General features: G+C 35.1%; 137 protein-coding genes and 4 pseudogenes (1 of these 141 only partly in view). 110 read left to right on the top strand and 31 right to left on the bottom strand.

What is annotated here, in order from left to right:
- A protein-coding gene (gene csaA / locus EGX95_RS08765) for a chaperone CsaA (RefSeq protein WP_001263034.1) crosses the window boundary here: on the top strand, window positions 1-3 show its 3' portion. Its footprint begins 327 nt before the window's first position; 3 of the gene's 330 nt are visible here — the last part of the coding sequence; the start codon falls outside the window, past its left edge; the stop codon is at window positions 1-3.
- A gap of 17 nt (window positions 4-20) precedes the next feature.
- The gene (locus EGX95_RS08770; protein ID WP_000351111.1) at window positions 21-548 is read left to right on the top strand and encodes a DUF1572 domain-containing protein; all 528 of its coding nucleotides are present in this window, start codon (window positions 21-23) and stop codon (window positions 546-548) included.
- Here EGX95_RS08770 and EGX95_RS08775 read toward each other — a convergent pair.
- Both EGX95_RS08775 and EGX95_RS08780 read right to left on the bottom strand, forming a co-directional pair.
- Window positions 521-826 carry a hypothetical protein gene (locus tag EGX95_RS08775; RefSeq protein ID WP_002091944.1) on the bottom strand — a complete coding sequence of 102 codons (306 nt, stop codon included), beginning with the start codon at window positions 824-826 and terminating at the stop codon, window positions 521-523. The two genes, EGX95_RS08770 and EGX95_RS08775, sit on opposite strands and share 28 nt — an antisense overlap.
- A gap of 1 nt (window position 827) precedes the next feature.
- Window positions 828-1,127: a hypothetical protein gene (locus tag EGX95_RS08780; protein ID WP_000770754.1), complete on the bottom strand. Its 300-nt coding sequence runs from the start codon at window positions 1,125-1,127 to the stop codon at window positions 828-830.
- 88 nt (window positions 1,128-1,215) lie between these two features.
- On the opposite strand from EGX95_RS08780, the gene spoIIP reads away from it, so the two are divergent.
- The 5 genes from spoIIP (at window position 1,216) to EGX95_RS08805 (ending at window position 5,976) form a co-directional block, all read left to right on the top strand.
- A complete protein-coding gene (gene spoIIP, locus EGX95_RS08785) occupies window positions 1,216-2,370 on the top strand; it encodes a stage II sporulation protein SpoIIP (RefSeq protein ID WP_001078044.1) in 1,155 nt (384 codons plus the stop codon).
- Between the two features lie 224 nt (window positions 2,371-2,594).
- On the top strand, window positions 2,595-3,092 hold the full coding sequence (locus EGX95_RS08790) for a GNAT family N-acetyltransferase (RefSeq protein ID WP_000617586.1): 498 nt from the start codon (window positions 2,595-2,597) through the stop codon (window positions 3,090-3,092).
- 11 nt (window positions 3,093-3,103) lie between these two features.
- On the top strand, window positions 3,104-3,844 hold the full coding sequence (locus tag EGX95_RS08795) for a M15 family metallopeptidase (protein ID WP_000747654.1): 741 nt from the start codon (window positions 3,104-3,106) through the stop codon (window positions 3,842-3,844).
- Window positions 3,845-3,867: 23 nt separating this feature from the next.
- Window positions 3,868-4,314 (top strand): NUDIX hydrolase, encoded by a 447-nt coding sequence (locus tag EGX95_RS08800; RefSeq protein ID WP_000217580.1) that lies wholly within the window; start codon window positions 3,868-3,870, stop codon window positions 4,312-4,314.
- A gap of 186 nt (window positions 4,315-4,500) precedes the next feature.
- Window positions 4,501-5,976 carry an amidase family protein gene (locus tag EGX95_RS08805; protein WP_000425816.1) on the top strand — a complete coding sequence of 492 codons (1,476 nt, stop codon included), beginning with the start codon at window positions 4,501-4,503 and terminating at the stop codon, window positions 5,974-5,976.
- 40 nt (window positions 5,977-6,016) lie between these two features.
- Here the strand turns inward: EGX95_RS08805 and EGX95_RS08810 are convergent, their stop codons facing one another.
- Entirely contained in the window at window positions 6,017-7,234 is a 1,218-nt protein-coding gene (locus tag EGX95_RS08810; protein WP_123805487.1) for an MFS transporter, read from the bottom strand.
- A gap of 273 nt (window positions 7,235-7,507) precedes the next feature.
- On the opposite strand from EGX95_RS08810, the gene EGX95_RS08815 reads away from it, so the two are divergent.
- The 4 genes from EGX95_RS08815 to EGX95_RS08830 all read left to right on the top strand — a co-directional run bounded on the left by EGX95_RS08815 (window position 7,508) and on the right by EGX95_RS08830 (window position 10,385).
- Window positions 7,508-7,936 (top strand): NfeD family protein, encoded by a 429-nt coding sequence (locus tag EGX95_RS08815; RefSeq protein ID WP_000741991.1) that lies wholly within the window; start codon window positions 7,508-7,510, stop codon window positions 7,934-7,936.
- Window positions 7,937-7,938: 2 nt separating this feature from the next.
- Window positions 7,939-8,907, top strand: coding sequence for an SPFH domain-containing protein (locus EGX95_RS08820; RefSeq protein ID WP_000226259.1), 969 nt, complete (start codon window positions 7,939-7,941; stop codon window positions 8,905-8,907).
- 104 nt (window positions 8,908-9,011) lie between these two features.
- Window positions 9,012-9,602, top strand: coding sequence for a histidine phosphatase family protein (locus EGX95_RS08825; RefSeq protein ID WP_001166461.1), 591 nt, complete (start codon window positions 9,012-9,014; stop codon window positions 9,600-9,602).
- Between the two features lie 6 nt (window positions 9,603-9,608).
- Window positions 9,609-10,385: a Cof-type HAD-IIB family hydrolase gene (locus EGX95_RS08830; protein WP_000278959.1), complete on the top strand. Its 777-nt coding sequence runs from the start codon at window positions 9,609-9,611 to the stop codon at window positions 10,383-10,385.
- Between the two features lie 7 nt (window positions 10,386-10,392).
- On the opposite strand, the gene EGX95_RS08835 is transcribed toward EGX95_RS08830, so the two are convergent.
- The gene (locus EGX95_RS08835; RefSeq protein ID WP_000497998.1) at window positions 10,393-10,854 is read right to left on the bottom strand and encodes a DinB family protein; all 462 of its coding nucleotides are present in this window, start codon (window positions 10,852-10,854) and stop codon (window positions 10,393-10,395) included.
- A 171-nt stretch (window positions 10,855-11,025) separates the two neighbouring features.
- Here EGX95_RS08835 and alr point away from each other — a divergent pair, with 171 nt between their 5' ends.
- On the top strand, window positions 11,026-12,201 hold the full coding sequence (gene alr / locus EGX95_RS08840) for an alanine racemase (RefSeq protein WP_000054188.1): 1,176 nt from the start codon (window positions 11,026-11,028) through the stop codon (window positions 12,199-12,201).
- Between the two features lie 20 nt (window positions 12,202-12,221).
- Here the strand turns inward: alr and EGX95_RS08845 are convergent, their stop codons facing one another.
- Genes EGX95_RS08845 through EGX95_RS08855 form a run of 3 tightly spaced genes read right to left on the bottom strand, consistent with a single transcriptional unit; the run spans window position 12,222 to window position 14,717 of the window.
- Window positions 12,222-12,935 (bottom strand): class I SAM-dependent DNA methyltransferase, encoded by a 714-nt coding sequence (locus EGX95_RS08845; RefSeq protein WP_000038488.1) that lies wholly within the window; start codon window positions 12,933-12,935, stop codon window positions 12,222-12,224.
- The gene (locus EGX95_RS08850; protein WP_000405443.1) at window positions 12,928-13,815 is read right to left on the bottom strand and encodes a GNAT family N-acetyltransferase; all 888 of its coding nucleotides are present in this window, start codon (window positions 13,813-13,815) and stop codon (window positions 12,928-12,930) included. Before EGX95_RS08850 ends, EGX95_RS08845 begins: the two co-directional genes overlap by 8 nt.
- Window positions 13,816-13,838: 23 nt before the next feature.
- Window positions 13,839-14,717 (bottom strand): hypothetical protein, encoded by an 879-nt coding sequence (locus tag EGX95_RS08855; protein WP_000941353.1) that lies wholly within the window; start codon window positions 14,715-14,717, stop codon window positions 13,839-13,841.
- A gap of 386 nt (window positions 14,718-15,103) precedes the next feature.
- Here EGX95_RS08855 and EGX95_RS08860 point away from each other — a divergent pair, with 386 nt between their 5' ends.
- Together EGX95_RS08860 and EGX95_RS08865 are read left to right on the top strand one after the other, a co-directional pair.
- Window positions 15,104-16,312, top strand: coding sequence for a macrolide family glycosyltransferase (locus tag EGX95_RS08860; protein ID WP_000024474.1), 1,209 nt, complete (start codon window positions 15,104-15,106; stop codon window positions 16,310-16,312).
- A 167-nt stretch (window positions 16,313-16,479) separates the two neighbouring features.
- Complete coding sequence (locus tag EGX95_RS08865) at window positions 16,480-17,325, top strand: YitT family protein (RefSeq protein WP_000755118.1); 846 nt, start codon at window positions 16,480-16,482, stop codon at window positions 17,323-17,325.
- Window positions 17,326-17,371: 46 nt separating this feature from the next.
- On the opposite strand, the gene EGX95_RS08870 is transcribed toward EGX95_RS08865, so the two are convergent.
- Window positions 17,372-18,772, bottom strand: a complete 1,401-nt coding sequence (locus EGX95_RS08870) for a MocR-like pyridoxine biosynthesis transcription factor PdxR (RefSeq protein ID WP_000366295.1) — start codon at window positions 18,770-18,772, stop codon at window positions 17,372-17,374.
- Window positions 18,773-18,902: 130 nt separating this feature from the next.
- Between EGX95_RS08870 and EGX95_RS08875 the strand changes: the two genes are divergently transcribed.
- Window positions 18,903-19,325: a GNAT family N-acetyltransferase gene (locus tag EGX95_RS08875; RefSeq protein WP_001021918.1), complete on the top strand. Its 423-nt coding sequence runs from the start codon at window positions 18,903-18,905 to the stop codon at window positions 19,323-19,325.
- Between the two features lie 147 nt (window positions 19,326-19,472).
- Entirely contained in the window at window positions 19,473-20,600 is a 1,128-nt protein-coding gene (locus EGX95_RS08880) for a metallophosphoesterase (RefSeq protein WP_000411326.1), read from the top strand.
- 20 nt (window positions 20,601-20,620) lie between these two features.
- Here EGX95_RS08880 and EGX95_RS08885 read toward each other — a convergent pair whose 3' ends face one another.
- Complete coding sequence (locus EGX95_RS08885; RefSeq protein ID WP_001065183.1) at window positions 20,621-21,247, bottom strand: DUF1648 domain-containing protein; 627 nt, start codon at window positions 21,245-21,247, stop codon at window positions 20,621-20,623.
- 136 nt (window positions 21,248-21,383) lie between these two features.
- Between EGX95_RS08885 and EGX95_RS08890 the strand changes: the two genes are divergently transcribed.
- The 6 genes from EGX95_RS08890 to EGX95_RS08915 are packed head-to-tail and all read left to right on the top strand — an operon-like array spanning window position 21,384 to window position 23,977.
- Complete coding sequence (locus EGX95_RS08890; protein WP_000843676.1) at window positions 21,384-21,950, top strand: GNAT family N-acetyltransferase; 567 nt, start codon at window positions 21,384-21,386, stop codon at window positions 21,948-21,950.
- Between the two features lie 6 nt (window positions 21,951-21,956).
- Complete coding sequence (locus EGX95_RS08895) at window positions 21,957-22,517, top strand: 2'-5' RNA ligase family protein (protein WP_000270875.1); 561 nt, start codon at window positions 21,957-21,959, stop codon at window positions 22,515-22,517.
- Window positions 22,514-22,999: a GNAT family N-acetyltransferase gene (locus EGX95_RS08900; RefSeq protein ID WP_000222820.1), complete on the top strand. Its 486-nt coding sequence runs from the start codon at window positions 22,514-22,516 to the stop codon at window positions 22,997-22,999. The genes EGX95_RS08895 and EGX95_RS08900 overlap by 4 nt, the downstream gene beginning before the upstream one ends.
- Before the next feature lie 12 nt (window positions 23,000-23,011).
- On the top strand, window positions 23,012-23,383 hold the full coding sequence (locus tag EGX95_RS08905; protein ID WP_000688099.1) for a cupin domain-containing protein: 372 nt from the start codon (window positions 23,012-23,014) through the stop codon (window positions 23,381-23,383).
- A complete protein-coding gene (locus EGX95_RS08910) occupies window positions 23,380-23,808 on the top strand; it encodes a GNAT family N-acetyltransferase (RefSeq protein WP_000570282.1) in 429 nt (142 codons plus the stop codon). Before EGX95_RS08905 ends, EGX95_RS08910 begins: the two co-directional genes overlap by 4 nt.
- 31 nt (window positions 23,809-23,839) lie before the next feature.
- The gene (locus tag EGX95_RS08915) at window positions 23,840-23,977 is read left to right on the top strand and encodes a hypothetical protein (protein WP_001250696.1); all 138 of its coding nucleotides are present in this window, start codon (window positions 23,840-23,842) and stop codon (window positions 23,975-23,977) included.
- Window positions 23,978-24,005: 28 nt separating this feature from the next.
- Here EGX95_RS08915 and EGX95_RS08920 read toward each other — a convergent pair whose 3' ends face one another.
- On the bottom strand, window positions 24,006-24,791 hold the full coding sequence (locus tag EGX95_RS08920) for a GNAT family N-acetyltransferase (RefSeq protein WP_000984767.1): 786 nt from the start codon (window positions 24,789-24,791) through the stop codon (window positions 24,006-24,008).
- Window positions 24,792-24,923: 132 nt separating this feature from the next.
- Here EGX95_RS08920 and ytfJ point away from each other — a divergent pair, with 132 nt between their 5' ends.
- The 4 genes from ytfJ to EGX95_RS08940 all read left to right on the top strand — a co-directional run bounded on the left by ytfJ (window position 24,924) and on the right by EGX95_RS08940 (window position 26,940).
- Entirely contained in the window at window positions 24,924-25,349 is a 426-nt protein-coding gene (gene ytfJ, locus EGX95_RS08925; RefSeq protein WP_000349987.1) for a GerW family sporulation protein, read from the top strand.
- A gap of 160 nt (window positions 25,350-25,509) precedes the next feature.
- Window positions 25,510-26,286, top strand: coding sequence for an oxalate:formate antiporter (locus EGX95_RS08930; RefSeq protein WP_000014091.1), 777 nt, complete (start codon window positions 25,510-25,512; stop codon window positions 26,284-26,286).
- A gap of 51 nt (window positions 26,287-26,337) precedes the next feature.
- The gene (locus EGX95_RS08935) at window positions 26,338-26,658 is read left to right on the top strand and encodes a hypothetical protein (protein ID WP_000761177.1); all 321 of its coding nucleotides are present in this window, start codon (window positions 26,338-26,340) and stop codon (window positions 26,656-26,658) included.
- Between the two features lie 69 nt (window positions 26,659-26,727).
- Window positions 26,728-26,940, top strand: a complete 213-nt coding sequence (locus EGX95_RS08940; RefSeq protein ID WP_000711202.1) for a hypothetical protein — start codon at window positions 26,728-26,730, stop codon at window positions 26,938-26,940.
- Between the two features lie 29 nt (window positions 26,941-26,969).
- Here the strand turns inward: EGX95_RS08940 and EGX95_RS08945 are convergent, their stop codons facing one another.
- Complete coding sequence (locus EGX95_RS08945; protein WP_001253199.1) at window positions 26,970-27,308, bottom strand: hypothetical protein; 339 nt, start codon at window positions 27,306-27,308, stop codon at window positions 26,970-26,972.
- Window positions 27,309-27,513: 205 nt separating this feature from the next.
- On the opposite strand from EGX95_RS08945, the gene EGX95_RS08950 reads away from it, so the two are divergent.
- The 5 genes and pseudogenes from EGX95_RS08950 to EGX95_RS08970 all read left to right on the top strand — a co-directional run.
- Window positions 27,514-28,224, top strand: coding sequence for a class I SAM-dependent methyltransferase (locus EGX95_RS08950; RefSeq protein WP_000160038.1), 711 nt, complete (start codon window positions 27,514-27,516; stop codon window positions 28,222-28,224).
- A 63-nt stretch (window positions 28,225-28,287) separates the two neighbouring features.
- Window positions 28,288-29,976: a formate--tetrahydrofolate ligase gene (locus EGX95_RS08955; protein WP_012580602.1), complete on the top strand. Its 1,689-nt coding sequence runs from the start codon at window positions 28,288-28,290 to the stop codon at window positions 29,974-29,976.
- Window positions 29,977-30,066: 90 nt separating this feature from the next.
- On the top strand, window positions 30,067-30,594 hold the full coding sequence (locus EGX95_RS08960; protein WP_000460208.1) for a hypothetical protein: 528 nt from the start codon (window positions 30,067-30,069) through the stop codon (window positions 30,592-30,594).
- 19 nt (window positions 30,595-30,613) lie between these two features.
- Entirely contained in the window at window positions 30,614-31,783 is a 1,170-nt protein-coding gene (locus EGX95_RS08965) for a DEAD/DEAH box helicase (RefSeq protein WP_000588613.1), read from the top strand.
- A gap of 123 nt (window positions 31,784-31,906) precedes the next feature.
- Window positions 31,907-32,083 (top strand): annotated as a pseudogene (locus EGX95_RS08970) (VOC family protein); the annotation flags it as partial.
- 82 nt (window positions 32,084-32,165) lie between these two features.
- On the opposite strand, the gene EGX95_RS08975 reads toward EGX95_RS08970, so the two are convergent.
- On the bottom strand, window positions 32,166-33,275 hold the full coding sequence (locus EGX95_RS08975; RefSeq protein ID WP_000675867.1) for a site-specific integrase: 1,110 nt from the start codon (window positions 33,273-33,275) through the stop codon (window positions 32,166-32,168).
- Between the two features lie 298 nt (window positions 33,276-33,573).
- Here EGX95_RS08975 and EGX95_RS08980 point away from each other — a divergent pair, with 298 nt between their 5' ends.
- Window positions 33,574-34,767, top strand: coding sequence for an AimR family lysis-lysogeny pheromone receptor (locus EGX95_RS08980; RefSeq protein WP_000803132.1), 1,194 nt, complete (start codon window positions 33,574-33,576; stop codon window positions 34,765-34,767).
- Window positions 34,768-35,004: 237 nt separating this feature from the next.
- Entirely contained in the window at window positions 35,005-35,139 is a 135-nt protein-coding gene (locus EGX95_RS30910) for a hypothetical protein (protein ID WP_000650968.1), read from the top strand.
- Window positions 35,140-35,175: 36 nt separating this feature from the next.
- On the opposite strand, the gene EGX95_RS08985 is transcribed toward EGX95_RS30910, so the two are convergent.
- Window positions 35,176-35,529 (bottom strand): helix-turn-helix domain-containing protein, encoded by a 354-nt coding sequence (locus EGX95_RS08985; protein WP_000481767.1) that lies wholly within the window; start codon window positions 35,527-35,529, stop codon window positions 35,176-35,178.
- Between the two features lie 201 nt (window positions 35,530-35,730).
- Here EGX95_RS08985 and EGX95_RS08990 point away from each other — a divergent pair, with 201 nt between their 5' ends.
- The 52 genes and pseudogenes from EGX95_RS08990 to EGX95_RS09220 all read left to right on the top strand — a co-directional run bounded on the left by EGX95_RS08990 (window position 35,731) and on the right by EGX95_RS09220 (window position 72,656).
- Window positions 35,731-35,916, top strand: a complete 186-nt coding sequence (locus EGX95_RS08990) for a helix-turn-helix domain-containing protein (RefSeq protein ID WP_000854265.1) — start codon at window positions 35,731-35,733, stop codon at window positions 35,914-35,916.
- A gap of 155 nt (window positions 35,917-36,071) precedes the next feature.
- Entirely contained in the window at window positions 36,072-36,347 is a 276-nt protein-coding gene (locus EGX95_RS08995; RefSeq protein WP_033670234.1) for a helix-turn-helix domain-containing protein, read from the top strand.
- Window positions 36,348-36,402: 55 nt separating this feature from the next.
- Window positions 36,403-36,567 carry a hypothetical protein gene (locus tag EGX95_RS30295; RefSeq protein WP_000390319.1) on the top strand — a complete coding sequence of 55 codons (165 nt, stop codon included), beginning with the start codon at window positions 36,403-36,405 and terminating at the stop codon, window positions 36,565-36,567.
- Between the two features lie 50 nt (window positions 36,568-36,617).
- On the top strand, window positions 36,618-36,773 hold the full coding sequence (locus EGX95_RS30300) for a hypothetical protein (protein ID WP_163147469.1): 156 nt from the start codon (window positions 36,618-36,620) through the stop codon (window positions 36,771-36,773).
- A 4-nt stretch (window positions 36,774-36,777) separates the two neighbouring features.
- The gene (locus tag EGX95_RS09000; RefSeq protein WP_001151931.1) at window positions 36,778-37,668 is read left to right on the top strand and encodes a conserved phage C-terminal domain-containing protein; all 891 of its coding nucleotides are present in this window, start codon (window positions 36,778-36,780) and stop codon (window positions 37,666-37,668) included.
- A gap of 14 nt (window positions 37,669-37,682) precedes the next feature.
- The gene (locus EGX95_RS09005; protein ID WP_001171109.1) at window positions 37,683-38,597 is read left to right on the top strand and encodes an AAA family ATPase; all 915 of its coding nucleotides are present in this window, start codon (window positions 37,683-37,685) and stop codon (window positions 38,595-38,597) included.
- Between the two features lie 12 nt (window positions 38,598-38,609).
- Window positions 38,610-38,804, top strand: coding sequence for a hypothetical protein (locus EGX95_RS09010; RefSeq protein ID WP_000337978.1), 195 nt, complete (start codon window positions 38,610-38,612; stop codon window positions 38,802-38,804).
- A 25-nt stretch (window positions 38,805-38,829) separates the two neighbouring features.
- Complete coding sequence (locus EGX95_RS09015; RefSeq protein ID WP_000805174.1) at window positions 38,830-39,003, top strand: DUF3954 domain-containing protein; 174 nt, start codon at window positions 38,830-38,832, stop codon at window positions 39,001-39,003.
- A 14-nt stretch (window positions 39,004-39,017) separates the two neighbouring features.
- Entirely contained in the window at window positions 39,018-39,272 is a 255-nt protein-coding gene (locus EGX95_RS09020; RefSeq protein ID WP_033693881.1) for a hypothetical protein, read from the top strand.
- A 12-nt stretch (window positions 39,273-39,284) separates the two neighbouring features.
- A complete protein-coding gene (locus EGX95_RS09025) occupies window positions 39,285-39,572 on the top strand; it encodes a hypothetical protein (protein WP_000124862.1) in 288 nt (95 codons plus the stop codon).
- A 38-nt stretch (window positions 39,573-39,610) separates the two neighbouring features.
- Window positions 39,611-40,555 carry a sigma-70 family RNA polymerase sigma factor gene (locus EGX95_RS09030; protein ID WP_000502159.1) on the top strand — a complete coding sequence of 315 codons (945 nt, stop codon included), beginning with the start codon at window positions 39,611-39,613 and terminating at the stop codon, window positions 40,553-40,555.
- Between the two features lie 8 nt (window positions 40,556-40,563).
- On the top strand, window positions 40,564-40,707 hold the full coding sequence (locus tag EGX95_RS09035) for a Fur-regulated basic protein FbpA (RefSeq protein WP_000360818.1): 144 nt from the start codon (window positions 40,564-40,566) through the stop codon (window positions 40,705-40,707).
- The gene (locus tag EGX95_RS09040; protein WP_000656565.1) at window positions 40,691-40,885 is read left to right on the top strand and encodes a hypothetical protein; all 195 of its coding nucleotides are present in this window, start codon (window positions 40,691-40,693) and stop codon (window positions 40,883-40,885) included. The genes EGX95_RS09035 and EGX95_RS09040 overlap by 17 nt, the downstream gene beginning before the upstream one ends.
- Window positions 40,886-41,034: 149 nt before the next feature.
- The gene (locus EGX95_RS09045) at window positions 41,035-41,274 is read left to right on the top strand and encodes a glutaredoxin family protein (protein WP_000201625.1); all 240 of its coding nucleotides are present in this window, start codon (window positions 41,035-41,037) and stop codon (window positions 41,272-41,274) included.
- Between the two features lie 10 nt (window positions 41,275-41,284).
- Window positions 41,285-41,452 (top strand): hypothetical protein, encoded by a 168-nt coding sequence (locus EGX95_RS30305; protein WP_000712301.1) that lies wholly within the window; start codon window positions 41,285-41,287, stop codon window positions 41,450-41,452.
- A 12-nt stretch (window positions 41,453-41,464) separates the two neighbouring features.
- Window positions 41,465-41,911, top strand: a complete 447-nt coding sequence (gene dut, locus EGX95_RS09050; protein ID WP_001053653.1) for a dUTP diphosphatase — start codon at window positions 41,465-41,467, stop codon at window positions 41,909-41,911.
- A 360-nt stretch (window positions 41,912-42,271) separates the two neighbouring features.
- On the top strand, window positions 42,272-42,454 hold the full coding sequence (locus EGX95_RS09055; RefSeq protein WP_002029240.1) for a hypothetical protein: 183 nt from the start codon (window positions 42,272-42,274) through the stop codon (window positions 42,452-42,454).
- A gap of 29 nt (window positions 42,455-42,483) precedes the next feature.
- The gene (locus EGX95_RS09060; RefSeq protein ID WP_000824917.1) at window positions 42,484-42,882 is read left to right on the top strand and encodes an Acb2/Tad1 domain-containing protein; all 399 of its coding nucleotides are present in this window, start codon (window positions 42,484-42,486) and stop codon (window positions 42,880-42,882) included.
- Window positions 42,883-43,230: 348 nt separating this feature from the next.
- Window positions 43,231-43,428, top strand: coding sequence for a hypothetical protein (locus EGX95_RS09065; protein WP_226812321.1), 198 nt, complete (start codon window positions 43,231-43,233; stop codon window positions 43,426-43,428).
- A gap of 525 nt (window positions 43,429-43,953) precedes the next feature.
- Entirely contained in the window at window positions 43,954-44,673 is a 720-nt protein-coding gene (locus EGX95_RS09070) for an NUMOD4 domain-containing protein (RefSeq protein WP_000243721.1), read from the top strand.
- A gap of 38 nt (window positions 44,674-44,711) precedes the next feature.
- Complete coding sequence (locus EGX95_RS09075; RefSeq protein ID WP_000678894.1) at window positions 44,712-44,975, top strand: hypothetical protein; 264 nt, start codon at window positions 44,712-44,714, stop codon at window positions 44,973-44,975.
- Window positions 44,976-45,197: 222 nt separating this feature from the next.
- Window positions 45,198-45,446 carry a helix-turn-helix transcriptional regulator gene (locus EGX95_RS09080; RefSeq protein ID WP_000033083.1) on the top strand — a complete coding sequence of 83 codons (249 nt, stop codon included), beginning with the start codon at window positions 45,198-45,200 and terminating at the stop codon, window positions 45,444-45,446.
- 322 nt (window positions 45,447-45,768) lie between these two features.
- On the top strand, window positions 45,769-45,900 hold the full coding sequence (locus tag EGX95_RS09085; protein ID WP_001061241.1) for a DUF3983 domain-containing protein: 132 nt from the start codon (window positions 45,769-45,771) through the stop codon (window positions 45,898-45,900).
- 104 nt (window positions 45,901-46,004) lie between these two features.
- On the top strand, window positions 46,005-46,175 hold the full coding sequence (locus EGX95_RS30310; protein WP_000645945.1) for a hypothetical protein: 171 nt from the start codon (window positions 46,005-46,007) through the stop codon (window positions 46,173-46,175).
- A gap of 23 nt (window positions 46,176-46,198) precedes the next feature.
- The gene (locus EGX95_RS09090) at window positions 46,199-46,672 is read left to right on the top strand and encodes an ArpU family phage packaging/lysis transcriptional regulator (RefSeq protein WP_001209121.1); all 474 of its coding nucleotides are present in this window, start codon (window positions 46,199-46,201) and stop codon (window positions 46,670-46,672) included.
- Window positions 46,669-47,211 carry a tyrosine-type recombinase/integrase gene (locus EGX95_RS09095; protein ID WP_001055139.1) on the top strand — a complete coding sequence of 181 codons (543 nt, stop codon included), beginning with the start codon at window positions 46,669-46,671 and terminating at the stop codon, window positions 47,209-47,211. The genes EGX95_RS09090 and EGX95_RS09095 overlap by 4 nt, the downstream gene beginning before the upstream one ends.
- A 630-nt stretch (window positions 47,212-47,841) precedes the next feature.
- Entirely contained in the window at window positions 47,842-48,024 is a 183-nt protein-coding gene (locus EGX95_RS09100; protein WP_000443960.1) for a hypothetical protein, read from the top strand.
- A gap of 118 nt (window positions 48,025-48,142) precedes the next feature.
- Window positions 48,143-48,445, top strand: a complete 303-nt coding sequence (locus tag EGX95_RS09105; RefSeq protein WP_073540846.1) for a hypothetical protein — start codon at window positions 48,143-48,145, stop codon at window positions 48,443-48,445.
- The gene (locus tag EGX95_RS09110; protein WP_000778977.1) at window positions 48,432-48,644 is read left to right on the top strand and encodes a hypothetical protein; all 213 of its coding nucleotides are present in this window, start codon (window positions 48,432-48,434) and stop codon (window positions 48,642-48,644) included. The genes EGX95_RS09105 and EGX95_RS09110 overlap by 14 nt, the downstream gene beginning before the upstream one ends.
- 132 nt (window positions 48,645-48,776) lie before the next feature.
- On the top strand, window positions 48,777-48,950 hold the full coding sequence (locus EGX95_RS30315; protein WP_000333203.1) for a hypothetical protein: 174 nt from the start codon (window positions 48,777-48,779) through the stop codon (window positions 48,948-48,950).
- The gene (locus EGX95_RS30320) at window positions 48,943-49,305 is read left to right on the top strand and encodes an HNH endonuclease (protein WP_001008172.1); all 363 of its coding nucleotides are present in this window, start codon (window positions 48,943-48,945) and stop codon (window positions 49,303-49,305) included. The genes EGX95_RS30315 and EGX95_RS30320 overlap by 8 nt, the downstream gene beginning before the upstream one ends.
- Before the next feature lie 161 nt (window positions 49,306-49,466).
- Window positions 49,467-49,847 carry a phage terminase small subunit P27 family gene (locus EGX95_RS09120; RefSeq protein ID WP_000357495.1) on the top strand — a complete coding sequence of 127 codons (381 nt, stop codon included), beginning with the start codon at window positions 49,467-49,469 and terminating at the stop codon, window positions 49,845-49,847.
- On the top strand, window positions 49,828-51,600 hold the full coding sequence (locus EGX95_RS09125) for a terminase large subunit (RefSeq protein ID WP_000633615.1): 1,773 nt from the start codon (window positions 49,828-49,830) through the stop codon (window positions 51,598-51,600). The genes EGX95_RS09120 and EGX95_RS09125 overlap by 20 nt, the downstream gene beginning before the upstream one ends.
- A gap of 15 nt (window positions 51,601-51,615) precedes the next feature.
- Complete coding sequence (locus tag EGX95_RS09130; RefSeq protein WP_000767176.1) at window positions 51,616-52,830, top strand: phage portal protein; 1,215 nt, start codon at window positions 51,616-51,618, stop codon at window positions 52,828-52,830.
- On the top strand, window positions 52,808-53,563 hold the full coding sequence (locus EGX95_RS09135; protein WP_001107317.1) for a head maturation protease, ClpP-related: 756 nt from the start codon (window positions 52,808-52,810) through the stop codon (window positions 53,561-53,563). The genes EGX95_RS09130 and EGX95_RS09135 overlap by 23 nt, the downstream gene beginning before the upstream one ends.
- The gene (locus EGX95_RS09140) at window positions 53,560-54,747 is read left to right on the top strand and encodes a phage major capsid protein (RefSeq protein ID WP_000782636.1); all 1,188 of its coding nucleotides are present in this window, start codon (window positions 53,560-53,562) and stop codon (window positions 54,745-54,747) included. The genes EGX95_RS09135 and EGX95_RS09140 overlap by 4 nt, the downstream gene beginning before the upstream one ends.
- 25 nt (window positions 54,748-54,772) lie before the next feature.
- Window positions 54,773-55,024 (top strand): annotated as a pseudogene (locus tag EGX95_RS09145) (fibronectin type III domain-containing protein); the annotation flags it as partial.
- An 8-nt stretch (window positions 55,025-55,032) separates the two neighbouring features.
- The gene (locus EGX95_RS09150) at window positions 55,033-55,308 is read left to right on the top strand and encodes a head-tail connector protein (RefSeq protein ID WP_000891187.1); all 276 of its coding nucleotides are present in this window, start codon (window positions 55,033-55,035) and stop codon (window positions 55,306-55,308) included.
- Window positions 55,295-55,642 (top strand): phage head closure protein, encoded by a 348-nt coding sequence (locus EGX95_RS09155; RefSeq protein WP_033679186.1) that lies wholly within the window; start codon window positions 55,295-55,297, stop codon window positions 55,640-55,642. Before EGX95_RS09150 ends, EGX95_RS09155 begins: the two co-directional genes overlap by 14 nt.
- Window positions 55,630-56,067 (top strand): HK97-gp10 family putative phage morphogenesis protein, encoded by a 438-nt coding sequence (locus EGX95_RS09160; RefSeq protein WP_000852722.1) that lies wholly within the window; start codon window positions 55,630-55,632, stop codon window positions 56,065-56,067. The genes EGX95_RS09155 and EGX95_RS09160 overlap by 13 nt, the downstream gene beginning before the upstream one ends.
- Entirely contained in the window at window positions 56,064-56,423 is a 360-nt protein-coding gene (locus tag EGX95_RS09165; RefSeq protein WP_001211424.1) for a hypothetical protein, read from the top strand. The genes EGX95_RS09160 and EGX95_RS09165 overlap by 4 nt, the downstream gene beginning before the upstream one ends.
- Window positions 56,424-56,436: 13 nt before the next feature.
- Window positions 56,437-57,021 (top strand): major tail protein, encoded by a 585-nt coding sequence (locus EGX95_RS09170; protein WP_000952020.1) that lies wholly within the window; start codon window positions 56,437-56,439, stop codon window positions 57,019-57,021.
- Window positions 57,022-57,081: 60 nt separating this feature from the next.
- On the top strand, window positions 57,082-57,477 hold the full coding sequence (gene gpG, locus EGX95_RS09175) for a phage tail assembly chaperone G (protein ID WP_001157384.1): 396 nt from the start codon (window positions 57,082-57,084) through the stop codon (window positions 57,475-57,477).
- A 17-nt stretch (window positions 57,478-57,494) separates the two neighbouring features.
- Window positions 57,495-57,635 (top strand): hypothetical protein, encoded by a 141-nt coding sequence (locus EGX95_RS09180; protein WP_000938712.1) that lies wholly within the window; start codon window positions 57,495-57,497, stop codon window positions 57,633-57,635.
- A gap of 15 nt (window positions 57,636-57,650) precedes the next feature.
- Window positions 57,651-62,666, top strand: a complete 5,016-nt coding sequence (locus tag EGX95_RS09185; RefSeq protein ID WP_000896628.1) for a phage tail tape measure protein — start codon at window positions 57,651-57,653, stop codon at window positions 62,664-62,666.
- A gap of 36 nt (window positions 62,667-62,702) precedes the next feature.
- Complete coding sequence (locus EGX95_RS09190) at window positions 62,703-64,184, top strand: distal tail protein Dit (RefSeq protein ID WP_033693877.1); 1,482 nt, start codon at window positions 62,703-62,705, stop codon at window positions 64,182-64,184.
- Window positions 64,181-68,194, top strand: a complete 4,014-nt coding sequence (locus tag EGX95_RS09195; RefSeq protein WP_001260157.1) for a phage tail spike protein — start codon at window positions 64,181-64,183, stop codon at window positions 68,192-68,194. Before EGX95_RS09190 ends, EGX95_RS09195 begins: the two co-directional genes overlap by 4 nt.
- A gap of 22 nt (window positions 68,195-68,216) precedes the next feature.
- Entirely contained in the window at window positions 68,217-68,666 is a 450-nt protein-coding gene (locus tag EGX95_RS09200) for a hypothetical protein (RefSeq protein ID WP_001051330.1), read from the top strand.
- A gap of 441 nt (window positions 68,667-69,107) precedes the next feature.
- Window positions 69,108-70,249: pseudogene (locus tag EGX95_RS09205) on the top strand (IS110 family transposase).
- A 236-nt stretch (window positions 70,250-70,485) separates the two neighbouring features.
- Window positions 70,486-71,445: a tyrosine-type recombinase/integrase gene (locus EGX95_RS09210; protein WP_000822826.1), complete on the top strand. Its 960-nt coding sequence runs from the start codon at window positions 70,486-70,488 to the stop codon at window positions 71,443-71,445.
- A gap of 15 nt (window positions 71,446-71,460) precedes the next feature.
- Window positions 71,461-71,901 carry a phage holin family protein gene (locus tag EGX95_RS09215; protein ID WP_000373897.1) on the top strand — a complete coding sequence of 147 codons (441 nt, stop codon included), beginning with the start codon at window positions 71,461-71,463 and terminating at the stop codon, window positions 71,899-71,901.
- Window positions 71,901-72,656: an N-acetylmuramoyl-L-alanine amidase gene (locus EGX95_RS09220; RefSeq protein ID WP_000403930.1), complete on the top strand. Its 756-nt coding sequence runs from the start codon at window positions 71,901-71,903 to the stop codon at window positions 72,654-72,656. The genes EGX95_RS09215 and EGX95_RS09220 overlap by 1 nt, the downstream gene beginning before the upstream one ends.
- 42 nt (window positions 72,657-72,698) lie before the next feature.
- On the opposite strand, the gene EGX95_RS09225 is transcribed toward EGX95_RS09220, so the two are convergent.
- Window positions 72,699-72,905 carry a helix-turn-helix transcriptional regulator gene (locus EGX95_RS09225; RefSeq protein WP_000340446.1) on the bottom strand — a complete coding sequence of 69 codons (207 nt, stop codon included), beginning with the start codon at window positions 72,903-72,905 and terminating at the stop codon, window positions 72,699-72,701.
- Window positions 72,906-73,209: 304 nt separating this feature from the next.
- On the opposite strand from EGX95_RS09225, the gene EGX95_RS09230 reads away from it, so the two are divergent.
- The 5 genes from EGX95_RS09230 to EGX95_RS09250 are packed head-to-tail and all read left to right on the top strand — an operon-like array spanning window position 73,210 to window position 75,984.
- Window positions 73,210-73,602 carry a hypothetical protein gene (locus tag EGX95_RS09230; protein WP_000427397.1) on the top strand — a complete coding sequence of 131 codons (393 nt, stop codon included), beginning with the start codon at window positions 73,210-73,212 and terminating at the stop codon, window positions 73,600-73,602.
- Window positions 73,603-73,614: 12 nt separating this feature from the next.
- On the top strand, window positions 73,615-73,941 hold the full coding sequence (locus tag EGX95_RS09235; protein WP_000488699.1) for a hypothetical protein: 327 nt from the start codon (window positions 73,615-73,617) through the stop codon (window positions 73,939-73,941).
- A gap of 9 nt (window positions 73,942-73,950) precedes the next feature.
- Window positions 73,951-75,108: an FtsK/SpoIIIE domain-containing protein gene (locus EGX95_RS09240; protein WP_002027563.1), complete on the top strand. Its 1,158-nt coding sequence runs from the start codon at window positions 73,951-73,953 to the stop codon at window positions 75,106-75,108.
- Window positions 75,098-75,748, top strand: coding sequence for a replication-relaxation family protein (locus tag EGX95_RS09245; RefSeq protein ID WP_042469569.1), 651 nt, complete (start codon window positions 75,098-75,100; stop codon window positions 75,746-75,748). Before EGX95_RS09240 ends, EGX95_RS09245 begins: the two co-directional genes overlap by 11 nt.
- Window positions 75,749-75,768: 20 nt before the next feature.
- Window positions 75,769-75,984 (top strand): hypothetical protein, encoded by a 216-nt coding sequence (locus EGX95_RS09250; RefSeq protein WP_001287580.1) that lies wholly within the window; start codon window positions 75,769-75,771, stop codon window positions 75,982-75,984.
- Between the two features lie 5 nt (window positions 75,985-75,989).
- Here EGX95_RS09250 and EGX95_RS09255 read toward each other — a convergent pair whose 3' ends face one another.
- Window positions 75,990-76,577: a hypothetical protein gene (locus EGX95_RS09255; protein WP_000473088.1), complete on the bottom strand. Its 588-nt coding sequence runs from the start codon at window positions 76,575-76,577 to the stop codon at window positions 75,990-75,992.
- A gap of 424 nt (window positions 76,578-77,001) precedes the next feature.
- Here EGX95_RS09255 and EGX95_RS09260 point away from each other — a divergent pair.
- Window positions 77,002-77,223, top strand: a pseudogene (locus EGX95_RS09260) (VOC family protein); the annotation flags it as partial.
- 44 nt (window positions 77,224-77,267) lie between these two features.
- On the opposite strand, the gene EGX95_RS09265 reads toward EGX95_RS09260, so the two are convergent.
- Together EGX95_RS09265 and EGX95_RS09270 are read right to left on the bottom strand one after the other, a co-directional pair.
- Window positions 77,268-77,906 carry a zinc dependent phospholipase C family protein gene (locus EGX95_RS09265; protein ID WP_000535597.1) on the bottom strand — a complete coding sequence of 213 codons (639 nt, stop codon included), beginning with the start codon at window positions 77,904-77,906 and terminating at the stop codon, window positions 77,268-77,270.
- Between the two features lie 29 nt (window positions 77,907-77,935).
- Window positions 77,936-78,922 (bottom strand): quinone oxidoreductase family protein, encoded by a 987-nt coding sequence (locus tag EGX95_RS09270; RefSeq protein ID WP_000644048.1) that lies wholly within the window; start codon window positions 78,920-78,922, stop codon window positions 77,936-77,938.
- A gap of 208 nt (window positions 78,923-79,130) precedes the next feature.
- Between EGX95_RS09270 and EGX95_RS09275 the strand changes: the two genes are divergently transcribed.
- The gene (locus tag EGX95_RS09275; protein WP_000651122.1) at window positions 79,131-79,709 is read left to right on the top strand and encodes a sigma-70 family RNA polymerase sigma factor; all 579 of its coding nucleotides are present in this window, start codon (window positions 79,131-79,133) and stop codon (window positions 79,707-79,709) included.
- Window positions 79,706-80,386 carry a DUF3600 domain-containing protein gene (locus tag EGX95_RS09280; protein WP_123805489.1) on the top strand — a complete coding sequence of 227 codons (681 nt, stop codon included), beginning with the start codon at window positions 79,706-79,708 and terminating at the stop codon, window positions 80,384-80,386. The genes EGX95_RS09275 and EGX95_RS09280 overlap by 4 nt, the downstream gene beginning before the upstream one ends.
- Window positions 80,387-80,443: 57 nt before the next feature.
- On the opposite strand, the gene EGX95_RS09285 is transcribed toward EGX95_RS09280, so the two are convergent.
- From EGX95_RS09285 to EGX95_RS09295, 3 genes are all read right to left on the bottom strand, one after another.
- On the bottom strand, window positions 80,444-80,878 hold the full coding sequence (locus tag EGX95_RS09285) for a hypothetical protein (RefSeq protein ID WP_001174531.1): 435 nt from the start codon (window positions 80,876-80,878) through the stop codon (window positions 80,444-80,446).
- Between the two features lie 85 nt (window positions 80,879-80,963).
- On the bottom strand, window positions 80,964-81,935 hold the full coding sequence (locus EGX95_RS09290; protein WP_000754986.1) for an MBL fold metallo-hydrolase: 972 nt from the start codon (window positions 81,933-81,935) through the stop codon (window positions 80,964-80,966).
- Between the two features lie 97 nt (window positions 81,936-82,032).
- On the bottom strand, window positions 82,033-82,242 hold the full coding sequence (locus EGX95_RS09295) for a DUF3925 family protein (protein WP_000844978.1): 210 nt from the start codon (window positions 82,240-82,242) through the stop codon (window positions 82,033-82,035).
- A 224-nt stretch (window positions 82,243-82,466) separates the two neighbouring features.
- Here EGX95_RS09295 and bsaA point away from each other — a divergent pair, with 224 nt between their 5' ends.
- Complete coding sequence (gene bsaA / locus EGX95_RS09300; RefSeq protein WP_000158181.1) at window positions 82,467-82,949, top strand: glutathione peroxidase; 483 nt, start codon at window positions 82,467-82,469, stop codon at window positions 82,947-82,949.
- 83 nt (window positions 82,950-83,032) lie between these two features.
- On the opposite strand, the gene EGX95_RS09305 is transcribed toward bsaA, so the two are convergent.
- From EGX95_RS09305 to EGX95_RS09315, 3 genes are read right to left on the bottom strand one after another with little or no spacing between them, the layout of a single operon-like run.
- Window positions 83,033-85,261: a transglutaminase TgpA family protein gene (locus EGX95_RS09305; protein WP_000209740.1), complete on the bottom strand. Its 2,229-nt coding sequence runs from the start codon at window positions 85,259-85,261 to the stop codon at window positions 83,033-83,035.
- Window positions 85,258-86,472: a DUF58 domain-containing protein gene (locus tag EGX95_RS09310; protein WP_000827533.1), complete on the bottom strand. Its 1,215-nt coding sequence runs from the start codon at window positions 86,470-86,472 to the stop codon at window positions 85,258-85,260. The genes EGX95_RS09305 and EGX95_RS09310 overlap by 4 nt, the downstream gene beginning before the upstream one ends.
- Window positions 86,472-87,434, bottom strand: coding sequence for an AAA family ATPase (locus tag EGX95_RS09315; protein WP_000553983.1), 963 nt, complete (start codon window positions 87,432-87,434; stop codon window positions 86,472-86,474). Before EGX95_RS09315 ends, EGX95_RS09310 begins: the two co-directional genes overlap by 1 nt.
- Before the next feature lie 468 nt (window positions 87,435-87,902).
- Here EGX95_RS09315 and EGX95_RS09320 point away from each other — a divergent pair, with 468 nt between their 5' ends.
- The 4 genes from EGX95_RS09320 to narI are packed head-to-tail and all read left to right on the top strand — an operon-like array spanning window position 87,903 to window position 94,308.
- Window positions 87,903-91,586 (top strand): nitrate reductase subunit alpha, encoded by a 3,684-nt coding sequence (locus tag EGX95_RS09320; protein WP_000729097.1) that lies wholly within the window; start codon window positions 87,903-87,905, stop codon window positions 91,584-91,586.
- A complete protein-coding gene (gene narH, locus EGX95_RS09325) occupies window positions 91,576-93,051 on the top strand; it encodes a nitrate reductase subunit beta (protein WP_000692696.1) in 1,476 nt (491 codons plus the stop codon). Before EGX95_RS09320 ends, narH begins: the two co-directional genes overlap by 11 nt.
- Before the next feature lie 19 nt (window positions 93,052-93,070).
- Window positions 93,071-93,601, top strand: coding sequence for a nitrate reductase molybdenum cofactor assembly chaperone (narJ, locus tag EGX95_RS09330; RefSeq protein WP_000814223.1), 531 nt, complete (start codon window positions 93,071-93,073; stop codon window positions 93,599-93,601).
- A gap of 17 nt (window positions 93,602-93,618) precedes the next feature.
- Entirely contained in the window at window positions 93,619-94,308 is a 690-nt protein-coding gene (gene narI / locus EGX95_RS09335) for a respiratory nitrate reductase subunit gamma (RefSeq protein ID WP_000969204.1), read from the top strand.
- 93 nt (window positions 94,309-94,401) lie between these two features.
- Here the strand turns inward: narI and EGX95_RS09340 are convergent, their stop codons facing one another.
- On the bottom strand, window positions 94,402-95,094 hold the full coding sequence (locus tag EGX95_RS09340) for a Crp/Fnr family transcriptional regulator (RefSeq protein ID WP_000185188.1): 693 nt from the start codon (window positions 95,092-95,094) through the stop codon (window positions 94,402-94,404).
- A 278-nt stretch (window positions 95,095-95,372) separates the two neighbouring features.
- Here EGX95_RS09340 and moaA point away from each other — a divergent pair, with 278 nt between their 5' ends.
- The 9 genes from moaA (at window position 95,373) to EGX95_RS09385 (ending at window position 103,446) form a co-directional block, all read left to right on the top strand.
- On the top strand, window positions 95,373-96,386 hold the full coding sequence (moaA, locus tag EGX95_RS09345) for a GTP 3',8-cyclase MoaA (RefSeq protein ID WP_000544622.1): 1,014 nt from the start codon (window positions 95,373-95,375) through the stop codon (window positions 96,384-96,386).
- Window positions 96,387-96,403: 17 nt separating this feature from the next.
- Window positions 96,404-97,417, top strand: coding sequence for a molybdopterin-synthase adenylyltransferase MoeB (locus EGX95_RS09350; protein WP_001158143.1), 1,014 nt, complete (start codon window positions 96,404-96,406; stop codon window positions 97,415-97,417).
- A gap of 41 nt (window positions 97,418-97,458) precedes the next feature.
- Entirely contained in the window at window positions 97,459-98,748 is a 1,290-nt protein-coding gene (glp, locus tag EGX95_RS09355; protein WP_000880209.1) for a molybdopterin molybdotransferase MoeA, read from the top strand.
- Window positions 98,749-98,792: 44 nt separating this feature from the next.
- Window positions 98,793-99,263, top strand: coding sequence for a molybdopterin synthase catalytic subunit MoaE (gene moaE / locus EGX95_RS09360; RefSeq protein WP_000149975.1), 471 nt, complete (start codon window positions 98,793-98,795; stop codon window positions 99,261-99,263).
- Window positions 99,260-99,493, top strand: a complete 234-nt coding sequence (gene moaD / locus EGX95_RS09365) for a molybdopterin converting factor subunit 1 (RefSeq protein ID WP_000573677.1) — start codon at window positions 99,260-99,262, stop codon at window positions 99,491-99,493. Before moaE ends, moaD begins: the two co-directional genes overlap by 4 nt.
- Window positions 99,494-99,573: 80 nt before the next feature.
- Window positions 99,574-100,743, top strand: coding sequence for a nitrate transporter NarK (gene narK, locus EGX95_RS09370; protein WP_000841850.1), 1,170 nt, complete (start codon window positions 99,574-99,576; stop codon window positions 100,741-100,743).
- A 256-nt stretch (window positions 100,744-100,999) separates the two neighbouring features.
- The gene (locus EGX95_RS09375) at window positions 101,000-101,197 is read left to right on the top strand and encodes a PspC domain-containing protein (protein WP_000737852.1); all 198 of its coding nucleotides are present in this window, start codon (window positions 101,000-101,002) and stop codon (window positions 101,195-101,197) included.
- Between the two features lie 611 nt (window positions 101,198-101,808).
- Window positions 101,809-102,726: an AEC family transporter gene (locus tag EGX95_RS09380; protein ID WP_000497478.1), complete on the top strand. Its 918-nt coding sequence runs from the start codon at window positions 101,809-101,811 to the stop codon at window positions 102,724-102,726.
- A 297-nt stretch (window positions 102,727-103,023) separates the two neighbouring features.
- The gene (locus EGX95_RS09385; RefSeq protein WP_074541364.1) at window positions 103,024-103,446 is read left to right on the top strand and encodes an STAS/SEC14 domain-containing protein; all 423 of its coding nucleotides are present in this window, start codon (window positions 103,024-103,026) and stop codon (window positions 103,444-103,446) included.
- A gap of 190 nt (window positions 103,447-103,636) precedes the next feature.
- On the opposite strand, the gene EGX95_RS09390 is transcribed toward EGX95_RS09385, so the two are convergent.
- The 6 genes from EGX95_RS09390 to ric form a co-directional block, all read right to left on the bottom strand.
- Window positions 103,637-104,110, bottom strand: a complete 474-nt coding sequence (locus EGX95_RS09390) for a precorrin-2 dehydrogenase (protein ID WP_000282598.1) — start codon at window positions 104,108-104,110, stop codon at window positions 103,637-103,639.
- Window positions 104,103-104,813, bottom strand: a complete 711-nt coding sequence (locus EGX95_RS09395) for a sirohydrochlorin chelatase (protein WP_000676449.1) — start codon at window positions 104,811-104,813, stop codon at window positions 104,103-104,105. Before EGX95_RS09395 ends, EGX95_RS09390 begins: the two co-directional genes overlap by 8 nt.
- Complete coding sequence (locus EGX95_RS09400; protein ID WP_001014952.1) at window positions 104,810-106,234, bottom strand: uroporphyrin-III C-methyltransferase; 1,425 nt, start codon at window positions 106,232-106,234, stop codon at window positions 104,810-104,812. Before EGX95_RS09400 ends, EGX95_RS09395 begins: the two co-directional genes overlap by 4 nt.
- Before the next feature lie 61 nt (window positions 106,235-106,295).
- Window positions 106,296-106,613 carry a nitrite reductase small subunit NirD gene (nirD, locus tag EGX95_RS09405; protein WP_000616695.1) on the bottom strand — a complete coding sequence of 106 codons (318 nt, stop codon included), beginning with the start codon at window positions 106,611-106,613 and terminating at the stop codon, window positions 106,296-106,298.
- Window positions 106,614-106,628: 15 nt separating this feature from the next.
- A complete protein-coding gene (nirB, locus tag EGX95_RS09410) occupies window positions 106,629-109,034 on the bottom strand; it encodes an NADPH-nitrite reductase large subunit (RefSeq protein ID WP_000746911.1) in 2,406 nt (801 codons plus the stop codon).
- Between the two features lie 208 nt (window positions 109,035-109,242).
- A complete protein-coding gene (gene ric, locus EGX95_RS09415) occupies window positions 109,243-109,950 on the bottom strand; it encodes an iron-sulfur cluster repair di-iron protein (RefSeq protein ID WP_063246713.1) in 708 nt (235 codons plus the stop codon).
- 193 nt (window positions 109,951-110,143) lie between these two features.
- Here ric and EGX95_RS09420 point away from each other — a divergent pair, with 193 nt between their 5' ends.
- Complete coding sequence (locus tag EGX95_RS09420; RefSeq protein ID WP_000456966.1) at window positions 110,144-110,713, top strand: hypothetical protein; 570 nt, start codon at window positions 110,144-110,146, stop codon at window positions 110,711-110,713.
- 125 nt (window positions 110,714-110,838) lie between these two features.
- On the opposite strand, the gene EGX95_RS09425 is transcribed toward EGX95_RS09420, so the two are convergent.
- On the bottom strand, window positions 110,839-111,834 hold the full coding sequence (locus tag EGX95_RS09425) for an excalibur calcium-binding domain-containing protein (RefSeq protein WP_000224058.1): 996 nt from the start codon (window positions 111,832-111,834) through the stop codon (window positions 110,839-110,841).
- Window positions 111,835-112,033: 199 nt separating this feature from the next.
- Here EGX95_RS09425 and exsG point away from each other — a divergent pair, with 199 nt between their 5' ends.
- On the top strand, window positions 112,034-112,186 hold the full coding sequence (gene exsG, locus EGX95_RS09430) for an exosporium protein ExsG (RefSeq protein ID WP_000395678.1): 153 nt from the start codon (window positions 112,034-112,036) through the stop codon (window positions 112,184-112,186).
- A 214-nt stretch (window positions 112,187-112,400) separates the two neighbouring features.
- The gene (locus tag EGX95_RS09435; protein ID WP_000830253.1) at window positions 112,401-112,610 is read left to right on the top strand and encodes a hypothetical protein; all 210 of its coding nucleotides are present in this window, start codon (window positions 112,401-112,403) and stop codon (window positions 112,608-112,610) included.
- Window positions 112,611-112,627: the final 17 nt, after the last annotated feature.

Below are 112,627 nucleotides of genomic sequence, written 5' to 3' on the forward strand. Positions count from 1 at the left end.
TAATGTAAAGGCGGGGGAACATGGATATTGGACGCGAATACGTACAGTGTGCCATTTCGAATTTTGAAGCAACAAAGAAACAAGGGGAACGGGTGCTTTCACAATTATCATATGAACAGATTGAATGGTCTTCTCATGAAGTAACAAATAGCATAGCAATTATAATTAAGCATCTGCACGGTAATATGCGTTCTAGATGGACGGATTTTTTAACATCTGACGGTGAAAAAATAGATCGTAACCGAGATGCTGAATTTGAAGTTGGTTATTCTTCTAAGAAAGAGGTACTCGCAGCATGGAATGAAGGTTGGGAATATGTTTTTAAAACGATGAATGCACTAACGTCAGAACATTTATTGCAGACGGTATATATTCGCGGTGAAGCACATACTGTCATGCAAGCAATTGAAAGACAAATTTCTCATTATGCTTTGCATATTGGACAAATGATTTACATTGGTAAAATGTTAAAAGAAAATGAGTGGGAATGTTTAAGTATTCCTAGAGGAAAGTCTAACTTTCATTTAGAGAAAAAACGTTCAACATAATAATAGGAAAGAAACCGATATAAAATTGGAAGTAAGAAAACAAGCCAAATGATAGATGGCTCTACAGTCATAAGAATGCTACCAACAATCAGCCCATATATAATAAGAAAGAAATTAATAAGTGTATTCACAGGGATAAATCGTGAGATAAAAACTTGCTGTCGTTTAAAACAATCACTATGAAATACATAAAAGCGGAAGTACCATGTGGTAGTAATAAGATCTTTCTTTCGCGTAATTCTTTTTTTGCATGTATGACAGATGAACGGTGGTTGCATTTCATTGCGCTCCATTTTCTATATTTGTAATCATGTAGGACAAAAGTAGGTACAAAGTGTATATCCCTATATACGCTCCTGATATAAGAAAAAATGGATTTAGTAAAATCCCATGAATACTTGTCATAAAAACTAAGTCTTGTATTAAAACATCATATATATGAATAGAAATGATTGTACCGAGTACATAAAGTGCTAGATATGCTGAAATATGTAACACAACACGGATGGTAGGATGCTTAGCAAGCCAATAAAAAATAAATGATAGTACAACGGGGAGTGTTCCTATTAGTAGTTTCAATTCATTTCACCTCATTAACAATATAGCCTGAATTTAGACGGTCTATTCTCTAGAGCTTGTACATAACTTGAAATAGAGAGGTGATAGTATGAATCGAGACTTTTTTTATGTGAAATTCACGAGTGTACGTAAGTTAGTATTATTTATTATTGCTACAGTACTAGCGACTTTTTTTCTTATTAGTATGATGGTAACTTCTATGAAAGAGACAAAGTCAACGTATTTATATAATTGGTTAAATGAGTTATCAATGAATGGTTACATGTACGTTCTTGGGAAAGAGAATCATTATTTTACACAGGAATATAGAAATTTAAATCAAGATTTTTCAATATCTTCGTTTCTCTTTTCTATGGCTACGAATATTCGTTTTAACGATGTACGCAGTTTTGTCGGTAAAGAGCTACCTGGTTTCGGTAAGTACGATACAGAAATTGTTATTGCGGGTGAAGGAACAAATTATTCTAACTTGCCTATAGAGTCGAGCGTTCCACTTGAAGAAGTAGTAAAAGAACGGACTGGAGAAGGTGGACAGGCTCAAAAGCCGGATACGAATAAAGAGAAAAAGCAACCAGCTCAAACGACAGGAAAACGACAAGTTGCATTTATTTATCATTCGCATAGCTGGGAATCTTATTTGCCATTATTGAATTTAACAAATGATCCAAATCCGAATAAAGCCACAAGTTCCGTAACGAATATTTCAATAGTCGGCGACCGATTTCGTGAACAATTAGCAAATGAAGGAATCGGAGCAACTAACGACAAGACTGATGTTGGTCAAAAGTTGATTAGTAAAGGGTTAAATAGTAATAGTTCTTATAAAATGTCACGGGAAATTGTACAAGAAGCAATGGCCGGCAATAAAGAATTACAATACTTCTTTGATTTACATCGTGATAGTGCTCGGAAAAATGTCACGACAAAAATAATCGGTGATAAATCATATGCGAAGCTTGCGTTTGTAGTAGGGAAAGGTAACAAAAACTATGAAAAAAACTTGCAATTAGCAACGGCTTTACATGAGACGATTAGTAAGAAATATCCAGGTGTTAGTCGTGGTGTCATTCAAAAAGGATTCCAAACAGGAAATGGTGTCTACAATCAAGATTTGTCAGGACAAGCGATATTAATTGAAGTTGGTGGCGTAGATAATACAGAGGAAGAACTAAATCGATCGATTGATGCGTTAGCTAAAGCGTTTGGTGAATATTTCTGGCAGGCAGAAAAAGTGAATGGATAAAGTGAAACAGAAATGAATGCGAGAGTCTGAAAAAACGTGAGTGTAAAGCTTGCGTTTTTTTGTAATTAATGATGCGTCACAGAATAGACATAATTTGTCGATGTTATAGTAAGATCGAAATTTGTCAAATTATACTGGGAGATTTACAAAGGGATTTTCGGGAAAGTAGAGAAAATCTTTTTACAAGGAAAGCTTTTTATTATGAAATTGGTAGGGTGATTGAAGTGATTAGGGAAATCAAAGTAGAAGATGCAGCATCATTTTTGCAATTAAGTAAGCAATTAGATGAAGAAACAAAATTTATGTTGTATGAACCAGGAGAAAGGAAATTCACAGCCGAGCAACAAGAGCAAATGATTCAGCGCTTTGTAGAAAATAAATATGCAACAATATTGGTAGCAGTTGAAGAAGAGAGAATAGTAGGGTTTATTTTAGTGAATGGAAATCATATTCAAAGAAAGAGACATGTAGCAAGTATTGTAATTGGGATTTTGCAAGAGTATAGCGGGCGAGGTATTGGGACTAGATTGTTTAAAGAGGTCGAGAAGTGGGCAAGATTACATGATGTATGGCGTTTAGAATTAACGGTAATGGCCCACAATACAAGAGCTCAGGCACTATATAAAAAAGCTGGATTTGAGAAAGAAGGTGTCAAAAGAGCTGCTCTTATTATCGATGGAGAGAACATCGATGAGTATGAAATGGCCAAATTATTAAAATAAGAGGTCGTTATATGAAAAAAAGATGGATACTACTTGGTATCGTAGCGGCGATACTCATTGTTGGAGTAGCGGGAATCAATTATAAAATGTATAAGGATAAGCAAGCGCGCGAGGTGAATGTAAATAACATATTTCCGAAAGCGAAAGAAACGATTGCGAATATGGATGGAGATATTGCGGTAATTAGTAATCCGAATTCACTGCTTGTGCTTGTGAATAAAAGTAGGCGTTTACCAGACGGGTATAGACCGCCAGATTTAGTTATTCCGAAAGTGCGCTATTCTAGTGAAGGTGATCAAGAAAAGAAAAAAATGAGGAAAGAGGCGGCCGGTGCGCTTGAGGAAATGTTTCAGCAAGCGGATAAGGAGCGTGTTTTCTTATTTGCAGTCTCTGGATTTAGATCTTTTGATCGGCAAAAAGCGTTAAATACAATGTATAAAAAACAAGATGGAGAAGCCAAAACGGCAATGTCGAGTGCAGTTCCTGGAACGAGTGAACATCAAACAGGACTAGCTATGGATATCACATCACAATCTGCTAAGTTTCAGTTAGAGACAATTTTTGGTGAAACGAAAGAAGGGCAGTGGCTTTCTGAAAATGCCCATAAATTTGGTTTTGTCATTCGATATACAAAAGAGAAAGAATCGATTACGGGCTATCGATTTGAACCATGGCACGTGAGGTATGTGGGAAATCCACAAGCTACATATTTATATGAAAATCAACTAACACTTGAAGAAGTAGCGCAGTGAACAATTGAGGGGAGAGAAGGATTATGACGGTGTTATATAAGAAGAAAGTACACGCATATGTGACAAGAGAAAAAGAAGGAGCTATGCAACTGCTTGTTTTTAAACATCGTGATACACCTGAAGCTGGTATACAAGTGCCAGGGGGAACAGTTGACGAAGGGGAAACGCTAGAAGCAGCGATTTTACGTGAAGTACAAGAAGAGTCTGGGTTACGTCATTTATGCATAGAACGATTCCTAGCTGATTACATCATACATGTGAAAGAAAAAAAGGAATATCAAAAACGTCATTTCTTCCACGTAACATTACTAACAGATGTAAAGGATAGTTGGGAACATATTGTAAGTGCCGGTGAGGAAGATGAAGGCTTAGTATTTTGCTACGAATGGATTGATATTGCGAAATACCCTGAATTAGCAGGGAAACAAGGTGAGTTTTTACATTTGTTAGATGAAGTATACGCACAGTAATAAAAGAGTCTGAAACGTAAACTCATTCGTTTCAGACTCTTTTTATTTTTCAGGAAATAAAAGGGTTTTATATTAGTGAGTTGAATTCTATTAAAGGAATTGAAGTTGTATATGCGAGGGGCGGAGAAAATGAAAAAGTAATAGAGTCATGTTATTAATAAAAGGACTTATAGAAGGAGAATGAAAATGGAGATGCAGTTCAATACACTACTACAAAAAGAATTAACAATTCATGATATACAAAGAGCGATGGAAGATGGAAAGTTAACTTCAAAAGAACTAGTTATGTATTACCTTCATAGAATCGCAAAGTATGATCAAGATGGACCGGAAATTAATTCTATTTTAGAAATCAATCCAGACGCCATCTTTATTGCTGAAGCGTTAGATTATGAAAGAAAGATTAAAGGTAAAAGAGGTCCATTACATGGTATACCGGTTTTACTTAAGGATAATATTGAAACGAATGACTCTATGCATACAAGTGCAGGTACAATTGCGCTAGAACAACATATAAGTAGTGAAGATGCATTTCTCGTTACGAAGCTGCGAGAAGCAGGAGCAGTGATAATAGGGAAAACAAATATGACAGAATTAGCAAATGCAATGTCATTTGAAATGTGGGCTGGATATAGTGCAAGAGGTGGACAAACAATAAATCCTTACGGTACGGGTGAGGATGATATGTTTGTTGGTGGCTCAAGTACAGGATCTGCCATAGCAGTTGCTGCTAACTTTACAGTAGTATCGGTTGGAACAGAAACAGATGGTTCTATTTTGAGTCCAGCTGTTCAAAACTCTGTAGTCGGTATTAAACCGACTGTTGGTTTAATTAGTCGTAGAGGTATTATTCCGTTCACATATTCGCAAGATACAGCCGGCCCATTTGCTAGAACAGTAACAGATGCTGCTATTTTACTAGGGGGGTTAACTGGGGTGGATGAGAGAGATGTAGCTACTCGTAAAAGTGAAGGGATAGCAGAACATGATTATACAAAGTATTTGGATGTTAACGGTTTAAATGGAACAAAGATTGGTGTATATAACAACGCACCAAAAGATTATTATAAATCTGGTGAGTATGATGAGAATTTGTTTAAGGAAACAATTGAAGTATTACGTAGTAAGGGTGCGACAGTAGTAGAGGATATTAATATTCCGTCTTTTCATAGAGAATGGAGCTGGGGTGTATCGCTTTATGAATTAAAGCATAGTTTAGATAACTATCTTTCGAAATTGCCTTCTACTATACCAGTCCATTCTATTTCAGAGTTAATGGAGTTTAATGAAAACATAGCAGAAAGAGCTCTGAGATATGGACAAACTAAGTTAGAAAGAAGAAAAGATTTTCCTAATACGTTAAGAAATCCACAATATTTAAATGCAAGATTAGAAGATATATATTTTTCACAAGAACAAGGCATTGATTTTGCACTGGAAAAATATAATCTTGATGCGATTCTATTCCCTTCGTATATAGGTTCCACTATATGTGCGAAAGCAGGTTATCCGTCTATAGCAATACCTGCGGGATATATGGATAACGGGAGACCATTTGGAATTACGCTTGCAAGCACTGCTTTTCATGAGGGGACTTTAATTAAACTCGCATACGCTTTTGAACAAGCGACAAAGCATCGGAAATCTCCTAACTTATCATAAATAAATAGGGCAGGAAATCCTGTCCTATTTATTTTGTTCATTAAAGTGACATGTTTTTTTGCTTTGTCTTATCATATTTTAATAAGTTAAATGATAAACAAGCAGAGCACAATATAAGGATTGAAGCGAGAATATAGATCGTACGAACACCGAACAAATCGGTAATAATGCCAACACTCAGCATAGAAAGGCCAGAAGCTGTTGAGAGAAGAGCGCCGTGAGCTGTATACATCTTTGATAATAAAGATGGAGCGACGCTGGATTGTAAAACAGTTGCTTGAGAAATATCTCTAATTTGGTAACATGGGCCCATTAGAATGCATAGGAACAGCGCAATATATCCGCTACTTGTTATACCATATAAAAATGTAAGAATACTAAACAGAAGAGAGCCTATCGCCATAGAGCGTATTAAATTGTTTTGAATGTATGTACTCATTTTCCACGCTAATAGACCGCCAATTAACGTCCCAACATAATAACTTGTATTAATAAATCCCCACCATTCTTCTCCTTTATGAAGGACAGTTGTTACATAAGCCATCGTAATAGCACCGATCCATATCGTCCCTGCAAAAGTTTCAATTAAGTCCATACATGTAACAGTACGGAGAGAAGGGTTTTGAAATAAGAGCTTCCAACCTTCCAATAAAGTATCATCTTTTGAAGAAGAAGGCTCTATTACTCGTTCAGTATGTATGGATCGTAATGAAAAGTGTAGTGCAACACATCCGAAAATCATCAAAATATTATTCATCATGAGTGTAGAAGAAGCACCGATAAGAAGCACAATAACACTTGTAAATGAATAAGCAGCGGCTTGTGCAATTTGTGTGGAAAAGGAAAAAATACTATTTACTTTTACTAATTTTTCTTTCGGTGTAAGGCGCGGAAGAATACCGTATAGTAATGGAGCGCTCCAGCCACTACATAATGAAATGAAAAAAATGAAAATGAATAGTACTACAATGTTTGTGGAAAGGACCGGGAATAATATCATGAATAAAAATAATAGAGCAGTTTTTATCCATTGTAGTGTAAACAGTAATGAATAAGATGGAAAACGATTCATTATAAGTGGTGCAGATGTATTTGCTATAAGATTAGTTATGACTTGTAATAATGGAAAAAGAGCAGTTAATGTAGCTGATTTCGTTGTAATATACATATGAGTTGTAATAATCATTACGTATACGATGTCAGCGAGAGTAATGCATATTTTCGATCCTAAATAGTAAGTCAATGAACGTTTTTGCAATAAGTACACACCCTTTCTGGGGAAAATATGACAGTAGTTATAATAATTATAATTTGAAAAATAAATTTTGAAAGAATTAAATTTTTTGTCACTTTTTGAAAGGGATTTTCATGTATAATGAAGAATATATTAATATAGTATTTTAATAATACTCATTGTAACAGTGAAAATGTACAATAGCTTGTAGTAAGCGCCCATGTATGAGAAAGGGCGGATAAACCATTCTTTTCTTCATATACATATAGAAAATGAGAAAGAAAGTGAGGGTTGCAAATGGCTGCTTGGGTAATTTGGTTTATAATAGCTGGTATTTTATTTATTGCGGAAATGCTGTCGATTACATTTTACATGCTTTGGCTTGGAATTGGAGCTGTTGTCGGAGGTCTTATTGCTTTGTTTGTTCCTGAAGCACTACTGTTACAAGTTGTTGCTGGTGCGATTGTAAGTTTAACATTGACTTTCTTTACGAAAAGAATATCAAAAAACTTTCGGGAAGCAAAAGGTTTTACTGATACAGTAGATATGCTTGCAGGTAAAAAAGGGATTGTTATGCAAGCGATTACAAACGAGGCGAATGGCATTGTGAAAGTGGATGGAGATACTTGGACAGCTATTGCAGATGATCCAATTGATGCCGGAGAAAAAGTTATTGTTATAAAGAGGCATAGTACTATATTACAAGTAAAAAAGGAGAGTGAATAAATATGGTAGCATTAACGTTAACGATTATTTTTGCACTAATTGTTGTTACATTTATCGCATTAACAATTAAAATTATTCCACAGCAAAAAGTTGGAGTCGTTGAAAGATTTGGTAAGTTTCAGCGGGTTATGCAGCCGGGATTAAATTTATTAATTCCGATTGTGGATCGCGTTCGCGTATATCACGACTTGCGTATTCAACAAACGAATGTACCACCGCAGAAGGTAATTACGAAAGATAATGTACAAGTGGAAATTGATACAATTATTTTCTATCAAGTCGTTGAACCGGAACTTGCGACATATGGTATTTCGAACTATGAATACGGTGTACGTAACATTACTTCAGCAACGATGCGTCAAATCATTGGTAAAATGGAACTGGATGAAACGTTATCTGGTCGTGAAAAAATTTCAACAGAAATTCGCTTAGCACTTGATGAAGCTACAGAAAAATGGGGCGTTCGCATTGAACGTGTTGAAGTTGTCGATATTAATCCGCCGAAAGATGTGCAAGCATCAATGGAAAAACAAATGAAAGCAGAGCGTAATAAACGTGCGATCATATTAGAAGCTGAAGCTGCAAAACAAGATAAAGTCCTTCGTGCTGAAGGGGAAAAGCAAAGTAAAATCTTAATGGCTGAAGGGGATAAAGAAGCACGTATTCGAGAAGCAGAAGGTATTAAAGAAGCAAAAGAATTAGAAGCGCAAGGGGAAGCAAGAGCGATTGAGGAAATTGCAAAAGCAGAACAAAATCGAATTGAATTACTTCGCGAGGCGAATTTAGATGAACGTATACTTGCTTACAAATCATTCGAATCATTAGCTGAAGTTGCGAAAGGGCCAGCAAATAAAGTCTTTATTCCATCTAATGCAATTGAAACACTTGGTGCTCTCGGGGCAATTGGTGAAATTTTTAAAGAAAAACAAGCGAAGAAACTGCCTTTAAATAATACAGAAAAAGAACAATAAGAGTGAAAAAGAGAAATGGGATACCATTTCTCTTTTTTATTATAGAAAATTCAGAGTATGATATAATGGAATTTTTCGGATATTAAAAAGGGGAGTGAAGAAACATGCAAATACTACTAATACGCCACGGAGAATCAGAAGCTGATATCTTAAACGTACATGAAGGACGAGCTGATTTTGAATTGACAGAAAAGGGAAGACAGCAAGTGCAAAGGCTTGTACAGAAAGTGAAAGCAGATTTCCCGCCAGATTTCATTTGGGCAAGTACATTAAAACGGGCTCGCGAAACAGGTGAAATGTTAGCAGAAGGAATTGGATGCCCAATTCAATTAGAAGAGGAATTAATGGAGTTTAATAATGGAGTGCAAGCAGGTCTTTCCTTTGAAGAAGCAAAGAAATACCCAGAGCCAAAGTTCCTTCATGATCGTTTTGAAAACGGGGAATCATTTATTGAATTTAGAATGAGAATAGAAGGAATCTTTTCTAAAATCGTGACAGAGAATACATATGACCGAATTGCAATTGTTGCACATGGTGGTGTAATAAATAGTCTATTACGTGCTTTTTTCAAAATGCCCATTTCAATGGACTATTATTTTAAAATGGGAGATACGGGAATAAGCTTAATTGAAATGGATGGCGAACAAAAAACAGTACATTTCATTAATGATACGAATCATTTGGACGGGATGTAAAGATCTATGTACAAAGTAGTATTTTTTGATGTTGACGGTACGCTTTTAAGCGAAATTGATAGAAGTATGCATGAGAGCACAAAAGAAGCAATACAAAGATTAATAGAAAAAGGGATTCACGTAGTTGTTACAACAGGGAGACCATATAGCTTATGTTCGCAATTTAAGAAACTAAGCATAAATACGTTTATTTCTGCAAATGGTGCACATATCAAGTGTGGGGAATCAGTTATACATAAATCAGTACTTTCAAGTGAAATTGTACATGATATCTCAGAGTTTGCAGAATTACATGGTCACGGTATTTCTTATTTTACCGAGGATTTTGCAATGAACGGAATAGCCTCGGATAATGAGCGTGTAATGCAAGCGCTTAGCGAGACGTTGAATTTAGAGAAGTATCCAGAAAAAAGCAGAGATTTGTCAGAAGAAATCTATTGTTTATGTCTGTATGCAGATGAAATAGAAGCTCAAAAATTTCTTGAAAGATATCCAGCACTTACGTTTGAACGTTTTCACGGTTACGTTATGAATGTGTTGGAAGATAATAAAGTATCAAAGGTAACTGCAATTCAAAAGGTATTAGAACACCTAAACATTTGCAAATCAGAAGCCATTGCTTTCGGCGATGGTAGAAATGATATTGAGATGTTAGAGTATGTAGAATTAGGTATTGCGATGGGGAATGCTGGAGAAGAGTTAAAAACAAGAGCTGATTTCGTTACAAAGAAGGCGAGTGAAGGTGGTATTTTATTTGCCTTAGAGAAGTTTCATATCGTCTAACATACCTTTATTGAAATAAAGGTATGTTAGGATCTTTTATATGCTCACATAGTAAAATATGAACTTGTCCACGATGATGATAAAAGTGTGTAACAATTTCTAGCAACCATTCAAAGCGTGAATAAGAAATACCCCAATAAGCAGTCTTAATTTCTGCTAATTGTTCATTGGAATAAGATAAAAAAGTTTTAGAAAGTAAATCGTAGCCCTGTATCATCGTTTGTTGTATTTGCATAATTGTTTCGGGTGTTTGTTCTTTATAGAAAGTATGTAACTCTTTTTCTGTAATACCATTTAAAATGAGTAAATCAGCATGGCAAATAAGAGAAAGATGTGCACATATTTCAAATAATGATCGCTTCGAGTGAATTGGTTGTATTTTTAATTCGTCTTCTTTATATCGGTTAAGCATTTGAATAGAAGTATCAATAGCAACTTTAAGTTGATGCAATGCAGATTGTACAAACATTGTAATTCTCCTCTTCTACGTATATAATAGTTTCTTGAGGGTATTATATCATACTCAAAATTCCGAAAATTCTAGTAGTTTGACTAGCATATTGAAAAGTATTATATTGTAAAAGGTCATATGAAACGTGAAATAGAATGGAATGCAATTATTGAGTTAGGAGTTAGACCAATGAGTTTGAAATATGGAAGAGATACAATTGTTGAAGTTGACTTAAATGCAGTAAAACATAATGTAAAAGAATTTAAAAAACGTGTGAATGATGAAAATATTGCAATGATGGCTGCTGTAAAAGCGAATGGATATGGTCATGGGGCAGTTGAAGTTGCAAAAGCTGCTATTGAAGCAGGAATAAATCAGCTTGCAGTTGCATTTGTAGATGAAGCGATAGAGTTAAGAGAAGCAGGAATTAACGTGCCGATTTTAATTTTAGGCTATACGTCAGTAGCATCTGCGGAAGAAGCAATTCAATATGATGTAATGATGACTGTTTATAGAAGTGAAGATTTACAAGGTATAAATGAAATCGCAAACCGTCTACAAAAGAAGGCGCAAATTCAGGTGAAAATTGATACAGGAATGAGTCGCATTGGTTTACAGGAAGAAGAGGTTAAACCATTTTTAGAGGAATTAAAACGTATGGAGTATGTAGAGGTAGTAGGAATGTTTACACATTACTCTACGGCAGATGAAATCGATAAATCATATACGAATATGCAAACAAGTTTATTTGAAAAAGCTGTCAATACAGCAAAAGAATTAGGAATTCATATTCCATATATTCATAGTTCAAATAGTGCAGGTTCAATGGAACTTAGCAATACATTTCAAAATATGGTTCGTGTAGGTATTGGAATTTATGGAATGTATCCTTCAAAAGAGGTAGATCATTCAGTTGTTTCTCTGCAGCCTGCGTTGTCGTTAAAATCAAAAGTAGCTCATATTAAGCATGCAAAGAAAAATCGCGGTGTAAGTTATGGGAATACGTATGTAACGACTGGTGAAGAATGGATTGCCACTATACCGATTGGTTATGCGGATGGCTATAACCGTCAGTTATCTAATAAAGGGCATGCATTAATAAATGGGGTTCGAGTACCTGTTATTGGTCGTGTTTGTATGGATCAGCTCATGTTAGACGTTTCAAAAGCAATGCCAGTACAAGTGGGAGACGAAGTAGTATTCTACGGTAAACAAGGCGAAGAAAATATTGCAGTAGAAGAAATAGCGGATATGTTAGGTACAATTAACTATGAAGTTACATGTATGTTAGACAGAAGAATTCCACGTGTATATAAAGAAAATAATGAAACGACTGCTATTGTAAATATACTAAGAAAAAACTGAATCGTTATGATTCAGTTTTTTTATTTTTGACAAATGAAAAATGTTCTATTTGTACCGTGTGATTGAATGTCCTTAAAACCTACGGATTCTAGCAAAGAAATTATTTCTTCATTGGAATAACAAGCTTCTTCAAATGAAAAGTCACTTCTTGTCCAATTATTATCTATATCATGTTGAAATAGTATAAAGTTCATGACTGCTTTTTTATTTTCATTATCATATGTAGAATCAATCATACAAACATATTCATCCGCTGAAATATGAAATGAAGCACTCCAATTTTCAAGAAATCCTTTTTCCATATTCATATCAAATACGAATGTACCTTCGCTATGCAATACGGAGTAGATATTATGAAAAACACTTTTTAATTCATCTAATTTCAAAATATGGTTTAAGCTATCGCCAGTAGAGATAACATATTGAAATTGCTCATTTATATTGAAATAGCGAGCATCATCGACGATAAAGGCTGCGTCTGGAGCGTTTTGACGTGCGTATTCAATCATTTGAGCAGAACCATCTATACCAGTTACTACAAAATGATTATCAATTAATTTCTTAGTAAGGTGACCAGTCCCGCAGCAAAGGTCTAAAATATGAGAATGTGGTGGTGCATATTGTAAAATGAGTTTTTCCAAAAGTAGATAGGAGTGTTCAGCATAATGCCCCCAATGTTTATTATAAATGGATGCGAAAATATCATAATCAGAATATATTAGTTTTTTAGACATATGTATTTGCCCCGAAATTCTTTACATTATAATAGTCATGCTTCGCTTTCATTTCAAAACCACATTGTGTATATAGTTTTAAAGCATTGTTATTTTTCGTTTCGACGTCTAATTTAATTGTTGAAGCTCCTTTTGTAATAAGGGTATGTATCATGGACGTAAGAATATCTTTACCGTATCCTTTCCCTTGATAAGAAGGGTGAACGGCGAATCCTGATAGTGTAGTAGATTGGTCTTCTTTAGAAACTGTAATTGTTCCTATCACTTTTTCATCGATAAGAGCACTGTAAACTTGATGGGAAGATGAATCCATCATCTTTTGTAACCATGTAGCGGTGTTTTCTACTGAATCTCCAAACGCTTTACTAGAAATTTCAATCAGATCAAGCAGTGATTTTGAAGATGCAAGAGTAAGTTGTATAGCATTCTTCGTTCTTTTTTGCGCTTCATTTGCTTTGAACTCCATACTATATTCACTATATAAATAAGGCAGCTTCATATGTATTGCAAATGCTTTCCCAGAAGCAGACTCCCCATTCATAATAAGAAGAGCTTCGTCTGCCTCTCTTAATCGTATTTCTTTCATTGCGGTTTGTAAAAGAGTAGTACCTATATATTGTTTCCTATAGTTCGGATGAACAAAGCCTATTAACTCAAGTTTGGTAGGTCTTTCAAAGTCATACATACTTAATGCACCGACTAATTGAGTATCGTCATAGAGTAAAAAGTCATGTATCTCTTCTTTATTACGAGCAGTTAAAAAGTTTACATGTAAATCTGACGAGTAATCAATTTGATCGTGTTGCCCGCAAATATGAGCTAAATCTTTCATTTGTTGTATTTCACATTCTGTTAAAGAACACTTTTTCTGAATTTCCATTTCATAACCCCTCACCTTCGAATTTAAAAATAGGATGGATGACTTAGCCACTTTTCTAATTCCACACTGCCCTGAACAGATAATAAACGGTACAAATATCGATAAGGACGTCTACATGCTACAAGATTAGGAATAGGCATGATGGTTTCATAACCTTGTTTAAAAGCATGAGCTTCCTTTTCTGTAAATACATATTCTAAGCCGATAAAATCAAATTCTCGGGGAGCAACTGCATAAGCTTCTGTATCTACTAAACCTGTAATAGTTGTACCATCTGATAAAAACTGAGTAGGGTCCATATCAATTAAAACGAGCGTTGCTTCCTTTGGTACCGGTAAGGAAGAAAGTTGTTGTTCAAAAGTAGGAAATGCGTTACGAATGCTCGCATTATCGGAATAAAACCTATTTACAAGTTCTTTACTGACTTTTAATATGTGAGACTTACATTCTTCTAGTGGAACTTGGAAAGTACCTGATGGATTTCCTATAAACTTTGCTTGAAACGAATGAATTTCTGCTAGTCCTTTTCCAAGGCTGAATAAAATTGAATCAGATTGTCCGACAAAGGATTGCAGCGTACTTCCTGTTAGTTTTTCGACACTAACATACTTCCGGCCATTTAAAACATGTTTTTGCAAAATAGTGGGGATGGGCAAGTTAGTATGCTTTTTCAATAATTCGTGTATATGCTCTAAATGATGTACGTTCCTTGGATCGATTCCAAAAAGGTTTTTACATCCCCACCAAAAATCATTGTTTGGTTCTTTAGTCATTTTTGAGGAACGAACAATAACTTCTTCAAATGCTGTTTTAACAAGAAACACATCGCTTGCATGTTCTTCATAACCTGGGTGTAAAGTTTGAATAGATAAAATAGGTGAAGCGAATAGTTGTTGTAGCATGAAATTGCTCCTTTTTCTGTAAATTCGATAAATTTATTATATAACAGAATAGGTTGCAAGTGGATAATGATAGGGACAACATAGAATTTAAATAAATTTACGGTGAGAAATCAGTTTGGAAATTATATTTTTCTACTTTTGTATGAATTATCAAAATAATGTTTTTGATGATAAATCTGTAAAAATACCCAAATATAAATCTCATATTTTTCAGTAAATGAAGAGTTAAGCGCACTTTCAATAGGGGGATAACGTAGGTTATGAAAAATATTTCTCAATAATAAAATGAAGAGAAAAATGTGAAGAAATAGAATAGATTCCTTTATAATAGTTTTAAATTAATTAATATAATTAATTATTAATAATATTAGATAGGAGAGAATATGATGGCAAACGTACTCGTAATAAATTTCCCTGGAGAAGGTCATATAAATCCGACTTTAGCTATTGTAAGTGAGTTAATTCGGCGAGGGGAGACAGTTGTTTCGTATTGTATTGAAGATTTTAGAAAGAAGATTGAAGCAACAGGTGCAGAATTCCGAGAGTTTGAGAATTTTCTCTCTCAAATTAATATTATGGAGCGAGTAAATGAAGGTGGGAGTCCTTTGACGATGCTATCTCATATGATTGGAGCATCAGAGCGTATTGTTACCCAAATTGTAGAAGAAACAAAAGGAGAACAGTACGATTACTTACTATACGATAATCATTTTCCAGTAGGACGTATTATAGCGAATGTTTTACAATTACCTAGCGTTTCGTCTTGTACAACGTTTGCTTTTAATCAGTACATTACTTTTAACGATGAACAAGAATCGAGAGAAGTAGATGAAACGAATCCATTATATCAATCTTGTTTAGCGGGAATAGAAAAGTGGAATAGGAAGTATGGAATGAAGTGTAATAGTATGTATGATATTATGAATCATCCTGGTGATATTACGATTGTGTATACTTCAAAGGAATATCAGCCGCGTTCAGATGTATTCGATGAATCGTATAAGTTTGTCGGTTCATCAATTGCTACTCGAAAAGAAGTAGATAGCTTTCCTATGGAAGATTTAAAAGGTGAAAAATTGATTTTCATTTCTATGGGAACCGTTTTTAATGAACAACCTGAGCTATATGAAAAATGTTTTGAAGCTTTTAAAGATGTAGAAGCGACAGTTGTATTAGTTGTTGGTAAGAAGATAAATATAAGTCAATTTGAAAACATTCCGGATAACTTTAAGTTGTATAATTATGTGCCACAATTAGAAGTATTACAGCATGCTGATGTATTCGTGACACACGGTGGTATGAATAGTTCGAGTGAAGCACTCTATTACGGTGTCCCGTTAGTTGTAATTCCGGTAACAGGAGATCAGCCTTTAGTTGCGAAACGAGTGAATGAAGTAGGGGCAGGAATAAGACTTAACCGTAAAGAATTAACTTCTGAATTGTTACGTGAGACTGTAAAGAAAGTAATGTATGATGTAACATTTAAGGAAAATAGTCGTAAAGTTGGAGCATCACTTCGAAATGCTGGTGGATATAAAAGGGCAGTTGATGAAATATTTAAAATGAAAATGAATTCGTACTTGAAACTTAAATAAATGTTTGAGGCACACTTACTACAATGGGTAAGTGTGCTTCAATAAAAAATTACATAAAAATCACTATAAAGGTGAAACTTTTGTGTATATAAACTGATATCTTTGTATTAGTAGAGAAATTACGTTAAAATAATACTAAGAAAATATATAAGTTTTGGGGGTAATGAATGAAGAAAGTATTTGAATACATATTATTAACAATTGGATCGATTATTGTAGCGGGTTCATTAGAGCTTATTTTAGCACCTAACGGATTAGTAGATGGCGGGGTAACGGCCATTGCTATTATGGCGAATAAAGTTGCTGGATTACCGCTTTATGGAGTGTTCTTAGGAATTAATATCCCAATTTTATTATTTACTGCAAAAGTAATGGGAAAGAAGTTCTTTATTCGTACATCCTATGCTAATGTTGTGACAACACTCGGATTGATTTATTTGAAACCATTTCCAGCAATTACAACTTCTGAATTGTTAATTGTTCTTTATGGAGGAGTTCTATTTGGTGTTGGTGTAGGAATTGTAGTAAAAATGGGCGGAGCAATTGATGGATCAGAAATGTTAGCTGTTTGGATGAATAAACATTTTAAAGTGCCGATTAGTACATTTTTACTTGCTGTAAATGCGGTTATTTTCATCTTTGTTGCCATTTTGTTTTCAATTGAACAAGCGATGTTCTCATTAGCAATTTTCTATATTGTTACGAAGATGATTGATTTCATATTAGATGGTATTAATCAAGGTAAGAGCGTCATGATAATTTCTGCTAAAAATAAAGAAATAGGCGATCTACTTATGAAAGAATTGCAATTATCCGTTACGTATCTACATGGAGAAGGTGGTTTTTTAGGAGAACATAAGAGAATCATTTATTGTATTACAAACCGTTTCATTTATCCGAAAATGAAAGATCTCGTTCTCTCTGTAGATCCAACTGCTATTATTGAAGCTTCCTATTCAACAGAAACAACTGGTGTCAAACGTCCGGGAAGGGCAATGAGATCAGAAAAATAGTGCATAAAAATAGCTCCACGTAAGTATAACTTGCGTGGAGCTATTTTTATTTAGGGAACCACGCTTTTTTCAGTAATTTGACAACAGTTTTAATACATTCCTCTCGAATACTGCCAAAACCGAGCAATACATATGACTCCTCCCTCACATTATAAACAGAATCATATGTGGAGAGAGGGTATAACTTAATACGTTCTTTTGCAGCTGCATGAATAAGTTCTTGTTCATTCATCCCGTTATGAACGTGAAGTACAATATGAAGCCCGGATTGTTCACCGAGTATATGCACGTTATTTCCCATTTCGCTTTTAATAGATTTAATTAAAGAAATATGTTTTCTTTTATATAACGTACGACTTCGGTTAATATGACGTTCCCAATCCCCATTTTGAATAAAGGTGGCGAAGGTAAGTTGTTGCATTGTAGAGACAGTTTGTTTAAACATACCACCAAGTTCTTTATAGACTTTTAAAAGATGAGGTGGTAAAACGATATATCCCATTCGTAAAGAAGGTAAAAAAGATTTCGAGAAAGTTCCCATATAAATAACACGTTCATTTGAATCTAGCCCTTGTAAAGAAGGAATAGGTTTTCCTATATAGCGAAATTCCCCGTCGTAATCATCTTCAATAATATAACCATTACAATCATTCGCCCATTTTAATAACTCGAGTCTTCTAGATAATGGCATAATGATTCCGAGTGGAAATTGGTGAGATGGAGTGACATATGCCACATTGGAACCGGATTCACGTAAAGCGGAAATATGAATCCCTTTATCGTCTAAAGGGATCGGGTGAACAGGAAGGCCACAACTTTGAATCATAGCAGGTATACGGTGAAATCCAGGATTTTCGATTCCGTATTCTTTTTTTGAACCAAGTAGTTGAAGGAGTAGCCAAAGAAGAGGCTGCGTACCTGCTCCAATAATAATTTGATCAGGTGAAGAATGTACCCCGCGAGCATGATATAAATACTTTGAAATATGTTCTCGTAGAACGAGCTCACCTTGTGGATCTTCTTTAGCAAATAATTCATTTTCATACTGAAATAAAGTTTCGTGTAACGCTCTTTTCCAGTTTGTTATCGGAAAAGCTTTTTGATCAATAAGTCCTTGACTACAATCATAATCATATTGTTCTTTTTCTTTATTGTTAGTACTGCTTGACGCAATTTGTTGTTTCTTTTGAATGACATCAATATCTACTTCCGCAACAAAAATCCCGCGTTTCGGTTTGCTTTCTACGTAACCTTCAGCTAGTAATTGTTGATAAGCGGATTCAACTGTAATACGGCTTACATTAAGTTGCATAGCTAAATTTCTGTGAGAAGGAAGACGTGTACCGGCACGTAGTGATCCATGAGAGATTTCTCGTTTCATATATTCGTAAATTTGTAAGTAAATAGGTGTTTTATTTTGTAACACTAATGGGATAGTCAGATCCATTTGTAGACGCTCCTTTTTATACTGGCCTTATAAAAAAGAATAGAACTGTCACTTAAACTAAAGGCAGTCGCTTTCTATAATGATGATATAACATTTAGAAAATTTTATAAATAGTAAGGAGAGAATCATAATGAATATTAAAGAAGTAGTAACAGAGGCAGATTTACATGAAGTATTTCCCGTATTACAGCAGCTGCGAACAAAACTTTCAAGAGAAGAAGCAAGTTCTTTATTTCAAAAAATGAAAGAAGAAAATTATAAACTATTTTCGCTGCGTAACGAAGAGAATGAAGTTGTTAGTCTAGCTGGTGTAGCGATTTGTACGAATTTTTATAATGAGAAACATGTTTTTGTGTATGACCTTGTAACCGCGGAAGCTCACAGATCAAAAGGGTATGGTAATGTTCTGCTGTCATATGTAGAAAAATGGGGGAAAGAAGAAGGGTGCAGTTCTATCGTACTTACATCTGCATTTCCAAGAATTGATGCACATCGTTTTTATGAAAGAGAGGGCTTTAATAAGGTAAGCTATTCTTTTTATAAAGAGTTATAATACTAAGTAGGTTCCGTGTGTAAAAATATATGGAACCTATTTTCTTTTTCAGATTTGAGCTAGGGACAGGTCTAGCGATATGATTTGTCGAATATTAGAAATTTAAAATGGAATCTTGAATTTAGAGAATGTTAGGGGCGTTTATACTTGGAGAAAATAAAGAAATTATCTATACCAAATGATGTAAGAGTCATCATTATTTCTGATATTCATGGAGAATTAGATCTTTTTAAGGAACTACTACATAAAGTTAATTTTCAAGATGAAGATTATTTAATTATTAATGGCGATCTTTGTGAGAAAGGAAGAAATAGTATTGGCGTCGTAAACTATGTGATGGATCTAGTAGTTAGTAAGCCAAATGTGTATGTAATAGAAGGGAATTGTGAAGTTGTAGTTGAAGCACTTGTAAATGAAAATCCTGCTTTAATAAATTATTTGTGTACGCGAAAAAATACAATTTTTAATGAATGGCTAGCGCAATTGAATATTAACGTTCATAAAGAAAGTGATATCCGTGAATTGAAAACAAAATTAATGAGCCATTTCTCAAAAGAAATAAAGTGGCTAACAGAATTACCAACAGCGATTGAAACGGAGGATTATATCTTTGTACATGCTGGCCTTGAAGATAGAGAAGATTGGAAAGAGACAGAACGAAAAAATGCGATAGCAATGCCGGAGTTTTTCAATCAATCACATAAAGCAAATAAGTATGTAGTTGTCGGTCATTGGCCTGTTGTAAACTATTCAGAGAAGGCACCATCTAACAATCCTGTTATTGATAAGGAAAAAAAGATTATTGCAATTGACGGCGGAAATACGATTAAAGAGGCAGGGCAATTAAATGCATTTATCATTCAGAGGAAACCAACAGGTGATAAGTTTTCTTATATATATGTAGACTGTTTTCCAGAATATGAAGTAATAGCAGATTTTCATGCCGATGCAACAATGCAGGGCGGGGTTACCTATCCACATTATTACATAGAGCCTATTGAGAAGAAGCAAGATTACACAATATGCAGGCAAAGGGAAACGAATACATTACTTTATGTGAAAGATGAATATATTAGGCAACTTGATTCAGGTGAATACACAGTGAAAACGGATATATCTTGTGCGCAAATAAGCGTAAAAAAAGGGGATATTGTTTCTCTCATTGATGGTAGCTGCTCAGGATATGATTTAATTAAAAAAGATGGAGTAGAAGGCTGGATAGAGAAAGGGATTTTAGTTGAGATAGAAAAGACGAAAAAGAAAATATTTAGCTGAAATAGGAGGGATGTAACCTCCTATTTTTTTTTAGAAGTAGATTGCTTGCTATCTTTAATAAGTAAATAAATCGTACTCGGTAAAATGACAAGCGTCATTCCTAAAATAATTGTTAGTATAGCATAACCTCTATATGGAGGAGAAACGATAAATGGAAGCCCCACTAGAAAAATACCTGCTATCATCATTGAAATACTACAAATATTTGAAGCTCTTTTTTCAAGGTGCTTATCATTCCATTCCAATGAAACGGTTGATTTACTCGTATCAATTTTGGAGCTGAAATAACCTAGTAATATAAATAAAAGCCCTAATGCTATAAATATGAAATAATCAAGAGGAAGTGAAAAGCCAAGAGCGATAAGGGCAATGACAATATCGACAAAAAATAAGAATAGTAACATTGCGTTGCTGATCAAATGGAGAAATTTCTGGTTACTCGCTGCTTTAGATAAAGCTAAAAATAAAAAAAATACGAAGGAACATATAATTATATTTACGATAACAAAAGTAGCTTTATCCATTGTTGATGTAGGCGTTCCATTGAAGTCCCATTTCGTAACAATATTTGATGGTAAGAAGAAATAGAGAATAATATTTGTCGTAACAATAGTGAGAAATAAAGTAATACTAAATCGATTATTCATTGAATCACCAGCTTTCTACATGAATAATTGGTATCTTATAACAAAATTATACAATATAATAAACGATATCTGTTTTGATTTTTCAGAAAAAACATTATAATTATATATGAAATAAAGAGGAGTGTAGGAGGAAATTATGAAAAGCGTAATCATAAAAGGGGATAGAGTAACAATTCGTACAATTGAAGAATCAGATATAAAAACATTATGGAATCTCATATTTAAAGAAGAAAATCCAGAATGGAAAAAATGGGACGCACCGTATTTTCCGTTTTCGATGCAAGAATACTCAGCCTATAAGGAAAAGATGCAAACTTGTTTAAAAGAAGAACCGCTATCCAATTTAATTATAGAACATAACGGTCAAGTTATAGGGACGGTCGGATTTTATTGGGAGTATAAACCGACGCGTTGGTTGGAGATGGGAATTGTCATTTATAATCCGGCTTACTGGAATGGCGGCTACGGTACAGAAGCGTTAACGTTATATCGGGATTTACTATTTGAAAAGATGGAGATTGGTAGAGTAGGGCTCACGACTTGGTCTGGTAATGAACGAATGATGAAAGTAGCGGAGAAAATAGGAATGACTTTAGAAGGTAGAATGCGCAAATGCCGTTATTATAACGGAACGTACTATGATTCTATTCGAATGGGGATGATTCGTGAAGAATGGGAAGCGCTATGTGTAACAAAGGGGTGAAGGGATATGTACGCTATTATTGCTACATTTGATCGTGTATTTACTAATAAAATTACAGAATTGCAAAATGAATTAACAAATATCATTGGCACAAATCAATTAGCCGGAGCAGAACCTCATATTACGTTAGCTGATTATAATGAGTTAAATGTTCATTTGTATAAGGAGAAATTAGGGGAGTTTGTAGTTATGCAAGAAAATATGGACCCAATAACTTTTCCTTCTGTTGGAGTTTTTCCTACTAACGGAACAGTCTTTCTAGCACCGACTGTTACTGATGCATTGTTAAAATTTCATCATTCTTATCATGATTATTTTAACAATTTTCATGACAACCCAAATTCATATTACGTACCGGGAAAGTGGGTTCCGCATTGTACGATTGCAAATAGATTACATACAAATCAGTTTTTACGTGTAATGGAATATATTTATGAAAAATTTGATCATGCAACAGCTTCAATTGAGAAATTAAAATTAATAAAGGTGAATTATGAAAATGGTTCTGCCATTTCTTCTCGTATATTAGCAGAATATAATTTAAAGAGAATGGAGACATCGAGATGACATATGTAATTAGAGAAATGAAGCAGGAAGATATTCATGCTGTACAATCAGTAGCGAAAATAGCTTGGCATGATACATACGAAGGCATTATTCCGAGAGAGATTCAAGACAGTTTTTTAGACGAGGCTTATTCTGATGAAAAAATGAAATATCGTCTTGAGAATACACATTTATTCGTTGCAGAAGAAGAGGGAGAAGTCATTGGCTTTGCAAATTTTTCACCTGTTAGACTGCAAAACGAAGCAGAATTAGGAGCAATTTATTTGTTACCAGATCAACAAGGGAAAGGGATAGGAAGTGCTTTATTACAAAAAGGGTTAACAATATTAAAAGGAATTCGGAAACTATACATTCATGTAGAAGCAGCGAATGAAAAAGGAAAACGTTTTTATGAAGCGAAAGGTTTTGCACAATTAGAAGAATTTGAAGAAGATTTTGAAGGACATATGATGCAGACAGTAAGGATGGTTTTATACATATAAGGAGGACTAGAAGTGAAAATCTTTGATTTTAGTGAAAAAGTAGGAAAGCAAATTACAGTATTTCAATCTAATTTCATAATGTCGAAAATAGTAAAACATCAAGGGAATATACATATCGGTGCTATGCATTTAAAAGAGAATGGAATAATTGGATATCATGAAGCAGTTGTATCGCAACTGCTTCTTATTGTGGACGGAGAAGGATATGTATGCGGGGCAAATAAAGAAAAAGTGAAGGTGGAAGCGGGACAAGCTGTGTTTTGGGAGAAGGGTGAATTTCATGAAACGAGTACAGAAAAGGGATTGATGGCAATTGTTATGGAAGCGGAGGATCTTGAACGAGCGATATTAATGCCTATTAAAGAGGAGAGTTGTAAAAAATGATAGAAAAGGCAAATCGGGAAGAAACGGACGAAATAATACAATATGCAGCTCAATCGCTTTTTGAAGGTACGAGGGGAAATTGTCGTTTAAATACAGAGAAAGCGATTGAAATTACAGGGCCGATTGTAGAAAAGGGAGCGTATTATTTAGTCGTTAAAGAAGAAAACGTTGTAATGGGTTGGATATTAATAGGGGAAAATACGGACTATTTTTCTCATGAAAAACTAGGGTTTATATACGAATTGTATGTTTTTCCAGAGTACCGCGGGAAAGGATTGTCAAGAAAGTTAATAGAGGCTGGTATTAAGGAATTACAAAAGAATTATTCAGAAATTCGTTTGAATGTATTTGCTGGAAATTTTGCAAAAGAGATGTACGAACAGTTTGGTTTTGTTGAAAGACAGGTCATTATGACTTTGAAGTGAGAATAATAGTTTGAACGGGAGAAGAGAAAGAATGAGAAGAGAAAATGAGTATGTTGCGTATTTACAAAGGTTGTATCCTGAATTGCAAATAAATTCTGTTTATATAAATGAAATAGGTCAAAATAATGATAAGAAAGCTTTTGAAGCTGGAATAGCACAATATGTATAAAAGCCGATTTAAAATCGGCTTTTTATTATTATCGATACATCGTCCACATCCCGATGTCTTTAAACCCTAGACGTTTATAAATTCGTCCAGCAGCTGGATTGTTATAAAACAGGCAAAGTGTTCGGCCTTCTTTCGTAAAGTCTTGAATCATTTTTTGTAATATGAGTGAAGCAAATCCATTTCCGCGGTAATTCGGGTGTGTACATACGCCAACAACCATTGCAGATAATGAATTTTCAGCGGAAGTAGAGGCGGATGCGATGATTGCACCGTCTTTTTCAATATAATATGTACGTCCTGTATTTGTTTCGAGAGCTTGCCTTAAAATTTTTTCTGATTCATGAGCAGTCGGGAATTCATCGATGCTACTTCTTAATTGCATAATTCGCTCTACATCATCTAGTGTGGCAAGTTTAATTGTTTCTTGGGCAGGCGTACTAGGCAAGTTGTCGGCATCTATACATTCGCAAAAATACATTTCATTTTTGGAGCCTAATTGTAGACTGGGAGCAGTTTCAAACCTTTCTACAATAGTTGACTTACCAGAGAGTTTAAGCGGCTTATATGGGGAAAGAAGTGTCTCATAATCAGTGGTAACAAGTTCTTCTTTACTATAGGGTATAAATGAATCGTGGAATCGGAGTAGAATTGATTTTAATGTCCCATTCTCTTTAAATACGCCCCATAATTCTTGAAAATCTGTGTCATAACCGAAAGCTTCAATATCTCCAATAATAAACAAGTTAAGGGCTGCTTCTTCTTTTAGGTAAGCGAATACTTGTTCATGATCTTTCTTTGTTAATTTTCGCATCATAACGAATCGACCTCTTTTTTTATTTTTCTAAATATTACAACTTAAGTTTTTTGAAATCAATATAAAATTTTATGTTTAGTTCACAAACTTTCGGAAAAACTAGGAAAGATATGACAAAGGAGGTTATGAACGGTGGATCATCCAATTCAAGGGTTAATGAAAGCGGCAATGGAAAATTTAAAAGAAATGGTTGATGTAAATACGATTGTTGGAGAGCCTGTTCAAACGGCTGACGGTGGTGTAGTGTTAACGGTTTCTAAAGTAGCGTTCGGTTTTGGAGCAGGAGGTTCTGACTTCCAAACGAATGACGGACAAAGAGCGAACGGTAACCCTGCATTTGGTGGCGGTAGCGCAGGGGGTGTTTCTATTACGCCAGTAGCATTTCTTGTGGTGAATAAAGATGGAGTAAATATTCTTCATTTACAAAATGCGACACATTTAGCAGAAAAAATGATTGAATTAGCTCCACAAACAATTGATAAAATTCAATCGATGTTCCAAAAAGATGAAAAGAAAGAGGGAAATCATCATCCTCAAAACCCAGATGAAATCCTTTAAAAACGCCTGCTTACGAGCAGGTGTTTTTTCTTGTAATCACTGTGTAATAAAACACATGAAATTGTAAATAGTTTTTGAAGTTTTTTCTATGTTTCTAAAATTTTTCATGTTAAAATATGCTATAGAATTGAAACATATAAAACGAAGGTGGCTAGGTGCTTTGTCTGGAGGATCTGACCAAGTAAAGAATATGATATATATTAATGGTAATCGTCGAGGTCATTGTTTTATTACATCAGGAATTACGTTTAAAGAGTTTGCAAGTAACATCCCTTCACCGCTTCATCAAGTGTTGCTTTTAAAGCATAATTTTGAATGGACAGATTTTCATTATCATACTTTATTTGAATATGTTGAGGAAGAAAATATACATAAGTTAATTCAAGCAGAGATTGATGAATTTGATGAATTTTGTTGGGTAGATTTTGATGATGCAAGCGATTTAGATGAACTAGAGCCAAAAGAAATTGCAGAGCTTTTATATTTGGCTCACAAAAAAGAACCACTTGCAAGAACGTTCTTTCCTTTATTGAAAAATAGATTTGTTTATTTTTCACATGATGACGGATGGTACAACAAAGTGTATTATCGTAGAATTGCCGATTTTGTAGGAATGTTAAGTAAAGTTATTCCTTATAAACTCGGTGCTTTCGGTAAGAAACGTTTTTCTTTCTTCCAAAAATCAAAAATTTTCCCAGCAATTTCAAAAGAAGTGATTATGGGGCTTCTTCCATTAATGGAAGATGGTCTTTATATTGATCTGGCAGGGAAAATTGAGTCAAGAAGGGGTCTTGAAATTCCGGTATATGTAGTTGGTTCGTATGAAAGTACGGATGAGGTACTAGATAATATCGATGAATTGAAAGAAGAAGCAACAGAGACTGGTTGGCTTATTTTTGATAAGAAAGAACAAGAGTGGCAATGGGTTGTGGACTAAGAAAACTTGGCGCATGCAGTCAAGTTTTCTTGTCTTTTGAAAGGAGTACAAATGAAGAAATATTATACAATTGTGGGTATTGTAAGTATTATTCTTGTGGCAATTTTACTTATCACTTGTCCGAAAGAATCAGATTTTAAATTGTATCTAGAAGATAAGTATGCATTGAAATGTGACGAGGGTAGTTTTGAATGCACACAAAATGTAGATGGTAAAAAAGAAAAACTAAAATTTGAAAGTACAGATGCACGAAATGGTGTATTCTTTATGACTGTAAAGCAAACATTTAAAACAGAAGCTGATGTTACAAAAGAATATAGCGGGGTAGGAATGTTTGGTACATTTCTTTTTGTTTCAGAGAAGACTTTCTAGTAATAGAAGGTCTTTTTTTTATGCTTATGTTCATATAGATGAAGTAAGACAAGCATAGGAGGGATATTGATGAAGAAGGAATGTATTGTTTGTGGCGGTGAGGAGTTTTTCTCTTCTACATTATACGCACGTACGAAACAAGATTGGGCATATGCGCCAAATATGTATCGATTTGAAAAGGTATTTATTGAGCATCGGGATGAAGAAAATTATCCAGTGTTTCAAGAAATTACAGCGAAGCATTGTTGTGGATGCGGTCATATTATGTTGTATCACGAATGAACACACCAAGTATAACTTGGTGTGTTTTTTTAAAACGCTGACAAAGCAAGCGGATAAAGTAAAGTAAATAAAACAGAAAAACTACCAAAACCAATTGCTGTATATCCAAGTGTTCTTGCTCCAAAATTGACAGCTAATAAGCCAACTAAAATCGCAAGAGAACCGAGTGTAACTGGATAAAATGCAATGGAGAAAAGCGAAAGAAATAAAGCGACATAGCCTATCATTGCACCGGTATTTGTACCTTCTATTTCATTTGCAATTTCTTTACGTTTATGTCTAATTGGAATGCCAGCTGGTGATATTTCAGCTGCATACTCTTCGTTTTTTTCACCACTTTTAAAATGATGATTTCTCTTTCTTCGCATGTACATCCCTCTCTTTCAATTGGGTGTACTTATAGTATCTTTCATAAAGAGAAGAACATGAGTATGAGTTAAACCCAAGTAAAGCAAAAATTGGAGAATAAAGATTCCTTTATTAGCATGTACATTTCCTAATGAAGATAAAACAGGAATTTTGGAAAATGATGTAGAATGAAATGAGTGATAAAGCGTGAAGGTAGGGGAATGTATGACGAAATTTAATTGGCATGAATCAGCAGAGAAGAAATGGGATAGTAGTGCAGAGTTTTGGAATCAAAATAGTCAGGAGATGTGGGATAGTGGGAGTAGGAGTACGATTATTCCATTTTTTGAACAATATGTGAAGAAAGAAGCCAAGGTGCTTGACGTTGGTTGTGGAGATGGATACGGTACATATAAATTAAGTCGCGCGGGCTATAAAGCAGTTGGAGTAGATTTATCAGAAGTGATGATTCAAAAAGGGAAGGAGCGCGGAGAGGGACCGGATTTATCCTTTATAAAAGGAGATCTTTCTTCCTTACCGTTCGAAAATGAACAATTTGAAGCAATTATGGCAATTAATTCTTTAGAATGGACCGAGGAGCCATTACGAGCATTAAATGAGATAAAGCGTGTTCTAAAAAGTGATGGGTATGCATGTATTGCAATTTTAGGGCCGACAGCAAAGCCAAGAGAGAACAGTTATCCTCGTTTATACGGCAAAGACGTTGTATGTAATACGATGATGCCTTGGGAATTTGAACAGTTAGCAAAAGAACAAGGTTTTAAAGTTGTAGATGGTATCGGTGTATATAAGCGCGGAGTAAATGAGAAGATGTTAGGTCAACTATCTACAGAGTTACAACAATCGTTAACGTTCTTATGGGTATTTATGTTAAAAAAGCATAAAGAAATGAAAGAATTTTTAGGAGGTAAATAAGTGCAGAAAATACAAAAAACTGATACAATATCATCAGAACCAATTAAAGGGGGACTAGGGTATATGACAACTACTACAACAGTTAAATCCGACATTGAAATCGCACAAGAAGCAAGTATGAAGAAGATTCAAGAAATTGCAGCTGAATTAAATATTTTAGAAGATGAATTAGAGCCATACGGTCATTATAAAGGTAAGTTATCTCTTGATATTTTTAAGCGCTTACAGAATGAGGAAGACGGTAAAGTTGTTTTAGTAACAGCGATTAACCCAACTCCAGCTGGAGAAGGTAAATCAACAGTAACAGTTGGTTTAGGTCAAGCTTTTAATAAAATTGGTAAGAAAACAGTAATTGCACTTCGCGAACCATCTCTTGGACCAACGATGGGGCTAAAAGGCGGAGCAGCAGGTGGTGGTTTTTCACAGGTTGTACCAATGGAAGACATTAACCTTCACTTTACTGGAGATATCCATGCGATCACAACTGCTAATAACGCGTTAGCGGCGTTTATTGATAATCATATCCAACAAGGAAATACACTTGGAATTGATACGCGTAAAATCGTTTGGAAACGATGTGTTGACTTAAATGATCGTGCCCTACGTAACGTAGTAATTGGTCTTGGTGGACCGGTTCAAGGTGTACCACGTGAAGATGGTTTTGATATTACAGTAGCATCTGAAATTATGGCCGTATTCTGCCTTGCAACAGATATTCAAGATTTAAAAGCACGTCTATCGCGCATCGTAGTTGCTTATAACTTTGCAAATCAACCTGTAACGGTTAAAGATTTAGGTGTAGAAGGTGCGTTAACATTATTATTAAAAGATGCATTAAAGCCAAACTTAGTGCAAACGTTAGAAAATACACCAGCTATCATTCATGGCGGACCATTTGCGAATATCGCTCACGGTTGTAACAGTGTTATCGCTACAACAATGGCAGCAAAATTAGGTGATTATGTTATTACAGAAGCTGGATTTGGTGCAGATTTAGGTGCTGAGAAGTTTTTAGATATTAAAGCTCGTGCAGCTGGCATTAAACCAGAAGCAGTTGTTATTGTTGCGACGATTCGTGCGCTTAAAATGCATGGTGGCGTAGCAAAAGATCAATTAAAAGAAGAAAATGTAGATGCATTAGCAAAAGGTATGGAGAACTTACAGAAGCACGTTGAAACAATTCAAAGCTTCGGTGTGCCTTTCGTAATTGCAATTAATAAATTCATTACAGATACAGATGCAGAAGTTGCATACTTACAAGAATGGTGTAATGAGCGTGGCTATGCGGTATCCTTAACAGAAGTTTGGGAGAAAGGTGGCCAAGGCGGAGTTGACCTTGCTGAAAAAGTGTTAAAAGAAATTGAAAAAGGTGAAAACAACTACGCACCACTTTATGAATTAGAATTACCATTAGAAGAGAAAATTCGTACAATTGCTCAAAAAGTGTACGGCGCAAAAGATATTGAATTTGCTCCGAAAGCACGTAAGCAATTAGCTCAATATGAAGGCGAAGGTTGGAGTAACCTACCAATTTGTATGGCGAAAACACAATACTCTCTTTCTGACGATGCAACGAAATTAGGTCGTCCATCTGACTTTATCGTTACAATTCGTGAGCTAAAACCATCTATTGGTGCAGGCTTTATCGTTGCGTTAACAGGAACAATGTTAACAATGCCAGGCCTTCCAAAACAACCAGCAGCACTACAAATGGATGTAAATGAAGATGGAAAAGCAGTAGGTTTATTCTAAAAGGTTGTAATTCATCTCGTTTATCTGTAAACTATATATACATCAAGTGGCGCCTTTCCATCGAAAGGCGCCTGTTTTTTGGAGGAAATTATGTTTGATCCAACTGCTTTTGATAATTTAAAAGTAATCGTAGAAGGCGCTGTTTATGATTTTGATTTACATGGAGATATTCTTGTAACTGATCGAAAAGATATGATGGACCTTGCTTCATTAAGTCGTATATATCATATTTCATTTCAATTAACAGAACCATTCGAACCGTTAGTAGAAGCAACATTTTCACTATCTGTAGATGCAAAGAACTTGTCTGGTGAAATATTAGAAGTACCACAATTTACACCAGGTTGTGAAATGAAATTAGCATTTTCATTCCCGATAGAAAAACCAGAAGTAATGTGCGAAGAAATTGAAACTTTCATGCATTCTATATGGGGAAAAGAAAGAATGATTACGCAAAAACTTTCATACGAATATAATAAGCAAGCGATTTCATATCATAATAAGGTAGAGGTTCTATTTCAAAAAGCGATTACAGAAGACCATGTTGATGATTTAATAGCTGTTATTTCACACATGATAGAAACGGTGCGAACAATACAACATTTTCTTCAAAAATAGAGATAAAGGAGAAAAACAAATGATAAAAGATATGCAACCATTTTTACAACAAGCTTGGGAGAAGGCTGGTTTTAAAGAGTTAACTGAAATTCAAAAACAAGCGATTCCAACTATTTTAGAAGGACAAGACGTTATAGCTGAATCTCCAACTGGAACAGGAAAAACATTAGCGTACTTATTACCCCTTTTACATAAAATTAATCCTGAAGTAAAACAGCCACAAGTTGTTGTTTTAGCACCAACACGTGAACTTGTCATGCAAATTCATGAAGAGGTTCAAAAGTTTACAGCAGGAACTGAGATCTCAGGTGCATCTTTAATTGGTGGTGCAGATATTAAGCGCCAAGTTGAAAAATTAAAGAAACACCCGAGAGTGATTGTCGGTTCACCGGGACGTATTTTAGAATTAATTCGTATGAAAAAGCTAAAAATGCATGAAGTGAAAACAATTGTATTTGATGAGTTTGATCAAATTGTAAAACAAAAGATGATGGGCGCTGTACAAGATGTAATTAAATCTACGATGCGCGATCGTCAATTAGTATTCTTCTCGGCTACAATGACAAAAGCAGCAGAAGATGCGGCGCGTGATTTAGCAGTTGAACCACAATTAGTACGTGTAACACGTGCAGAATCAAAAAGCTTAGTTGAGCATACGTATATCATTTGTGAGCGACGCGAGAAAAATGATTACGTAAGAAGAATTATGCATATGGGCGATGTAAAAGCAGTTGCTTTCTTAAACGACCCATTCCGTTTAGACGAAATTACTGAGAAATTGAAATTCCGTAAAATGAAAGCAGCGGCTCTTCATGCAGAAGCAAGTAAACAAGAGCGTGAAGCGACGATGCGTGCTTTCCGCGGAGGAAAATTAGAAATTTTACTTGCTACTGATATTGCAGCACGCGGTATCGATATTGACGATTTAACACATGTAATTCACTTGGAATTACCAGACACAGTAGACCAATATATTCACCGCTCAGGACGTACTGGACGTATGGGTAAAGAAGGAACTGTTGTATCTCTTGTAACACCGCAAGAAGAGCGTAAATTACTACAATTTGCGAAAAAACTAGGTATCGTATTTACGAAGCAAGAAATGTTCAAAGGATCATTTGTAGAAACAAAACCGAAAGCACCAAAGAAAAAGAAACCAGCATTTACTGGGAAGAAAAAGCCTAGATAAAGAATGGGGAAGGCGTAACTATTTGTAGTTACGTCTTTTTTGTTTGTCATTAAATGAAAAAGGAATAATAACAGTATCTGTAGAAAGCTACATAGAATATAAAAATCATTAGGGGGAAATGCAGTGATCCATAAAGTAGGACAAATTATGTTATATGTAAATAATCAAGATGAGGCAGTCAATTTTTGGACGGAAAAGATAGGGTTTCATGTAGTAGCAGAGGAAGATAACAAACAAGGAATGAGATGGATTGAAATCGCTCCGACTAACGGTGCTGAAACGAGCATTATACTACATAACATGTATTAACCCAAACAAACCCTTTCAATACAAGGTTTGTTTGGGTTTTTTATATAAAATGCAAACATTTTGCAAACATTAGCTACCCAAAGATACTTTTACCAAAATTTTTCACTGCTTCTTCCTGCATGTTCGGTAAAACATGAGAATAAACCCTGAGTGTCAATGAAATGTCTGTATGACCTAATCTCTCACTGATAATTTTCGGGTTAACTCCTTGTTTCAATAATATAGTTGCGTGTGTATGTCTTAAATCATGGATTTTAATTTTCTTCACTTTTGCATTGTTTATTTCTTTATAAAACTTTCTCCTAAAAGCATCTCTCTTTAAAACCCCACCCGATTCATTACAATTAATTAAATCTAAATCTTGATAAGCAGAACCCATTCGTAATTTCTCTTTATTAATTTGTATTCGATGTTTTTTTATTGCTTCTATTGTTTCTACGGGAACAGGGATTGTACGTTTTGATGCATTTGTTTTTGCGGTATTTTTAACTTTATCATCACCGCCAACAGTTTGATTGATGGTGACTGTATGATTTCTAAAATCAACATCCTGCCAACGTAAGCCTAAAACTTCTCCCAAACGCATGCCTGTAGTAATTGCTATTAAGTAAGCAATGTGATATCGTGATTCTTGTGAATGTAATAAAAAACGTTTTACTTCTTCCTCTGTCCACGTCTGGATGGAGGTTTTTTCTTTTTTTGGTATCTCCACAAAATCAGCCGGATTTCTAGAAATAATATTTTGTTTTACGGCTAAATTTAAAGCTGTTTTTAATATCCGATGCAATAGGAGTATAGAATTATTTGAAACACCATTATCCAGTGCTGACTTATAGCATTTTTGAATGTGAATAACATTTAATTTATGAAGTGCAATCATTCCTATGCTAGGTATAATATGATAGGTTATATTGCTACTATAAGAACTGAAGGTACTCTTTTCTACACACATCTTTTTAATTTCTAACCACTGAACCAAGTAATCCTTTAAAGTGATCTTAGACGGCTCCACAAAAGTCCCTTCATTCAACTCAGTAATTTTTTTTGCTACATCAGCCTGTGCTTCTTTTTTTGTCTTATAGCCAGAAAACCACTTCTGTCTTCTTTTTCCTGTCTCTGGATCAGGACCGATATCAATAACGATACAGTACTTATTTCCTCTTTTTCGAATATGTCCTTTCACTTAATACACTCCTTCATTTTGTTTTGAATCAAGTTGTGTAAGTCTAGTTGTATTTTTGCTGCTATGAAAATTACATGTTTGGACATATCAGCGATGGATATATTTTATCATATTTAAATTGTTATTAATGAATAAAAGTATCCGTTAAGGTAATTTTTATTTTCTTAAAATTGAGTCGGATTAGCAGAAGTATCTTCTTCAAAATGTTTCTCAAGTTTTATTTGTCACTTAACAGAATACATGTTTGTTTACTTATGATAATATACGCTTATAGAATAAATTAAGAAGGAGGACTAGTGTGAAACCGCTACATATTGAAGTTTGTAATATGATTGAAGACAATGAGAACTTAACGTTTACGGATGTTGCAGAGTTACTCGGAGTAAGTATTCAATATATATCGAAATTTAAGAACAAAGGGATAATAGGTTTTTGTAAATTGTTGAAAATTTCTTATATATTAACTACTTCCGCCGAAGAGCAACGCAAAGTTATGTCAGATTGGTGTTTAAAATTGGAAAAAACAGAAGCGATAAAACAAAGCTTTGAGTATGCAACAATTACAAGAAATATTTCACTTTTAGAAAAACTTCTAGGAAAATATAAACATGAAAATGGAACGATTAAAGAATATGTATCGGTTTATAAAATATTGTATAACTATATAACTAATGAAATATCAGGTGATAAATTAATCGATGAAATACAAACAATAGGTCTCCCAACTGATTCGGACTTGCGTATTTTAATGAATATAATGAAGTGTTATAATTACTACTTTTCTAAGGAATTTGTTTTGATGTTAGGAGTTGCGCAAGAAACGGAAAAACAAATAATGAAGTTGAAAGGTGAAAGAAAATTATTTATAAAGCAGTGTTATATACACCGGATTGCCGAAGTGTTAGGACCTGCATATTTACGTTTAAATAACTTGGAAGCAGCGCGGCATTATGCATACATAATTAAACATGCTAATATCAGTAAAAAAATGCTTTCTGATGCTTTGTATATTATAGGAATGTCACACTTGACGGAAAATAAAGAACAATGCATTAATTTCTTGAAGAAAAGTTATAAAGAAGCTAAAATGATAAGTGAGAAGCGGTTAGAAGTTGAGGCCAAATGCAACTTAAAAATGGTAGAAATGTATTATGAATTAGTGGATAGTGACTGTGTTAAAAGCATGAATTTTATAATGAAAATGGAAGAAATGTTTTATCAAAGAGAAAATGAAGATTTCATAAAATTCTTTAAAGCTGCTTGTCAAGAAAGCAATATTGAATTACATAAGTGTTTACGTGAGTTTTTTACACAATCCAATTATTTATTTTCCAGCTTAATAGCTAAGGAATTATATAGACGTGGTGAACAATCTATGGTTATTGAGTGGATGATTGATTTTAAAAAAGAACAAGGAGATGGATATTTTGAAGAAGATTCTATTGATGTCTTTCATGGTATTATCACTAGTAACAACAGGTTTAGCAAATGATTATAAAACAGTAAACAAAAGTAGCATTGACAAAATAGCTTATATGCAAGTTGATATTAAGCCAGGAGGCTAAATGAAAGTGAAAATACGATCAAAAGATCGTATTTTTTTGTTGAGCTCACATACATACTTGCCAAAATTCAATAATTAAAATTTAAGTTAGTTTAGCTTTCTTTTGGTAGAATTTTGTTAAAATTAACTTATAAATCAGAAATATCTGTGAAGGGGAAGGCTATAATGAAGGATGAGAAAAATGTAGAGAATTTACTATTAGTTAAGAAAGCTTTATTACTTGTAGGATACAAAAAAAATCGCAAGGAAGAAGTATTGAATATGTGCTTAAAGAATGTAAAAGTAAAAAAAATCATTTAAAATAGACTATCTTTTTATTTTGATAGTCTATTTTTATTAGTTATTCCTCTTTGTTTTTTCATAATTAACAAACATCTCCAACTGTTCCAATGCCTTTTTGCGTTGTTTTTCAGGCAAATCATTAATAATTTGAAGGATTTCTTGGGCTTCTTTTGTAAGTTGTAGATCTTGGTCTGCTGTTAAATGTGGTGAATCAGATACTCCTAATAGATAATCAGTAGTAACTTTTAAATGTTTTGCTATCTTTTGTAGTGTACGTATACCTGGTTTCTTTTTTCCCTCAACATAATTATAGACCGAAACATGGCTAACACCAATCGCATCAGCTAATTGTTGTTGGGAAATACCTTTTTTATCAATCAGCGATTTCAACCTTTCATGATTAAACATATTCCAAGCTCCCTAAAATTTATTTTATATTATTTTATAACATGCTCATTTATTTTATATTACCTCACTGACATTATATATTAACTATCAGTTAAGTTGAAAGGGGAAAATTTTTAAAATAATTTTTCAAAAAGACTTGAACTTAACTAAAGGTTAAGTTATTATGTGTTTAACAACAAAAACAGAAGAGAGGAATTGCATATGAAGACTCTAAAACAGCTACGTGAAGAACGAGGTTATAGGTATAAGGATGTAGCTGAAGCGGTTGGTATAACCGAAGTATACTACTGGTATATAGAAAACGGTCAGCGCCGTCCCTACTATGATTTAATCGTAAAGATTGCTGATTTTTTTAAAGTGAAACTAGATGAAATAAAAATTTTTTAGCTTTAACTTAACTATAGGTTAAGTGGGGCAGTGGTTAAAATAAGAAAAGAAATTATCGTATTTGTTGTAACATTTGGCGGGTTTGCATATCCGATGAGGTGTATAGACAAAAGTTTCATGAGGGAGGAACAAAGATGACAAGTGCATTAAACAAAATGGGATTAGATGAAATCATTAAAGAATCCGTTCGTGAAGTTGTCCGTGAAGAAATTCAAGCGGCTTTAGCTTCATTTCAACAACAATCGCAACCAAACAAAGTAATGCGAGTGAAAGAAGCAGCCGCTTATCTAAACATAGCAGCTTGTAGAATGTATGAATTAGCAAATAATCCACAGTTTCCAGTTATCAGAGAAGGGCGCAAGTTACTCTTCTTACAAAAAGATTTGGAAGCATGGTTAGAAGCACAAAAGGCGAAAAAAAATGATATCTAAAACAGAATTTCGGATTTTAAAAAAATTACCGTTTGATAAATAAGGAGGTGATTTAGTGGAAGATACAACATCGTTAGTAGTATTTGCAATGTTTATCGCATTTAGTATATTGCTACTTTACATTACTTACGAACCAATAAAACGATGGGCTTGGAGTGATGTAAAACAAAATAAAAAGACCCACGGCAATGGGTCCTTTAAGAAAAAACAATTGTTATAAGTATATCACGGAAAGTAGGGAAATAGTACATGCGTTTAACTGAATATCAAGTGCTATTACCTAATAAATTCTGGAACTTAGCAGAGAGCAAGGATGAATTAAAGCAAATGATTGAACAGTATTTCAATGTTGGTTATCCGCATTATGAAATTCAACGGATTATCAAAAGTGGACAAGCATATGTGGCGGTTTGTACAAGGAGGTAAATTAATGGCTAAATACAGACATGTTCAAACTACATTTTGGTCAGATCCAAAGGTTACAGAAGAGATGACACCAGAGGATAGATACTTTTATCTGTACCTAATGACAAATGAACATACAACTCAAATCGGTGTATATCAAATTACAAGGAAACAAATGGCTTTCGAATTAGGTTATTCCATAGAAAGCGCTAAAGCTTTGTTAGATCGTTTTACGAAGCATCATGAATTGATAGTGTACAACGAAGAAACAAGGGAAATATGTATTCTTAACTGGGGAAAATACAATCTGATTAAAGGTGGAAAGCCAATTGAAGATTGTATTCAAAAAGAGTTGAAAACAATTAAAGATCTATCTTTGGTGAAGCTTGTATTAGATAGAACTAAAAATGATGTGCTAGTTAAAAAAATCAGTATTATGGCTGGGTTTGACGATACGTACCACGATACGTCAACGATACGTGGACAAAAAGAAAAAGAAAAAGAAAAAGAAAAAGAAAAAGAAAAAGAAAAAGATACTACAACATCTTCTTCTGATGAATCAGATACACAAGTTCCAATTCCTTATCAAGAAATCTTAGAATACTTGAATGAAAAAGCGGGAAAGAATTTTAATCATAAAGCAGAAGCACATAGAAAACTAATCAGAGCCAGATGGAATGAAGGGTATACAGTTGAAAATTTTAAAACCGTTATTAATAACAAAGCATCACAATGGCTTGGGAAGTTTGATAGAGACAATAAACCACTTGATCGGTATTTAAGACCAAGTACATTATTCGCTCAAAAACATTTTGATAATTATTTGAATGAAACGGTTAGCAAACCTCAATCAAATCAACAACAATACGGTAATCACATAGATATTCCGGGGTTTAAAGGAAATATGCCATTTTAACGAGGTGAACGGAAATGCAAAAAATGCAGAAATCATTTGAAAAGATAGCGGCATTAGAATTTGCAGATGAATATTGCGAAAGCCATACATTTAGTAAAGGTGGACAAGTAACTGTAAAGCCAGTAAGAAAGATGATTGATAAAAATGATGGTTCGATTTATTGCCCAAGATGCAAAGTAGAACAGCAGGATTCAGTCTTATTCCAACAAGCCAACAACTATTACAAGAAGATCAATAGAGAGCGGCAGAAGAATCTTCTTTTTAAACATAGTGTTATTGAAAATCAATCAATTACAGAATCAAGGTTAGAATCCTATGAAACGGATTGTCCAGAAACTAAAGCAAATAAGAAAAAAGCTATAGCAATTTTGGAGCGTATTAAAAAGGGCGAAACTCTAAACGTGTATATTGCAGGAATTCAAGGTGTAGGAAAAAGCCATTTAGCTTACGCAATGCTATATGAACTGGTAAGGCATTATTGGACAATTTCTGATGGCGAAGCCCTTAATGATGAATACGCATTTAAGGAAATGAAAAGTTGCTTGTTTGTAGAGATAGAAAAACTTATTCGTTTAATACAAGACTCATTTCGAAATAAAGAGTCAAAATACACGATGGATTATTGTATTAGCTTAATGGTTGAAGCGGACTTTCTGGTTATTGATGATTTAGGAGCTGAAAGTGGCTCTATGAATAGAAACGGAGAGGCGAGCGATTTTGTTCATAAAATACTTTATGGTGTTGCTAATGGGCGACAAGGAGCGAACAAAACAACAATTACTACATCAAATTTATCAAGCAAACAGCTATTTCAAAAGTATGATCCGAAATTAGCGAGTAGGTTGTTAAATGGAGTATCAAAAGATGAAACAATCGTATTTAAAACAACGACAGATAAAAGGATTCTAAATTTAGATATTGGTTTCTAAGGAGGAATAAACATGTGTGTATTATGTCATGATACAGGAATTATTCGTAAAGAAACTTATCCGGGAGTAATTGAAACGCACGGTTGTAATTGTGAAGTAGCAAAGCAACAGCAAGCAGAAAATGAAAAACGTTGGCAAGCATGGTTAATAAAGTTCGAATTAATGAAACAAGAGCTACAACATAATAAACAGCAAAAAGTTAGCTAACAAGAAAAAGGAGGATTTCAGTCGTATGAAGCCTACGAAAGTTGAAATCGATGTTACTGATAATAAAATTTATGTGGTTAAAAATGGTGAGGTTACTCCACTGAATCCTCCAGTAACAGGGTTTGGGGAACAAGTAATCACTTGGCAAGGTGGGAAAGTTGATCGTGTATCAACTACCATCACAGAAAAAATAAAATAACTGGGGATGCGATTATGAAGCAATTAACTATTGATGATGTTATGGGTAGTTTCAACTATGACGCGATAAGTACCAGTGAAAAGTTTTTGAATCCAAGCTATGAAGTCCATTTTTACGATAAAGAAGAACGGCAAAAGATGGATTGTTTTGATGCTAAAACTGAAACCGAAGCTTGGAATGCAACAATAGAAGAGCATGGTAAAGGCATTCAGAAGATTATGATAACTCATTCGAAACGTACCAGAGCTGAATTTCTAGCGCTGGATTAGGAGGGGAAATTGATGGCTAGAGTCAAAACAGCAATGCAATTAGAACAATATACAATCAAAGCGCAACAACGGAAGTATATGAAAAAATCACGCCGTAACTTGTACGTAGCACTTGAGGAATTGGATTTAGTTTTTGATGAAAGCGAAGTAATCCGATTCCAAGAGATGTGGGAGGAAGGAAAAACTTTCATTGATATTGCTAAAGAGTTAGGACGACATCAATTAGAAATAGCAGCCTTGATTATGGATCAAGCTGATAAAAATAAAATCAAATCACGTCCAATGGGCCTAGGAGCATGAAAAAAGGAGTTATGAAATTAAATTAGGAGGAGAAAACGGTGGGGGATGAACAAAAGGATTTGATTGAACAAGAAGATGTTCTAATGATGACTGATGATGATTTTATGAAAAAGTATAGCAGGCTAGTTTATTACTATGTAAACAAATATTTTTCCAATATCGCTAAAGCAATTGAACAAGAAACAAATTTAAATATGGATGATTTAATTCAATCTGGAATGTTGGGGTTGGTCACAGCGAGAAGAGATTTTAAAACAGAACTTGGGTTTAAATTTACGACATTCGCTGTTCCAATAATACTTGGATATATAAGAAAGGCTGTTAGGGACTCGCAAAAAATTAGGATTACGAACGAAGTGTATGAAATCAAAGGAAAGATTTCTAGAATGAAACTTCATGATGAAGAAGTGGAAAGTATTGCTAAATTACTAGAAGTTAGCGTGAGAGATGTGAAGACAGCAAAAGAATTTAATCCTAGAACGATTTCACTTCAAACACCATTAAATAAAGAGGTGAACAAGGAGAAAGTCACTCTAGAAAATACGCTAATAGATAAAAAAACATCAATGACACTCGATAATGTTATTAAGAAAATGATAATCACAGCGTTCTTATCAACCTTATGTAGTAAAGAGAAATTTGTATGGGAATTACATGCTAAAAATATGACACAAGCTGCAATTGGCAAACGGTTAGGTGTAACGCAGACACAAATAAGTAGGATTTTAAAAGGGATTTATAAGAAAGCTGAAGAGTATGGAAATAAACATAGCTTACGTGATATAGGCAAGACAAGGTTTGAAAAAACAATTGAAAATCACGTGAGACAAAGTAGCCATGGGAATTGGTTGGATATAGCTGAAAGTAATGGAGTAAGTAGAGGAGCGTTTTGGTATAGATTGCGCGAAGGGTGGTCTTACGAGATGGCAGCCACACAACCATTAGGAAGTCAAGGGACAAGGAAGAATAAGCAAGTTATTTAGGAGGCAACATGGATAAGCAAAACATTTTGATTAATAAATTAATCGATAATCGTATATACAAGCTTCCAGACGGGCGTGATCTATTCGAGGGATCAATCGAGGAACTGAAGGAGCTAATAAAAGGAGATGGAGAGAGTGAAGGAAGCGATTAAGGGGTATATAAACCATTTGCAACAATCGGCAGCAGAAAGCAGAAAGGAATCAGACAAAGCGTATGACAATGGAGATTTAGGTTTATCTGGTTACTATCGTGGTCAATGGATTGCTAACGAAGGAACAGCGATTGCATTAACAACAATCTTATCTAAATACAAGGAGGAAGAACAGTGAAATATACAGAGCATGGTACTTACGAAGTAACTCAATTATTAGTAGAAGCGAAGGGAGAGAAAAAGTAATGACAAGCTGTAACTACACGTATTGGGAAGAAGCGATTAAAGAGTTTTACAGAAAACAAGAAGCGGAAAGAGGTAATAAGAATGGCAACTAAGATCACTATGTTCACGAAAAATAATTGTCCTAATTGTATGAGAGCTAAGATGTTATTCGCATCTTGTCCAGTAGAAGTCGAGATTACAGAAATTAATCTAGAGACACCTGAAGGTAAGGCGCACCAAGAAATTTTAGGAATACAAACAGCTCCTACTTTTGAATTCGAAAACGGTAAGTTCATTTATGGTTTTGATGAAGGCAAGCTTATGAACGAATTAGGACTGTAGGAGGGATTGCGTGAAGAAAGAAACTGCGGTGCAGGTGCAAAGTGAACTCGATGTAGTAGAGGATGAGATTCGTAAAATGGAATATCACTTGGTTGGATTGAATAACGAGAAGCGGAAAACACAGCTTTCATTGGAAGTGTTGAAAAAACAGAAAGAGAAATTGAAAAGTTACTTATAAGGAGTGAACGGAATGAATTTACGAGTGAAGATTAAGCGAGTGAAAGATGTGGAATTGCCGAAGTATGCGAAGTCAGGGGATTCGGGTTTTGATCTTGTTGCAGCAGAGGACACAATTATATGGCCGGGCGAAACGAAGGTTGTTCAAACTGGATTATCTTTTGAGATTCCACCAGGATACGAGTTGCAAGTGCGCCCGCGTAGCGGTATGACGCGTAATACAAAGTTAAGAGTGGTACTTGGAACGGTGGATAGTGGCTACCGTGGAGAGGTTGGGGTGCTGGTTGATAACACTGAAAGACCAATAAGTTTAAATATGCAAGCTCATGTGATTGAAAAAGGAACACGTATTGCTCAAGGCGTCATAGCGCCAGTGGTAACAGCTCATTTCGTTGAAGTGGAAGAACTATCGGTTAGTGAACGTGGCGTTGGGGGCTTTGGATCTACAGGTACTAAATAAAAAAAGGCTAGGATTTCTCCTAGCACTCAAGCATAAGTCGTATGGAAAGTAAGTATTGTGCAAATCGGGTATTTGCAAGTTCATTATATAACGTTTATTGGGTAGATAGGCTGGATCAACGTAATCTTTACGCAGGTTTTACATGATATTGAAGTTTTTGATAAAGACCAAATTTGAATTTTGTACAGAAATGGAGAAGTGATTATATGTATAGTAGTGCTGATTTTGAAGGTTTAGGAAAAATGATTAAGTGGGCCGTATTCATCGGTTCAATCGGTTTAATTGGAATAGGGGTCGTTATAGGATGGTTTGTTTTTAATTAAACAAAAGCGTTATTGTACAAAAAAAGAGGTGCTGGATATGAAATTAGGGATTTGTAATTTCAGAGGGTGTTGGAAGTCTGCAACGACAGAAGGACATATTTACGGGCATTCAAAAACCGAGACTAAAGATAGCTTTATTCCTGTAGTTGCTTGTGATGAACATGCAAAAGAAAAAGATTTTTATTGCTATGTTGAGCAGAAAGAAAACACAACAAAATAGTTATTTGAATAGAAAAGGAGAAATAAAAAATGAAAAGACTAGAACATGATTTACTAACGAGAAAGTACACTGAGGTATTTCACGAAGAGGAGTTTACAAACAATGCTCCACATCACTTTGAAGTTTATGCTAACACTGGAATCGTTATGTACAATCCTAATAACGTCGAGAACGATAATCCATTACCTTTAAAGGTTGGAGAGGTTAATTTTCAAGAAGGACCAATCCAAGAAGCTGGTATTAACGGTGTAATGAATGAGGATCTTATCGCTATGGTTATTTGTCGCCTTGAACATTTCAACCAAACAGATTTCCGTTGTAGAGAGAACTCAATGGCAATCACTAAGTTAGAAGAGGCGTTACTGTGGCTTAGAAAACGAACTGTGGGTAGGGAAAAACGAGGCGTAGAAGGTACGCATACTAAATAAACAACTGAACAAAATTCTTATTTTAAAAATAGAGAGCTCTTGCCAAAGAACTCTCTTACCAAAACTTATATTGAATGAATACACACCATAATGTATGCATGTTGTTTAGGTATGTGTAGTTGTACAATAAAATCTTTATTTGGAAAGAATTCAGCCCCTAACGGTGCGCTGTTAGGGGCTGAATCTCGAGAACTTTTATTAAAATTACATGAGGTTGATCAGTGAATGTAACTATCGATCTCTCGAATTATAGCACTAAGTAAATTAAATTTACAACTTAATATTTACATTTAGTGATAAAAGATATGGAGGGGAATGGAACGGATGAGACATACAAGAAATAGACAAATGACAAAAATAGGTGAAGAAAATTTTATGGGAATGAAGAATATCAAAATTTCAACGATACGAAAGTTTGATGGAGAGTTTAATAATAGATTAGATCCAACTTTCCGGTGGCACAGAGATTATCATGGTATGAATATTGTATCTTTTAACCGTAAGGGTGAAGCATTTAAAACTAATGTGATAAAAGTTAGAAATTAAACAAAATCGTTATTTAAATAAAAGAAACCCCGTTTGTCTGCGGAGTTCCTAAGGGTAATTGTCAAGTAATGACGTACTCGACTAAATAACCATATCATAAATTTTTTGGTAAAAATACTGGTAAATGTGTCCAAATGGATAGGAGTATTATTTTGAACAAAAACGCTATTTTGTACTTAGTAAATGGTAATGTTTATTTTAAATGATAAAGCAGCTAGCTCAATGAACTAACTGCTTTATCGTCCAACAAGAACAATACCCACAATACATTGTAACTAAAGGTTACAACTATAGTATGAGCAGAAGTGAAAAAGTTATGTAAGAAAGCAAAAAAATTTCATTAAGCACAACTAAGCAGCTAGTTAATAAAACTAACTGCTCGTTGTACAAAAGAAATTTAGGCCCTACAAGTAAATGATATGTAACTTTAAGTTACAGCTATATTATAAGCAGAATTAAAAATATTATGTGGAAGTGAAAAAGAACTAAATAAAAACTTCATTTTGGAGAGAAAGGAGGGATAGGATGGTCCTTTTATATGATCCTAAAACAAATATATTATCTGAAACTACTTATGAATATTTAGTTGAATTAACAGGAATGATGAAAGGTTCTCTTATGAGTGCGCGAAGCAAAGGGAAGAGGATTAGGAGTATTGGCTGCTATCTTGCTAAAGATGATTTGACAGTGCAGCAGAGGCGAGAATGGTATGAAAAGGAAAAGTATCATAACGAAACTTGGAAAACGATTAAAGGGTCTGATGATACATTTCTCATTTCTAATTACGGCAGGTTCAAGCGAATAGGTAAGAAGAAGATATGGTTCCTTCTCCCGATACTTAAAAAGAAGAGCGGATACTTAGAAATTAAGGTGAAATATAAAGGCGTGTACAAGAATTATATAATAGCTCAATTAGTCGCTGCGCATTTCCTTGGCGCTCCAAAACAAGGAGAGTCAGTCAGATATAAGAACGGGATAAAGACAGATACCTTTGTTGGAAATCTAGAATACATTTCAAAAGAAAAATTAGGTAAGTTAACAGGTTTTAGATCTCGTAGTAAACCAGTTGTTCAATTGGATATGAATACAAAAGAAATTATTGGAGAATTTAGGTCTGCAAGAGAAGCCGGAAGGAAAAGTTATCTTTCTTATCAAGCGGTACTAGACAATTGCAATCATAAATCACGGACAAGCGGTGGATATATCTTTATGTTTGCTGACGAATATGAACAAATAGCCAATTAGAATAAAAATTTCATTTTGTAGAAAAATGAGGTGCTCAGATGAAAGGCTCTACAAAGTATCAACTATTAAAAGATGATTTCGATCATGCTGTAAAACAAATTGAATTGAGGAATAAAGAAATTGAACTTCTTAGAGCAAGTCGTGATTCATCTATACACGAATATCGCCAATTGTTTAATGAACGGATGAAACTTAAAGAGGAAATTGAGTTTTTAAAAGATGATGTTCAAATAAGGGATGAACATATTGAAAGACTCGAGAAGGAATTACAAGAATATAAAAGAGCAGCTAGCAAAAGCTAACTGCTCCTTTTGACAAAAGATTCCGGGCTGCCAACACTGTTAAGAAAGCAGCTTATAGATAGTATGCACAAAGTTGTGCTAATTATTCCAATTAATAAAGGACAGCTAGTGAAAGCTAACTGTCCAGCCTTTAGAGAAAGGGAGGAATAAAAATGGGTATATAAAAATTCCTCCATCTACAGTATTGACGGAATATTGAGTTTTATTCGGGGGGGGAGAGAAATGAGTAAATTCAACGGTCAAAAATTAACGGAACTTCGGCATTTATTCGGAATGACTCAAGGGCAAGCTGCTGAATTGTTGGAGGTTGATACCCAGAGGTTGATTGAGATAGAGCGGTCAAGAATCATTCCGTCGTTTAATCAAATACAAGTACTATGCAGAAGGTTTCATGTTAAACCAAAGTATTTTTATTGCGAATCATTTGTAACTAATAGAGTGAATCCAAATTACATTTCTTTTCGTCATTAATAAACTAGGAGGTAGTGGGAAATGAAAGTAACATTTGAATATGAGTTAGAGGATAAGCAAAGAGAGTAGTTTGAGCATGTAAGAGTGGAAGAAGGCGAAGCGGCAGCGTTTTATTTTTTAGAGGACTTAGTAAAAAAAGAAATTGAAGTCGCTGAGGCTGTTGAAACAGAGTACAAAGAATAAAACTCAACAAAATAATCCTTTTGAAATTATATAGGCATAATGCATATTCAATCAATTTTTTGAATGTAATAAGGTATTAAATTAATGAAAACACCCAAAAATGGACAGTAAAACTGTTTCGTACGAAGGAGTGAGAGGATTGAATAATTTAAAAAAGAAGAAATTGAAAAAAGCAATTTCTCGTCGTACAAAGGCTATACAAAAATATGAGAAAGAAAGATTAGATAAAGCATGGAGGAACCTTTTCATGCAGACAAGTATGACGAAATAAATATAGTCCGGCTAGAAAACTAGAGGACACCAATTCATTAAAGCGGCAATTAAGGCTGTTTTAGGAATAGGTGTCCTTTTTATTTTGAAAAGGGAGATGGGGAAATGAAGGCACTAAGAGATCAATTACGTGAATGGAAAAAGCAATCCAAGCAAGGAAAGAAGAAAAACCAGAAAAAAAGAAAAGAAAAATTAAGTACTCGTGACATTGAAGATTTAATGGGGATTCGTGGTCCGCGTTATGAACGTAGACGCGGAGCTTTAAGACAAAAGTAAAATTATTTAAGGAGGAACTCAAAATGAGAGAACAGTTATTTTTTAATATGCCAGTTGTTGATACAAAGAAAACAAAGAAAGCGGTAGAAGAAGTGTTGGAGAATTATCGTGAGTATTTGAATACATTGCCAAGTAATCTAATGCCGAAAGTAACGACAATGTTTTCAGAGGTTCCTCCGACATTTACAAATCAATTCCATAGTTCTACTGAAGACATTGCTATTGAAAGAATTGAACTAGAGCAACAAAGAAAAGAATACATGGATTGGGTACATCAAGCTGTGAATACGTTAAAACCTGATGAAAGATATATTATTTTTAAAAGCTATATGGAAGAAGAAATTGAATCAGATTTAAATATTTGGCTTGAATTAGGTGTAGGAAAGACAAAGTATTATAAGTTAAAAGGTTCAGCGTTACTACGTTTAGCGTTTAATTTAAAAGTGGAAGTATACAAGAAGAAAGCAAAACGTAAGGAGGAGGTGAAGAATGTATGAATCTTGTTCAGCCCATTAGAGATAGGGAAGCAATCCAGGAAATGAAGGAGTTTTTCAAGGAGCAGAATGAAAGAAACTACATTCTGTTCCTTCTTGGTATTAATACAGGATTACGCATATCGGATATATTACGTCTTCGCATTCGTGATGTGGAGGGTTGGAGTATCTTTATTCGTGAAAAGAAGACAAAGAAGGTAAAGGAAGTGAAGATGCCTCCAGAATTAAAGAAGGCAATACGTGAGTATGCGAAAGGGCGACCGAAAAATGAGTTTCTTATTAAGAGTAGGAATGGTAAGAATAAACCAATTACTCGATCCATGGCCTACATCATATTGAACCAAGCAGCAAAAGAGTTTGGCTTAGAACGTATTGGGACGCATTCTCTCCGAAAAACATATGGATACCATCACTATAAGCAGTTTAAAGATGTGGCAGTGTTACAACAAATGCTCAACCATACTGATCAAAAAGAAACGCTAAGGTACATTGGGATAGAACAAGATACGCTAAATGATTATCAAAAGAAATTTAAAATCTAGAGACCTATATTTTTTTAGGTCTTTTTTGAATTAGCTACAAAAGAAAAGTGTCAAATTCATTTTGAAGAATTAAAGCAAAGCCTTGTTACTCTAGGAAAAAACGGAATAGGTCAATTCAACACTCTATGGTTTATAGTGAATTCATTTCTAAGGATTAAAAAACATATTCGTTCAAAACTATGCAAAAAGAGGCTGAAAAACGATGTGCAAAAATACAGGAATAAAAACGCGAACTATTTGCGAACTATTTACGGACACGTTTTGGTTTTTAACATGATATATTTGTATTGTGAGAAATGGCGGAAAACATTTTTCGCAAAATTCCTGATAATGAAAATGGATCGTCATGACCGGTGGCGATGGTTGCAGATTGGATGAATAGTTGTTTATTGATTTCATATTCAACTGCAATTTATGTTATTCAAGCGAAGAAGGGCTTTTGCTCTTCTTTGAGCTAACAACATCCTAGGTAGACAGAATTAGGAGAACCTGATAAGTTTTCCGATGGTGTCTGTCGTGGTTGTTAGCTCAAAGAAGAATAAAACTTCACGTACCACAATTAAAATACAAATGAATAATTGAGAGAAAAGCATCCATTCGGGTGCTTTTTATTTTGGAGGAGGATGAGGGATGGAATCTATAACAAAAATAATTGCTGATTTAGAAAAAAGAGTTGACGATTTACAAAGAGATAAAGAAGGTTTAATCCAAACGTTAGAGTGTGTTTTAACGAAGGTAGAAGCAGTGAATAGAAAGGTCGATATGTTAGAAGAAGCGTTAGCAACGAAAGCTGATATAACTCATGTTCAATAAGTGGTTAAACAATCTGAATTAATTAGAAAGAAAGTGGTGAAAGTTGATGAATAAAGCTGAACTTATTCAAAAGAAAATAGAAGAAGGAAAGTTAAGTATCAATGAAGCAAGAATATTAATGGACTTGGAACCTATTGAAACAGATGCGTGTTTTAGAACGGTCAATAACAAATTAATGGTTGAAGTAGGTGTAGATACAACTGAGGCGTTAGAAGGAATTAAAGAAGTAACTGAAGCTGCTAACGAATGTGCAGATGCGTTGGAGAAGTTGGAAAAGGTTATGGATAAGTTTACAAATAGAAGTGATACAGTGGAACTCTATTGTGAAGGTAAATTGTTATCGAAGTCTACAGTTAATCATACAGCTGATTCAATTCAAGGTCGTGTAATTAAAGGAAGTGAGATAAATGAAACTAACTAAACAAGAACAAGCAGTTATAATCAGCACATTCATTTCGATGTTAGGGACAGATCTTGTAAATGAGCGTATCGATAAACAAAAATTAGAAAGTGTGCTTCCTATCTTTAATGAGATGGAAGATAACACAACACCAAAGCAAAGAAGAGAAGCAATGGTTAGTTTGCTCGATAAAACAATAGATGAATTCTTAAAACAATAGCCATAAAAAAAGGAAAAGCAACTCGCATGGGGGCGAATCACTTTTCCAGATGGCAATGTTAATTTCATTATAACAACTTGTATTTATTTGTAAATATATAATCGGAATATTCTTTTAAATGAGGTGAGGTAGATGTGTGAGCATAAGTACCAAGTACTAGATAGCGAGACTACTTCTTTCTGCTTGGATGATAATCGTTATGTTATAGATGTATCGGCTACTTTCTACTGTGAGAAATGCCTTGATATTCAACGCCGAGAGAAGCGGATTGATACAGGTACGATTGAGGTAAAGGATAGTGAATGAATATAACACCAAGCAACAACGAAAGTTCTACGATAAATACAAACGGGATAAAGAAGCGAAGAAGTTCTATGATAGCACAGCGTGGCGAAGGTGTAGAGAGCTAGCGTTGATACGAGATAGCTACCGTTGCCAAGAGTGTATGAAGCATGATCCATTGATACCAGTGCCTGCTGATATGGTCCATCATATCAAAGAAAGAAGTGAATATCCTGAACTTGCATTAACATTAGAAAACTTAATTAGTTTATGTAATGCATGTCACAACAAAGAACATCCTGAAAAGGGTGGAGGGAAAAAGAAAAATAAAAGAAAGATTCAGTTCGTAAAAGTAAAAGCGAACAAAGAATTCATATAGCCCCCCTCCTTTTATTGTTCAGATCCGCTTCCGCCCAGACCGGCTGCCACCTTCGTGTGCAGCGCAAGTGGTTTTTCTAAAGGGGGGTAAACCCTAAAAATAAGAGCTTTTTAATTTTAGATCGATACTTTTTATCCATAAAATGTAAGTGGGGTGATGTCGTGGATAAAGGATTGAATGAAAGGAAACCGCCTACTCATTTAAAGAAGGTAGGAAAAGACACTTGGATTCGTATTTGGTCTGTTTTAGAAGGAGAAGGTAAGGCTGATATCAATGATCCAATTGTAGTTGAAGCGATTGCCTTCAGTTATCAAATGTTTAGGGAAATGGCAGCCAATGTTAAAAAAGAAGGTCTGACAATGGAGTATACAAATAAAGCAGGCGCTACAAATCTAACTAAGCATACTTTAATTCCAGAGATACCTAAGTATTTACAGCAGATTCGTCAATATTTAGGGGAGCTAGGGTTGACTGGGGCAAGCCGGAAAAAGCTTCAGGAAGAGTTAACTGGAGATTCTGATGATGATTACGACAACTTCTAAGCCATCTGAAATAGCTAAGTGGTATAAAAATTGGCGAAATGAACAGATACAGCATTTTAATATTTTGATCGATCCATCTCCTGAACTAAGAACAACATGGTATGCCGAACAAGTTGTGAAAGGAAACATAATAGCTAGTAAGAAAAACATCTTGTCTTGTCAGCGTCATCTAAATGATTTAAAGAGACAGGGGACTGAGGAGTTTCCTTGGATATTTGATGAAGAAAAGGCTCATAGACCAATACGATATATCGAAAAATTTTGTCGTCCATCAAAAGGTGACTATAAAAGGTTAGTTCTTCAACCGTGGCAACACTTTGTTATAGGTTCTTTATATGGATGGATTCATAAGGATACTGGTTATAGGCGCTTTCGTGAGGGCCTTATTTTTATTGGGCGTAAAAATGGGAAAACGACAATGATTTCTGGTTTGTCTAATTATGCTGTTGCTAAAGATAATGAGCCAGGTGCTCGTGTTTATGTTTTGGCAAATACAAAACAACAAGCTGGAGAATTGTTTGATGAAAGTCGTGCAATGGTTCAAAAATCCCCCCTTCTTCGGAAGCATTTACGTGAAAATCAGAAAGGCATTTTTCATGATAAAACGCATTCTAAAATTGAACCTCGCGCATCTGACAGTAAGAAGCTAGACGGACTAAATACACATCTTGGTATTTTTGATGAAATACATGAATTTAAGAATTTCAAGTTAATCAATGTTATTAAAAAATCACGTGGTGCACGTAAACAACCAATGATTGTTTATATCACTACAGCAGGGTATCAGCTTGAAGGACCGCTTGTTCAATACTATGAAATTGCAACGGATGTTTTGGAAGGGATTATCGACCAAGATAGAAAGTTTTATTTCATGGCTGAAATGGATAATGTAGATGAAATTGAGAATCCTGAACTATGGATTAAAGCAAACCCTAATATGGGAGTTTCGCTAGACCTTCCATCGCTTATTGATGATTGGAATACAGACAAGCATACGGATGCTGAAAAAAATGACTGGATTACAAAGCAATTTAACATCTTTGTTGATAATGATGAAATGTCCTTTGTTGGTATTGAGATATTAAAAAGGAATGAAGGAGTTATTGATATAAAGGGATTAGCTGGTAAAGAATGTGTTGCAGGTTATGATTTATCTGCAACAGAAGATTTTACAAGTGCTTGTTTAGAGTTCCCTTTAGATGATGGAAATGTTTTTGTATTATCTCATAGTTGGGTTCCGCAGGCTAAAGTTGATCGTGATAACGAAAATATTAGCTTTAAAGAGTTTAAAGATAAAGGTTGGCTCACTATTATCCCTGGTGAGTATGTGAAATATGAGTATGTGTATGATTGGTTTGTTGAGCAATCTGACCACTATTTCATAAAGAAAATTACTTATGATCCAGCCAATGCTTATCGTTTAAATGAAGATTTGAAAGCATATGGATTTAAAACTGAACCAGTTCGACAAGGTCATTTAACTTTAAGCCCAGCATTAAAGGATGTAAAAGAATTGTTGTTAGATGGAAAAATAATTAGTAATAAAAACCGTCTTTTCCGTTGGTATATGAACAATGTAAAGCTTGTGGAAGACAGGAACGGGAACTTTTTACCATCTAAACAGAGTAAATATCGAAAAATTGATGGTTTTGCAGCGTTTTTAAATGCTCACACAGAAGTAATCCCTATGTTATCTCAATTACAAGGTGATGGAAATATTGAATTTATATCAGTTAACGATCTTTTTAAATAGAAAGGCGGTGAGAAATTGAAACTGATTAATCGTGTTAAGGGGGCAATTAAAGGAGCTTCATTGGGATGGAAAGGTGCTGGATATGACTTCACTTCATGGTTTGGAAGGAAGTTTTGGGGTATTGATAATGCGAAGTTAGCTACAAATGAGACGATTTTTAGTGTGATTAGCAGATTATCTAATACAGTAGCATCTTTGCCATTAAAGCTTTACAAGGATTATGACACGGTTTTTAACCAAGTGTCTGATGTTGTGATTAATGAACCGAATCCAAACATGACCGGATTTGAATGGATAAATAAAATTGAAGTTTCAAGAAATGAGACTGGAAATGGATATGCAGCTATTATCCGTGACATTCGATTTCAAGTGGAATCATTAATCCCTATTGAATCCGCTTATGTAACGCCTTTTTTAAACACTGATGATAATAATTTGTGGTATGAGGTACGTGGGATTGAAGGTACATATTATATCCACAATATGAACATGTTTCATGTTAAACACATCACAGGTATTTCAAGATGGAAAGGTATTTGTCCAATTGATGTATTGAGAAATACTCTTGAATATGATAAGGCAGTACAAGAATTTAGTTTGTCAGAAATGCAGAAGAAAGATAGTTTTATTTTGGATTATGCAACACAGGTAGATAATGACAAGAGACAAAAAATCATTGATGATTTTAGACGATTCTATCAAGAGAATGGTGGTATTTTATTCAGGGAACCAGGTGTGAATATAGAAGAAATGGAGCGGAAATACTTCGCTTCAGATACGTTAGCATCAGAACGGATTACTCGTTCAAGGGTTGCTAACGTTTTTAACGTTCCGGTTACATTTTTAAATGACACGGAAGGACAGAGTTATAGCAGTAATGAACAGCTGATGATTCAGTTTGTTCAAATGACTTTAACTCCTATTGTTCGCCAGTATGAGCAAGAAATGAACCGTAAGTTGCTTAATAAAAAAGAACGGCAAGAAGGCCATTACTTTAAATTTAACCTTGGAGGGCTGTTAAGAGGTGATACGGCTTCAAGAACAGCTTATTATCAAGCTGCAATTAGGAGTGGATGGTTATCACAAGATGATGTTCGTCAAAAAGAAGATGAACCGCCTGTGGGTGGTAATGCTTCAAAACTTTGGGTAAGTGGTGATTTATATCCGATTGATATGGACCCAACTCAACGGAAGGGGGTGAAAAACGGTGGCAAAGAACAAACAGAATAAGTTTTTTCAAATGAAAGCATCTGCCAATGGTAAAACGGCCGATGTTTTTATTTATGGAGAAATTACAAAGTATGCATGGGAAGAGTATGGAGAAGTATCTTCTATTACGTTCAAAAATGAACTTGATGAATTAGGTGATGATATTGAAACGATTAACCTTTACATCAATAGTCCAGGTGGATCTGTTTTTGAAACGATGGCTATTATCGCAATGTTACAAAGACATCAGGCAAAGGTTATCTCTTATATTGATGGAATAGGCGCTTCGTGCGCGTCAGTATTACCAATGATTTCAGACAAAATCATTATGTATGCTAATTCAATGATGATGATTCATAATGCGTGGACATACGCATCAGGAAATGCCAATCAGTTACGTAAAGCAGCGGATGACATTGAACGTATTAACCAGTCGATGGTACAACACTATTTAACTCGTGCTGGCGATAAGTTAGATGAAGATACATTAAAACAATTACTAGATGCAGAGACATGGTTATCAGCTGAGGAAGCAATGAATTATGGACTTTGTGATGAAATTATCTCAGCAAATAATGCGGCAGCATGTCTAGATGAAAAATGGATGAAAGAATACAAAAATGTTCCACAACAATTAGTAAACGCACAAGCTAACATACCATCCAACGAAATGTTAGAAAGACAAAAAATTGCCGAAGAAGCGAAAGCTAATGCGGACTATATAAAGACAATTTTAGGAGGAATTCATTTATGAAAATGAAAAATAAATTTCGATTATCTCTTGGTAACTTTCAATACTTTTCAAAAAATACATTATTTGAATTAAAGCAAAATTTATCCACTATTGGTCAACAGCTCCAAAAAGTAGAGAATGAGCTTTCTCAGAAGGCAATTGATCCATCCGCAACCATGGATAGTCTTCAAGCGTTACAACAATCTAAGAAAGACCTACAAATGCGTTTCGATGTAATTAAAGAACAACATGATACGATGGAAGCTGAACAAAAAGCACAATTCCAAAGTCAAACTGGTTTGCAAGCCATTGAAGATCCAAAACAAAAGGTAGTTGCAGCGAAAGCAGAATTGGTTCGGGCAACAATTCGCGGTGGTACCTTATCACAAGAAGCGCGAGCGGCTCTTGGTGATAAAAATTCCACAGGTGGAGAAAAGATTCTTCCAAGTACGATGACGAACGAACTATTACATGAGCCATTTGTTAAAAATCCATTAAGAGAGGTATCTACATTTACAAGTGTGACTAACCTTGAAATTCCCAAAGTTACATTTACATTAGATGATGACGATTTTATTGCTGATACAGAAACAGCGAAAGAATTAAAAGCTGAAGGTGATGTTGTAATATTTGGGCGCAATAAATTCAAGATTTTTGTCCCTATTTCAGAAACTGTTTTAGCAGCAACTGATACAAACTTAGTACAAACAGTAGATCAAGCACTAGAAAGTGGTTTAGCAGCAAAAGAGAAAAAAGTAGCATTCACAACAACTCCTAAAGCAGGAGAAGAATCCATGTCATTCTATAAAGCTGGTATTAAAACTATTAAAGGTGCTAATTTATACAAAGCTATTAAGTCAGCAATTGCAGATTTACATGAGGATTTCCGTGCAAATGCAACTATTAAAATGCGTTACGCTGATTATCTAGATATAATTGAAATGCTTGCAAATGGTAGCGCTACTTTATACAATGCTCAACCAGAACAGGTTTTAGGTAAACCGGTTAAGTTCTGTGATTCAGCAGTAAATCCTGTTGTGGGTGACTTCCGATATTCGCACTTCAACTACGATCCGAAGATGATTTATGATCGTGACAAAGATGTGAAAACAGGTATTGAACTGTTTGTTTTAACAGCTTGGTTTGATCATAAAATTAAGCTAAAATCAGCATTCCGTATCGCAGAAGTACAGACTACACCCTAATCCTCCCCAGGGACCAACAGGATTAAAAGTTGATTCAACTACGGTAACAACGGCCAACATTAGTTGGTCTCCTGTTGTCTATGATGGGGGCATTAAAGAATATCAAATAATCCGTAACGGAAAACAAGTAGGAACATCGGTAACAACAACATATAAAGATACAGGTTTGACAGGTGATACAACGTATTCTTATCAAATAAAAGCTGTAGCCAATAATGGGTTAATTTCATCTTTAAGTGCTGAATTATCAGTAAAAACAAATGCTTCAGGATCGTAGGTGATAGTATGCTGGAGCTTATAAAAGGGAAATTAAAAATTGATGGGGATGAAGAGGATACTGTTATTCAGCTTCTAATTGATGGAGCAAAAGAAGCTTTATTAGGATCTGGTGTTCCTGAAAGTGAAAAGGCACTCTACAAAATAGCAGTAATTACACATGTCTTATTAAACTACGAGAATCAAGATAAGTCATTAAATGTCCCTGCATTAAAACAGTCATTAGAAACTACTATATTGCAATTAAGGGACTATAATAATGGTGATAATCATGAATCCAAGTAAATTAAATAAACGAATAACAATTCAACAAGAAATTACAAATAAAAAAGATGAAGAGGGGAATCCAATTCCATCTGAATGGAAAGATGTTGTCACTGTTTGGGCAAGAGCAAAAACACCATTTGGAAAGGGATTTAATTATGAAATATTCGCTGGAAATACCGAGAATGCGGTACGTACAGTGAATTTTTTTATGCGATTTCGTAGGGGAATTGATTCGAAAATGCGAGTCTTGTATGATGATCGACTCTTTGAAATAAAAGCTGTTGTAGATGTTGATGAACAACATAAAGAAACATGCTTGGTGTGTGAGGAGCGATCTATATGGCAGAAGTAACGACCTTTGGAATACAAGAAGCAATTCAGCGTTTTGAAGCTTTAGGAAGAAGTGTAAAAACAATTGAAAACTCAGCATTAAAGAAAGGTGCTGGGGTAGTAAGGGATGCTTTAGAGGCAGAAAGTCCAGTAAGTGCACATCCGAAACCACCTTCACCAAAAGAATCATGGAGAACAGGTAAACATGCAAAGGATGAGGTGCTTGTCGGAAAAATAAAAACTCGAAATGGAGTCAAATCAATTAGTGTGGGGTGGGAAAAAGATGATAATTCTCCACACTTTTATATGAAATTCCAAAATTGGGGAACCAGTAAAATGCCCCATCCACCACATAAAGGGTTTATAGAAAAGACAGTAACTCACACGGAAGTAAAGGCAGTTCATGAGATGCGAAATGTCTTTGCAGCGGCATTGCAAATCGTATGAGATTTTTAGAAAAAGATGTGTTACGTGCTCTTACAAATTCTTTTATTGTAGAGAAAATTGGTGGAGAATATATCTACAATATGGTTCGTGGTGATGATAACGGAAAAACATGGATTACTTATTCTGAGCTAGATAATGGTGCTGGGAGATACGCAGAGGGTGTGGAATCTACCAGCATTATTTTATTTCAAGTAGATATTTGGTCCTTTAGTCCCGTGAAGGGGGATTTAAAAGAAGCGGTAAACACCTGTATGAAAAATATAGGATTTCAGCGTATTACAACAGCAAATTTATATGAACCAGATACGAAAATCTATCATTATGGTATGAGGTTTCGTACAGAATTAAAAATTTAGGAGGAAAACAAATATGGCAATTGCGGTCGATTTTAGAGATTTACATTATGCGATTTTGACAGAAACACCAGATGGTAAGTTTACGTATGCAGCACCTAAGAAAATTGGAGATGCAGTAAGTGGCAAAGCTTCACCTAAAAATGAATCTGTAACGTTCTATGCAGAAGGAGGTCCACTAGCAACAGCAAGTGCTTTTGGTGGTGTAGAAATCGAATTAGAAACAGCGGATATTTCATTATCTACTTACGCTGAACTATTAGGAAAGAAACTAATTAAAGGTCAGGTAATCGATAATGTAAATGATGTTGCTCCGTATGTAGCGTTATTATATCGTTTACCAAAAGACAATGGGAAAAACCGTTTTTATTGCTACTACAAAACGAAATTTGAAATTCCTGAAGATGAGCACAAGACAGCTGAAGATAAACCAACTTTCCAATCAGCTAAAATTAAATGCAAAGCGATCCAACGTTCAGATGGAAATTGGAGACATCGTTTAGATGAAGAAGAAACAGGATATGATGCAACCGTTGCAGCGAACTGGTTTAAAACAGTTCCAGCACCACCAACAGAAACAGCGCCGTCACTTAGCAAATAAAATTATAAAAAAAGGTACAGCTTAATGCTGTGCCTTTTATTTATGAAGGGAGATTCAATCATGCAAGAAAATCAAAAGACAGAATCATTTAAATTGGTTTTAAATCTACCCACTGGTAAAAAAACTTTTTTCTTACCAACATATATTTCATCTACGGATGGTTTTGAAGCAGCTGAATGGACAGAAAAATTAAATGTTGAAAATGTTCGTTTTGATGTGCTAAAAGAGGCTACTCATTTTGTTGTCAAAGTGTTTGGAAATCGATTTACGGTGGAAGAATTTCTTGAGGGAGTACACATTTGGTTTTTAACATCAACTATTTATGCTATTTGTTTAGCCATTGTAGGTCGTATAGCTGAGGCTGTGGCAGTTATTAATGCTATTGACTCAAAGACAAATTCAGCAAAAAAAAAGAGACAGAGGAACAGAAAGAACCGTTCAAACCAACAGAAATGATGTTAGGAATATACAATATGTTACAAGATTCAGGAATATCCCAAGCAGATATTAATCAGATGGATTTAGTGCTTTTCTTTAAAACATTAGCTTATAAGAAAAAGCAAGAAGATAAAAAAGTAGTCCGAACAGCAAATCAAGCACCAGATTGGTTGTAAAGGTAGGTGAGATAAATGGCTGGAGATATGGAAATTGGCGCACGAGTTACGCTTGATACCCAACGTTTTGAAAATGGAGTAGCAGGAATTAATCGTGGTTTACGTTTGCTAGATTCAGAGTTCAATTTAACAAGTGAAAGAGCTAGATTGCTTGGTAATTCTGTTGAACAGTTACAAAACAAGTTAACTCATTTGAATGAAAAATTCACATTACAAGGTCAAAAGGTAGAACATTACCGCCAGAAAATTGAACAAGCAAGACAAAAACAAGAGCAATTACAAGCCTCAAATCTAACATTGGCAGCATCAATGGAACGTCTTGAAACACAATATAATCAAGCAGTTCAGACCTTTGGGAAAAATTCGCAAGAAGCGAAACAATTGAAACAAGAATTAAAGCAATTGCAAGCTGAATATACAGCGAATGGACAGGCATTACAAAGATTAAATACACAAATTGATAACAATACAATTGCTATGAATCGTGCTGAAACAGCTCAGGCACGAATTCAAAATGAGATAAGAGAGACAAATCGTGAATTAGCTGAACAACAAAATCGCCTTCACCGTACTGGAGAACGGATGCGTGATACAGGGAATAAAATGCAAGATGTAGGCGGACAGGTTGGTACTACCTTTGCAGCCATGACAGGCGTTATTGGTGCTGGGCTTGCGATGGCTGTTAAAGAATCTATGAACTTTGAACAGAAAATGGCTGATATTCAAGCAGTTTCTGGTGCGACTGGAGAAGAGATGAAACAAATTGGTGACCTAGCAGTCACTATGGGGGAAAAAACAAAATACTCTTCTGTGGAAGCAGGACAAGGAATAGAGGAATTAATTAAAGCGGGGGTAAGCCTCACTGAGATTATTAATGGTGGTTTGGAAGGTGCCTTAAACTTAGCGACAGCTGGAGAACTAGAATTAGGAGAAGCAGCTGAAATTGCATCGACAGCTTTAAATGCGTTTAAAGCTGATCATCTTTCAGTAGCAGATGCAGCCAATATTTTGTCGGGAGCAGCAAACGCATCAGCTACTGATGTAAGAGAGCTTAAATATGGTTTATCGGCATCATCAGCAGTAGCAGCAGGAGCTGGTTTGACATTCAAAGATACAGCTACAGCTTTGGCAGTATTTGCGCAAAACGGATTAAAGGGTTCCGATGCAGGTACATCTTTAAAAACCATGCTAATGCGCTTAAACCCATCTACAAAAGAAGCATACAACAAAATGCGTGATTTGGGTCTTATTACGTACAATGCACAAGCTGGTTTTGATTTCTTGGTTAAAAACGGTATTCAACCAGCTTCCAGAAATGTAGGGGATATAGAAGTAGCTTTAGAAAAATATGTAATGAAAACAGAAGGCGTTACGAAATGGAATGATAAATGTGATACAACATTCCGCGAATTAGCAACCAGTTCTGCTTTTTTATCTTCAAAATTCTATGATCAGCAAGGACATATTCAAGGATTGGATAAAATTTCTGGATTATTAAACGAATCTATGAAAGATTTAACGGATCAACAAAGAAGTATGGCATTAGAAACATTATTTGGTTCTGATGCAGTACGTGGTGCAACAATCCTTTATAAAGAGGGCGCAGAAGGCGTTAATAAGATGTATGGAGAAATGTCGAAAGTCACAGCATTAGAAGTTGCTGAGACGAAGATGAATACAACTAAAGGTAAAATTGAACAGCTAAGCGGTGCTGTAGACACTCTTAAAAAGTCCTTTGGAGATGCTTTGTTACCGATATTAGTTGACGTTGTAGAGGGTGTTCAAGGTGTAGTGGATTGGTTTAATAATTTAGATGAATCTACACAACAAATGATTGCTAAAAGCTCGTTATTAGCTTTTGGGATAGCAGGAGTAACAACAGCTGTAGGATTTTTAGCGATGGGTATCGGTGCTTTATTAGCAAATCCAGTCGCTTTAGCAATTACGGGAGCTGTTCTTGCTGTAGGAGCGCTAGGTATAGCAATTGTTGATCTGAACGAAAAATCCAAACAGGCACAAAATGATATGGATAAGTTTGGACAAAGAGTAAGTGACGCAACGAGTAAAGCAGCTGGTGCCTATGTGGATTTAAAAGATAAGGCTATCAATAACATGATGGATTTAAAGCTTAAAACAGGTGAAGAGGCGAATAAAGCAGCTGACGAAACCATTAAAGCTTTTCAAAGAATGACAAATGAAGTCATTAAAGAGTTAGAGGGAAAGAAAAGTGAATTTAATAAGATGTTTAGTCAGTTAATGGGAGCTGTCCCTGAGAGTGCCAAACAAACCTTAGAACAAGTTAAGAATAATGTCATTGAATCCATTAATAAAGAGATTGAAGTTGCTACACAAGCAGAAAAGATTTTGGAAGAGGGTATTAAAAGGTATCAAGGAGATACCATGAAAATGCCAAAAGATTTCGCTCAAAAATTCGAACAAGCATTACAGGTCGCTGACAAAAACGTTCAACAATTCTATACAAAAGCAAAAGAAATCACATCGATTTCGAAAGAGATTGAAGCTGGCGGAATGTTATCTTTAGATGCTGGAAAAAAACGGTTTGAAAGCATCATAAAAGTATATGAGGACGGTGTTAAATCTTTAGAGAAGCAAACTAAAGGTTGGCGTGAAAATGTAGAAAAAGCGTTTAAATTAGGTGAAATTAAGCCGGAAGAAAGAAAAGCAACTTTAGATGCTATTGCACTTTATGAATCTAAGCATGTGAATGATTTACAATCTATTAGAAATGATGGATTTAAAGTATTGCAACAACATATGAAGGAAGAAGATGCTGAGATTTTAGCGTCACAAGCCAAAAGGATTGAAGCAGAAGATAAAGGCTGGGGCGCACGCTTTAAAGCTGCATATGGATTTCGAGAAAAAGCAGCTGATTTAGAGCAAAGATTTAGAAGTGATCAAGAAAAGGCAGAAAAAGATTATCAAGATAAATTACTTCAGTATGAGTTGCAATATGGTAAATCTAAAATTGAAAGCATAGGAATGTATCTTTCTGAATTAAAAAAGGGTACAGAGTCATCTAGATTGTTAGCTGAATCAATGGCAAAAGAAATTGATGGGAAAATGAAAATTGATTTAGGACCCGCTGGGCAATTTACAATTGATACATTCTTACAGAAGCTTCAAAAGGGAGAATTAGATTCTTCAGCTGTAGCAACAGCAAATGCTAATAAACTGAAAGAAGTTTATAAAGTGGACCTATCACAAAGTGGTATTGAATCCATGCAAAAATGGATTGATGGTATTAAAACCAAAGATACTGGTGAAGTGAGAGAATTCCTAAGTAAAAATATGCAGGGTAATACCACAATTGATTTAGGAATCTATGGGAAAATGACAATGGATTCATGGATTACAGGACTTCAAACAGGTACTTTATCTTTTGATACTGTATTTCAGTTTTTCCAACAGCAAGTAAAAAATGGCGTGAAAGTAGATGCCACTCAAGAAGGTCAGAATAATATTCAAACTTTAATTAACGGGATGCAAATTGGAGCTTTATCTTTACCACAAGTAGCACAAACTATGGGGTTAGATATTAAAAGTAATGTTCAAGTTGATCTTGGAGAAGCTGGTCAATTTAATGTGCAGACGCTTGTGCAAGGGATGCAAAATGGCTCTATTAATGCTGAGCTAGCAGCAAAGGCGATTGCACTGTTAGTTGAAAATGGAGCTAAGTTAGATCTAACTCAGGTCGGATTTGATATAAGTCAAACACAGGCTAATGGAATTTCTGGTAATATGGCTCCAGAGAATGCAGCGACAGGAAAAAAACAAGCTGTGGAAGGAATTATGGGTAGTACCACTGATGGCGGTGGCGGAAGTAAGAGTGGTAGCGAACTAGGGCAAGGGATAATAAGCCAAGATGGCTATATTAAAGGGAGCGCATTGCAAGTAGTTGCTAGTGCTCATAACGCTTTTAGCACTATTAATGGAAACCCAGCAGGTAATCAAGGTGGACAAGGTGTTGGAAGTGGTATTGTTAATCAAAAAGGCTACATTAGAGGAAGTGCTCTGGAGGCTGTTACGTCGGCTCATGCTGGTTTTAATACAATCAACGGTACTCCACAAGGGCAAAAAGGTGGTAGTCAGTTTGCTCAAGGGATGGAAAGTACAAAAGGACAAGCGAGATCAAGTGGTTCTAATGTAGCGGAAAGTGGAAATTCCGGTCTGAAAAGTGTTAGTTCGGTGAGTCCTGGTGAAGCATTCTCAAGTGGATTTGCTAAAGGTATTTCCAATGGTCAATGGAATGTACAAACTGTAGCCGCTAGTTTAGCACGAGGTGCGTTTGAAGCATTGAAAGCTACACTTAATGTAAACTCTCCGTCAAAGTTAACTAGGGATCAAGGGGGTAAACCTTTTAGTGAAGGGTTTGCTCTAGGTATTCAAAAGGGATCTTATATGGCTGAACGAGAGAGTCGTACACTTGGCTCAAAGGCAAATAAAGCTTTAGTGAACGAGTTAGCATTAGGTAGTACTTCGAACAAGATGCAATTTACAGGGGTTCAAATGGCAAATGGAATTGCAGAAGGAATTAAAACACAATATTCCGTTGTAAGGGATGCATTACAAAATACAGTATCAGGAGCTGTTAATAGTATACGTTCTTTAAAACCCGAAGAAATATTTAGTTTTCAGGGAGATGATCCGTTAACTAAATATTTTAATGCTATTTTTGTAGATGGAGATTGGCAAAACGATTGGATTACACATATTCCTGAAAGTATGCGTGATATGGTCAGAGAAATTGGTCGTCAAATGGAAAGGTTTGAAGGGCTTTCTGTTTATGATGTTGGGAACCTTTCTAGATGGAGAGAGGTGTTATCAGACAACCCTAATGTTGTTCAATATAGACCTGACAATGATAATCCAGACAAACAACCATATACAAAACAAAAACCTGTATATATTGAGATTCCAGTTGTATTGGAAGGACGGGAGATAGCAAGAGTAAGTCATCAATATATAACTGAATATCAAAATAGAGCACAAGAAAGAAACTCAGTCTTTTAGATTTGGGTTTCTTTTTTTGACAAAAGGAGTGATATGATGAGTTCTTTTTCATTTAATGGGGAACGGAAGAGTTATATTCACATCGAAAGAGGATGGAAAAGACCAATATGGGCACCGTTAAGAAGGAATTTCCTAAGTGTTCCGAGTTATCCAGGAGCAAGATTATTAAATACACAGACTGAAATGCGTGTGTTTTCTGTTCCTGTTGGTATTATTGCTCCATCTGGAGTTGATATGAAAATACTTAGTGAAGATATAGCGAGTTGGTTAATTACAGATCAACCAAAAGAACTTATTTTCGATACAGAACCTGACAGAACTTATTTAGCTGTTGTAGATGAAGAGTTCGATGCTGATGAGTTTGTAGAAATTGGACAAGGAAATTTAAAATTCATTTGTCCAATGCCATATAAATTAGGCAAAACAAATACTCACAAGTTTACTCAAGAGTGGTCTACAGAAACAACTTCTTATTTCACGAATAAAGGAAGCGTAGAAGCTCCAGCATTAATTGAAATGACTGTAAAAAAACCAAGTACCTTTTTAGATATATGGTTTGGAGAGTATCCGCATGATCGTAATTATTTTAGAATTGGCTACCCTCTTACTGTGGAAGAAACAACAGTACAAGAGCGGGAAAGAGTCATGTGGGATGAAATGGCTACTCCGATAGGGTGGACACCTGTTACAGGTCAATTTGACGATATGAAGGGGACAGGCTCTTTTAAAGCACGAGATGGTTATGCTTTATATTGTGAGGATTATGGAAAGGAAAAAGGCTTCCACGGAGCTATGGCTAAAAAGAATATTCCGTCAGGACCATTACAAGACTTTGAAATGGAAGCATGGGTACGTTTGAAATCGAAAAGCATTGTCGAAATGGGACGTGTAGAAGTGCTTCTTTTAGATGAAGCGAGTAATATTGTTGCACGTATCAATATGAACGATTTATATTGGGATGCTGAAATCACAAAAGCATACATGCGTATTGGGAATGCCGGAACACCTAACAGTATACGAAAATTAGTAGATACGAATGGGGCACATCCTAATACATTTAACCAATTTTACGGAAGGCTTAGAGTCGCTAGACGAGGCAATCAGTGGTCTGTTTATGTGGCACGTTTTAAAGACGGAACGGAGATTGACGATGCTTCATTAGCAGAAAGATGGATTGACGAGAGCGGAAATCCAATGACAAATCGTAAAGTAGCTCAAGTCATGATCGCGATCATGGCATGGGATATAAATGATCCGGTTTCAGTGATGTCAATTGATGATTTAAAGATTTGGAAGATAAACAAAGTCCCGTCTAATACGAAATCGTATATTTTCGATGCAGGAGATAAAGTAATTATCGATACAGAAAGAAGTCTTGTCACAATTAACGGAAAAGATGCTATCAATATTAAAGATATATTTAGTGAGTTTCCTAAGATCATTCGTGGAGATAATCGTATTGATATTATGCCACCAGATGTAAATGCAACAGTCAGTTACAGGGAGAGATACAGATGAGAACACCAAGCGGAATTCTTCATGTTGTTGACTTTAAAACAGATCAAATTATATCCGCTATTCAACCAAAAGATTATTGGGATGATAGACGTCAATGGGAACTTAAAAACAATGTAGATATGTTAGAATTTAAAGTTTTTGATGGCACACCTGAAGCAATTACATTACAACAGCAAAATTTGATTTTAAAAGAAGTGCGTGATGGACGCATTGTGCCATATGTAATTAATAATGAGGTTGAAAGAGATTCTAATGATGGTTCTGTTACAGTTCATGCTTCTGGAGCTTGGGTCCAAATAGCAAAAGAGGGTTTTATCAGTCCGCAACGTATAGAGAGCAAAACTGTTAACGAATTTATAGACTTGGCACTCGTAGGGATGAAATGGAAACGTGGTATTACTGAATATGCAGGGTTCCATACAATGACAATCGATGAGTTTATTGATCCTCTTACTTTCTTAAAGAAAATTTCATCGTTGTTTAAATTAGAAATCCAATATCGTGTTGAGGTTAAAGGATCACGAATTATTGGTTGGTATGTAGATATGATCCAAAAACGTGGGCGTGAAACAGGAAAAGAAATAGAATTAGGTAAAGATTTGGTTGGCGTAAGGCGTATCGAACATTCACGAGAGATTTGTACAGCTTTAATTGGATTTGTTAAGGGTGAGGGAGACAAAGTAATCACTATCGAAAGCATTAATAAAGGTCTACCGTATATCGTAGATGCAGATGCGTTTCAAAGGTGGAATGAACATGGGCTACATAAATTTGGTTTCTATACACCTGAAACAGATCAGGAAGACATGACTCCACAACGGCTTATGACGCTTATGAAATTGGAACTAGAAAAGCGTGTAAATACATTTGTTTCTTATGAAGTTGAAGCGCGATCACTTGGCAGGGTGTTTGGTTTGGCTCATGAATTGATTGATGAAGGGGATATAATTCGAATTAAAGATACAGGGTTTACACCAGCATTATATCTTGAAGCGCGAGTAATAGCTGGAGATGAATCTTTTACCGATCCTACACAAGATAAATACATGTTTGGTGACTATCGTGAGATTGTTAATCAAAATGAAGAATTAAGAAAGATTTACAATCGTATTCTTAGTTCACTAGGCAATAAACAAGAAATGATAGATCAGCTAGACAAATTAGTGAAAGAAGCTAATGAAACAGCTAGTAATGCACAGAAAGAATCGGAAGCAGCGAAAGCACTTGCTGAAAAAGTGCAAGAGAATATTAAAAATAATACCGTTGAAATTATAGAATCCAAGAATCCGCCAACAACAGGACTGAAACCTTTTAAAACACTTTGGCGTGATATTAGTAATGGAAAGCCCGGCATTTTAAAAATATGGACAGGTACAGCGTGGGAATCGGTTGTACCCGATGTTGAATCTGTAAAAAAAGAAACATTAGATCAGGTTAATAAAGATATTGAGTCCACAAAAATAGAGTTAAACCAAAAGGTTCAAGAAGCACAGAATCAAGCTACAGGACAATTCAATGAAGTACAGGAAGGTTTACAAGGTGTCGGTCGTACAATTTCTAATATCGAAAATAAACAGGGTGAAATTGACAAGAAAGTAACTCAGTTTGAACAGGATTCTAATGGATTTAAAACTTCTATCGAAACGTTAACGAAAAAAGATACTGAAATAAGCAGTAAATTAAATACAGTAGAGCAAACCGTAGAAGGCACAAAAAAGACGATATCTGATGTACAGCAAACAACAAGTGAACTAAAGAAAACAACTACTGAAATAGAAGAAAAAGCTGGGAAAATCAGTGAGAAGTTGACGAGTGTAGAAACAAAGGTTAATAGCGATAAAGCTGGTGGACGTAACATTTTATTAAAATCAAATGTTAAATATGAAAAAACAGACTATCTAATCAATCAATATACTCTAACTGAAAATTTCTTTGCGGGTGAAGAGTATACCTTTGTAATTAAAGGGAGTGTCCCACAAGGACAGAAATTTGGAATTTGGCAGAATGGTGGGTCTAGCAATGTTGGATATGCAACAAGTGTTTACGCGAATGGAATAACTTATGTAACCTTCAAAGCAGTTGCAGCTACAAGTGGGAATGAACGAAAATTAAGCTTATATAACTATCCGAGTAGCACTACGAAATCTATTGTGGAATGGGTGGCCTTGTATAAAGGGAATAAGCCGCAAGATTGGACAGCGCCGCCTGAAGAACAGGTAACAACGGATGAGTTCACTCAGAAAACAACTGAAATTGTAAAAAGCGTGGATGGAATTAAAGAAACAATTACAAAAGTGGAAAACAATCAAAGTGGATTTGATAAGCGTGTTGCTACTGTAGAAAAAGATGCAACTACCATTAAACAAAATGTCTCTTTAATACAAAATACGCAAACAGAACAAGGAAGACAATTACAAGAGGCAAAATCTGGATGGGAAAATACTGCAAAAGCACTTGAAGGTAAAGTTGAGCTTAAACAAGTAGAAGATTATGTCGCTGGGTTTAAGATTCCAGAGCTGAAGCAAACGGTTAATCAGAATAAACAAGATTTATTAAATGAATTAGCTAACAAGCTTGCAACTGAACAATTTAACCAAAAGATGACTATGATTGATAACCGTTTCACTATCAATGAAGAGGGTATCAATGCCGCAGCAAAAAAGAAAGAAGTATACACAATAGAGCAAGCAAATGGACAATTCGCAAAAGATTCTTATGTAAGAGATATGGAAACTCGTCTTCAGTTAACTGAAAAGGGCGTTAGTATATCTGTAAAAGAAAATGATGTAATTGCAGCATTCAATATGAGTAAAGAAAACATTACTTTGAATGCAAACAGGATTAACTTAAGAGGTTTTATTACAGCAGACCATATCAAAGGGCAAGTTTTAGAAGGAGTAACACTTAGAACTACTGGAAGTAGATTTGTTGAAATAAACCAGCAAAACTTTAAGATTTTTGATGCAAACAAACCTCGCGGTTATATGGGATTTATGGAGACGACAGATGGAAGTATTCAACCGTCCATCGTTCTGGGTTCTGACAATACTAAATATAGAGGTACAGGGTCATTCTATATGTATCAAGCGATACCCCGAATAGAAGGTGTTGAGCAACCTTCTAAAGCATGGGCAAAACTTGGAATATCTAAAGGGGAAAATGCTGAGGGGAATAATATTTGGTCAAATTATATTCAAATGCAGAATGACGGTGGACATCTGAGCGTATATTCAGATGGACAATTTCGTTTTAAAAACTTGAATGATATTATTTTTGAATCTGAAGGATGGGCTCCAGGATATGGTTACTTCTCTGTAACTACAACTGAACCACATATTTTTACAAATAACTCGGGGCAGTTTACTTTCAAAAGAAAAGGCAGTGACTATAAAATACATTTCATAAACGGCGCCATCGATCATGATTTAATCATGGGTAATGCAATGATAAGATCAAGTTTTGTACAAGGTTATAACAATGGCTTGCAGATTAAAGATATGATGGGGCAAGGGTGGAAAGATATAGAATTAAGAACGCTGCGAGCTAAAGAAAATATATCTGCTACAGGGCGTATGTGGGCGCAAGAATTTATCCCCAATTCTTCTCGTACGCTTAAAACGGACATAGAAGACCTTCCGTTCTCTGCTTTAGATAAAATCAACTCTGTAAACATCAAACAGTATCACTTTATAAGAGATGTTGAACGCTTCGAGTCAGGGGAGTCTATTACACTTCCAATTAATTACGGTATGATTGCGGAGGACTCTGACGATGTATTCACCACACCACAGAAAGACGCTATAAAACTTTATAGCTCGGTTGCAATTTCTATTCAAGCAATACAAGAAGTTGACTTTAAAGTTAAAAATATTCAATTTGACCACGGTATGTTGAAGCAGGAAGTTGACACTCTTAAAGAACAACTTGAAGCTGAAAAACTTGAGAAAGTTTCAATGAAAGCTGAAATTGATGAATTAAAGGTATTAGTGCAACAATTATTAAACAAATAAAACGAAAAGAGAGTGAATTATTATGGCTAAATTTTTTAAACCGATATTTGATGAATTAACAATCGATCATGGTTCTGATATCTTACTAGAGGAGAATCATATGATTATCAATATCAATGCTGATAGAGTTCGAGAACAATTAAATTATGATGAATCATTAATGGTTTCTGAACTTACATTGTTTAAACTTCCGGAAGATTTAATAACCGAGTTAACTACACTAGGAAAACAAGCGATTCCACATACTACACATTCAAATGTAAAAGGATGGTTTAAAATGCCACCGGATTTCGGGAGCGATGTAGTAAATTATGCATTTCAAATGTTATCCGGATATGATGTGTTCGACGGTAAGGAAATGAAGTGGAAGTGTATAGAAAAAGCTTTTGGTGGCTTAGAAACGAAACATAAAGTATTACAAAGAGCAACCTATGTAATTGTTTTGAAAGATGTAACGGAAGTGGTCAACTAATATAACGAACTGGCATACTAAAACAAAAGATAAATGAACGATAAATAAAAAACGACTCAGTAAGAAAAGCGAATTACAGCTTTAGAAGAGTTATTACAACAATTAATAAATAAGAAACCAGAGCAGCCATAAGCTGGTCTTTCGTACTATATAAGTATGAGGAGTTATTCGAAGAATAGCTTGTCATACTTTTTTCATATATGATGAGAGCGACTGGTTGACGGGCTGGTCTTAGAATTGAAACATTCGGAATAAAAAACTGTCAACTATCACTCACTATCAAGAATTCGATTAAGTAGGTGGAGTTCAAACACTCGAGTAACAGGCGAAAATGAATAGATGGTGTAGTGAAGGGCTATCAGTCAAAAAAAGATAGGGGAGCGGGGAAAGGTGATTTCAGTAGGAATAGATGTAGCAAAAGAAAAAAGTGTAGTAGCCATAATGAATGAAGAAAGAAAATTACTAAGAAAAGTTGTTACGTTGAATCATACAATGAGTGAGATAAGTGCATTCATTGAACTTTTAACTTTTTATCAAGAAGATGAAGAAGTAAGGGTGATCATGGAAGCTACTGGTTATTACCATGAGCCTGTATTACAGCTTTTATGCGAAAGTGGATTTAAAGTATATGTCGTAAATGCATTAGTTATAAAAAATATAACGATGCGAAGCTTCGTCAAGTAAAGACAGATAAACAAGACGCGATCAAACTGGCAGAATACTTATTAGGCAATCATTATCAACTTAGAGAGCATAAAGAGGAAGGGTTAAAATACCAAGAACTTCGATTTTATGCGAGGGAATACCATAAAAGTATGGCGATCAAAGTGAAAATAAAAAATCAGTTAACTCAGTTGATAGATAAATGCTTTCCAGGTATAAAAAAGATTTATCATAACAACATGGAAGGAACTTTATTAGATGTATTAGAGAAGTATCCAACCATAGATCATGTCTCAAGGTTGGGGCAAAAGAGGTTTAGTAATCTATTTGTAAAATGGGCTACTAAAAAGGGACATAGGATAGCAGAGAAAAAAGCCGTACAAATATATGAATTAACCCTAAAAGGTGTACAAACAGTCCCTTCATCAGAATGTGCAGAAATGATGATGAGACTGCTAATTAAGTCACTTCGAGAGCAAATCGAAATAACCACATCTATTTTAACACAGATGAAAACAATAGCAGAGTCTATTCCTGAATATGGTGTAGTAAGAGAAATGTCTGGTGTGGGAGATCGCACAGGTCCGAGACTCCTAGCAGAAATAGGAGATATTAGACGTTTTCGTTCATCAAAAGCATTAGTAGCATATGCAGGAATTGATGTATCTCCCTATCAATCTGGCCAATTTGAAGCAAGGGAACGAAAGATAACGAAAAGAGGATCAAAATATTTGAGGAAGGTTCTCTATGAAATTGTCCAAAGTTTAAAGACGGTAAAACCTACTAGAGATAGCGCTGTATATCAATATGTTTTGCGAAAGGAACTAGAAGGAAAAGCTTCAAAAAAAGCTAAGGTTGCAGGAATGAATAAGTTTCTGCGTATATATTACGCGCGGGTAATGGAGGTTTATCAACTATAGATAAATCGTGCACCTTGGTGTCTTGAAAAATAAAAATGTAAAAAAGCCGTACTTGCGTACGGTTATTTGCGTTGGGGTGATATCCATGTGAAAAAAATATATTTTTTATTAATTTTTATCTTGAAAATAATTAGTAGGTTTTTTATTTTACACAAAATATGGCTTTGATTAATTTCAATTCATAGATCAAGAGGAGCGACTTCGCTTTTCTTTTTATTTTTGAGGAGATGATCAGTGTGAAACGAATAGTAGACCAAGCAATTTATGAAAAGCATGTTAGCCAAGTAAACAAAAACCTAGTTAAAGATTTTCTAATCGAAAAGAAAGCACAAGGGAAAGCGGCAAGCACTTTAAAGCAATATGGTTGGGATTTACGAATTATTTTGTTTCTAATACATGAACACTTCGAAAATAAAAATCTTATTGATTTAACACGTAAAGACATTCGAAATTTATCTATTGTTTTTCAAGAAATGGGAATGTCTAATGCACGTGTAAATGGATTGATGAGTGCTTTACGTTCAGCACTTGAATTTTGCGCAGATGATGATGACTATAATTATGAATTCAATGTAGGTTCAAGGGTACGAGGTTTACCTAAGAATCCAATTAGAGAAATTACATTTATTACTGAGGACCAGATTAATTGGTTAATCGATGAACTACTTGAACAAGAAAAATATATGTTAGCGACGTATTTAGCGCTTTCTTATTACAGTGCAGCTAGAAAGAATGAGGTTTACCAGGTTCAAAAAGAAGGGTTAACAGAACAATATTATACAAATGTGGTACGAGGAAAACGCGGTAAGAAGTTTAGATTATATTACAATCACCGGGTGCAGAAATGCATTCGTTTATATATAAAACAGCGAGGTAAGGATACTATTCCAGATTTGTTTGTGCGTGTTTATAAGAATGGTGAGAGAAGAAGATTGAACAAGAGTGTATTTAATTATTGGTGTGGCATATTTGCTAAGATGCTGAACGAAAAGGAGGGGAAGGATTTTAAAATGAATCCTCACTGTTTCCGCCATAGCAGATTAGATAATTTGAAAGTACAAGGAGTACCACTTGAAAAACTAAAATCACTCGCTAACCATTCTGATATTTCCACAACTGAATCTTACTTAAAAGATAGAAGTGAGGAAGATATTGCAGAGATATTTGGAATGGACCCAAGTTGTTTTGCAGCTTAAAAAGGAGAGGAAAAGATGGATCGTATTGATGTATTATTGAAAACATTTATAGCTACGTTTGGTGGCTTCTGTGGGTATTTCTTGGGAGGCTGGGATGCAACATTGAAAGTCTTAGTGACGATGGCAGTTATTGATTATTTAACTGGCATGATTGCAGCAGGTTATAACGGAGAGTTAAAAAGCAAAGTTGGTTTTAAAGGCATCGCCAAAAAGGTGGTGCTTTTTATTTTGGTTGGCGCGGCCGCCCAGCTCGATACAGTACTTGGAAGTAACAATGCAATTCGTGAAGCTACAATCTTCTTCTTCATGGGTAATGAGTTACTTTCACTTTTAGAAAACGCTGGTCGTATGGGAATTCCCTTACCTTCAGCATTAACAAATGCAGTTGAAATTTTAGGTGGTAAGAACAATAAGACAAGCTCTGAATATACTAATAGAAAAGGAGATGTAAAGTAATGGAAATTAAACAAATGTTAGTACCTGTAAGTCGTTACTCCGTCTTATGCCCGTATGAAATGAATCCAACAGAAATCACATTTCATAACACGTACAATGACGCACCGGCTATAAATGAGCGTAATAATGTCGCTAACAATAGCACCGGAACATCATTTCATATCGCTGTGGATGATAAGGAAGCTATTCAGTTAATTCCTTTTAACAGAAACGCATGGCACGCTGGAGATGGTACTAATGGAAGAGGGAATCGTCATAGTATTGGGGTTGAAATTTGTTATTCACAATCAGGCGGAGCAAGATATCGCAAAGCTGAATTGAATGCAGTTGAAGTGATTGCTCAATTAATGATTCAATTTGATATACCGATTAGTAAAGTTAAGACTCATCAAGAGAGAAATGGGAAGTACTGTCCACATCGAATGTTAGATGAAGGACGTGTTCAGTGGTTTAAAAATCAATGTGCAAATAGAGCATCTAGTATTAAAAATTCAAATAAAACACAAGAGACAGGAAAGGTGGAGATTATAGTGAATAAATTTAATAAAGTTGTTACGTATGAATTTGGGACAGCGTTAGTACCTGAGATGTTAGGAATGATGGATGCCCTAGGTTATGAATCTCGTATTATCTCATATGGAGATAAACAAGGATTAGTTAGATTTGAAACAGCATATCGCCAAGGTAACGAGCTGGACAAGGCTACAGCGTGGTTAGATGCTAAAGGACTTAAATACTTCTATACAAAAGAATAGTTTGATTAACAAAATAAGAGCCGTCCTGTTGGACGGCTTTTTTTATTTGTCTTCATTTTCTTCTTCGATCCAAATATCTTCTACACGCATGTTAAGTGCTTTTGCAATACGCATAGCAACTCGAAGTGTCGGCTCACTTTTCCCTCTAACAATCATACTTAATGTTTGATCTGTTATGTTGGCTCGCTTAGCTAATGCAGATTGTTTAATCATTTTATCGGCTAAAATTACTTTCAATTTACAATCCATAAAACTCCTCCCCTTTAAAGCGCTCAATCAAATTTTTGAAAAAACTTTTGATTTTTTTATTGTAGGACAAACAAGTTTGAATAGGTTGTGACATATACCTATACCAAAGCAGCTACAAAGGTAAGGGAACAGGCGTAGCCACAATAAAATAGAAATTCGCTACAAAAGTAGAAACCATGGTAAGCAAATAGAGTCTACCAAAGTAATTACCGATGTACCTATCAAGGTTCGATTACCACGGTTTTGATTCCTGCAACATAATAATAGCGGGTTTTCTAATTTTGTTTATAAAGGAGAGAGGGAAATGGAAAATGGATACGAGGTTATCGGAAATAAAATAAAGTTTTATTTAAATCAAGATCTAACAAAGGGGTGGAATCAAATTCCGAAGCCTAAGTTTAGAAACATGCAAGAAATAAATGAATGGTGTGGAAGTTCTGCTAATGAGATAGTTTGTCAATGGGATGCACTAAATCAAAATGCAATGAGTACATCGGAAACAACGGATTTTTTATATAGGTGGATGAGTTGGTATGTAACCAAACCCTTAGACACCACAGCAGCCGAAATAAGGAAGTTACCGGATGAGTTAGCGGTATTCATTACGAATGTTCCATTCGATGCAATTGACCTATTAAAGCGCACGTCTCAGATGGTTTTAGAGTGTGTATGTTTGATGTTTAAAATGTTCGTGTGAAGGAGTGGTCTTATGTTTAGGAAAAAGGAAATCATACCGTTTCGTGATTTTATGAACGGATCATTTAAAAAGCAGCAGAAGCAAACAAAATTATTAAGCATTGAGCCAATCAGTCCAATAGCGTTTTTCCATATGGCACAACCCCTTGTACACACTTATGTAGCACTTGGCATACTTGGCGGACTAACGATTGGAGCTGTTTTATTGGAAAGATATCTGGTTCAAAATGACCGGATTACAGCAGGTAAATTAGTATCAGATGGACTGTATCACGGACTTCGGATAGGTAGCATTGGTTTTATTGTATATGTGTTCATTCGAGTTGTAAGGATGTTTTAAAGGGAGGGTATGAATGTGATGAAGGAATGGTTTCATAAAAGAGCTATAAAGAATCTTTTAATTGAGGTATTCAAAAAAAGTGGTATTTACTATGAACACCAAACAAGAGGAGGTAAATTACCTGTTTTCCCGAAAATCCATCATGTTCTAGAAACAAAAGATTCTGTCCGATATACATTTACTTTACCAAACGGGGTAGATCCGCAAACGATTGAGAAGAAATGGTTTTGCTTTCAGCAAATCTTAGGGAGGGAACTGGCGATTGAAGGAGATATAAAACGCTTTGTATTGCACTCGTTCAAACATAATAGCTTACAACCGTACTTGTATAACTATTCAGATTGGTTACCACATCTAAAAGGACATAGCATCCCTGTAGTGGTAGGAAAGGACCAATTTGGAAAGTGGATTGTATATGATATGACGGATTCGAATAGCCCACACTTATTAATAGCGGGAGAAACAGGAAGTGGTAAAAGTAGTATGGTACGCGTTATTTTATCTACATTGATTCAACATTTGCCACCAGAATCATTACAGCTGTATTTAGGTGATTTGAAGAACTCAGAATTTCACTTTTTAAGAAGAGTGCAACACGTTAAAAAAGTTTGCATGGAAGAAGTAGAAATGGAGGTAATGTTAAACCAATTGTGGATGGAAATTATCAAAAGACGTAAGTGTATGGAGAAATATGAAGTAGACCACGTTAACGAATACAACAAAGTGACTACAGAGGAAAAATTACCGTATATTTTAATTTGCATTGATGAGGTTGCGATGTTGGAAGATGAAAACGATAGTATGAAAATTATTAGAAAGATATCAGCTGTCGGGCGATCATTAGGCGTATTTTTAATGTTATCGATGCAGCGGCCGGATGCAACCGTTATCGATGGGAAATTAAAAGTGAATATGACAGTCAGAATGGGGTTCCAGTGTGATTCATCGTTAAATGCAGGAATTATAGGTACACCAGGTTCAGAACTGTTAGAGCAATCCGGGCAAATGATTTTCAAATTAAAAGGACTAAAGAAAGTGCAAGCTCCAGAGTTAAAGTTAGAAAAAGCAAAGAAATTAGTGGCTCCTTTCAGAATGACAAAAGAAATAGAAGTAAGTACTGAAGTGAAAGAGGAGCCTTTATTTGGGGTGTTAGATGATGAGGAATAGAGATATGGCTATTTTGAAGAATTTGACTAAATTTCGTTGTATGTCACGGGACGACATTGTGGAATTACACTTCAGCCATTTGAAAAACCCAATAACATCATGCAATACGGTATTAAAAAGATTACGTAGAGATGGACATGTGGAAGTGAATACTACATTCCAGCCATATGTGTATTTTCCACAACCAAGCGCAATTAGAAAAACAAGTCAAAAAATACCACATTTCTTAGGCATAGTAGATGCGTATAAACAATTGATCCAAAATGAGAAACCTAAGATTTTTAAAGTAGAACCGAAGTATGGAAAAGAATATATGGAACCTGACATATTTACGATTTGGCGAAAAGCTCCCTTCTTTATTGAAGTACAAAAATCAATATACAGTAAAGCTGTAATGCAAGAAAAGATTAAAAGATATGAAATGTATTTTTGTGGTATGAAATGGCAAGAAGAATCTTGGCAGCCATCCAATAAAAAAATATTCCCCTCAATTTTAATCCTTACTGATAGAAAGTATGATGTCTCCAGTGCAAATTTCCGCATTTTTCAAGCGAATTCAATTAAAGATTTTCTTAATCAAATAACACCCAAACATCCAAAAAAAGAAATCTCTATTCAAGTGGGATCAAGAAAAAATTAATTTAAAAGGAGTGATTTATTATGAGTGAAGCAACAAAAGAGTTAAATGAAATTTTGCGTAAGTATAATGTGAGTGCTGAAGACGTAATTGAAATGATGTCACAATGGTTAGAAAGAAAAGTTTATGATGATCGTGAAGAAACTTTAGAGGAATATGGAGAAAACGACTTTATACGTTTAGATAACCTACATGCTGATATAAATAAATTAGATTGGAAGTTTAACTATCCTTATTAATCGTGCTAGAAATTAAACAAGAAATTTAGTATTGCTGTTGGACTATTAGGGTCATAAGTGAAAGATACTTTATACTTTGCTGTATTAGCTACAGATTCTACTTTAGGATCCTTTCGGTCAATTTTTATACGAATATCCTCTAACATGTCTTTTACTTCTTTAGTTGTATCAATTTTTAACGATTCAAGTGAGAATAAAAATACATTAGGGTCGTCACCTAAATAAGTGATTTTTTGAATTTTCTTTTGTTTATCATCTAAAATAACTCGGAAATTTTTCATATTGCCTAATTCAACAGTTCCATCTTTTATATTTTGGTGTTCAATTAATGAAACAACATGTAAAGTTTTATCTTGATATCCTTTTTCTTTTACTATCTTTAAATCTTTAGAGAGTTTTTCTGTGTTTGTAGAACTACCCTTCTCATCTAAAATAGTGTTAAAATTAGTAACAAAACTTGTGACTTCAGTTGGGATTTCATCAGTTTCATTCTTGCTAGTTTGTTTAGATACTGAAGAATTATTAGAAGAACATGCTGATAAAATAAATATAAATAGTGCGGCAGAGATAATTACTGAGAATTTTTTAAACATAGCGGCCCTCCTGTTAATATGTAAGATTATCCATTTAAGCTAAGCATAACAGATTCGAATAACTTAATGAATAAAAAGAGGTAAATAGGGGATTTCGAAAGGGAAAATAAACAGCCACATTAACACCCATAAAACAGCCACAAAACAGCCACGAATTAATAACAAGTAGTGAAATCACAGAAAAACGTTATCAGACAAATGTTTAATTTATGCTATGCGTGAAACGAAATGAAACTATATAAAACGAAGGTATATCTTCCGCACAGAAGTACAGTAGAAGAAATAAAAAAGTGCTAACAAGTTTGCAAACGAACTTGCTAACACTTATACGGAATAGACATAAAATATCGCTGATATGTCATTTTAAAAAATAGACTTAACTAAGTAGATAATACTAATACACAATATCTATGAAATTATACATGTTATACTACATAATAAAGAAGTGATTTCTAAAATGAGCCCAGAATTGAATCTTGGTACACCATCTTTAATGTTCTTCTCAGAAAATCTTGATCAATTATATACAGATTTAACAAATAAAAATGTTACTGTTGGAGAAATGGTAACTATGCCTTCTGGTAAAGTATTTAACTTTGCTGATAGTGAAGGGAATTATTTTGCGGTTATGGAAAAGAACCAATAATAATATTGTTATGTGAAAATCCCCCTCAAACATATTGAGGGGGATTAAATCTTTGAAATGAATTTATCATGAGAGAGTTGTTTAATAAAAAATGTTCCTTTTTCAATAGCGGTTTCCATATAACCGACAATTTGATTAAACGTAAACACCTGTAAGTCTTCATGCAAATGTTGCTCTGGATACAACATATCTTCAAAAAGATATTTTCGAAATTCTGAAACATTTTCTTTAGAAACCTCTTCAATATCGACAATGTGAGCATCTTGATTGAGAAGCGAGAAGAGCTGTTGTTCTTTATCGTAATGATGAAGCAACTTTGCATTTAACAATTTAAAATCGTTATAGTACATAGGTGCGATCGTTTCATCATTTTCTATTCTATTTTTTAACCAAGGAAGAAAAAAGCCGCTTAGCCAATTATCATCAGCAATGAGGTGAGTGTAATAGCCTAAGAGAAAAGGGGAATCCATTTGAGCTTTATATTTTTGAAAAAAAGAATTAAAAGCTATCCTTCTCGTATAATTTTTCGTTGTGCCAGCGTAAAAGTGTGAAGTTCCTTTTTCTTCTGCTGAATGGACCGCATCAGGTGCTACACCTCCGAGTATGAAAGAAGTTCTATCTTGAATACATAGTTTTTCGGCAATACCGTTAGCGATAATAGCATGCATAATTCGTGATCCCATGAATGACACCTCGGTTTCAAGTATTCATTTCAGGAGGAGGACTGAACAGTTAGTATTACTTTCCCTGTACTTTTTCTACTTTCGACCCATTCATGTGCTTTCCCTGCATCTTGGAGTGGAAAAGATTTTGTAGCCTTGATTTGCAAACGTCCGTCACGCAAATAACGGAATACTTCATTTGCAGTTTCTTGGAGTAGTTCAGGACGTTTTTTTCGTGTAGTTCCAAAGCTAAAACCGAGTATAGAACGGCAACTGGCATGTAAATCTTTCGTATGGAAATTGCCAATTTCACCACTAGCATTACCGAAATGAACGAGGCGACCGTAATAAGCAAGACATTTTAAACTTCTTTCCGAAACAGATCCAGAAATAGAGTCCAAAATGATATTCACTCCCTCTCCATATGTTAGCTCATTGACTTTCTCTACAAAATCTTCATCTTGATGACAAAATACATAATCAGCCCCAGCATCTAAAGCAATTTCTTTTTTTGCTTCACTTCCGACAGTACCTATAACTTTTCCAGCCCCTAATAGTTTTGCAAGTTGAATAGCAGTAGTGCCAATTCCGCCAGCAGCCGCATGAATGAGTACTGATTCGCCTTGTTGAAGCCTTGCAACATTTGCGAGTAAATTATAGCTTGTAAAAGATACAATCGGACAAGCAGCTGCAGTTTGAAAATCGACTTCATCAGGTAAAACAAAAGTAAGGTTTTCATTTGCAACAACGTATTCTGCGTAAGATCCATTTTGAGGAAAAGCAATGACACGTTGGCCAGGGTGAATATTTTTCACATGAGAGCCGACACGTTCTACAATACCAGCGGCATCTATCCCTGGAATAAAAGGTAGTGATTTATTTCCTTTTTTGCCATAACGTGATTTAATGTCAGCAAAATTAACACTTGTAGCAACAACACGAATTAAAACTTGATCTTTTGAAATAGCTGGAATATCCACATCTGTATATTTCATCACTTCAGGACCACCGAACGAAGTTAAAATGATAGCTTTCATTATATATCCTCCTAAATTTGACTATATAAATCATTTTAAGTCTTCATTAGAAATTGGAAAATTATATAATAGTTATGCGTGATTATAAGTGGAGCTTATGAACATATTGAATCATTATATTAATCTATATAAAAAATTTTTTTGAAAAAATCGAACGAAATATGGATTACTTGCCAATATATAGTGTAAGACAAAGGAGGGATGGTATATGAAGGATGAAACAGTGTATACAGATTTAATCCAATTAACTTTATCGGGAAATAAAGAAGCGTATAGCGAATTGTATGATGTAACGATTCAAGAAGTATATAAAACAGCACATTTTTTAATAGATGATAAAACGGATGTAGATGATGTCGTTCAAGAAATATACATACAGCTATATGAATCGCTTCGTAAGTATGATAGCGAGAAGCCATTTCGTCCTTGGCTAATTGGACTTGTAATTAAACAAATTCACTCTTATAGAAGAAAGAGGTGGATGCGACTACGAATTATAAAAAAAGCAGAAGAGCAGAGAAAACCGGTACAAATTGATTTTTCTAACGATGTTGTAAGTAAAATATCAAATCAAAAGCTAATCGAACTTATTCATAAATTACCGTATAAATTGAAACAAGTTATTATTTTAAGATACTTGCACGACTACTCACAAGAAGAAGTAGCAGAAATATTACATATTCCAATTGGTACTGTGAAATCTAGAATTCATTCAGCCTTAAAGAAACTACGTCAAAAAGAGCAAGTAGAAGAAATCTTTTTAGGAGAGGTAGGGAATGTGAAATGAGTTTAGATTGTAGAGTTCGAGAATCTATACAAGAAGAAGCGAAGGGGATTGTTGCGCCGCCGGAGTTGAAAGAAAAAGTAATCGTTCAAATAAAAATGAAGCGTGGGGGAAGTAAGAAGAAGAAACGCCTTATCGCAGGAGTACTTGCAGCAGCGTTTTTAATCCCGACAACTGGTTTTGCATATCAATCTATTATGGCAGATGGTATATACGGGTCTTTTGAAAACCTAAAAAAACACGCTGGAACAATGACATTAGAGGCGTATATGCGTTTTAGTGCAAAGTTATCAGAAGCGAAAGATGAAATGGGTACAAAAGAATATGAAGTGTTTACAAAAGAACTAAAGAAATTAACAAATGCAAAGCTTGCGTACGGAGATTCGAACGGCAATATTGATTATGATGCATTATCGCCAGCAAAAAGAGAAGAAATGAAAAAGGTAAGTATGGGCCTTCAACCATACTTTGATAAATTAAATGGTCATAAATCAAGTAGAGAAGTATTAACGCAAGAAGAGTTTGATCGCTATATGGAAGCTTTAATGACACATGAAATCGCACGAGTGAAGACAAAATCAACTGGTGCAATAAAACTAGAAGAAGTACCTGAGGCGTACAAAGAAAGGTTTATGAAAGCGGAGCAGTTTATGGAGTATGTAGACGAAAAGGTGAGATAATTAAAAAAAGCTCAAAGCTTTCGCTTAGAGCCTTTTTATTGAAATAAAATAGAGTATTCAATTATATTTTTTCATATTTGCAGTATCTTTTTGTATAAAACAATCTAAAAGGGAATAACCAGCTATTAAACTAATTATCGTAACAAAAGTTGTATTGATAAGAATAATATTAGTTATATAAGGTAGGTACGCACCAACTGGTGAAAAGAGTAGAGCTGGAGAAAAGGAAATGAATAGTGTAGGCACAGTAATGGCGATAAATTTATCCGGTTGAAAGCGCCAGTTTTGTTTACTCGTTTCACGATTAATAGATTGAAGGAATCGTAATAAAATGCCGACTATAAGAGGGAAGAGTGTAAAGTAGAATAATCTTGGATAAACGTTAAAGTTCACTTGCGCGTCTGTATCTAAATAAAATTGAATTTTCACTCCGACAAATAATAATAAGACGATAAATAATGTAAAGCAGAGGTATAGCATCACTTTTTGCATTATATTCCACCATCCTTTACTCAAAATATATTCAAAAAAAGAAGAGATATACAATAACTACTGTTGTATATCTCGTCTTTTACGGTTATTTAATAGTGGTGTTTGCTTTTTCTTGCTTCGTGAAATAATCTATAATGCCCATCGCACTAATTTCTATATCTAGATGTAAAATGTTATAAACGGAATGATCTGATGGAACGTTTAACTTTGTAAGGTGAGAAGAGACCTTATCTATTAATACAGTTTGCAAAGCTTTAGTAGCCTCATCGAAATCATTATATTTTTCAAAGACCTCTTTACCAGTATGAACGAAAATAGGTAACCAATGTTCTAGTTGCTTATATACTTCTGTAACATTGGATGATGCGCCGTAATGGCCGAAATAAATAGTATCTACATTCATACTTTGAATATGATTTTTAGAAGCAATCATCGCATCTGGTTGGAATTGTGAAGGGGACGTTGATGGTAGATACAGTTCTACACCAAGGTCTGCGAGTTCTCTATAATAAATTCCAATTGTATCGCCAGTAAAAATGCCGTTTGTTAATGAATCGTGAATGCTAATATGGTGCTTTGCATGTCCCGGTGTATCATAAAATGTAAGGATGCGGTCTTCTGCAATTTGTAACGTATCACCATGTTGTACAATATGAACACGTTCTTCTTCAATTGGAAGAATTGGATCAAAAAGTTTATCGAAATCTTCTTTGTACACAGCTTTTGCACCTAAAATGAGTTTTGTTGGGTCAATCATATGACGAGCACCGCGAGAATGCACATATAAAGTAGCATTTGGGCATTTTTCCATCATTAAACCAGCAGCACCGGCGTGATCTAAATGAACATGTGTAACGATAATGTTTTTAACTTCGTTTAAATCAATATGTAATTGTTGTAAGCCGTCTAAAATATACGGAAGAGAAGGGGCTGCACAAGTTTCAATTAAAGTAATATCATCACCTAATAAAACGTACGTACCAGTTCGTTCATTATGTTGTAAATCAAAATCATCAATCAGATATAGGTGAGAAGATAATTGTTCTACTTTTTTCATCTTTACCACTCCTTATATACGGTATGTAACTATTATAAGCTAAAAATACAAAAAGGCAGAAAACGAAAGTTTCGTCTTCTGCCTTTTTGTAATGTTCTTATTGTCTTTGTTGTTTATTAATAGACATAACGAATAGTCCAACAATGCCGCCAACTAATGGAAGCATAATCTCTCCCGCTAAATTAAAGTAGGAGCTTAAAAATAAACCATTTACATCGATTACCCAGCCAATCACATACAATAACATCATATATAGTACGAAATAAAACTCGCGATTTGAAATCGTTTCATGTTGTGCAGTTTTCATATTGAACACCATCCTTTTCTATAATAATAGAATATAAACTGTCACATTTTGTTCACAATTTAATTGTAAAACTTTCCATCATAAAAGTCTAGTAGATTGTGTCGAATTTTTAAATATAAATAAAGCGCTATCATTTTAGCGTGTAAATACGTAATAAGAGCCGTATATTCACGAATGTAGTATAGTATAAACATAGAATGATAGTGTAGAGAGGGGCAGGAACAATGACAATTTATGATTTTTCAGCTAAAACAATTACAGGTGAAGAAAAATCGTTAAAAGATTACGAAGGAAAAGCACTTCTTATTGTAAATGTAGCTAGTAAATGCGGGTTTACACCGCAATATAAAGGATTACAAGAAGTATATGATAAATATAAAGAACAAGGGCTAGAAATACTCGGTTTCCCATGTAACCAATTCGGAGGACAAGAACCAGGTACAGAAGCAGATATTACAAGTTTTTGTGAATTAAACTACGGCGTAAACTTCCCAATGTTTGCAAAGATTGATGTAAAAGGTGATAAGGCTCATCCTCTGTATACATACATGACAGAACAAGCACCAGGTTTACTCGGTATGAAAGCAGTGAAATGGAACTTTACTAAGTTTTTAATTGGAAAAGACGGGAAAGTAGTAGGGCGTTTTGCTCCGCAGACGAAGCCGGTGGATTTAGAGGTTGAGATTGAGAAGGTACTTGGCGAATAACTAGGAGTTTCACTTTATTAAAAAATGCCTCAAAGAACTATTTTGTTCTTTGAGGCATTTTATTTACATTCACATTGTCAATATTAAATCGCTGAATGGAAGTCATTTGATTTAGGTGGAGAAGCAGCTTTTTTCATAAGCACTTCCCATAAGTGTACGGATTTTTTCCATTCTGCTGCGGCTTGTCCTTTTTGATACATAGCATTCTCATAACTGAAAGTAAGTTGTTGCATATCGGCCGAGTTGTAAAGTGTATCAACATGGAGAGCATATTCTCGAAATGTTTGACTCTCATCTCGTCGTATACCAATTCGCGCAAATTGTTTTAGGAGAGAATCGTAAGCTTTTGTATAAACGGCATCATCTTTTCGATATTTATAGAAATGAATGATAAAAAGCGTAATCCATTTCATTCTAGTGATGAATAGAATGTATCCTATAATACTAATCGGTATTGTAGAGAGGAATACGTACCACCAAGAAAATCCATTTTTAGAATTTGGAATCTTTTTAGTAGAAGCTTCTTCTGTATCTTCTATTAAACTTTTGAGCTTTGCTTCATTGTTTCGTTGTTGTATTGGTTCATTATTAGAATTATATACTTCGTTATTTTGTAAAGTAGGAGCAGGAGTGTTATTTGTGAAATTATAGGGATTCGTAAATCCTTTTGTCGGTTCAAATGGAATCCATCCGTATCCAGGGAAGTATACTTCGACCCAAGAATGTGCGTTATCGTTCGCGATTTTATAAACATCCTCACCTTCAGCACCCACAAGCGTATTATCAAGAGTTCCTTCTGTATAACCTTTTACCCAGCGAGCGGGAATTCCAGCAGAACGAAGTAACACGATCATAGATGTCGAGAAATTATTACAGTAGCCACTTTTTGTATCGAAAAGAAATTGATCTACATAATCTTGGTTTTGGGCAGGGAATGAGACATTCGTTGTTTCATATATAAAAGAATAGTCGGTGAAATAGTTTTCAATAGCTAATACTTTATCGTATCGGGTGTCTTTATCCTTTGTTAGACTTACAGCTAAGTCTCTTACTCGCCGCGGTAATGATTTGGGAAGTTGCGTGTACTTTGTCATGAAATAAGGATTTGTTTCTTGACCTTCATTCGTTTTTACAGCTTTCAAGTTTTCTATGGAAAACTCCGGGACCTCATATGTTACTTTATATGAATGTAAAGTAGTGGAAGAGTCTCCGTCCATCGTATAGATTTTTTCTGAAAATGGGTCAACGCTGTATGATATATCAGAAGAAGCCTCAACTGATATTAATCCTGCTGGATAGGTAAGGTGAGGATACCTTTTTTGCATGGTGATTGTTGCCTTAGTTGTCTCTGTTTTTGTATTTTGTTCGTACCAACTTACGACGTCGTTATTATTTTTAAAAGTAACCTTTTTTTGCTTTTCAGAAACTTCCCAGCCTTTTCCTGTATAAAAATCTTTCGTTTCTACTCTCCAATATTGTTTGTTTTGCGTTTGTGCTGTGAAAACAATTGTAGGATCTGCCGTAAAAGGACCGCCTAATTTTGAGTCATCTAAACCATAGCCAATTTTAGAAACTTCTTGTTTTTTACTTACTTCGGATGTGTTGAATTTTAAAAAATCCATTGGGTTTGGCCATTGAGGGCCAAATTTTGGAGCAAAGTATGCGATGGTTGCTGACAATACAATAAATATTGTAATAGGTCTAAGTAATTTTGAGATTTCTCTAGCATAATTTTGTAAGTGTTCACTCTCTTTTATTCGTTCTATGCGAAGAAGACTAAGCATAAAAAAGCCGATGACAACAGTACGAATAATAGCGTAGTTTGCATTGTATAAATGTAAGTTATGAAAAATTGTGATATAAATAATAGTCAATATAAGAAATAACAATCCACGCTTTTTATGAATCAACCAAAAAGAGATGAAAGCACTCAAAAACCAAAATGATAGAAAAAATAAAACGGTTGGAAAAACTGGAGAAATATCTAGCAAATTCCCCTGGAATAACAGGGAGGAATTTCGAGAAATATCAGTAAAAAATTTCGTTAGCCAAGATGGATTTATAAAAATATTTTTATAATATAGGAGATGAATGATGAATAAAATTGTCACGATCTTTATCGGAATCTGCCACTTTGTTTGAAAAAAAGAGAGTGTGAAGCAAATTCCTATAAATATTACAAAAATATCTAATCTACCTACGTTTGTAATACCTAAAAGGGGTCGTATCCATTCTAGTAAAAGTAGAAATGCACATGCATGCATGAAGAATCTGCTCATATCCCATTTGTATTTTGTTTGTAATGTTGTCATTTGCTCACCTCAAAAAACACGTTTGTATACTGGTTTCCATAAACTACATTTACAAATATTTTTCGTTTTTGTAGAGTTTCTAATATATTTAGTTCTCGATGTGAGAGCTGATTCGGTTTTTCTTTCACGACAAAAACTAGTAATTTTCTATTTTGTATAGCGGCATAGTCAGCTGCCTTTTGAATATCGGGAGAAAGATCGCTTGTCACGAGTATAATTGTTACGGGCTCATAAACTTTTCTTAATTCCATTTCTACACTCCGGGAGAGCGGGAATACACTGTCCGCTTGTACTTTCGCTAAATGACAAAAGATTTGCTGCAACTGACTATCCCCATTGTCTAAAGGGAAAAAAGTTCGTTCTTTTCCGACAGACACAAATGACGCTGGTGAATTTTGCTTCAATACAGCCCTGACAATAGAGGCAGTAAATGTGACGACTGATTCGAATAGAGGAGACTCAGTTCTGTCTATGAATATCATAATATTATGGCTGCGCTGTTGTTCAAACTCTTTCGTCATAATGTTGTTTGTTCTTGCAGTTGCTTTCCAATCAATCCATGAAAAGCGGTCACCAGGTTTATAGTCTCTCACACCGACAGAAATGGTAGAGTCTTTTGTGAAATTTATATTTGCTGAGAGCGCTCCTTGCTCGAAATGGTTTTCCAATTGCTGATACGTTATATCTACATACTGAGGATAGACTAAAAATGTATCCGGAACTGAAAAAGTTACTTCTTTCTCCATCATACCGAATAGATCACCAGTTTTGACGCGTACGCTTGAAAAAGTGTGCTCTCCTCTAGGGATTGTGTCAATTGCATATTGAAACGAAAAATTTCGTTTTAATCCTGGAAAGAGTATTGTTTTATTCATCTTTGTTTGTCTACAACTTGTAAGGTGTGGTGGCAGTTCATCTTCTATAACTAAATAAAGTAAGGGGAAAGGAAATTTTCTTTTTATTGTAATCGTGCTTACAAATCGTTCTCCTGCTACATAATCGTTTTGATTTGTTATTCTTTTTACTTCAGCACCCCGTAAAGCGTAGAAGGGGAATAATAGTGAATAAAGGCCAATAGGAACCATACTGTAAAATAAAAACCAACTTACAAATCCTCCTTGAAGCATAGCGTACACAAATGTTAACACTAGGCATAAAGGGATTAGTAATAACTTCAAAACGTGATATAGTGCTCGTAGCATGCGTTTCATCAAAGGTTCATCTTCCTTTGAGTCGGCACGGTAGTTCGCGCAACGATTTTTGAAATAACTTGTTCCCCTGTTATTCCTTCAAATTTTGCTTCCATTTTTAGAATGAGTCTGTGAGCTAACACGTAAGGAGCTAAAAATTTAACATCGTCTGGAATAACATAATTTCTGCCATGGATGAATGCATAAGCTTGTGAAGCTTTCATTAAAGCAATCGAGCCACGTGGACTTGCACCTAGTTGTATAGAACTATAAGAGCGAGTTTGACTAACAAGCTTTACAATGTAATGCTTGATTGCTTTGTCCATGCTTATTTCCCGTGCGCTTTGTTGCAAATAAAGTAATTCTTCTATTGTAGTAATAGCTTGTAAAAGGGAGAGGGGATTTGGTTTTTCCATCCGGTTTAAAACTTCAAATTCTTCTTCTGGTGAAGGATACCCCATTTTTAGCTTCAATAAGAAACGATCGAGCTGGGCTTCTGGTAAAGGATATGTTCCCTCATATTCGACTGGATTTTGTGTAGCCATTACAAAGAATGGTTTTGGTAACGGTCTTGTCATACCATCTATTGTAATATTGCCTTCTTCCATACTTTCAAGTAAGGCAGATTGTGTTTTGGGAGATGTACGATTAATTTCATCAGCAAGTATAAAATTTCCCATGATTGGTCCAGGCTTGAACTCGAATTGGAGCTCTTTCGGATTGTAAATAGAAACACCTGTTACATCTGACGGCAGTAAATCAGGTGTGAATTGAATTCGCTTGTAATCAGCATCAATAGATTTAGAAAGAGCGCGTACTAACATTGTTTTCCCAACGCCAGGAACATCTTCTAATAGTACATGACCTTCAGCTAAGAGAGCTGTCAAAGCTAAAATCGTTTCTTTTCTTTTTCCGACCATTATTTTTTCAATATTGTTAATTATTTTTTCTATAATGGGATGTAATGAATCAAGTTGGTGCATCGTAATCCTCCTAATGTTATTATCGTTTTCTAATCTATTTAGTGGAAAATAGAACGTACCTCTCTATGTGCGAGTATAAAACTCTTACCTTTAATTCTAAGAATATTCAGATTATTTATTCTGATTACATCTAGTATAATTGTTTCAGTAACTAAGGGCAATATGGTAAATAATGATTTCTAGTTTTATAAATGCATTCAAATGGCTGTTTCCTATATTTATAAAGAAAAACGTAGGAGTTTCTCCTACGTTTTTCTTTTGCAAAATAGTCAATACCTCAAAATACTATTCTTCTATTAATCAAGATTTACTATAAATCTTCATAACAAAACAAAAGGTCTTCTCACAAACTTATTTTCTACTGAATTTTTGACAATCTCTTGAACTGTGCGAAATGTCACACCTGTATTTTACAACCTCTCCTATAGTAAGGGTATGTAAGAGAGACGTATTAAAGGAGTGAACAGTATGAAGAAGAAACCTTCAGCACTAATGAGACGTTTAAAATATTTTTCACCAATAGATCGTTATAACGATAATCATACACAAGAAACATATGAAGATCGTGAATGGGAAAATGTGTATAGAAAGCGTTGGCAGCATGATAAAGTAATTCGTTCTACACATGGTGTGAACTGTACTGGTTCATGTAGTTGGAACATTTATGTGAAAGATGGAATTGTAACTTGGGAAGGACAGGAGCTTAACTATCCAACAACAGGTCCAGATATGCCTGACTTTGAACCACGAGGATGTCCACGTGGAGCGAGTTTTTCTTGGTACATTTATAGTCCACTTCGTGTGAAATATCCGTATGTACGTGGTGTTCTTTGGAGTATGTGGCAAGAGGAATTACAAAATAATGAGTCACCATTAGATGCTTGGAAAAGTATTGTGGAAAACCCTGAAAAAGTACGCAAGTATAAGCAGGCACGTGGTAAAGGGGGATTCGTTCGTGCGAATTGGGATGAAGTGTTACAACTCGTTTCAGCTTCATTATTATATACAGTAATGAAATACGGTCCAGACCGAAATGTTGGCTTTTCACCAATTCCAGCTATGTCGATGTTAAGTCATGCTGCAGGTAGCCGTTTTATGCAACTTATGGGTGGACCGATGCTTAGTTTCTATGATTGGTACGCAGATTTACCACCAGCTTCTCCGCAAATTTGGGGTGATCAAACAGATGTACCAGAAAGTAGTGACTGGTATAACTCTGGTTACATTATGACATGGGGTTCAAATGTACCGATGACAAGAACACCAGACGCACACTTTTTAGCGGAGGTTCGATATAAAGGAACGAAAGTCGTTTCTGTCAGTCCTGATTTTGCTGAGTCAACAAAGTTTGCGGATGATTGGATTAGTGTGAAACAAGGTACAGACGGTGCACTTGCGATGGCAATGGGGCACGTGATCTTACAAGAATTTTACGTAGATAATCAAGTGGAATACTTCACAAAGTATGCGAAGCAATATACTGATTTTCCTTTCTTCGTTACATTGAAACAAAAAGGAGACCAATTCGTTGCGGATCGATTCTTAAATGCTTCTGATATTGGACGCGAAACAAAGTTAGGAGAATGGAAACCTGTACTTTGGAACGAGAACACGAATGATTTTGCAACACCTCATGGCACAATGGGGTCACGTTGGGATAACGAAAAGAAATGGAATTTACGTTTAGAAGATGAAGAAACAGGTGAAAAGATTGATCCACGTCTTTCTGTACTTGGAATGGAAGATCATGTTGGAACTGTACAAATCCCGTACTTCTCTGATAATGGAAACAAAGTATTAGAACGTACAATTCCAGTGAAAAAGGTTATGACAGAAGAGGGCGAAGTGTTCGTTACTACTGTATATGACTTAACGTTAGCAAATTACGGTGTGAACCGAGGGCTTGGTGGACAAGAGCCGAAAGACTTCAATGATGACGTGCCGTTTACACCTGCATGGCAAGAGAAAATGACGGGAGTGAAACGAGATCTAATCATTCAAATCGCTCGTGAGTTCGCACAAAATGCTGTTGATACGAACGGTCGCTCAATGATTATTGTCGGAGCTGGTATTAACCATTGGTTTAACTCTGATACAATTTATCGCGCAGTTTTAAATCTTGTTCTTCTTGTCGGAGCGCAAGGTGTAAACGGCGGTGGCTGGGCGCATTACGTTGGGCAAGAAAAATTGCGACCAGCAGAAGGATGGCAAACAATTGCGATGGCAAAAGATTGGCAAGGGCCACCGAAATTACAAAATGGTACATCTTTCTTCTATTTCGTAACAGATCAATGGCGTTATGAAGATACACCAGTTGGACATTTAGCATCACCAGTCGAAGGCAACTCTCGTTATCAACATCACGGTGATTACAACGTATTAGCGGCACGACTTGGCTGGTTACCTTCGTATCCGACATTCGAGAAAAATGGAATTGAACTATATAAAGAAGCTGTTGCTGCTGGTGCAACAACGCAAGAAGAAATCGGAAAATACGTTGCACAAAAACTTAAAGAAAAAGAACTAAAATTTGCGATTGAAGATCCAGATAATAAAAATAACTTCCCGCGCAACTTATTCGTTTGGCGTGCAAACTTAATTTCAAGTTCTGGTAAAGGACACGAATATTTCTTAAAACATTTATTAGGTACAACGAACGGATTAATGAATGATGATAGTGATTCATTACGACCAGAAGAAATGAAATGGCATGAAGAAGCGCCAGAAGGGAAGCTTGATTTGCTCATTAATTTAGATTTCCGTATGGCTGGAACAGCGCTTTATTCTGATATCGTCTTACCGGCTTCAACTTGGTATGAAAAACACGATTTAAGCAGTACAGATATGCATCCATTTGTACATCCATTTAATCCGGCAATCGGTTCACCATGGGAAGCACGTTCTGACTGGGATATTTTCACTTCACTTTCTAAAGCTGTGTCAGATTTAGCAGAGAAAATTGATCTTGAACCAATAAAAGAAGTTGTTGCAACACCACTTTTTCATGATACACCGCAAGAATTAGCACAACCACTTGGTAAGATTAAAGATTGGAGCAAAGGTGAGTGTGAACCAATACCAGGTAAAACGATGCCGCAAATTCATGTTGTCGAAAGGGATTATAAAACGATTTATGACAAAATGACAGCACTTGGACCAAATGCCGGGAAACAACCGATTGGTACGAAAGGAATTTCTTGGTCGGCAGAAAAAGAGTATGAGCAATTAAAAAGCCGATTAGGAGTTGTTCGAACAGATTCTATTGCGAAAGGTTGTCCAGACATAAAAGAAGCAATCAATGCTGCTGAAGCGGTATTAACGCTTTCTTCTACAACAAATGGTCATATGGCTGTAAAAGCATGGGAAGCACTTGAAAAACAAACAGATTTAAAATTACGTGATTTAGCAGAAGAACGTGAAGAAGAATGCTTCACATTTGAACAAATTACAGCGCAGCCAAAAACAGTAATTACTTCTCCAGCCTTTACAGGTTCTGAAAAAGGTGGGCGCCGTTACTCACCATTTACAACAAATGTAGAACGTCTCATCCCTTGGAGAACAATCACTGGACGACAATCTTTCTATTTAGATCATGACATGATGAAAGAATTTGGTGAAACGATGGCAACATTTAAACCAATTCTGCAACATAAACCGTTCCGTAAATCACGACCTGAAGTAGAAGGGAAAGAGATTACACTAAACTATTTAACACCGCATAATAAGTGGTCCATTCATAGTATGTACTTTGATTCATTACCGATGTTAACGCTATTTAGAGGTGGTCCAACTGTTTGGATGAATAAAGAAGATGCTGAAGAAGCTGGTGTTGCAGATAATGATTGGATTGAGTGCTTTAACCGTAATGGTGTTGTTGTTGCACGTGCTGTTGTAACGCACCGTATACCGAGAGGAATGGCGTTTATGCACCATGCGCAAGATCGCCACATTAACGTACCTGGAACGAAATTAACAAGTAATCGCGGGGGAACGCATAATAGTCCAACTCGAATTCACGTAAAACCGACACATATGATTGGTGGATACGGTCAATTAAGTTATGGATTTAACTATTATGGTCCAACTGGGAACCAGCGCGATTTAAACGTTGTAATTCGCAAACTGAAGGAGGTAGATTGGCTTGAAGATTAAAGCACAAGTCGGAATGGTAATGAACCTAGATAAATGCATCGGCTGCCATACTTGTAGCGTAACGTGCAAAAACACCTGGACAAATCGTCCAGGTGCTGAATATATGTATTTTAATAACGTAGAAACGAAACCTGGCATTGGTTATCCGAAGCAATGGGAAGATCAGGAGAAATATAAAGGTGGCTGGGAATTGAAAAATGGTGAAATTCAGCTGAAATCCGGTTCGAAAATGAAGCGCCTTATGAATATTTTTCACAATCCAGATCAACCAACAATTGATGATTACTTTGAACCTTGGAACTATGATTATGAAACGTTAACAAATAGCCCACAGCGTAAGCATCAGCCAGTTGCTCGTCCGAAATCAGCAATTACAGGTGAATTTATTGAAAAAATTGAATGGGGTCCAAACTGGGAAGATGATTTAGCTGGTGGACATATAACAGGATTACAAGATCCGAACGTAAAGAAAATGGAAGAAGAAATTAAAACGGATTTTGAAAATGTCTTTATGATGTATTTACCACGCATATGTGAACATTGTATGAATCCATCTTGCGTATCGTCTTGTCCATCTGGTGCGATGTATAAACGGGAAGAAGATGGGATTGTTCTTGTAGATCAAAATGCATGTCGTGCATGGAGATTCTGCGTATCATCTTGCCCATATAAAAAAGTGTATTTTAACTGGCAAACGAATAAAGCGGAAAAATGTACAATGTGTTTCCCGCGTATTGAAGCTGGTATGCCAACAATTTGTTCGGAAACATGTGTCGGACGTATCAGATATATTGGGGTAATACTATATGACGCTGACAAAGTAAAAGAAGCAGCTTCAGTTGAAAATGAAAAAGATTTATACGAATCTCAGCTTACTGTTTTCTTAGATCCAAATGATCCAGAAGTAGCAGCTGAAGCGAAAAAACAAGGCATTCCTGAAGAGTGGATTAAAGCGGCACAACAGTCACCAATCTATAAAATGATTACCGATTGGAAAATTGCTCTACCTCTTCATCCAGAGTATCGTACAATGCCAATGGTTTGGTATATCCCACCGCTTAGCCCAATTATGAATATGGTGGAAGGGAAAGGTAGTAACTGGCAAGCAGAAGAGATTTTCCCTGCTATCGATAATATGCGTATTCCAATTCAATATTTAGCGAATTTACTCACTGCAGGAGATGAATCACATATTCGCCTTACATTGAAAAAAATGGCTGTTATGCGAACGCATATGAGAGCAATTCAAATTAATAAAGAACCAAATGAAGCGGTATTAAAAGAACTCGGTTTAACAAAACAAGATGTAGAAGACATGTATCGTCTGCTTGCTATCGCAAAATATAAAGATCGTTTTGTTATCCCGACGTCTCACCGCGAACAAGTTGCAGATTTATATAATGAACAAGGAAGCTGTGGTTTATCATTTGCAGGTGGTCCAGGCTCTTGCATGACAATTTCTTAAATAATGGGGGCGGAAAAATATGAAACAAAGTCTACAAACTGCTTTTTCTTGTTCTTCTTTTCTTCTCTCCTACCCTGAACTAGGGTGGAGAGAAGCTTTAACAGAACTACAAGAAGAGATTGAAGCGATTGAACAGGAAGAAGTGAAAACTTCACTTACAGCATTTTTAAAACAAGCGCTACATAAAACGAACGATCAACTCATTGATAGTTACGTATATACATTCGATTTCGGTAAGAAGACAAATATGTATTTAACGTATATGAACACTGGTGAACAAAGAGAAAGAGGTATTGAATTACTAGAGTTAAAACAGCATTATAAAAAATCAGGTTTTGAAGTAACGGATAAAGAATTACCTGATTATTTACCACTTTTGCTTGAGTTTTTTGCAAATGCAAATGAGCAAGACAGTGAACCAATTATGAGTAAATACAAGGAGAATATACAAGCATTACACGTTCAATTAAAAGAAGCAGACAGTATGTATGAACCAATCCTTACGGCTGTTCTACTCGCTATTGATATATGGGGTGTACAGACAAATTAGAAAGGAGAGTTGTCAAAATGATGGATCAATTTCTATGGGTGTTGTTTCCCTATATCATTTTTGCAATCTTTATCGGTGGACATATTTTCAGATACAACTATGATCAATTTGGATGGACATCAAAATCTAGTGAACTATTAGAAAAGAAAATGCTCCGAATTGGAAGTCTATTATTCCATTTTGGGATTATGTTCATAATTGGCGGTCATGTTATGGGGATATTAATTCCAGAAGCTGTATACCGTTCGATAGGTATTTCTGAGCATATGTATCATGTAGTAGCAATTAGTTTTGGTCTTCCGGCAGGTGTTGCTTCTATCATCGGTTTAATTATATTAACGTACCGCCGCGTAACAGTAAAACGCATCATTGCAACGAGTACAAAGGGAGATTATATTGCGCTTATTTTATTACTTATCGTAATGCTAGCAGGGCTTTCTTCAACGTTTTTAAATATCGACTCAAAAGGATTTGATTATCGTACAACGATCGGTCCATGGTTCCGAAGCCTCTTTATTTTCCAACCGAAAGTTGAATATATGACGGAAGTACCTGTATGGTTTAAAATTCATATTCTTGCAGGAATGGGGCTTTTCGCAGTATGGCCATTCACTAGACTGGTACATGTATTTAGTGCCCCAATTAAATATGTAAGCCGTAGTTATGTAATTTACAGAAGACGTATTCCTAATGGATTGAAAAAATAGTTTTAGTATACATGTTTAATAATTTATAAAGAAAGCCGAGATCTAATTGGAGACCTCGGCTTTCCTTATAGGTATAAGTACCTAAATAAGACGCTAATCAATACTGCAAACAGAAGCAGAGCAATCTTCACAAGCAATTTCACATTTTAAAAATTGTAAATCGTGAATGGTAATCTTTCCTTTATGAATAGAAATTGTACCTTGCTTTTTTAATTCATTTAACATTCGATTTACGCTTTCACGTGAAGTTGCACAGAAATTAGCTAGTTCTTGATTCGTTAACGGTAAATCGATGAGAATGCCATTTTCTTTTAATACACCGTAACTATTTGTCATTCGAATGAGAGTAGAATATAAGGCACCTTTTTTGCCGTGTAACACTAAATCTCGGAACTTCGTTTGCATTCTTCTTAAATGTTCACTAATCCACTTCATAAATTCAAATACAAGAGCGGGTTTTTGAAGTAATGCTTTTTCTAACGCTTCACGCTTTATTACACCTACTTCAACATCTTCAAGACATTTTGAGTTTAATAAATATTTTGCATTATCTGTGAACAATGTTAATTCTCCAATAATGTCATATTCCGAACAAATTCGAAGTGTTAATTCTTGTCCGTCAGCACTAAGTTTACTAATTTGTACTTTTCCTGAGTGGATAATATAGAGTTCGGTTGCCTCCATACCTTCTTGAAAAATAAAACTACCTTTTTTTATCTGCATTTTATATTCAACAGATGCAAGTAATTCCTTTAAATCTTGAGATAATTTCATACTGTTTGTCACAGCAATCACCTTTCTTCTTATAAGCAATACATTTCCTATTTTGAGTGTAAATATGCTGAAAATGCAAGAGCTATTTCAAAATTGATGTAAAATTTCAATGACCGTAAGGAGTAGGGACTGAAGATGTGAACAAAATGCGAACGGATTTGTGAAGAATTTTTGAATGGGGAAAGTAATGTGAGAAAAGTCACATTGAATATGTCGCTTCTTTTTTATAATGAAGGCAAATAAAAAAACGAAAGCTTACTAAGCATTGCAGCAGAAAAGAAGGGATATAGATGCACGAGAAAATGAAAGATTCTTTAAAGCGGCCACTTCAAGATTTACGTATTTCAGTTATTGATCGTTGTAATTTTAGGTGCACATACTGTATGCCTGCTGAAGTGTTCGGAGCTGATTACGCTTTTTTACAGGAAGAGTTTTTATTATCTTTTGATGAAATAGAGAGACTAGCTAGGTTATTTATAAGTATGGGAGTTAATAAAATTAGGCTTACTGGCGGTGAACCGTTATTGCGTAAAGACTTATCCCAGTTAATCGCAAGGCTTACAAAACTAGAAGGCTTAAAAGACATTGGGCTCACAACAAACGGAATTCATTTAGCAAAACAAGCTAAGGCGCTAAAAGAAGCAGGATTAAAGCGTGTAAATATTAGTTTAGATGCAATAGAGGATCATGTCTTCCAAAAAATTAATGGAAGAAATGTAAGTACGAAACCTGTACTGAAAGGAATTGAAGCAGCGAAGGAAGCTGGGTTAGAAGTAAAGGTAAATATGGTTGTAAAAAAAGGAATGAATGATAGTCAAATTCTTCCTATGGCTCGTTATTTTAAAGAACAAGAAATTCAGCTTCGTTTCATTGAGTTTATGGATGTGGGCAGTACGAACGGATGGAATTTTGAACAAGTGATTACGAAGGAACAATTAATAGAGAAAATTAATCGTGTATATCCGATTGAACCTGTTACGCCTCGTTATTTTGGAGAAGTTGCGAAATTGTATCGATATGTAGGGAGCGATGCAGAAGTTGGATTTATTACTTCAGTATCTGAGTCATTTTGTTCTTCTTGTACGAGAGCTCGTATTTCGGCAGACGGTAAGTTTTTTACGTGTCTATTTGGAACGAAAGGAACAGACTTACGAACGCTTCTTAGAGAAAATATTTCGGATGCTTCACTACTACAAATTCTCAAACATACATGGGAGTTTAGAACAGATCGATATTCAGATGAAAGAACGGCAGAAAGCACAAATAAACGTCAAAAAGTTGAAATGTCTTACATTGGCGGATAGTGAAAGGAGGTTTTCCTATGCAAGAGCGATATTCAAGACAAGTATTGTTTTCTGGAATAGGTGAAATGGGACAAAGAAAAATAAGAGAAAAGCAAGTGCTCCTAATCGGTGCGGGTGCACTAGGCGCTGCGAATGCAGAAGCACTCGCTAGGATGGGAATTGGGAAATTGACAATTGCCGATCGTGACTATGTCGAATGGAGTAATTTACAACGGCAACAGTTATATACAGAAGAAGATGCAAAACAATGCAAACCAAAAGCAATTGCAGCGGCAGAACATGTAAGAAAGATTAATTCTGAAGTGGAAATTGTACCAGTTGTAATGGATGTCACAATGCAAGAAATAGAAGAGTTAACAAAAGAAGTGGATCTCATTATAGATGCCACTGACAACTTCGATACGCGCCTACTTATAAATGATATTTCACAAAAAGAAAATATACCTTGGATATACGGTGGGTGTGTTGGAAGTTACGGTGTAACGTATACAATTCTTCCAGGAAAAACACCATGTTTTCGCTGCTTAATGGATCATCCGATGGGCGGTGCAACATGTGATACAGCGGGAATTATTCAGCCAGCTGTACAGATGATTGTTGCTCACCAAGTGACAGAAGCAATGAAAATATTGGTGGATGATTTCGAGACGCTACGAGGAACAATGTTATCATTTGATATTTGGAACAATCAATTTCTCTCATTAAAAGTAAATAAACAGAAAAAAAGTACATGTCCATCTTGCGGAAATACACGTACGTACCCAAGTTTAACATTTGAATCACAGGTGAAAACGGAGGTGCTATGCGGACGGAATACAGTTCAAATCCGTCCAGGAATAAAGAGAGTTCTAAATTTAAACGAAATCCAAAAAAGATTACAAAAAATTGTACATGTCCAAAAAACGCCGTACTTACTATCATTTCTAATTGATGAATATCGTTTCGTTTTATTTACAGACGGTAGGGCATTTATTCATGGGACAAATGATGTGAAAATAGCAAAACGATTGTACGCAAAATATATAGGATGAACAGAGAGAGTTTCCCCCTTATTAAAACGAGGTGAAAAAGAATGTTAGCAAAACGCATACCAATTCCAGTGGCAGAAGCAGTTGCACGAGTAATGAAATATGCTCATCAAGGTGAAATAGAAAAGGTTTCTCTTATAGAAAGTTACGGAAGAACGCTTGGAGAAGATGTTATTGCAGATTATGATGTCCCGCATTTTGATCGCTCTCCGTACGATGGATTTGCGATTCGAGCGGAAGACACAAAAGAAGCTAGTAACAGTAATCCCATTCAGTTTGAAGTGATTGGCGAAATTGGAGCAGGGTTTGTTTTTACAGAAGAAGTGAAAGCATTTCAAGCTGTCCGTATTATGACAGGAGCCGCAATTCCGAAAGGGTGTAATGCGGTTGTTATGTTAGAACTAACGGAAGGATTTGAAAAAAACGAAAAGACTTATATGACATTAAAACGCTGTTTCGCAGCCGGTGATAACATTTCTTTTAAAGGTGAAGATGTAAAACAAAATACTATCCTTGTGAAAGAAGGGACTGTTATTAACCCGGGAGTTGCAGCACTTCTTGCTACGTTTGGTTATAGTACCGTACGCGTTGTAAAACAGCCGGTTATTGGAATTGTAACGACAGGAAGTGAACTGCTTGAAGTACATGAACAATTAAAGACAGGGAAGATTCGAAATAGTAACTCCTATATGATAGCTGCACAAATTGAACGAGCAGGCGGAGTTGTACGGTATTATGGACAATTCGCTGACGATTTTGAGACGTGTTATAACACTGTGGAAAAAGCGATAAAAGAAGTTGATATTTTAATTACGACTGGTGGCGTTTCAGTAGGAGACTATGACTATTTACCTGCCATCTATGAGAGATTACGAGCTAATGTACTTTTTAACAAAATAGCGATGCGACCAGGAAGTGTGACAACTGTAGCTGAGGTAGAAGGAAAACTACTATTTGGTTTATCTGGTAATCCTTCAGCTTGTTATGTCGGTTGTGAATTATATGTTAGACCAGTCATTGGAACATACTTGCATAGAAAAGATTCGCACGTATTTCGTGCAGAGGCAATTTTACAAAAAGACTTTCCGAAAGCAAATCCGTTTACTCGATTTGTAAGGGGGAGAGTAGAAATTGTAGATGGTCAATTACAAGTTACACCAGTTGGTTTAGATAAATCTAGCGCAATTTCTTCACTTGCAGAAGCGAATGCATTTATCATTTTGCCAGGGGGAACGAGAGGATTTAAAGCTGGAATTACTGTTTCGGTACTGTTATTAGAATCAACCAACGGAAGTGAATGGCCATGGAAAGAATTGCTTCGTTCATACAAATAATAGAAAAATAGATTGCTAATTTATACAAAGATAAGAGGTGCGAAATGACACATACGTATTATGAAGTAATAGATACACCTATATCAATTGAAGAAGTTACAAACAAAGTAATTCGGCGTGAGTGTGGTGCGGTTACTACTTTTATTGGCACTGTTAGAGAATTTACGAAAGGCCGTCGTACGCTTTATTTAGAGTATGTAGCTTATAAAACAATGGCGGAGAAACAGCTTGAGAGAATTGGTACCGAAGTAGGGGAGAAATGGCCTGGAACATATGTAGCAATTACACATCGCATTGGTACATTACAAATTTCTGATTTGGCTGTTGTCGTTGCTGTTGCTACACCGCATCGGAAAGCTGCTTATGAGGCGAATGAATATATTATGGAACGTATAAAACAAATTGTTCCGATATGGAAAAAAGAGTTTTGGGAAGATAGTGAGTCGTGGATAGGCGATCAGTTAGAGAAAACAGCATATGGTAATGGCGAGCCTGGAAAGGAGATGAGAATTTGATTGAAGTACTATTATTTGCACATTTACAAGAAGAAGTAAGTAAGCCAGCATTACACATAGATTGTGAAAATATTACAGTTGCGAAGCTGAAGGAAGTTCTGATTAAGGGATATAATGTAGCAATTTCAAACGAGATTATGGTCGCGATAAATGAAGAATACGCAAATGAGGATGACATTATTCAAACTGGTGATGTCGTAGCAATGATTCCGCCAGTAAGTGGTGGTTGATTCTTTTCAGCCTAATCATGTAAGAACGTGATTAGGCTGGAGGGAATGAATATAACTACGTATACATAGGAGGGAACAGGATGAAAAGTCCTAATTTTCAATTAAGTTTACAAACTTCTAATCTAATTATCGGTTTTATGGTGTGGGTTATTTTATCATCATTAATGCCCTATATTAAAGTGGATATCCCATTAACTGCGGGACAAATTTCTATGGTAACAGCAGTACCCGTTATTTTAGGTTCTGTTCTTCGCATTCCAATTGGTTATTGGACAAATCGTTTCGGAGCAAGAAAATTATTCTTTATTAGTTTTATTCTATTATTATTTCCTGTTTTTTATATTAGTGTTGCCAATTCTATGATGGATTTAATTATTGGTGGATTATTTGTAGGAATCGGTGGTGCTGTATTCTCTGTAGGAGTAACTTCTTTACCAAAATACTTTCCAAAAGAGAGTCACGGTTTTGTAAATGGTATTTACGGTGTCGGTAACGCTGGAACAGCAATTACTTCATTTTTAGCGCCTGTTATCGCAACTTCAGTTGGCTGGAGAACGACAGTACAATGTTATTTAGTTTTACTTGCAGCGTTTGCACTTATGAACTTTTTATTAGGTGATCGTAAAGAGAAAAAAGTGAATACACCACTAATGGAACAAATAAAAGGTGTATATAAAAATGAGAAACTTTGGTTTTTATGTATCTTTTACTTTTTAACTTTCGGATCATTTGTTGCATTTACAGTATATTTACCAAACTTTTTAGTATCTCATTTCGGATTAGAGAAAGTAGATGCAGGTATACGTACAGCCGGATTCATCGTACTCGCAACAATTATGCGTCCGATTGGTGGTTGGCTCGGTGATAAGTTTAATCCATTTAAAATATTAATCTTCGTATTTATCGGTTTAACACTTTCAGGTATTATTTTATCATTTATGCCTAGCATGAACGTATATACATTTGGTTGCCTACTTGTCGCATTTTGCGCAGGTATCGGTAATGGTACAATCTTCAAACTCGTTCCAATGTACTTCTCAGAACAAGCTGGTATTGTAAATGGACTCGTTTCAGCTTTAGGCGGACTTGGAGGATTCTTCCCGCCATTAATTTTAACATTACTATTCCAACTAACAGGTCATTATGCAATTGGATTTATGGCGTTATCAGAAGTCGCACTTGCTTGTTTAATCATTACAGTATGGATGTATAGCCAGGAGAAACTCTTAGTGATGTTAAAGAATCATTAATAAGGAAAAAGAACCGTCCCAAAGTATTTTGGGATGGTTCTTTTAGTAATAGGCTTCAACATGTTTTCTATTGATATCTTAACGAACGTTTGTTTTCTAAAATAATGTGGTTTTAAAATGAAAAAAAGAAGAGTAATGGGATTTTATGTTAAAATATAAATATCAGATGTTATTCAATTAAAGGGCAGGTTAGTTCAAGCACAAAGATTAAACTAATTTTTAGAAAGCAAATATTTAATTGGATTGGGGTGTTTAGATGAAAAAGTTATATAAGTCCACTCAAGATAAACAAGTATCAGGTGTGTTAGGTGGCTTAAGTGACAAGTATGGAATTGATGTTAGTATCCTTCGCATAGTAACTGCATTATCAGCCTTTTTTACTAGCGGATTTACAGTGTTAATTTATATAATAGCTGCAATTGTATTGCCTACAGATAAAGAAATCAAGGGATAAATGTATGACCTTAAATCTAATTCTACAATCGAGAACTCAGTTTTTTGTCTATTGAAAGTTTCCAAAGTAAAAGAAACAGTACGATTGTTATAAGACTGAAATGAATAAACGAAACATCCTCATAAAACATTCGGAATATATCGAGAATGAAAACAATAACTTTTGAATTAAACGATATGACTATTGATCGCTAATGAATCGATTAATAGTCACTCCTTTCTAAAAAATATCTATCAATCTATATCAAGAAATATAAAAAATTGAAATTCCTCGGAATTTTAAAAAACATATGACGGTATCTATAACAAGAAAAAACTTCATATTTTATTAGAACCAGCTTTTTGATAAGGCTAATGGGTATTGTGAAAAAGTATACTTAAACTAAAGAATACAGTTCAGTTCGATAAGATAAAATTATAAATTTCTATAAATAATCCATAATTTTCTTTATGGCTCATATTTGTTATGTTAAAGAAAAAAGAGGGGAGGGAAATAAAATAAGTGTTTTTTCTGATTAGTGAGAACTGATGGTGTTTTCCGATGAATTAAATGTGGTCCATATGTAGTAAAGTGTTTAATCCAACTAAAATATATGTAGAATGAGGTTGTAAATGTTTGTTTTTATTATATTAGACGTAATATTACCGATATTAATATTGATGCTAATTGGTGCAATCTTACAAAGAAAGTTTCAATTTGACTTAAAGCAACTATCTACACTTATTACGTATTGCTTGATGCCTGCGGCTGTATTTGTGAATATATATGATATTCGTATAGAAATAGATTTGTTGCTCCAGATAATATACTATTTAATGCTTTACAGTCTAAGTCTGATCATAGTAAGTCATTTTATTTCAAAAATATTAAAGTTAGAAAAAGGAGAAAGTGCAGCTCTAAAAAATAGCATTTCGTTAATGAATTCCGGTAATTATGGATTACCAGTAAGTCAATTGATTTTCAGTCACAATCCAGTGGGGGTTTCCATTCAGATTTTCATTGTTATTTTCCAGAATCTTTTAACCTATTCATATGGAATATATAACTTACTATCAGCAACAAAAACAATCGGAGGTATTATTCAATCATTTCTAAGACTGCCTGTATTTCATGCGCTCGTATTAGGGATTCTCTTTCAATCTTTTACAATTCAATTACCTAATTCTATCTTGCTACCTCTTAATCAGCTTGCGAATGGTTTTGTTGCAATAGCACTCATATTGCTAGGGGCGCAATTATCCAACATTAAGCTTAAATTTTTCCATCGAGTCATAACATGGGCTTTAATTGGAAGGTTACTGATGGGACCATTAGTAGCACTTACCATGATCTACCTACTAAAGATTGATGGTATTGTTGCACAATCATTATTTATTGCAAGTTCTTTTCCTACTTCAAGAAATACAGCAACGATTGCTATGGAGTATCAAATAGAGCCTGAACTACATGCGCAAATCGTTTTATTTTCAACACTTTTTAGTATTGTTACAGTAACTGTCGTTATTTATTTGTCATATATTTTGTTTTGAATTTACATGCAAAAACGAATAAATTTGAGGTGGCGAGTGATGGAAGGGGATCGATATGAGAAAAAACAGTCTTTCATATATTAGGTGTCGTTTACAATTGTACCATGTCTGATAATTAAGCGGCTTAATTCAAAAAAGGAAACTCATTAAGGTTTATTTCGTATACAAATCTTTAAAGCATTTACATATAGACTTGCGAAAAAAGACGCAATCTCGCTTATAATTAAGATTACATGAGCTTAGGATGATAGCGATGGGGCGGGAGTGTCAAGTAAGAATTTTATCTTTATTGATTTTATGAGGTTTTTCCTCATAATTGTATTTAAGGGAGATGATTCTAAATTGAGTAAACAGAATATTAGTACAACTATTTCAGGAGATTTGATTGTTACCCATCTAATTGGCCAGATTAAAACAGAGGATGTGTATGAATGGTTTAATGGCTTTGAGCAGGTTTGTCAGCAATTTATTTCTGAGGGGCGCAAATACAAATTGTTGGTGGATAGAAAAGGATACACGCCAAATCATTTTTCTGTTCAAAAAGTATGGAAAGAGAAGTTCTTCAATGAAACTATTTTGAATCATAGCAAGGCAATTGCATTTCTTCTTGAAGAAGGAGAGATACTGAAGTATTTGCAACAATCCAATACAAAAGAATCCGTGGAGTTTTTTGACGATTATGAACAAGCGCTAAATTGGTTGAATGAATATCCAATATAAAAACTGAATAGAAAGAGTTGCTCGTAATGTTGCACTTGTCATGAAATTTACTTGCTTACAAGTTGCAAACACCATTCATTTTCTTCGTAGATTGCTTATGGAATAACAGAACGGAACTACAACAAAAAGAACAAACGTCCCCTAACAAACGTTTGTCCAAAGATAATTACGATTTTAACTAAGAAATAGACTACAATTTATGTGTACGAGAAATCTTTTTTATAAGTTTAGGCAATATAGATGTTAGTACTTGCTTCAAACGCTTCGTAAACGATGGATCTTTACCTGAAGTTGAAATAGTGACAACATATTCATCATGTCGAATGACGCCAGGTGTGTGAAAAGATGATTCTGTACCATCACTTACAACGTTAACCCACTGAAAATCGTGGGCAGCCTGCTTGACCATCATATTTACAGCATGTTGATTTGTAGCTGCATAAATAAGGTGAGCATCTTTAATATCATCATTACTAAAAGTTTTTTGCTTCCAAGTAATAAAAGGAAGTTCCTTCATCTCCTCGCAAATTTCTGGGCTGATAACGGTGACAAAAGCGCCTGTATTTTTTAATCCAGACGCTTTTCGATATGCAATTTTACCTCCACCAATGATAACGACCACTTTATTTTGCAGATTAAACATAAGGGGGTACATGTTATACATATATGCATTCCTCCATTCGTTCTAACAATGTTAATTTCATATATGTATCAAACTGTAGGCAATTACAAGTCGTCACGTGATCGTATTTTTTTGTATACAACTTAATTTTTTGAAGCAATAATCCGGTAAAGAGAAGGTAGGGCATGACATATACATGGGATGCAGTTGATGTTATTGTCTTTAGCTCAGCAGTAAAAGAGGGCGTTCCTTTCGTTAAAAAGGAGCACGATACTGGTATACTGAGTTTTTGTTCGACAGCTACTCCAATTTGCTGTAACTCATGTATGGGCTGGGGGTCACTACTACCTCTTCCTACGAGTAAAATACTACTATTTTGCATTGGCATAGCTTCACGTATTCTTTTCACTACAAGTTCAACCATATGCGGATGCGTACTAAAAGGTGGTACAACTGAAAATGTTATATGTGGATATTGCTTTTGCATTTGTTCTATCTCAAAAGGAATATCACATTTATAGTGAGCTGCTGCAAATAATAAAACAGGTACAATCATTATTTCAGTTGCTCCCTCTAGTATCGTTTCTGTAACTGCATCCGAAATGGTAGGTTTCGTTAGTTCTAGAAAAGCTATTTTTTGAATTCTTTCGTTACGTTCTTTCATCACAGATTGAATAAAGTGAATGAATTGTTCGTTCCCTTCTTGTAACCGGCTCCCGTGTCCAACATATACAATTCCTTTCATTGTCTTACCATATCTTTCTTCATAAGAGTTTCTTGTAATTGATGATCTACGTTATGAAACCCGACTTTATTTGCATAGTGTAAAGTTGGAACGTCGGTATACGAGAATGGGAGAGTAACAATATCGATAAACCCAAGACGTTTTACTTCTGCTAGAAACGTATCAATAGAAGCGCGTCCTTCAAATACAATGCTATCCCATAAGAATTCTGAAAGCATACGAGAATGGACTTCATCGAAACGATGATCAATTGTATACTTATGAGTCATCATATAAGAGCCGGCACCAATTTTCTCTTGAATAAATGCAATTCGGTTAATATTTCTGCCTAAATAAACAGTTGTAACGGAAGAGAACTTTGCTTCTTTACTTAGTAGGCCATATTGCATAAGTTTTTCTTGAGTGGCAACGTTCATGTGTTGCAGCTCTGCCTGTAAGGAACGAATATCTTTCTGGTATTTACTACATGATTGCATCAAAATTTCTACACTTTCAGCTGAACAAAAAACAAGGCGATCAACGTTAAAAATTTCATTGATTTGTTCAAGTGTTAATGTATATTCTTCCTTTTTGAAAGTTGGAATTTGATATATTTCTGCACCAGCTTCTTGTAACCTTTGCTTCATTACACTTGTTTTATTTGTTGCGGATGTAAATAAAACTTTTTTACCATGTAATGGTTTACGTTCTTTCCAAGCGATTTGATTACGTAAGGAAACGACGTCACCAACAATTGTCATAGAAGGGTTAGAAATATTTTCATTTTTGACGATAGAAACAATGGTAGATAGTGTCCCTGTGACAACGCGCTGTTTACCAGTTGTACCCCATTCAATGACTGCTACTGGCGTATCTTCTTTCTTTCCTGCTTGTCGTAAGTTTTCGCAAATTGTAGGTAAGTTTTTTATACCCATGTAGTAGGCAATCGTATCGCTATTGTGAGATGAATTATATTTTCCATGATCGGTTAAAGGACCTTTTGCATGTCCGGTTAGTAAAGTAACGCTATTACTGTAGTTACGGTGGGTAAGGGGGATACCTGCATAGCTACTAGCGGCGATGCTAGATGTAATGCCTGGTACAATTTCATATGGAATATTTGCTGCTGCTAAAGTTTCGGCTTCTTCACCAACACGGCCAAAAATAGATGGATCTCCGCCTTTTAATCGGACAACAATTTTTCCCTCTTTTGCAAATTGAAGAAGGTGTGCGTTAATCATTTCTTGTCGCATAATATGATTCTTTGGCATTTTTCCGCAATACATAAGTTCACATGTTTGTTTTGTATAGCTAAGAAAGAAAGGGTTTAGTAAACGGTCATATAAAACAATATCTGCACGTTTTAAACACTCTATCGCTTTCTTTGTAATAAGCCCTTCATCACCAGGTCCTGCACCAACTAAATATACATATCCGTTCATATAATTGCACCTCATCTAGTTTTATTTAAAAGGAAGCCAGGGGGAGGCTTCCTTTTGTAAATTACATATATATATAAATGTCATCATCAATGACTTCTACTTCGTACGTTTGAATACAACCGTCATCAGGTTTTTGAACTTCACCTGTTAGTAATGAAATCTTCCAATCATGCAGTGGACAAAAGACGAATTCACCAGATACAATTCCTTCTGCTAACGGTCCGTTTTTATGAGGACAACGATTTTCTACAGCTCGAATATCACCATTTGAAAGGCGGAATAGGACGATAGACATACCTTTCATTTGTACCTCTTTACCGATTTGAATAGGAAGATCTTCTGCACGCATAACTTTTATTTTTTCTTTCGTTTGTATCATATAGATCACAGCTCCTTATTTCACAGTTTCTACTTCATACATTGCTTTTAATGATTTCGTTTCTAGTGCTTGTCCCCAAGCTTCTTTATATGTGTCACGAGCCGTTTGGAAACGTTCATTTAACTTAGTGACCATATTTGCATCTTGCAGTATTTCTTTTATGTGATCGAAGCCTAATCGTTCTGTCCAGTAGGCAGTACGCTCTCCGTAAATACCAGTTTCACGATAATATTGCATGTAAGCTGTAGCGATGCGAAGAACATCATCTTCAGTAGGGACAATCATTACAAAATCAGCTTCACGTACTTCTGTACCACCATTTCCACCAATATAAAGTTGGTATCCATTTTCGACACAAACAACGCCAAAATCTTTCGTAAGTACTTCCGCACAGTTACGCGGACAGCCCGTTACACCCATCTTCATTTTATGAGGTGTATCTACCATTTCTAAGGATTGTTCAAGGAGCATACCAAGTCCTAATGAATCTTTCGTACCGAAACGGCAGAAACGAGAGCCAACACATGATTTTACATTACGAAGAGATTTTGAATACGCATATCCAGAAGTCATATTTAAGTCAGCCCATACGTTAGGTAAATCTTGTTTCTTAACACCGTATAAGCCAATTCGACTTGCACCGGTAATTTTCACAAGTGGAACATCATACTTTTTCGCAACTTCAGCAATTTTCATTAAATCATCTGCTGTTGTAACGCCTCCGTACATACGTGGAATAACAGAGAATGTACCATCGTGCTGGATGTTACCATTCATTCTTTCATTAACGAAACGGGAGGCTTTATCATCTTCATATTCTTCTGGAATCGCCATACGTAAATAGTAGTTCAAAGCAGGACGACATTTCGAACAGCCATCTTCATGTACAAAACCAAGAACATTTCGGACTTCTTTTTGTGATTTTAAGCCTTTTTCATGAATTGCCGCTACGACTTCATCACGTGATAAAGGTGTACATCCGCACATACCAGCAGACTGGGCTGAGGCATCAAAAGCATCTCCGAGTGTATGAGATAAAACTTGTTCTACAAGCGGACGACATTTACCACATGACCCTGCGGCTTTCGTACAGCCTTTAACTTCTTCAAAAGTCGTTAACTCTTGTTCTAAAATGGCATGAACGATTGTTCCTTTCGTAACACCATTACATCCACAAATCGTGTCATCCGCACTCATTGTAGTAACATCAAGTTCACTTTCTTCACCAGCTTTGTGAAGAATGGACGCTGGTGTATATTCTTGTATATCTTCTTCTTTCTTTAACATGCTAAAGAGGCGTGTACCATCAGCTGTGTCACCATATAAAACGATACCGACGACTTTATTGTCACGAATTAATACTTTTTTATAGGAACGTTTGCATTCAATAAAGATGGATATTGCTTTCGTTTGATTATCTTCATAAATTTGGCCTGCAGAGAATAAATCACAACCAGCAACTTTTAATTGCGTACCGACGATACTGCCCGAATATCCATCAGTTTGTAAATTTGTTATATGTTTTGCTAATATTGCACCTTGTTCATAAAGAGGGGCAACAAGTCCATATGCGATACCGTCATGTTCTGCACATTCGCCAACTGCATAAATGGACTCATCATTTGTTAGCATATAGTCATTGACTACAATGCCGCGATTGACAATTAAACCAGCATCTCTTGCTATTTGCGTATTTGGTCGGATTCCGACAGCCATTACGATTAAATCACAATCTACAACTTCACCATCTTCAAATTGAATGCCCTCAACATGGTTTGTACCAAGAATTTTTACAGTTTTCTTTTCCATTAGAAACTTCATGCCTTGTGCTTCTAAATCTTCACGCAGTAGAGAAGCTGCTTTCGTATCTAGTTGTTGCTCCATTAAGCTAGGCATTAAATGAACAACATGTACGTCCATTCCTAAGTCAATAAGACCTCTTGCTGCTTCTAAACCAAGTAATCCACCACCAATGACAACGGCCTTTTTCTTTTCTTTAGCAGTATCCATCATAAACTGTGTATCTTCAATAGTTCGAAAACCTGTTACACCAGGAAGAGTGGAACCTTCAACAGGTAAAATAAAAGCACTAGAACCTGTTGCAATAATAAGCTTGTCATATGTAAGAGTACGATTCTTTTCTGTAATAATAACTTTTTCTTCTCGGTCAATACTTTGAACTCTTTCATTTGTATACAAAGTTATTTCGTTTTTTTCATACCAACTGTATTCATTCATAATGATATCTTGTATATTTGTTTTACCTTGTAAAACATGAGAGAGCATAATGCGATTATAGTTTGGGTGTGGTTCATCTCCAAAAATAGTAATCTCATATGAATCACAATCATGTTTTAATATTTCTTCCATACAACGTATGCCAGCCATACCATTTCCGATCATAACTAAACGTTTTTTCATTTTCGTTTCCCCTTTTTATGTGAAATATTGAACAAAGGATTATATTTTTATTATAGAAAATCAAGAAAGGGGGAGATGTGATATTTATCACATTTTTATAATGATTCACAAATTGTTAAAATTCGGATTTATGTGAGGGTGATGTGGATAGGTTTCGCAAAATGAAAAAGCAGGACATCAGTATGTATACTCATGTCCTGCACTTTATTTACGCTCTCGTAATGGCACGTGGAAATAAAATATTATTTTCTACATGAATGTGCTCAAATAAATCAGACTCTAACGCTTCAATGCGATTGTAAACAAGTCGATAAGTGCCGCAAGCTCCTTCTGGAGGAGTAAAGTCATGTGTAACTTTACGAAGCTCTTTAATAATGTTGCCAGCGTGGTTATGTTCATTTTCTAGTTCATCTACTACTTTACGTAACTTTGCATAGTTTTCATCAGTTGGATTTTTTTCAAATTCTAAAATTAATGGGAAATCTTCTGTTTCTTCTTTAATTAAATGCTGTTCTAATTCCATTTTAAGTTCATGAAATAGCTTATGAATTTTAGCTAAATGCGGCTGATTTGCTCCATGAGCACGTAATACTTTCGTCACATAAGGACTTAACTGTAGTAACTCTTCATTTAAATAACGATGATGCTTATGAATTACATAATCAATCAATTCACGATAAGAAGCATTTTTCCAATCAATTTCAGATTCATTTAATCGTTTCGTATTATGATAAAGCGTATTTAACTCTGTAATTACTTCAGTAGCTGATAAATTTCTTTCATGAATTGCATCAATAAGTGGCTTATTACCGCCACAACAAAAATCTATTCTATAGGATTTAAAAAGATCACTAGCTTTCGGAAACTGTGTAACAATCTCACCGACAATAGAAGTTTCAGTAAATGTATGTTCCATATGAATGCCTCCATAAAGTTTAAATGTAATATCTAAATTAAGAATAGCGATAAATGAAAAACAACGTGGTGATTGAAATCACTTATTATGTGTCTGATTTGAGAATAATAGGATTATTCTTCAACAGAGGACATTATAGAAAAGATGGCGAAGAATTTTGGGATAGGAAGTATATCTTTTATAGGAGGTTTTTATGGAATATGTTTATCATATGGTACCAGAAGAACTAAAAGGAGAATATTTAATCCCATTAAATGAATTGAAAAGGGTATATCCAAATTTATATCGTGAGTATATCCAAAAATATAAAGATCATACTCAAAGAGAGAACTTATTAACACGTAAAATACCAAAACTAGAATGTTTATGGAATGATGTTGTGCATTTTTTACCATTACATCCCTATGAGATTTATAAAGTATCACTGGAAATAGGAATAAACCTTCATACAAATAAACTGTTTTATAAAGTTCCTATTAGCGCACTGAAGGGTCAGTGTATGGCAATATACAAGTACTCAAAGCATAATTGGGGTGGACCAAATAGCGAATTAAAAGAATGCGAAATAGAAATCATCAACTTTAATGAATATAGAGAATTAAAGCAATTAAATATCTGCACCAAAGAATATTACAGGGAGGAATATGAAAAGGGTAGAAGATTTGGGATGTTTCACTTAATTCCACATGTTCTTGTCAAAGGGAAAGTGGAGGTGAAAAATATTGAAATCATTAATTGGAGTATTGCTCCAGTTAATGGTTAATAGTACAAGTATTTAAAAAATAAGATGCCATTTTGAATTGATATAGGGCTTAAAAGAATGGAAGAGTAATTAGATCTTATACGTAATAATAAAAAAGAAGCTTACTAGAAGCTTCTTTTTTATTGCTATTTTTCACATGCGACTCCATCGCCATCACGATCAAGATGTGAGGCATAACCTGGTTGTCCTTTATATAGGGGAGCTTTCCCAGCAGCTCTAACTGCGGCACAATTTTTGTAATATGCACTACTAGTATTTCCTGAAGCAGGTTGTGTTTGAGTTTGCTGTGTTTTTTGCTCTTCTTGTTGTTTACGAGCTTGTTCATCAGCCTGGCGTTTTTGCTCTTCTTGTTGTTTACGAGCTTGTTCATCAGCCTGGCGTTTTTGCTCTTCTTGTTGTTTACGAGCTTGTTCATCAGCCTGGCGTTTTTGTTCTTCTTGTTGTTTACGAGCCTGTTCATCAGCCTGGCGTTTTTGTTCCTCTTGTTGTTTACGAGTTTGTTCATCAGCAAGACGTTTTTGTTCCTCTTGTTGTTTACGAGTTTGTTCATCAGCAAGACGTTTTTGTTCTTCTTGTTGTTTACGAGCTTGTTCATCAGCCTGGCGTTTTTCATCCTCTTGCTTACGAGCTTGTTCCTCGGCTTGACGCTTCTCATCTTCTTGCTTTTGAGTTTTTTCGTCTGCTTCTTTTTTTTCTAGTTCTTTTTTGTCGCTATCTTTTTGTTCTGTAGTGTTAGAAGCAACTTTTTTACTAGTTGCTGTCGTTTTTTCAGAAGTAGGATTTGAAATACTTGATAACGCACCAAAAATAACAAATAAAATAGCAGTGATAATAAATTGTTTTTTTGCTACACCTGTCTTTTTAATTACAGATAAGATTGCTAGTACAAGGAAGAAAATAAATAAAATGAAACTTAAAATAGTAAAAAATTCGATGACTGGATGTTCTGAATTTGTTGAGCCAGTTACCATCAATATAATCGAAATCATAAAAAGAATAACAGTAGGACGACCATACTGTGTTGCTTTTCCATTTTTCCTAAAAAATGAAATAATACATAAGATTAAAAGAATAAAAGCAATTAAAAATAAAGCTGCACCAATATTACTCAAAGTCGCCATTTTTATACCTCCATTTGTAAGATTTTCATTGCTAATTATATAGGAATTTATGGGGTATTACACGATTTATATAAAATTAGTAGTTTTAATAGACTGATAAACATTTATTTGAATATAGAGGAAAATGGATGTATTTCCTATTACATTTTTGAATAAAATCCATAAAGTATAATATATAGATTGAAAGGAGGGGATTTGAATGGAATTCCAATTGTTGGTAACTTGTATATTACAAGAAGGTAATGCTTTCTTTTTAGTAACGAAAGTAGACGATGTTATTACGTTAAAAGTACCGATTACTGCGGGAGTAGCAGGTTTATTCTTAGCTTTAGGTGTACCAAGATGTTCTTAATTTAAATCTCTACAGTAGAAAGAGGAGGACAAGCCTCTTTCTACTAATACATAATTATTTTATGTAAACTGAAGTGTTCTTTTTTTAATAGCACGTTTAAAATGGACATGCATATACTATAATGTTTCATTGGCTGTTAGTGATGAAAACTAGTTTTCATACGTGCATGCAGTGATATTTTTAAGTTATGAAAATTAAAGAGGTGCTATTATATATGAAAAGAAGGACATTTGATATTCCAGTTACATTGCGAAGAGAGTGGTTTTTAATAGAATTAGCCCATTTAACGAAGAAATATGGAATTGAAATTGCAACTAGCAAAATGGAAGCTGCACCGTTTTTAAGAGATCAAGTTACGGAATCAAAAATAGGGTCAGGGCTCCAATACGATAAATATGATGATGAGTATATCATTGAAAATTAAAGGGTAAGAGCAAAACA

The organism is Bacillus sp. FDAARGOS_527, assembly GCF_003812125.1.
Taxonomy (GTDB): domain Bacteria; phylum Bacillota; class Bacilli; order Bacillales; family Bacillaceae_G; genus Bacillus_A; species Bacillus_A paranthracis.

Excerpts from the sequence above, each read along its gene's own strand:
- EGX95_RS09090 (WP_001209121.1), top strand. The coding sequence starts at position 46,199 with ATGAGAGAACAGTTATTTTTTAATATGCCAGTTGTTGATACAAAGAAA.
- EGX95_RS09185 (WP_000896628.1), top strand. The coding sequence starts at position 57,651 with ATGGCTGGAGATATGGAAATTGGCGCACGAGTTACGCTTGATACCCAA.
- EGX95_RS09435 (WP_000830253.1), top strand. The coding sequence starts at position 112,401 with ATGAAAAGAAGGACATTTGATATTCCAGTTACATTGCGAAGAGAGTGG.
- EGX95_RS09250 (WP_001287580.1), top strand. The coding sequence starts at position 75,769 with ATGAGTGAAGCAACAAAAGAGTTAAATGAAATTTTGCGTAAGTATAAT.
- EGX95_RS09075 (WP_000678894.1), top strand. The coding sequence starts at position 44,712 with ATGAAAGGCTCTACAAAGTATCAACTATTAAAAGATGATTTCGATCAT.
- EGX95_RS08820 (WP_000226259.1), top strand. The coding sequence starts at position 7,939 with ATGGTAGCATTAACGTTAACGATTATTTTTGCACTAATTGTTGTTACA.
- EGX95_RS08950 (WP_000160038.1), top strand. The coding sequence starts at position 27,514 with ATGACGAAATTTAATTGGCATGAATCAGCAGAGAAGAAATGGGATAGT.
- EGX95_RS09245 (WP_042469569.1), top strand. The coding sequence starts at position 75,098 with ATGAGGAATAGAGATATGGCTATTTTGAAGAATTTGACTAAATTTCGT.
- EGX95_RS08885 (WP_001065183.1), bottom strand. The coding sequence starts at position 21,247 with ATGAATAATCGATTTAGTATTACTTTATTTCTCACTATTGTTACGACA.
- EGX95_RS09165 (WP_001211424.1), top strand. The coding sequence starts at position 56,064 with ATGAGATTTTTAGAAAAAGATGTGTTACGTGCTCTTACAAATTCTTTT.
- EGX95_RS08835 (WP_000497998.1), bottom strand. The coding sequence starts at position 10,854 with ATGTTTGTACAATCTGCATTGCATCAACTTAAAGTTGCTATTGATACT.
- EGX95_RS09265 (WP_000535597.1), bottom strand. The coding sequence starts at position 77,906 with ATGGGATCACGAATTATGCATGCTATTATCGCTAACGGTATTGCCGAA.
- EGX95_RS08800 (WP_000217580.1), top strand. The coding sequence starts at position 3,868 with ATGACGGTGTTATATAAGAAGAAAGTACACGCATATGTGACAAGAGAA.
- EGX95_RS09315 (WP_000553983.1), bottom strand. The coding sequence starts at position 87,434 with ATGCACCAACTTGATTCATTACATCCCATTATAGAAAAAATAATTAAC.
- EGX95_RS09385 (WP_074541364.1), top strand. The coding sequence starts at position 103,024 with ATGAGGTTTTTCCTCATAATTGTATTTAAGGGAGATGATTCTAAATTG.
- EGX95_RS08850 (WP_000405443.1), bottom strand. The coding sequence starts at position 13,815 with ATGGAAATTCAGAAAAAGTGTTCTTTAACAGAATGTGAAATACAACAA.
- EGX95_RS08870 (WP_000366295.1), bottom strand. The coding sequence starts at position 18,772 with ATGGATCTGACTATCCCATTAGTGTTACAAAATAAAACACCTATTTAC.
- alr (WP_000054188.1), top strand. The coding sequence starts at position 11,026 with ATGAGTTTGAAATATGGAAGAGATACAATTGTTGAAGTTGACTTAAAT.
- EGX95_RS09150 (WP_000891187.1), top strand. The coding sequence starts at position 55,033 with ATGCTGGAGCTTATAAAAGGGAAATTAAAAATTGATGGGGATGAAGAG.
- EGX95_RS09310 (WP_000827533.1), bottom strand. The coding sequence starts at position 86,472 with ATGAAACGCATGCTACGAGCACTATATCACGTTTTGAAGTTATTACTA.
- EGX95_RS09320 (WP_000729097.1), top strand. The coding sequence starts at position 87,903 with ATGAAGAAGAAACCTTCAGCACTAATGAGACGTTTAAAATATTTTTCA.
- EGX95_RS09285 (WP_001174531.1), bottom strand. The coding sequence starts at position 80,878 with ATGCAAAAAGTGATGCTATACCTCTGCTTTACATTATTTATCGTCTTA.
- EGX95_RS08895 (WP_000270875.1), top strand. The coding sequence starts at position 21,957 with ATGTACGCTATTATTGCTACATTTGATCGTGTATTTACTAATAAAATT.
- EGX95_RS08990 (WP_000854265.1), top strand. The coding sequence starts at position 35,731 with ATGAAGACTCTAAAACAGCTACGTGAAGAACGAGGTTATAGGTATAAG.
- EGX95_RS08825 (WP_001166461.1), top strand. The coding sequence starts at position 9,012 with ATGCAAATACTACTAATACGCCACGGAGAATCAGAAGCTGATATCTTA.
- moaA (WP_000544622.1), top strand. The coding sequence starts at position 95,373 with ATGCACGAGAAAATGAAAGATTCTTTAAAGCGGCCACTTCAAGATTTA.
- EGX95_RS09140 (WP_000782636.1), top strand. The coding sequence starts at position 53,560 with ATGAAAATGAAAAATAAATTTCGATTATCTCTTGGTAACTTTCAATAC.
- EGX95_RS09290 (WP_000754986.1), bottom strand. The coding sequence starts at position 81,935 with ATGAAAAAAGTAGAACAATTATCTTCTCACCTATATCTGATTGATGAT.
- EGX95_RS09110 (WP_000778977.1), top strand. The coding sequence starts at position 48,432 with ATGAAACTAACTAAACAAGAACAAGCAGTTATAATCAGCACATTCATT.
- EGX95_RS09100 (WP_000443960.1), top strand. The coding sequence starts at position 47,842 with ATGGAATCTATAACAAAAATAATTGCTGATTTAGAAAAAAGAGTTGAC.
- EGX95_RS08830 (WP_000278959.1), top strand. The coding sequence starts at position 9,609 with ATGTACAAAGTAGTATTTTTTGATGTTGACGGTACGCTTTTAAGCGAA.
- EGX95_RS09005 (WP_001171109.1), top strand. The coding sequence starts at position 37,683 with ATGCAAAAAATGCAGAAATCATTTGAAAAGATAGCGGCATTAGAATTT.
- narI (WP_000969204.1), top strand. The coding sequence starts at position 93,619 with ATGATGGATCAATTTCTATGGGTGTTGTTTCCCTATATCATTTTTGCA.
- EGX95_RS08855 (WP_000941353.1), bottom strand. The coding sequence starts at position 14,717 with ATGCTACAACAACTATTCGCTTCACCTATTTTATCTATTCAAACTTTA.
- gpG (WP_001157384.1), top strand. The coding sequence starts at position 57,082 with ATGCAAGAAAATCAAAAGACAGAATCATTTAAATTGGTTTTAAATCTA.
- EGX95_RS09225 (WP_000340446.1), bottom strand. The coding sequence starts at position 72,905 with ATGGATTGTAAATTGAAAGTAATTTTAGCCGATAAAATGATTAAACAA.
- EGX95_RS09055 (WP_002029240.1), top strand. The coding sequence starts at position 42,272 with ATGAAATTAGGGATTTGTAATTTCAGAGGGTGTTGGAAGTCTGCAACG.
- EGX95_RS09020 (WP_033693881.1), top strand. The coding sequence starts at position 39,018 with ATGAAGCAATTAACTATTGATGATGTTATGGGTAGTTTCAACTATGAC.
- EGX95_RS09060 (WP_000824917.1), top strand. The coding sequence starts at position 42,484 with ATGAAAAGACTAGAACATGATTTACTAACGAGAAAGTACACTGAGGTA.
- EGX95_RS09280 (WP_123805489.1), top strand. The coding sequence starts at position 79,706 with ATGAGTTTAGATTGTAGAGTTCGAGAATCTATACAAGAAGAAGCGAAG.
- EGX95_RS08795 (WP_000747654.1), top strand. The coding sequence starts at position 3,104 with ATGAAAAAAAGATGGATACTACTTGGTATCGTAGCGGCGATACTCATT.
- EGX95_RS30310 (WP_000645945.1), top strand. The coding sequence starts at position 46,005 with ATGAAGGCACTAAGAGATCAATTACGTGAATGGAAAAAGCAATCCAAG.
- EGX95_RS09305 (WP_000209740.1), bottom strand. The coding sequence starts at position 85,261 with ATGACAACATTACAAACAAAATACAAATGGGATATGAGCAGATTCTTC.
- EGX95_RS09215 (WP_000373897.1), top strand. The coding sequence starts at position 71,461 with ATGGATCGTATTGATGTATTATTGAAAACATTTATAGCTACGTTTGGT.
- nirB (WP_000746911.1), bottom strand. The coding sequence starts at position 109,034 with ATGAAAAAACGTTTAGTTATGATCGGAAATGGTATGGCTGGCATACGT.
- EGX95_RS08900 (WP_000222820.1), top strand. The coding sequence starts at position 22,514 with ATGACATATGTAATTAGAGAAATGAAGCAGGAAGATATTCATGCTGTA.
- EGX95_RS08865 (WP_000755118.1), top strand. The coding sequence starts at position 16,480 with ATGAAGAAAGTATTTGAATACATATTATTAACAATTGGATCGATTATT.
- EGX95_RS08805 (WP_000425816.1), top strand. The coding sequence starts at position 4,501 with ATGGAGATGCAGTTCAATACACTACTACAAAAAGAATTAACAATTCAT.
- EGX95_RS08955 (WP_012580602.1), top strand. The coding sequence starts at position 28,288 with ATGACAACTACTACAACAGTTAAATCCGACATTGAAATCGCACAAGAA.
- EGX95_RS08875 (WP_001021918.1), top strand. The coding sequence starts at position 18,903 with ATGAATATTAAAGAAGTAGTAACAGAGGCAGATTTACATGAAGTATTT.
- EGX95_RS08770 (WP_000351111.1), top strand. The coding sequence starts at position 21 with ATGGATATTGGACGCGAATACGTACAGTGTGCCATTTCGAATTTTGAA.
- EGX95_RS08960 (WP_000460208.1), top strand. The coding sequence starts at position 30,067 with ATGTTTGATCCAACTGCTTTTGATAATTTAAAAGTAATCGTAGAAGGC.
- EGX95_RS30910 (WP_000650968.1), top strand. The coding sequence starts at position 35,005 with ATGAAGGATGAGAAAAATGTAGAGAATTTACTATTAGTTAAGAAAGCT.
- EGX95_RS08920 (WP_000984767.1), bottom strand. The coding sequence starts at position 24,791 with ATGATGCGAAAATTAACAAAGAAAGATCATGAACAAGTATTCGCTTAC.
- EGX95_RS09390 (WP_000282598.1), bottom strand. The coding sequence starts at position 104,110 with ATGTATAACATGTACCCCCTTATGTTTAATCTGCAAAATAAAGTGGTC.
- EGX95_RS08890 (WP_000843676.1), top strand. The coding sequence starts at position 21,384 with ATGAAAAGCGTAATCATAAAAGGGGATAGAGTAACAATTCGTACAATT.
- EGX95_RS09170 (WP_000952020.1), top strand. The coding sequence starts at position 56,437 with ATGGCAATTGCGGTCGATTTTAGAGATTTACATTATGCGATTTTGACA.
- EGX95_RS09255 (WP_000473088.1), bottom strand. The coding sequence starts at position 76,577 with ATGTTTAAAAAATTCTCAGTAATTATCTCTGCCGCACTATTTATATTT.
- EGX95_RS09380 (WP_000497478.1), top strand. The coding sequence starts at position 101,809 with ATGTTTGTTTTTATTATATTAGACGTAATATTACCGATATTAATATTG.
- EGX95_RS09095 (WP_001055139.1), top strand. The coding sequence starts at position 46,669 with ATGAATCTTGTTCAGCCCATTAGAGATAGGGAAGCAATCCAGGAAATG.
- dut (WP_001053653.1), top strand. The coding sequence starts at position 41,465 with ATGAATTTACGAGTGAAGATTAAGCGAGTGAAAGATGTGGAATTGCCG.
- EGX95_RS09270 (WP_000644048.1), bottom strand. The coding sequence starts at position 78,922 with ATGAAAGCTATCATTTTAACTTCGTTCGGTGGTCCTGAAGTGATGAAA.
- bsaA (WP_000158181.1), top strand. The coding sequence starts at position 82,467 with ATGACAATTTATGATTTTTCAGCTAAAACAATTACAGGTGAAGAAAAA.
- EGX95_RS09190 (WP_033693877.1), top strand. The coding sequence starts at position 62,703 with ATGAGTTCTTTTTCATTTAATGGGGAACGGAAGAGTTATATTCACATC.
- EGX95_RS09180 (WP_000938712.1), top strand. The coding sequence starts at position 57,495 with ATGTTACAAGATTCAGGAATATCCCAAGCAGATATTAATCAGATGGAT.
- EGX95_RS09200 (WP_001051330.1), top strand. The coding sequence starts at position 68,217 with ATGGCTAAATTTTTTAAACCGATATTTGATGAATTAACAATCGATCAT.
- EGX95_RS09275 (WP_000651122.1), top strand. The coding sequence starts at position 79,131 with ATGAAGGATGAAACAGTGTATACAGATTTAATCCAATTAACTTTATCG.
- EGX95_RS08945 (WP_001253199.1), bottom strand. The coding sequence starts at position 27,308 with ATGCGAAGAAAGAGAAATCATCATTTTAAAAGTGGTGAAAAAAACGAA.
- EGX95_RS09045 (WP_000201625.1), top strand. The coding sequence starts at position 41,035 with ATGGCAACTAAGATCACTATGTTCACGAAAAATAATTGTCCTAATTGT.
- EGX95_RS08940 (WP_000711202.1), top strand. The coding sequence starts at position 26,728 with ATGAAGAAGGAATGTATTGTTTGTGGCGGTGAGGAGTTTTTCTCTTCT.
- EGX95_RS09125 (WP_000633615.1), top strand. The coding sequence starts at position 49,828 with ATGATTACGACAACTTCTAAGCCATCTGAAATAGCTAAGTGGTATAAA.
- EGX95_RS09035 (WP_000360818.1), top strand. The coding sequence starts at position 40,564 with ATGGATAAGCAAAACATTTTGATTAATAAATTAATCGATAATCGTATA.
- exsG (WP_000395678.1), top strand. The coding sequence starts at position 112,034 with ATGGAATTCCAATTGTTGGTAACTTGTATATTACAAGAAGGTAATGCT.
- EGX95_RS09230 (WP_000427397.1), top strand. The coding sequence starts at position 73,210 with ATGGAAAATGGATACGAGGTTATCGGAAATAAAATAAAGTTTTATTTA.
- EGX95_RS08845 (WP_000038488.1), bottom strand. The coding sequence starts at position 12,935 with ATGTCTAAAAAACTAATATATTCTGATTATGATATTTTCGCATCCATT.
- EGX95_RS08775 (WP_002091944.1), bottom strand. The coding sequence starts at position 826 with ATGCAACCACCGTTCATCTGTCATACATGCAAAAAAAGAATTACGCGA.
- EGX95_RS09350 (WP_001158143.1), top strand. The coding sequence starts at position 96,404 with ATGCAAGAGCGATATTCAAGACAAGTATTGTTTTCTGGAATAGGTGAA.
- EGX95_RS09065 (WP_226812321.1), top strand. The coding sequence starts at position 43,231 with ATGACAAAAATAGGTGAAGAAAATTTTATGGGAATGAAGAATATCAAA.
- EGX95_RS09160 (WP_000852722.1), top strand. The coding sequence starts at position 55,630 with ATGGCAGAAGTAACGACCTTTGGAATACAAGAAGCAATTCAGCGTTTT.
- narK (WP_000841850.1), top strand. The coding sequence starts at position 99,574 with ATGAAAAGTCCTAATTTTCAATTAAGTTTACAAACTTCTAATCTAATT.
- EGX95_RS08860 (WP_000024474.1), top strand. The coding sequence starts at position 15,104 with ATGGCAAACGTACTCGTAATAAATTTCCCTGGAGAAGGTCATATAAAT.
- EGX95_RS08935 (WP_000761177.1), top strand. The coding sequence starts at position 26,338 with ATGAAGAAATATTATACAATTGTGGGTATTGTAAGTATTATTCTTGTG.
- EGX95_RS09240 (WP_002027563.1), top strand. The coding sequence starts at position 73,951 with ATGAATGTGATGAAGGAATGGTTTCATAAAAGAGCTATAAAGAATCTT.
- EGX95_RS08910 (WP_000570282.1), top strand. The coding sequence starts at position 23,380 with ATGATAGAAAAGGCAAATCGGGAAGAAACGGACGAAATAATACAATAT.
- EGX95_RS09395 (WP_000676449.1), bottom strand. The coding sequence starts at position 104,813 with ATGAAAGGAATTGTATATGTTGGACACGGGAGCCGGTTACAAGAAGGG.
- EGX95_RS09400 (WP_001014952.1), bottom strand. The coding sequence starts at position 106,234 with ATGAACGGATATGTATATTTAGTTGGTGCAGGACCTGGTGATGAAGGG.
- EGX95_RS09220 (WP_000403930.1), top strand. The coding sequence starts at position 71,901 with ATGGAAATTAAACAAATGTTAGTACCTGTAAGTCGTTACTCCGTCTTA.
- EGX95_RS09025 (WP_000124862.1), top strand. The coding sequence starts at position 39,285 with ATGGCTAGAGTCAAAACAGCAATGCAATTAGAACAATATACAATCAAA.
- EGX95_RS09235 (WP_000488699.1), top strand. The coding sequence starts at position 73,615 with ATGTTTAGGAAAAAGGAAATCATACCGTTTCGTGATTTTATGAACGGA.
- spoIIP (WP_001078044.1), top strand. The coding sequence starts at position 1,216 with ATGAATCGAGACTTTTTTTATGTGAAATTCACGAGTGTACGTAAGTTA.
- EGX95_RS09015 (WP_000805174.1), top strand. The coding sequence starts at position 38,830 with ATGAAGCCTACGAAAGTTGAAATCGATGTTACTGATAATAAAATTTAT.
- EGX95_RS08965 (WP_000588613.1), top strand. The coding sequence starts at position 30,614 with ATGATAAAAGATATGCAACCATTTTTACAACAAGCTTGGGAGAAGGCT.
- EGX95_RS09375 (WP_000737852.1), top strand. The coding sequence starts at position 101,000 with ATGAAAAAGTTATATAAGTCCACTCAAGATAAACAAGTATCAGGTGTG.
- EGX95_RS09070 (WP_000243721.1), top strand. The coding sequence starts at position 43,954 with ATGGTCCTTTTATATGATCCTAAAACAAATATATTATCTGAAACTACT.
- EGX95_RS09010 (WP_000337978.1), top strand. The coding sequence starts at position 38,610 with ATGTGTGTATTATGTCATGATACAGGAATTATTCGTAAAGAAACTTAT.
- EGX95_RS09195 (WP_001260157.1), top strand. The coding sequence starts at position 64,181 with ATGAGAACACCAAGCGGAATTCTTCATGTTGTTGACTTTAAAACAGAT.
- EGX95_RS08815 (WP_000741991.1), top strand. The coding sequence starts at position 7,508 with ATGGCTGCTTGGGTAATTTGGTTTATAATAGCTGGTATTTTATTTATT.
- nirD (WP_000616695.1), bottom strand. The coding sequence starts at position 106,613 with ATGATACAAACGAAAGAAAAAATAAAAGTTATGCGTGCAGAAGATCTT.
- moaE (WP_000149975.1), top strand. The coding sequence starts at position 98,793 with ATGACACATACGTATTATGAAGTAATAGATACACCTATATCAATTGAA.
- glp (WP_000880209.1), top strand. The coding sequence starts at position 97,459 with ATGTTAGCAAAACGCATACCAATTCCAGTGGCAGAAGCAGTTGCACGA.
- EGX95_RS09000 (WP_001151931.1), top strand. The coding sequence starts at position 36,778 with ATGGCTAAATACAGACATGTTCAAACTACATTTTGGTCAGATCCAAAG.
- EGX95_RS08985 (WP_000481767.1), bottom strand. The coding sequence starts at position 35,529 with ATGTTTAATCATGAAAGGTTGAAATCGCTGATTGATAAAAAAGGTATT.
- EGX95_RS30315 (WP_000333203.1), top strand. The coding sequence starts at position 48,777 with ATGTGTGAGCATAAGTACCAAGTACTAGATAGCGAGACTACTTCTTTC.
- ric (WP_063246713.1), bottom strand. The coding sequence starts at position 109,950 with ATGGAACATACATTTACTGAAACTTCTATTGTCGGTGAGATTGTTACA.
- narJ (WP_000814223.1), top strand. The coding sequence starts at position 93,071 with ATGAAACAAAGTCTACAAACTGCTTTTTCTTGTTCTTCTTTTCTTCTC.
- EGX95_RS09155 (WP_033679186.1), top strand. The coding sequence starts at position 55,295 with ATGAATCCAAGTAAATTAAATAAACGAATAACAATTCAACAAGAAATT.
- EGX95_RS09080 (WP_000033083.1), top strand. The coding sequence starts at position 45,198 with ATGAGTAAATTCAACGGTCAAAAATTAACGGAACTTCGGCATTTATTC.
- EGX95_RS09420 (WP_000456966.1), top strand. The coding sequence starts at position 110,144 with ATGGAATATGTTTATCATATGGTACCAGAAGAACTAAAAGGAGAATAT.
- EGX95_RS09295 (WP_000844978.1), bottom strand. The coding sequence starts at position 82,242 with ATGAAAACTGCACAACATGAAACGATTTCAAATCGCGAGTTTTATTTC.
- EGX95_RS08995 (WP_033670234.1), top strand. The coding sequence starts at position 36,072 with ATGGGATTAGATGAAATCATTAAAGAATCCGTTCGTGAAGTTGTCCGT.
- EGX95_RS09105 (WP_073540846.1), top strand. The coding sequence starts at position 48,143 with ATGGACTTGGAACCTATTGAAACAGATGCGTGTTTTAGAACGGTCAAT.
- EGX95_RS09425 (WP_000224058.1), bottom strand. The coding sequence starts at position 111,834 with ATGGCGACTTTGAGTAATATTGGTGCAGCTTTATTTTTAATTGCTTTT.
- EGX95_RS08915 (WP_001250696.1), top strand. The coding sequence starts at position 23,840 with ATGAGAAGAGAAAATGAGTATGTTGCGTATTTACAAAGGTTGTATCCT.